Origin of the sequence: Paenibacillus sp. MCAF9 (assembly GCF_052114265.1) — a bacterium.
Classification (GTDB): Bacteria; Bacillota; Bacilli; order Paenibacillales; family Paenibacillaceae; genus Pristimantibacillus.
This window is the reverse complement of record NZ_JBFREL010000016.1, coordinates 1-115343: the sequence shown is the minus strand read 5'-3', so window position 1 is coordinate 115343 and position 115343 is coordinate 1. Positions and strand designations below refer to the sequence as shown.

General features: G+C 42.6%; 104 protein-coding genes and 1 pseudogene (1 of these 105 running past the window's edge). 76 read left to right on the top strand and 29 right to left on the bottom strand.

Annotated elements, in window-relative coordinates; genetic code table 11:
- On the top strand, window positions 1-1112 hold the 3' portion of the coding sequence (locus AB4Z45_RS21840; protein WP_441911520.1) for a DUF1963 domain-containing protein. It extends 4 nt beyond the left edge of the window; only the last 1112 of its 1116 coding nucleotides appear in the window; its start codon lies off the left edge, out of view; its stop codon occupies window positions 1110-1112.
- A 388-nt stretch (window positions 1113-1500) separates the two neighbouring features.
- Here the strand turns inward: AB4Z45_RS21840 and AB4Z45_RS21835 are convergent, their stop codons facing one another.
- A complete protein-coding gene (locus AB4Z45_RS21835; protein WP_441911519.1) occupies window positions 1501-2265 on the bottom strand; it encodes an SDR family oxidoreductase in 765 nt (254 codons plus the stop codon).
- Between the two features lie 635 nt (window positions 2266-2900).
- Between AB4Z45_RS21835 and AB4Z45_RS21830 the strand changes: the two genes are divergently transcribed.
- Both AB4Z45_RS21830 and AB4Z45_RS21825 read left to right on the top strand, forming a co-directional pair.
- Complete coding sequence (locus tag AB4Z45_RS21830; protein WP_441911517.1) at window positions 2901-3398, top strand: AAA family ATPase; 498 nt, start codon at window positions 2901-2903, stop codon at window positions 3396-3398.
- A 192-nt stretch (window positions 3399-3590) separates the two neighbouring features.
- A complete protein-coding gene (locus tag AB4Z45_RS21825) occupies window positions 3591-4184 on the top strand; it encodes a chloramphenicol phosphotransferase CPT family protein (protein WP_441911515.1) in 594 nt (197 codons plus the stop codon).
- 457 nt (window positions 4185-4641) lie between these two features.
- On the opposite strand, the gene AB4Z45_RS21820 is transcribed toward AB4Z45_RS21825, so the two are convergent.
- Window positions 4642-8220 (bottom strand): S-layer homology domain-containing protein, encoded by a 3579-nt coding sequence (locus tag AB4Z45_RS21820; protein WP_441911514.1) that lies wholly within the window; start codon window positions 8218-8220, stop codon window positions 4642-4644.
- A 632-nt stretch (window positions 8221-8852) separates the two neighbouring features.
- Between AB4Z45_RS21820 and AB4Z45_RS21815 the strand changes: the two genes are divergently transcribed.
- On the top strand, window positions 8853-9254 hold the full coding sequence (locus AB4Z45_RS21815; protein WP_441911512.1) for a VOC family protein: 402 nt from the start codon (window positions 8853-8855) through the stop codon (window positions 9252-9254).
- A 54-nt stretch (window positions 9255-9308) separates the two neighbouring features.
- On the opposite strand, the gene AB4Z45_RS21810 is transcribed toward AB4Z45_RS21815, so the two are convergent.
- Window positions 9309-10391, bottom strand: coding sequence for a branched-chain amino acid aminotransferase (locus AB4Z45_RS21810; protein ID WP_441911511.1), 1083 nt, complete (start codon window positions 10389-10391; stop codon window positions 9309-9311).
- A gap of 119 nt (window positions 10392-10510) precedes the next feature.
- On the opposite strand from AB4Z45_RS21810, the gene AB4Z45_RS21805 reads away from it, so the two are divergent.
- From AB4Z45_RS21805 to AB4Z45_RS21740, 14 genes are all read left to right on the top strand, one after another.
- Window positions 10511-11407: a LysR family transcriptional regulator gene (locus tag AB4Z45_RS21805; RefSeq protein WP_441911510.1), complete on the top strand. Its 897-nt coding sequence runs from the start codon at window positions 10511-10513 to the stop codon at window positions 11405-11407.
- An 18-nt stretch (window positions 11408-11425) separates the two neighbouring features.
- Entirely contained in the window at window positions 11426-12784 is a 1359-nt protein-coding gene (locus AB4Z45_RS21800) for a UTP--glucose-1-phosphate uridylyltransferase (protein ID WP_441911509.1), read from the top strand.
- A gap of 372 nt (window positions 12785-13156) precedes the next feature.
- Window positions 13157-14488: a serine hydrolase domain-containing protein gene (locus AB4Z45_RS21795; RefSeq protein ID WP_441911507.1), complete on the top strand. Its 1332-nt coding sequence runs from the start codon at window positions 13157-13159 to the stop codon at window positions 14486-14488.
- Window positions 14485-15147, top strand: a complete 663-nt coding sequence (locus AB4Z45_RS21790; protein WP_441911506.1) for an HAD family hydrolase — start codon at window positions 14485-14487, stop codon at window positions 15145-15147. The genes AB4Z45_RS21795 and AB4Z45_RS21790 overlap by 4 nt, the downstream gene beginning before the upstream one ends.
- 15 nt (window positions 15148-15162) lie before the next feature.
- Entirely contained in the window at window positions 15163-15552 is a 390-nt protein-coding gene (locus AB4Z45_RS21785; protein ID WP_076267284.1) for an NUDIX domain-containing protein, read from the top strand.
- A gap of 221 nt (window positions 15553-15773) precedes the next feature.
- Complete coding sequence (gene pyrE, locus AB4Z45_RS21780) at window positions 15774-16304, top strand: orotate phosphoribosyltransferase (protein WP_441911504.1); 531 nt, start codon at window positions 15774-15776, stop codon at window positions 16302-16304.
- 168 nt (window positions 16305-16472) lie between these two features.
- Entirely contained in the window at window positions 16473-17225 is a 753-nt protein-coding gene (locus tag AB4Z45_RS21775; RefSeq protein ID WP_441911502.1) for a methylenetetrahydrofolate reductase, read from the top strand.
- Between the two features lie 201 nt (window positions 17226-17426).
- A complete protein-coding gene (locus AB4Z45_RS21770; RefSeq protein ID WP_441911501.1) occupies window positions 17427-18659 on the top strand; it encodes a glycosyltransferase family 39 protein in 1233 nt (410 codons plus the stop codon).
- Between the two features lie 123 nt (window positions 18660-18782).
- On the top strand, window positions 18783-19094 hold the full coding sequence (locus tag AB4Z45_RS21765) for a ribonuclease H1 domain-containing protein (RefSeq protein WP_441911499.1): 312 nt from the start codon (window positions 18783-18785) through the stop codon (window positions 19092-19094).
- 517 nt (window positions 19095-19611) lie between these two features.
- Window positions 19612-20571 (top strand): ribonuclease HIII, encoded by a 960-nt coding sequence (gene rnhC / locus AB4Z45_RS21760; RefSeq protein ID WP_441911497.1) that lies wholly within the window; start codon window positions 19612-19614, stop codon window positions 20569-20571.
- A 17-nt stretch (window positions 20572-20588) separates the two neighbouring features.
- Entirely contained in the window at window positions 20589-21878 is a 1290-nt protein-coding gene (locus AB4Z45_RS21755) for a tetratricopeptide repeat protein (RefSeq protein WP_441911495.1), read from the top strand.
- Window positions 21879-21919: 41 nt separating this feature from the next.
- Window positions 21920-22999 carry a type II toxin-antitoxin system RnlA family toxin gene (locus AB4Z45_RS21750; RefSeq protein WP_441911494.1) on the top strand — a complete coding sequence of 360 codons (1080 nt, stop codon included), beginning with the start codon at window positions 21920-21922 and terminating at the stop codon, window positions 22997-22999.
- A 33-nt stretch (window positions 23000-23032) separates the two neighbouring features.
- Window positions 23033-23398, top strand: coding sequence for a type II toxin-antitoxin system RnlB family antitoxin (locus tag AB4Z45_RS21745; protein ID WP_441911492.1), 366 nt, complete (start codon window positions 23033-23035; stop codon window positions 23396-23398).
- Window positions 23399-24061: 663 nt separating this feature from the next.
- On the top strand, window positions 24062-24682 hold the full coding sequence (locus tag AB4Z45_RS21740; RefSeq protein WP_441911490.1) for a DUF4145 domain-containing protein: 621 nt from the start codon (window positions 24062-24064) through the stop codon (window positions 24680-24682).
- A 293-nt stretch (window positions 24683-24975) separates the two neighbouring features.
- On the opposite strand, the gene AB4Z45_RS21735 is transcribed toward AB4Z45_RS21740, so the two are convergent.
- Together AB4Z45_RS21735 and AB4Z45_RS21730 are read right to left on the bottom strand one after the other, a co-directional pair.
- The gene (locus AB4Z45_RS21735) at window positions 24976-25833 is read right to left on the bottom strand and encodes a hypothetical protein (RefSeq protein ID WP_441911488.1); all 858 of its coding nucleotides are present in this window, start codon (window positions 25831-25833) and stop codon (window positions 24976-24978) included.
- Window positions 25834-26174: 341 nt separating this feature from the next.
- Window positions 26175-26729 (bottom strand): helix-turn-helix domain-containing protein, encoded by a 555-nt coding sequence (locus AB4Z45_RS21730; protein WP_441911487.1) that lies wholly within the window; start codon window positions 26727-26729, stop codon window positions 26175-26177.
- Between the two features lie 267 nt (window positions 26730-26996).
- On the opposite strand from AB4Z45_RS21730, the gene AB4Z45_RS21725 reads away from it, so the two are divergent.
- From AB4Z45_RS21725 to AB4Z45_RS21710, 4 genes are read left to right on the top strand one after another with little or no spacing between them, the layout of a single operon-like run.
- Window positions 26997-28349: a tyrosine-type recombinase/integrase gene (locus AB4Z45_RS21725; protein WP_441911485.1), complete on the top strand. Its 1353-nt coding sequence runs from the start codon at window positions 26997-26999 to the stop codon at window positions 28347-28349.
- Window positions 28342-30753, top strand: coding sequence for a hypothetical protein (locus AB4Z45_RS21720; RefSeq protein WP_441911483.1), 2412 nt, complete (start codon window positions 28342-28344; stop codon window positions 30751-30753). The genes AB4Z45_RS21725 and AB4Z45_RS21720 overlap by 8 nt, the downstream gene beginning before the upstream one ends.
- Window positions 30750-32654 (top strand): tyrosine-type recombinase/integrase, encoded by a 1905-nt coding sequence (locus AB4Z45_RS21715; RefSeq protein WP_441911481.1) that lies wholly within the window; start codon window positions 30750-30752, stop codon window positions 32652-32654. The genes AB4Z45_RS21720 and AB4Z45_RS21715 overlap by 4 nt, the downstream gene beginning before the upstream one ends.
- The gene (locus AB4Z45_RS21710; RefSeq protein ID WP_441911479.1) at window positions 32630-33187 is read left to right on the top strand and encodes a hypothetical protein; all 558 of its coding nucleotides are present in this window, start codon (window positions 32630-32632) and stop codon (window positions 33185-33187) included. Before AB4Z45_RS21715 ends, AB4Z45_RS21710 begins: the two co-directional genes overlap by 25 nt.
- A 265-nt stretch (window positions 33188-33452) precedes the next feature.
- On the opposite strand, the gene AB4Z45_RS21705 is transcribed toward AB4Z45_RS21710, so the two are convergent.
- The 3 genes from AB4Z45_RS21705 to AB4Z45_RS21695 all read right to left on the bottom strand — a co-directional run bounded on the left by AB4Z45_RS21705 (window position 33453) and on the right by AB4Z45_RS21695 (window position 34775).
- On the bottom strand, window positions 33453-33692 hold the full coding sequence (locus AB4Z45_RS21705; RefSeq protein WP_441911478.1) for a hypothetical protein: 240 nt from the start codon (window positions 33690-33692) through the stop codon (window positions 33453-33455).
- A gap of 601 nt (window positions 33693-34293) precedes the next feature.
- Entirely contained in the window at window positions 34294-34452 is a 159-nt protein-coding gene (locus AB4Z45_RS21700; RefSeq protein WP_441911476.1) for a hypothetical protein, read from the bottom strand.
- Window positions 34449-34775, bottom strand: coding sequence for a hypothetical protein (locus tag AB4Z45_RS21695; RefSeq protein WP_441911475.1), 327 nt, complete (start codon window positions 34773-34775; stop codon window positions 34449-34451). The genes AB4Z45_RS21700 and AB4Z45_RS21695 overlap by 4 nt, the downstream gene beginning before the upstream one ends.
- A gap of 146 nt (window positions 34776-34921) precedes the next feature.
- Between AB4Z45_RS21695 and AB4Z45_RS21690 the strand changes: the two genes are divergently transcribed.
- From AB4Z45_RS21690 to AB4Z45_RS21680, 3 genes and pseudogenes are all read left to right on the top strand, one after another.
- Window positions 34922-35278 (top strand): helix-turn-helix domain-containing protein, encoded by a 357-nt coding sequence (locus AB4Z45_RS21690; RefSeq protein ID WP_441911473.1) that lies wholly within the window; start codon window positions 34922-34924, stop codon window positions 35276-35278.
- A 267-nt stretch (window positions 35279-35545) separates the two neighbouring features.
- On the top strand, window positions 35546-36532 hold the full coding sequence (locus AB4Z45_RS21685) for a hypothetical protein (protein WP_441911471.1): 987 nt from the start codon (window positions 35546-35548) through the stop codon (window positions 36530-36532).
- A gap of 426 nt (window positions 36533-36958) precedes the next feature.
- A pseudogene (locus AB4Z45_RS21680) lies at window positions 36959-37336 on the top strand (RNase H family protein); the annotation flags it as partial.
- Between the two features lie 69 nt (window positions 37337-37405).
- Here AB4Z45_RS21680 and AB4Z45_RS21675 read toward each other — a convergent pair.
- Entirely contained in the window at window positions 37406-38272 is an 867-nt protein-coding gene (locus AB4Z45_RS21675; RefSeq protein ID WP_441911469.1) for an AraC family transcriptional regulator, read from the bottom strand.
- Window positions 38273-38415: 143 nt separating this feature from the next.
- On the opposite strand from AB4Z45_RS21675, the gene AB4Z45_RS21670 reads away from it, so the two are divergent.
- From AB4Z45_RS21670 to AB4Z45_RS21655, 4 genes are all read left to right on the top strand, one after another.
- Window positions 38416-39474, top strand: a complete 1059-nt coding sequence (locus AB4Z45_RS21670; RefSeq protein ID WP_076267279.1) for a Gfo/Idh/MocA family protein — start codon at window positions 38416-38418, stop codon at window positions 39472-39474.
- Window positions 39471-40328 carry a sugar phosphate isomerase/epimerase family protein gene (locus tag AB4Z45_RS21665; RefSeq protein WP_441911467.1) on the top strand — a complete coding sequence of 286 codons (858 nt, stop codon included), beginning with the start codon at window positions 39471-39473 and terminating at the stop codon, window positions 40326-40328. The genes AB4Z45_RS21670 and AB4Z45_RS21665 overlap by 4 nt, the downstream gene beginning before the upstream one ends.
- Window positions 40329-40347: 19 nt before the next feature.
- On the top strand, window positions 40348-41241 hold the full coding sequence (locus tag AB4Z45_RS21660; RefSeq protein ID WP_339204981.1) for a sugar phosphate isomerase/epimerase family protein: 894 nt from the start codon (window positions 40348-40350) through the stop codon (window positions 41239-41241).
- A gap of 324 nt (window positions 41242-41565) precedes the next feature.
- Complete coding sequence (locus tag AB4Z45_RS21655) at window positions 41566-42021, top strand: GNAT family N-acetyltransferase (RefSeq protein WP_441911465.1); 456 nt, start codon at window positions 41566-41568, stop codon at window positions 42019-42021.
- Between the two features lie 9 nt (window positions 42022-42030).
- Here AB4Z45_RS21655 and AB4Z45_RS21650 read toward each other — a convergent pair whose 3' ends face one another.
- From AB4Z45_RS21650 to AB4Z45_RS21615, 8 genes are all read right to left on the bottom strand, one after another.
- Window positions 42031-42516, bottom strand: coding sequence for an anthrone oxygenase family protein (locus tag AB4Z45_RS21650; protein WP_441911463.1), 486 nt, complete (start codon window positions 42514-42516; stop codon window positions 42031-42033).
- Window positions 42509-43342, bottom strand: coding sequence for an NmrA family NAD(P)-binding protein (locus AB4Z45_RS21645; RefSeq protein ID WP_441911461.1), 834 nt, complete (start codon window positions 43340-43342; stop codon window positions 42509-42511). The genes AB4Z45_RS21650 and AB4Z45_RS21645 overlap by 8 nt, the downstream gene beginning before the upstream one ends.
- A 91-nt stretch (window positions 43343-43433) precedes the next feature.
- On the bottom strand, window positions 43434-43862 hold the full coding sequence (locus AB4Z45_RS21640; protein WP_076267273.1) for a MarR family winged helix-turn-helix transcriptional regulator: 429 nt from the start codon (window positions 43860-43862) through the stop codon (window positions 43434-43436).
- 165 nt (window positions 43863-44027) lie between these two features.
- On the bottom strand, window positions 44028-45173 hold the full coding sequence (locus AB4Z45_RS21635; protein WP_441911459.1) for a hypothetical protein: 1146 nt from the start codon (window positions 45171-45173) through the stop codon (window positions 44028-44030).
- A gap of 12 nt (window positions 45174-45185) precedes the next feature.
- Window positions 45186-46475 carry a hypothetical protein gene (locus tag AB4Z45_RS21630; protein WP_441911457.1) on the bottom strand — a complete coding sequence of 430 codons (1290 nt, stop codon included), beginning with the start codon at window positions 46473-46475 and terminating at the stop codon, window positions 45186-45188.
- On the bottom strand, window positions 46472-47353 hold the full coding sequence (locus AB4Z45_RS21625; protein WP_076267270.1) for an ABC transporter ATP-binding protein: 882 nt from the start codon (window positions 47351-47353) through the stop codon (window positions 46472-46474). The genes AB4Z45_RS21630 and AB4Z45_RS21625 overlap by 4 nt, the downstream gene beginning before the upstream one ends.
- Before the next feature lies 1 nt (window position 47354).
- Window positions 47355-48119 (bottom strand): hypothetical protein, encoded by a 765-nt coding sequence (locus tag AB4Z45_RS21620; RefSeq protein ID WP_441911455.1) that lies wholly within the window; start codon window positions 48117-48119, stop codon window positions 47355-47357.
- A complete protein-coding gene (locus AB4Z45_RS21615; RefSeq protein WP_441911453.1) occupies window positions 48112-48684 on the bottom strand; it encodes an RNA polymerase sigma factor in 573 nt (190 codons plus the stop codon). The genes AB4Z45_RS21620 and AB4Z45_RS21615 overlap by 8 nt, the downstream gene beginning before the upstream one ends.
- Window positions 48685-49009: 325 nt before the next feature.
- Here AB4Z45_RS21615 and AB4Z45_RS21610 point away from each other — a divergent pair, with 325 nt between their 5' ends.
- The 3 genes from AB4Z45_RS21610 to AB4Z45_RS21600 all read left to right on the top strand — a co-directional run bounded on the left by AB4Z45_RS21610 (window position 49010) and on the right by AB4Z45_RS21600 (window position 51078).
- A complete protein-coding gene (locus tag AB4Z45_RS21610) occupies window positions 49010-49603 on the top strand; it encodes a GNAT family N-acetyltransferase (RefSeq protein ID WP_441911452.1) in 594 nt (197 codons plus the stop codon).
- Window positions 49604-49739: 136 nt separating this feature from the next.
- Window positions 49740-50672, top strand: coding sequence for a manganese-dependent inorganic pyrophosphatase (locus tag AB4Z45_RS21605; RefSeq protein ID WP_441911450.1), 933 nt, complete (start codon window positions 49740-49742; stop codon window positions 50670-50672).
- Between the two features lie 109 nt (window positions 50673-50781).
- Window positions 50782-51078 (top strand): DUF6509 family protein, encoded by a 297-nt coding sequence (locus AB4Z45_RS21600; RefSeq protein ID WP_076267265.1) that lies wholly within the window; start codon window positions 50782-50784, stop codon window positions 51076-51078.
- A 79-nt stretch (window positions 51079-51157) separates the two neighbouring features.
- Here the strand turns inward: AB4Z45_RS21600 and AB4Z45_RS21595 are convergent, their stop codons facing one another.
- Window positions 51158-51469, bottom strand: a complete 312-nt coding sequence (locus AB4Z45_RS21595; RefSeq protein WP_441911448.1) for a hypothetical protein — start codon at window positions 51467-51469, stop codon at window positions 51158-51160.
- A 169-nt stretch (window positions 51470-51638) separates the two neighbouring features.
- Here AB4Z45_RS21595 and AB4Z45_RS21590 point away from each other — a divergent pair, with 169 nt between their 5' ends.
- The 3 genes from AB4Z45_RS21590 to pruA are packed head-to-tail and all read left to right on the top strand — an operon-like array spanning window position 51639 to window position 55366.
- Window positions 51639-52850, top strand: a complete 1212-nt coding sequence (locus AB4Z45_RS21590; RefSeq protein ID WP_441911446.1) for an ornithine--oxo-acid transaminase — start codon at window positions 51639-51641, stop codon at window positions 52848-52850.
- A 5-nt stretch (window positions 52851-52855) separates the two neighbouring features.
- Window positions 52856-53758: an arginase gene (rocF, locus tag AB4Z45_RS21585; protein WP_441911445.1), complete on the top strand. Its 903-nt coding sequence runs from the start codon at window positions 52856-52858 to the stop codon at window positions 53756-53758.
- A 60-nt stretch (window positions 53759-53818) separates the two neighbouring features.
- On the top strand, window positions 53819-55366 hold the full coding sequence (gene pruA / locus AB4Z45_RS21580) for an L-glutamate gamma-semialdehyde dehydrogenase (protein ID WP_441911443.1): 1548 nt from the start codon (window positions 53819-53821) through the stop codon (window positions 55364-55366).
- 3 nt (window positions 55367-55369) lie between these two features.
- Here pruA and AB4Z45_RS21575 read toward each other — a convergent pair whose 3' ends face one another.
- Window positions 55370-56722, bottom strand: a complete 1353-nt coding sequence (locus tag AB4Z45_RS21575) for an aminotransferase-like domain-containing protein (RefSeq protein ID WP_441911441.1) — start codon at window positions 56720-56722, stop codon at window positions 55370-55372.
- Window positions 56723-56860: 138 nt separating this feature from the next.
- On the opposite strand from AB4Z45_RS21575, the gene AB4Z45_RS21570 reads away from it, so the two are divergent.
- The 3 genes from AB4Z45_RS21570 to AB4Z45_RS21560 all read left to right on the top strand — a co-directional run bounded on the left by AB4Z45_RS21570 (window position 56861) and on the right by AB4Z45_RS21560 (window position 60452).
- A complete protein-coding gene (locus tag AB4Z45_RS21570) occupies window positions 56861-57808 on the top strand; it encodes a DMT family transporter (protein ID WP_441911528.1) in 948 nt (315 codons plus the stop codon).
- A gap of 189 nt (window positions 57809-57997) precedes the next feature.
- Window positions 57998-59434: an amidase family protein gene (locus AB4Z45_RS21565; protein ID WP_441911527.1), complete on the top strand. Its 1437-nt coding sequence runs from the start codon at window positions 57998-58000 to the stop codon at window positions 59432-59434.
- 175 nt (window positions 59435-59609) lie between these two features.
- Window positions 59610-60452, top strand: a complete 843-nt coding sequence (locus AB4Z45_RS21560; RefSeq protein WP_441911439.1) for a sugar nucleotide-binding protein — start codon at window positions 59610-59612, stop codon at window positions 60450-60452.
- 134 nt (window positions 60453-60586) lie between these two features.
- Here the strand turns inward: AB4Z45_RS21560 and AB4Z45_RS21555 are convergent, their stop codons facing one another.
- A complete protein-coding gene (locus tag AB4Z45_RS21555; protein ID WP_441911437.1) occupies window positions 60587-62338 on the bottom strand; it encodes a cache domain-containing sensor histidine kinase in 1752 nt (583 codons plus the stop codon).
- Between the two features lie 8 nt (window positions 62339-62346).
- Window positions 62347-63078, bottom strand: a complete 732-nt coding sequence (locus tag AB4Z45_RS21550; protein WP_441911436.1) for a response regulator transcription factor — start codon at window positions 63076-63078, stop codon at window positions 62347-62349.
- A gap of 255 nt (window positions 63079-63333) precedes the next feature.
- On the opposite strand from AB4Z45_RS21550, the gene AB4Z45_RS21545 reads away from it, so the two are divergent.
- From AB4Z45_RS21545 to AB4Z45_RS21435, 23 genes are all read left to right on the top strand, one after another.
- Window positions 63334-64656, top strand: coding sequence for an ABC transporter substrate-binding protein (locus AB4Z45_RS21545; RefSeq protein WP_441911435.1), 1323 nt, complete (start codon window positions 63334-63336; stop codon window positions 64654-64656).
- A gap of 96 nt (window positions 64657-64752) precedes the next feature.
- Window positions 64753-65649, top strand: a complete 897-nt coding sequence (locus AB4Z45_RS21540; protein ID WP_441911434.1) for a carbohydrate ABC transporter permease — start codon at window positions 64753-64755, stop codon at window positions 65647-65649.
- Window positions 65646-66485 carry a carbohydrate ABC transporter permease gene (locus AB4Z45_RS21535; protein WP_441911433.1) on the top strand — a complete coding sequence of 280 codons (840 nt, stop codon included), beginning with the start codon at window positions 65646-65648 and terminating at the stop codon, window positions 66483-66485. The genes AB4Z45_RS21540 and AB4Z45_RS21535 overlap by 4 nt, the downstream gene beginning before the upstream one ends.
- Before the next feature lie 11 nt (window positions 66486-66496).
- Window positions 66497-67888 carry a family 4 glycosyl hydrolase gene (locus AB4Z45_RS21530; protein ID WP_441911431.1) on the top strand — a complete coding sequence of 464 codons (1392 nt, stop codon included), beginning with the start codon at window positions 66497-66499 and terminating at the stop codon, window positions 67886-67888.
- Window positions 67889-68124: 236 nt separating this feature from the next.
- Window positions 68125-68751: a hypothetical protein gene (locus AB4Z45_RS21525; protein ID WP_441911429.1), complete on the top strand. Its 627-nt coding sequence runs from the start codon at window positions 68125-68127 to the stop codon at window positions 68749-68751.
- A 121-nt stretch (window positions 68752-68872) separates the two neighbouring features.
- Window positions 68873-69997 (top strand): NAD(P)/FAD-dependent oxidoreductase, encoded by a 1125-nt coding sequence (locus AB4Z45_RS21520; RefSeq protein WP_441911526.1) that lies wholly within the window; start codon window positions 68873-68875, stop codon window positions 69995-69997.
- A gap of 57 nt (window positions 69998-70054) precedes the next feature.
- Window positions 70055-70414: an MmcQ/YjbR family DNA-binding protein gene (locus AB4Z45_RS21515; RefSeq protein ID WP_441911428.1), complete on the top strand. Its 360-nt coding sequence runs from the start codon at window positions 70055-70057 to the stop codon at window positions 70412-70414.
- A gap of 323 nt (window positions 70415-70737) precedes the next feature.
- Window positions 70738-72231, top strand: a complete 1494-nt coding sequence (gene abc-f / locus AB4Z45_RS21510) for a ribosomal protection-like ABC-F family protein (protein WP_441911426.1) — start codon at window positions 70738-70740, stop codon at window positions 72229-72231.
- Window positions 72232-72466: 235 nt separating this feature from the next.
- Window positions 72467-73345: a cation diffusion facilitator family transporter gene (locus tag AB4Z45_RS21505; protein WP_441911424.1), complete on the top strand. Its 879-nt coding sequence runs from the start codon at window positions 72467-72469 to the stop codon at window positions 73343-73345.
- Between the two features lie 178 nt (window positions 73346-73523).
- Window positions 73524-73961: an SMI1/KNR4 family protein gene (locus AB4Z45_RS21500; RefSeq protein WP_441911422.1), complete on the top strand. Its 438-nt coding sequence runs from the start codon at window positions 73524-73526 to the stop codon at window positions 73959-73961.
- 63 nt (window positions 73962-74024) lie between these two features.
- Window positions 74025-74348: a hypothetical protein gene (locus tag AB4Z45_RS21495; protein ID WP_441911421.1), complete on the top strand. Its 324-nt coding sequence runs from the start codon at window positions 74025-74027 to the stop codon at window positions 74346-74348.
- Window positions 74349-74701: 353 nt separating this feature from the next.
- Window positions 74702-75172 carry an SRPBCC family protein gene (locus AB4Z45_RS21490; protein ID WP_441911419.1) on the top strand — a complete coding sequence of 157 codons (471 nt, stop codon included), beginning with the start codon at window positions 74702-74704 and terminating at the stop codon, window positions 75170-75172.
- Between the two features lie 174 nt (window positions 75173-75346).
- Window positions 75347-75505, top strand: a complete 159-nt coding sequence (locus AB4Z45_RS21485; RefSeq protein WP_179089773.1) for a hypothetical protein — start codon at window positions 75347-75349, stop codon at window positions 75503-75505.
- 161 nt (window positions 75506-75666) lie between these two features.
- Window positions 75667-76392: a class I SAM-dependent methyltransferase gene (locus AB4Z45_RS21480; protein WP_441911418.1), complete on the top strand. Its 726-nt coding sequence runs from the start codon at window positions 75667-75669 to the stop codon at window positions 76390-76392.
- A gap of 33 nt (window positions 76393-76425) precedes the next feature.
- Window positions 76426-77427 carry a phosphotransferase gene (locus AB4Z45_RS21475; RefSeq protein ID WP_441911416.1) on the top strand — a complete coding sequence of 334 codons (1002 nt, stop codon included), beginning with the start codon at window positions 76426-76428 and terminating at the stop codon, window positions 77425-77427.
- Window positions 77428-77797: 370 nt separating this feature from the next.
- Complete coding sequence (locus AB4Z45_RS21470; RefSeq protein WP_441911415.1) at window positions 77798-78700, top strand: LysR family transcriptional regulator; 903 nt, start codon at window positions 77798-77800, stop codon at window positions 78698-78700.
- A gap of 110 nt (window positions 78701-78810) precedes the next feature.
- On the top strand, window positions 78811-81099 hold the full coding sequence (gene metE / locus AB4Z45_RS21465) for a 5-methyltetrahydropteroyltriglutamate--homocysteine S-methyltransferase (RefSeq protein ID WP_441911414.1): 2289 nt from the start codon (window positions 78811-78813) through the stop codon (window positions 81097-81099).
- Window positions 81100-81263: 164 nt separating this feature from the next.
- Window positions 81264-81746 (top strand): tetratricopeptide repeat protein, encoded by a 483-nt coding sequence (locus AB4Z45_RS21460; RefSeq protein ID WP_441911413.1) that lies wholly within the window; start codon window positions 81264-81266, stop codon window positions 81744-81746.
- Window positions 81747-81930: 184 nt separating this feature from the next.
- Complete coding sequence (locus AB4Z45_RS21455; RefSeq protein ID WP_441911411.1) at window positions 81931-84138, top strand: S-layer homology domain-containing protein; 2208 nt, start codon at window positions 81931-81933, stop codon at window positions 84136-84138.
- Between the two features lie 272 nt (window positions 84139-84410).
- Window positions 84411-85886 (top strand): protein adenylyltransferase SelO, encoded by a 1476-nt coding sequence (locus tag AB4Z45_RS21450; RefSeq protein WP_441911409.1) that lies wholly within the window; start codon window positions 84411-84413, stop codon window positions 85884-85886.
- A gap of 130 nt (window positions 85887-86016) precedes the next feature.
- Window positions 86017-86691, top strand: coding sequence for a response regulator transcription factor (locus tag AB4Z45_RS21445; RefSeq protein ID WP_441911407.1), 675 nt, complete (start codon window positions 86017-86019; stop codon window positions 86689-86691).
- Window positions 86688-88055, top strand: coding sequence for a sensor histidine kinase (locus AB4Z45_RS21440; protein WP_441911406.1), 1368 nt, complete (start codon window positions 86688-86690; stop codon window positions 88053-88055). Before AB4Z45_RS21445 ends, AB4Z45_RS21440 begins: the two co-directional genes overlap by 4 nt.
- A 235-nt stretch (window positions 88056-88290) precedes the next feature.
- Window positions 88291-89274 (top strand): alpha/beta fold hydrolase, encoded by a 984-nt coding sequence (locus tag AB4Z45_RS21435; RefSeq protein WP_441911404.1) that lies wholly within the window; start codon window positions 88291-88293, stop codon window positions 89272-89274.
- A 104-nt stretch (window positions 89275-89378) separates the two neighbouring features.
- Here the strand turns inward: AB4Z45_RS21435 and AB4Z45_RS21430 are convergent, their stop codons facing one another.
- The 3 genes from AB4Z45_RS21430 to AB4Z45_RS21420 are packed head-to-tail and all read right to left on the bottom strand — an operon-like array spanning window position 89379 to window position 91148.
- Window positions 89379-90023, bottom strand: coding sequence for a metal-dependent hydrolase (locus AB4Z45_RS21430; protein ID WP_441911402.1), 645 nt, complete (start codon window positions 90021-90023; stop codon window positions 89379-89381).
- A gap of 47 nt (window positions 90024-90070) precedes the next feature.
- Entirely contained in the window at window positions 90071-90232 is a 162-nt protein-coding gene (locus tag AB4Z45_RS21425) for a hypothetical protein (protein WP_339204950.1), read from the bottom strand.
- 49 nt (window positions 90233-90281) lie between these two features.
- Window positions 90282-91148 carry a helix-turn-helix domain-containing protein gene (locus AB4Z45_RS21420; protein WP_441911400.1) on the bottom strand — a complete coding sequence of 289 codons (867 nt, stop codon included), beginning with the start codon at window positions 91146-91148 and terminating at the stop codon, window positions 90282-90284.
- 219 nt (window positions 91149-91367) lie between these two features.
- On the opposite strand from AB4Z45_RS21420, the gene AB4Z45_RS21415 reads away from it, so the two are divergent.
- The 7 genes from AB4Z45_RS21415 (at window position 91368) to AB4Z45_RS21385 (ending at window position 100969) form a co-directional block, all read left to right on the top strand.
- On the top strand, window positions 91368-94034 hold the full coding sequence (locus AB4Z45_RS21415) for a family 78 glycoside hydrolase catalytic domain (protein WP_441911399.1): 2667 nt from the start codon (window positions 91368-91370) through the stop codon (window positions 94032-94034).
- 92 nt (window positions 94035-94126) lie between these two features.
- Entirely contained in the window at window positions 94127-94495 is a 369-nt protein-coding gene (locus AB4Z45_RS21410) for an ArsR/SmtB family transcription factor (RefSeq protein ID WP_372238973.1), read from the top strand.
- Window positions 94496-94635: 140 nt separating this feature from the next.
- Window positions 94636-95655 carry a LacI family DNA-binding transcriptional regulator gene (locus tag AB4Z45_RS21405; protein WP_441911397.1) on the top strand — a complete coding sequence of 340 codons (1020 nt, stop codon included), beginning with the start codon at window positions 94636-94638 and terminating at the stop codon, window positions 95653-95655.
- A 59-nt stretch (window positions 95656-95714) separates the two neighbouring features.
- Window positions 95715-96269: a glycerol-3-phosphate responsive antiterminator gene (locus AB4Z45_RS21400; protein WP_430063306.1), complete on the top strand. Its 555-nt coding sequence runs from the start codon at window positions 95715-95717 to the stop codon at window positions 96267-96269.
- Window positions 96270-96300: 31 nt separating this feature from the next.
- A complete protein-coding gene (gene glpK, locus AB4Z45_RS21395) occupies window positions 96301-97791 on the top strand; it encodes a glycerol kinase GlpK (RefSeq protein WP_441911396.1) in 1491 nt (496 codons plus the stop codon).
- A 186-nt stretch (window positions 97792-97977) separates the two neighbouring features.
- Entirely contained in the window at window positions 97978-99660 is a 1683-nt protein-coding gene (locus AB4Z45_RS21390; protein ID WP_441911525.1) for a glycerol-3-phosphate dehydrogenase/oxidase, read from the top strand.
- Between the two features lie 232 nt (window positions 99661-99892).
- Complete coding sequence (locus AB4Z45_RS21385; RefSeq protein ID WP_441911395.1) at window positions 99893-100969, top strand: cation diffusion facilitator family transporter; 1077 nt, start codon at window positions 99893-99895, stop codon at window positions 100967-100969.
- Between the two features lie 84 nt (window positions 100970-101053).
- Here the strand turns inward: AB4Z45_RS21385 and AB4Z45_RS21380 are convergent, their stop codons facing one another.
- The 3 genes from AB4Z45_RS21380 to AB4Z45_RS21370 form a co-directional block, all read right to left on the bottom strand.
- Window positions 101054-102175, bottom strand: a complete 1122-nt coding sequence (locus tag AB4Z45_RS21380) for an ABC transporter permease (protein ID WP_441911394.1) — start codon at window positions 102173-102175, stop codon at window positions 101054-101056.
- A 5-nt stretch (window positions 102176-102180) separates the two neighbouring features.
- Window positions 102181-103110 carry an ABC transporter ATP-binding protein gene (locus AB4Z45_RS21375; protein ID WP_441911393.1) on the bottom strand — a complete coding sequence of 310 codons (930 nt, stop codon included), beginning with the start codon at window positions 103108-103110 and terminating at the stop codon, window positions 102181-102183.
- A 210-nt stretch (window positions 103111-103320) separates the two neighbouring features.
- Window positions 103321-104193, bottom strand: a complete 873-nt coding sequence (locus tag AB4Z45_RS21370) for a LysR family transcriptional regulator (protein ID WP_441911392.1) — start codon at window positions 104191-104193, stop codon at window positions 103321-103323.
- Window positions 104194-104307: 114 nt separating this feature from the next.
- Here AB4Z45_RS21370 and AB4Z45_RS21365 point away from each other — a divergent pair, with 114 nt between their 5' ends.
- From AB4Z45_RS21365 to AB4Z45_RS21345, 5 genes are all read left to right on the top strand, one after another.
- A complete protein-coding gene (locus AB4Z45_RS21365; protein ID WP_441911390.1) occupies window positions 104308-104817 on the top strand; it encodes a GNAT family N-acetyltransferase in 510 nt (169 codons plus the stop codon).
- A 98-nt stretch (window positions 104818-104915) separates the two neighbouring features.
- Window positions 104916-105248 carry a hypothetical protein gene (locus tag AB4Z45_RS21360; protein WP_441911389.1) on the top strand — a complete coding sequence of 111 codons (333 nt, stop codon included), beginning with the start codon at window positions 104916-104918 and terminating at the stop codon, window positions 105246-105248.
- Window positions 105249-105373: 125 nt separating this feature from the next.
- Window positions 105374-105901, top strand: coding sequence for an RNA polymerase sigma factor (locus AB4Z45_RS21355; RefSeq protein WP_441911387.1), 528 nt, complete (start codon window positions 105374-105376; stop codon window positions 105899-105901).
- On the top strand, window positions 105867-106913 hold the full coding sequence (locus AB4Z45_RS21350; RefSeq protein ID WP_441911386.1) for a DUF4179 domain-containing protein: 1047 nt from the start codon (window positions 105867-105869) through the stop codon (window positions 106911-106913). Before AB4Z45_RS21355 ends, AB4Z45_RS21350 begins: the two co-directional genes overlap by 35 nt.
- A 184-nt stretch (window positions 106914-107097) precedes the next feature.
- Entirely contained in the window at window positions 107098-107505 is a 408-nt protein-coding gene (locus tag AB4Z45_RS21345) for a GNAT family N-acetyltransferase (protein ID WP_441911385.1), read from the top strand.
- A gap of 96 nt (window positions 107506-107601) precedes the next feature.
- On the opposite strand, the gene AB4Z45_RS21340 is transcribed toward AB4Z45_RS21345, so the two are convergent.
- Window positions 107602-108462, bottom strand: coding sequence for a VOC family protein (locus AB4Z45_RS21340; RefSeq protein ID WP_441911383.1), 861 nt, complete (start codon window positions 108460-108462; stop codon window positions 107602-107604).
- A gap of 254 nt (window positions 108463-108716) precedes the next feature.
- Between AB4Z45_RS21340 and AB4Z45_RS21335 the strand changes: the two genes are divergently transcribed.
- Window positions 108717-109184 carry a hypothetical protein gene (locus AB4Z45_RS21335; RefSeq protein WP_441911381.1) on the top strand — a complete coding sequence of 156 codons (468 nt, stop codon included), beginning with the start codon at window positions 108717-108719 and terminating at the stop codon, window positions 109182-109184.
- On the top strand, window positions 109184-109819 hold the full coding sequence (locus AB4Z45_RS21330) for a hypothetical protein (protein ID WP_441911379.1): 636 nt from the start codon (window positions 109184-109186) through the stop codon (window positions 109817-109819). Before AB4Z45_RS21335 ends, AB4Z45_RS21330 begins: the two co-directional genes overlap by 1 nt.
- A gap of 53 nt (window positions 109820-109872) precedes the next feature.
- Here the strand turns inward: AB4Z45_RS21330 and AB4Z45_RS21325 are convergent, their stop codons facing one another.
- Window positions 109873-111057, bottom strand: a complete 1185-nt coding sequence (locus AB4Z45_RS21325) for an acyltransferase (protein ID WP_441911377.1) — start codon at window positions 111055-111057, stop codon at window positions 109873-109875.
- 363 nt (window positions 111058-111420) lie between these two features.
- Here AB4Z45_RS21325 and AB4Z45_RS21320 point away from each other — a divergent pair, with 363 nt between their 5' ends.
- Window positions 111421-115170 (top strand): alpha-L-arabinofuranosidase C-terminal domain-containing protein, encoded by a 3750-nt coding sequence (locus tag AB4Z45_RS21320; protein ID WP_441911375.1) that lies wholly within the window; start codon window positions 111421-111423, stop codon window positions 115168-115170.
- Window positions 115171-115343 lie beyond the last annotated feature (173 nt).

The window sequence follows — 115343 nt, the reverse complement described above, 5'->3', positions numbered from 1 at the left end:
GAGAACCAAAATTAGATAAGCGCATTCCTAAGTTTTTGATTGAGGAGGGCGTTATACACTTGAAGATCTCTTGTCAGTCACTCAGGGAAAGAGCGCTGCTTGAGTTTCTTTACTGTACCGGCTGCCGGGTTGGGGAGGTGGAGAAGATCAATATCGAGGACCTTAATTGGGAGAACTGCTCAGCAATCGTTAATGGCAAGGGTTCGAAGCAGAGAGAAGTGTACTTTACGACAGAGTGCAAAGTATGGTTAAAGAAGTACCTGGCCAGTCGTGGGGATTCCTGTAAAGCCTTATTTGTTATGGAGGATATGCGAATGATGCAGCCGGAGCCGTCATTGGAGGTAATCAAACAATTATTTTTGAACGCAGGTTTGGAAAGGCATTGGGAGAAATACAATCAGTTAGTGAAGCCTGGTTTCTTCCTAGAACCGACTATAGCACCAGAAGATGAAATTCCTATCGGAAAAAGTAAGATTGGAGGGAACCCTGATATTCCAAGAGGTTTTACGTGGCCGGACTGGGAAGGGCATCCAATGAGTTTTATAGCACAAATAAATTTAGAGGAATTTCCTATGTCTTCGATAGATCAGAATTACCCTGCCACTGGGATTCTTCATTTTTTTTATCCTTGTGATGATGATGTGCTTTTCTCTGATGAATTTTTATATGACGCCTTTCCAAAAGATCAAAACGTGGTTCTTTACACATCTGATTTATCCGATCTGAAACGAATTCAGGCAGATCCCGATATCATTTCATTTTCGAGTTGTTTAATGAATTTAAAATTTGAAAACATGATTCCGGTTAACTCACTTATTAATGGAAAATGTTTATTTGATAACGACGAGGAAGCGTATGTCCTCTACGAGAACTTCTGCTCTTCATATTATGAGATGTGTAATCATGATATTGGATTTCGCTTTTTTGGCTATATAAATGGATTACAGTATGACTTTCAAGATGCTGATACTGAGTTGTTATTTCAGGCAGATACCAATGATGAAATAGGAATGCAATGGGATTTATCAGGATTACTTTATTTTTATATTACAAAGGAAGATTTGCTGAATAGGAATTTTGATGAAGTGTTTACTGATCGGGTCGGTACTTAGTATGCGGCCCCATAAAATCCCCCCATTTGTTAGGAACTAAATAGAAATTCTGAACAAATCCCACTACGTTTACTGGAAGTCGAGTCACTCAGCCATACGGATGAACGATAACTCAATCCTGATAGGACGGAAGCCGGCCAATGACCGGCTGGTGTTTTCTCAACTAACGGGCAGGATAGTTGAAGAACATACACGGTGAACCATACCATAAATGACGGCTAAAAATTTTGTTGTGGAAAGTGACCTAACAATACGATCAACCGGAATAGTCCAATGCAAACGAAGAAAACAACACGTAGTGCGATATGCACTCGTGTTGCTTTCCATGTTTTAATATCCATACTTTTATATAACATATATGTTGTTGCTAGATAGGCTTGCCTGGCTATTAAAGATGCGAACCGCCGCTTGCGTCGATCAACTGACCGGTTACCCAGCGGCTGTCCGGAGAAGCGAGGAAGGCGGCGATATCCGCAACGTCTCCGGGTTCTCCCCAACGGTTGAAAACGGAAAGGCCTGCCGCATATTTTTGTCCGTCTGGATGACTCAAAGTTCCTTCATTCATCTCGGTGTTGATGATGCCGGGTTGGATGGAGTTGACCGTAATATTTCTGCTCCCCAACTGCTTGGCCAGCAGCAGTGTAAAGGTATTGATCGCTCCTTTTGTCATGCTGTAGGTGAAGACACCCGGGGAAGCTACCCGTGTCACGAAGGAAGAAATGTTGATGATGCGCCCGCCGTCCTTCAACCGCGGCAAAGCTTGCTGCATTACAAAAAACGGCGCTTTGACGTTAATCGTCATCACTTCGTCAAAAGTAGCTTCCGTCGCTTCTTCGAAAGTAAGAATTTGCCCGATTCCCGCGTTGTTGACCAAAATATCGAATCCGCCGCCGTCCCCGTGCTCTCGAATTGCTTCGTCCAGCGCCGCGATCAACTCGCGAATGCCGTCAGGCGTGCTCAAATTGGCGCCAATCGCACAGGCGTTTCCTCCGTTTTGGGCGATTTGTTGCACGACCGCTTCTGCTTCATGGCGGCGTTGACCGTAATGTACGGCGACAAAAGCGCCCTCCTGCGCCAGACGTAACGCGACGCTGCGCCCGATCCCCCGGCTGGCCCCCGTTACTAACGCTATTTTTCCTGTCAATTTGCTCATCAGTACTCAGCTCCTTATTCTCTGTTTCTCTATAGTTGTAACATAGGAGCCGTTTTGAAATGTTGCTCTCTTATTGCTTCGGATGACCGCACTACCGTTCACGTTAGCGTCGCTCATGTTCGCGTTGTCCGTATCGACGACTGTTGCTGAAGAAGCGGAGCGTTCGTCTTTGTTCCCCGACTTCGACCTCCCTCCTTTACTGTCTTTCAGCCTGAATGCTGTACCGGCTAATTTTGACCATATAGGCCCGACGGAAATTATCCTTGGAAGCTCGAAAGCCGACCAAGATAGGGTCGCCTTCTTGCATAAGCTATGGGGTTAGTCCGCAAGATGCAGACTTCTTAACGACAGGAATCCACACTTCCATTTCATACATATTGTTGCCACGATCGTAAGTCATTTCAAACTCGGGCTGGGACAAGCGAGGTGATTGAAATTCTTGGCTTGCACATAAACGCGGAGACGTTAAGCTACCGGGTACGATAGTTCAATAAAAAAACGGAAGTAGCCGATCACAATGATCGGCTGCTTCATTATGCTAACTGGCAGTTTAGTTATAATTGTTTACTACCTTCTATGACATTTGTGAGATGCTATAATTATGAAATATAAGTAAATGGGAGGGGGTACAACTAATGGAAAATAAATTGCCTTTATTTATCGTAACAGGTGCAAGTGGGTCAGGGAAAACATATGTCATTAAGGAACTACGGAGATTGATGCCTGATTTTGATATTTTTGACCCTGATAGTCTTGTTGAATTTATTGGGCATGATTGGGAGAAAATGCGAAATATTTGGCTTAGGGTTGCACGAAATATCGCTCAAAGTGGGCGCATGACTATAATATGCGGAACAATGATGCCTTGGGATATTGAAAAATGTGCGGACTATCCATTTTTTAAGCATGTATATTACCTAAACCTACATTGTGATGAAGAAACTCGCGAGAAACGTCTTCGTGAAAGAAATTGGTCAGAGGAAGAGATTCAAAACCACAAAAACTTTGCAAAACGATTGCTTGAAATTGCTGATGAGGTCTATAACCCACCTATGCCTACTATTGATACAACGGATACTGATGTAACCGAAGTTGCCTCTCAGATAAAAGAGTGGGTTCTCCAATACGCTTGAACTAACAGGGAACATTAGTTGAACAGTACAAGAAGCAGATACTACGGTAGCTGCTCCTTGTTTTTATTAAGCTTACGGGCAGGATAATTCAATCGTTTCTAGAATATTCCCTGAGTTGAATAATTTTATAAACTGTGAATATAACGTTATCTGAAAAATACGAAAAGATTATTTTTTGAAGGGATGATTAAATTGAAGCAAGGGATATTAGTTTATCTAAATGGAACTTCAAGTTCTGGAAAAACCTCGATATCGACTGAACTGATAAACCAGAAAGAGATTCCTTTTTATCATTTATCAATTGATGATTTTTTTAATAATTACAATGATTTTATTAATAATAAATTTCCAGATGAACCTCCAAGAGAAATAGATCATCAAGTTGTCTCACAATTACTTGATGATTCCATATTCTCAGTGTACCATTCGACAATTAAATTGTTATCAGAACTGGGTTTTAATGTAATAGTAGATACCGTAATCGACAATGACAAGAGGTTTAATGAGTTTCTTGATCAATTTCTCGATCAGTCTACGTTATTTATAGGTGTAATATGCTCGAAAGAAGAACTCATAAGAAGAGAGCAAGCAAGAGGAGATAGAAAAATTGGACTGGCAGCTTCACAGTTTAGCAAAGTATATTGCTTTGATGAATATGACCTCGAAGTAAATACTGAAGATATGAACCCAAAAGAATGTGCCGAAAAAATATTAAATTTTATTAAGTCCGATAAGGAATACTCGGTATTTAAGAAATTAAGCAAAAAAAATGTTAGTGTTTCCTAGATGGCGTATCCAGATACCACCATATTCAAGCATTGGGGCTATCGCCCCTCAGCGTCCGAGGGATTTCGGGATTGAGCTAACGGAGAACGTTAGTTCAATAAACAGCGGCAGTTTTGGACTTAATATCTGAGTCCAAGGCTACCGCTGTTTCTATTTTTAAGCAGTCTAATCGATTTATTACTCGAGCATATCCCGCGACGATATGTTTCCTCTGACAGCGCATGTGGAGTGTGTGGTAAGGATATATCGGGATTGAAGAAAATGAAATAAGGTCATTGATAGCGCGTGCATCGATAGCGGCACCCAAGTGATAATGAAGCAGGCATAGACCAAAGCCCTATGCTACTGTCGTGTGTTTAGCAGCATCAGACCGGAGATTTTCTTTGTAAAATAGAATGAGACCCTTCCGGTTGGATATTGTCCAGCCGGAAGGGTCCGCATTTTTCTGTTTACGATTTTACTTAGCCAAATATTCGACCAACCTTACAAAGATAGTGGCTACTTCGGCGCGGGTGGCGGTGGCTTTGGGGTCAAAGAGGTTGTCCGGCTTGCCTAATACAATGCCGATGCCCCGCAGCGCCTGAACTGCTTCCAACGCCCATGAGCTGATCTCACTCTCGTCCGCGAAGGACTTAGATTGGCTTTCAGGTATCTCATAGCCCTTGTACTTCATGTAGTTGTACAGTATCACCAGCATCTGCTCGCGTGTCATCGGTGAATTGGGGTCAAACAGGTCTGCGTTTATACCGTTGACTATGCCGCTTTCGGCCGCCCACTCGACTGCCGCCGTGTACCACTGCCCGTCCGTCACGTCGCTAAAGCGGGAACTCGTGTATCCGGAGCGGTTTACGTTCTCAAGATTGGCCAGTACCTGCACGAACATTGCGCGCGTCATTGAGCTGCCCGGTGAGAAAGTCGTGGACGTCGTGCCGTTGAAAAGACCGTATGTGTAGGCGAAGTTTACGTAGCTGTAGAACCAGTCGTCCATGTTGACATCCCTGAAAGGATTGCCCGACATCACGAGGAAGCCCAGCGGGGTGTCGTCATCGAACACAAGCTCCGTACCCTCATGGATGTTCAACGACATGCCGTTGTCTAAGCCGACACTCGCGCCGCCCGGTCCTACCACAACCGCGCCGCCGCTCTGTATCTTCGAGCCGCCGTGGATATCCACTTGGTTGCCGTTCGGCAGGTTCACATGCGCGTCTCCGCCGCCCACTGTGACCGTACCATCGCCCGCTATCGTCGAGCCGCCCGGAATGGTCACTGTGCTGTTGCCGCCGGGTAGTGCCACTTCGGCGCTCTTGTCCGCCGGAATAGTCACCTTACCGTTTGAGTCTATAGTTGTGCCTTCGGGTACCTTAATCTTCGTCCCACCCTTGGTCGCAATCTCGCCGCCGCCGGGTAGGGTGGTGTTGCCGTTTTTGTCTGTGACCGCGGGCTTATCCTTAGGAGTATTCACTGTGTAGTTCGACTTCGACAATCCAGCGTCTGTCCCGGTGCCCGTATTGCCGCTGTTGCCACCAGAAGGATCGGGCACAATGGGAGTCGTCGTCTTCGTCGGCGTAGCCGTTGCACTGATCTCCGCGCCGTCGCCCTTCGCACTTACCGCAACGACCTTGAAGGTGTAGCCTTGGTCGTTTGTCAGGCCCATGAAGGTATATTTGGTCTCCGCCGCACCCAGTGTGACTGGCGTCACGTTGCCGTACCAGACCTTGTAACCCAATATCGCGCTGCCACCGTCGTCAGCCGGAGCAGTCCAGCTCAATGTGACCTGTCCGTCACCCGCCGTCGCCTTGAAGCCGCCCGGAGCACTGGGCACGTCCGTTTTTCTCTGCGCGAACATCCAATCAAAGACGTCTTTGTAGTCATTGTCCCAAGCCGACAAGTTAGAGGACTGCGCCGTTGGAGCTATGCTCCAAGTCCCCATAGTTATCTGGTTGTAAAGAACCGCAGCTTCAACCTCGTGCGCTACATAATCAGCCAGGACAGGGGTGTTGGCCGGATTCGGCCTCTGATTCGGCTGATCAAATTGATTGTAGGGCCACGTAAGAGCCTCATTGCTCTCAAAGCGCGAAGCCCTCGCGTTGATCATTTTCGGCATATTGGTGTTTATGAAGTTATTGAGGTTAGTCTGGTATACTCCAACGTTATTAGCATTTATAAACATCCAATAGGCCAGTTCGGTGTGAGCGGCGTTGGCGTTCGCGTTCGGTGAGCCGCTTACCGGAGACATAGGTGCGGCGGCCGCGAAGAAGCCGGGGTAGGCGTTAACTAAGTTGTTCGTATACTGGCCGCCCCATGAGAAGCCCGCCGCGTAAATACGATTAGGGTCTGCTGCGCCGCTAGCAACCAGATCGTCTATAACCTTCTTAACATTGCCTGTGGAGGGAGTAGACGTGCCATTATAGGAAATATTTAATATATGGCTGGCGTATTTTTCGGGATTTTCTTCCATTTTCTTCATTAGAGCGACCGAGCCGTTGGCGGATTTCATAGCCGCTTTTTGGTCAGTTGCTGCGTTTGTGCCGCCGCGTGACATGCCGTGGGTATAGACATATAGAGGCAATCCTTGCATAATGTTACCGCTTTCATCCTTGTGAAGGTAGAGAGCGCGATTGACCGAATTGCCCGTGGGTGTTGTAAACTTGTCAAGGATCGGATTCATAACTTTTTCCTGTTCAAAAACCACGTTGCGAAGCGGACTCCCTTCTGTCAATACAATCTCGCTGTTTTGGACGATGTTGTAAACCTGCTTTGTCGAGTTACTGCTGCCATCCAGCGTTATATTGCCGCCGCTCGCTGAATAAAAGTCAGACTCAACTACGATGTAACGGCCGCTTGCCAGTCCGGCCTGATAATCCGGTGAATTGCTTACCGTCCCCAGATAGCCGCGCACCTTCGGTTCGTCATTGGCGTATACCCTTGTGATTTTGCGCGTCCCTTCAAAGGTCACCGAGTCACCGTTCAGGGTTGTGTTCCTAGCCGAGACGGTAAACAAGCTCGGATTAAGCTGGGAGCCTAACGCTGCCTTCCCCTCGCCTAAGTCAATGATGACAGCCGTTGTGTACTCGCCACGGGCGAAGTTGTCATTCCATACGATAAAGGGAAGCATCTTCGCGTCCGGATCGTTTTTGAATGTCACATGAATTGTATGGTCAGCGTTAACATTTAAAAAGGTATAAGTGCCAGCGAATAGAGTCACGGCCTCGCCGTCTACCGTTACGGTATCCACAATTTTGCCGTGATTGGGGGTAAACGTAAATTCTTTATTTGAGCCATTATCTAGTCTCAGAACATCACCGGGTGGATTCGGCGTTATTTCACCGCCCGATCCCGCCGTGGCGGTGATTGAGAATCTGGTGTCCACTTCATTGGCTGAAGAGAGCTGCAGGCTGTCTATAAATGAAACATCGCTGGAATAAGCCGCGTCAGGAACTCCGAAACAGGAAACGACTTCATAGCGGTCACCGCCCTTTTCCGTCGAGTTATTGATATAAACCTCAAAGGTAAGCATGCCCTCCTCCAAGGTCAAGGTTCTTTTGGGTATTCTCATCTCCACGATATATCCTTTTTCCGTGATCTGGGTCCACGCAGCTCTTCCCGGAGCGGCCTGCCCTGAAAACACGCCCGTCGCGCTGACTCGCCATTGGTTTGAGCCTCCGGTTCCGGTGCCGACATAAAACTCCAGGCTGTCGTACTGGTGATCTCCACCGGCTCCCTGATATAGATTGCTGTCCTCCACAACTACGCGTGCATACAGGTAGTTGTGGTCCCAAAGGATTTTGGCTGTGCCTGTGGCATGGGGTCTGGAGTCGCCGGGCACAGTGCTTTTGTTGATTTGATGCTCCATTGTCAGGGCCCACAGTGGGTCGTCTGACCCGAGTTCGGGAGTTCCGAAAATGGCGGTCGGCGTTTCATTCGCTTCTGCGTTCTCGATGTTGTCAGTGTCGGCGGCATAGCTGGTAGGCATTAGCGACGCCATCATTACTAAGCAACAGAGGAACGCGAGCATGCTGCTAAATCGTTTTTGCATAAATGAAAATCCTCCTTATTTTTCGATTCGGTGCGCCCACGGCTTAACCGCATCGTATTCGGACACATTGTCAATTTGACAAACGCCCAACTATATGATGTGGTATATTTACCAGGTATTCAACCTGTCAAAATATAGAATCTATGGAAACGCTTGCTCCGAGAAATCTTTGAAAATAATCATGATTCAATTCAAATAAATGCTGATGTTAAAGTGGCTTATTTATCTCATATTGAAGGCGAAATTACAAAAAAAAAAATCAGTTGAAAGGAAAATAGAATTGGCTTTATAAGATACAGATTTTGTACTTGCAAAAGTATTGGTTTAATGAGCTATTTCTAATGAACTGATAAATCAGAAAGAGATTCTTTTTCATCATTTATCAATAGATGATTTTATCAAGGATTTTTTTAATAATAAATTTTCAGATGTTGAACCTACAAGAAAAGTAGATGAGCAAGTTATCGCACATATGCTCGAAAGAAGAACTCATAAGAAGAGAGCAAGCAAGAGGAGATAGAAATATTGGACTAGAAGCTTCAGCATCATTTTCTTCAAGGAAAAAAGGAAATATAAACAAATAAGCGAATAAAAATATGGATTATGATGCTATCAAAGGAGTAGAAGCGAAAATGCCTAATCAACTTAGCTCTCTTACCGTATTAATGGTATCCGATTTAGCAAAGTCTCAAAGCTTTTATCGCGATTCACTTGGTTTTAATGTAACCGATTGGTGGGCAGAGCGCGGCGGCTTGCATGGCGTTGCACTTAAGCTATTTCAAGCGGCCGACCCTTCGGATGTAAGGCCGAACCAGCGTCCAGCTGGCGGTGGTTATGCCGTGGATGTACAGGTTTACACAGAAACATGGGCACAATTGGATGCGCTGTACGAGGAGTTCCGCAGTAAAAATGTTATCATTTCCGTGGAGCCAATCATTTATGCAGATGGAGGACCATGGAAAGAGTTCGTCATCGAGGACCCGGATGGCTACCACTTTGCATTCGGCGGAACAGATGGCAACCCAGGCAACTAATATAGTGAAAAAAGCTGCCAATCAATGGATTCGGCAGCCTTTTATTAAAATAAGCTAGACGTTAACAGGAGTAGCCTCTACCATCCAGTCAAATGGATCTGCAATTTTGCCCATTTGAATGCCCGTTAGCGTATCGTAAAGCTTCTTGGAGATTTGGCCTGTCTGGCCTCCATTGATGACGAGAACATCATCCTGCCAGTTCAGTCCTCCAATAGGAGAAATAACAGCAGCTGTACCTGTTCCGAAAGCTTCCTCTAATGCGCCGCTGCGGCCAGCCTCATACAGCTCTTCGATCGTAATCGGACGCTCGACAACTTCAATATTCCAATGACGGAGCATATGAATGATGGAATTGCGAGTCACCCCATCGAGAATACTGCCGTTTAGTGCAGGCGTATGAACAACGCCGTTGATTTTGAAGAAAACGTTCATGCTGCCGACTTCTTCAATATATTTGCGATGTACGCCATCGAGCCATAGCACCTGAGAATAGCCTTTCTCTTTAGCAAGCTCCTGCGCTTTCAGACCAGCAGCATAGTTGCCAGCAGTCTTCGCTTCGCCAACGCCGCCCTTAACGGAACGAACATATTCGGACTCAACGAAGATTTTTACCGGGTTTACGCCTTCTGTGTAGTAAGCGCCTACCGGCGACATAATGATGATGAATTTATACTCTGTAGACGGTGCTACACCAAGCTGAGGTTGAGTAGCTATGACGAAAGGACGAATATAAAGCGACGTGCTAGGTGCAGTTGGAATCCAGTCCTTATCAACTGAAATAAGCTGCTTTAAAGCTTCAATGGTTGAATCGATATCGAGCTCAGGCACGCTGAGACGCTCGTTAGAGCGATTCATTCGTTGTATGTTTTTTTGAGGTCTGAACAGCAGTACGCGACCATCGTCGGTTTTATACGCTTTCAAGCCTTCAAAGATCGTTTGTCCATAATGAAACACTTTAGCTGCAGGGTCTAATACGATCGGTTGGTAAGGCAGAATACGCGGCTTGTGCCAGCCGTTGTCCGTCGAATAATCCATAATAAACATATGGTCCGTAAAATGATTGCCGAACCCAAGCTGGTCCACTTCTGGTTGTTGTTTCTTGTTTTTGGTTAACTCGATTTCCAATGATTGTAGCAAATGGCCCATCTCCCTTTATTGATCGTTAATTGAATGCTATCACTTCATGCGATATATTTAAAATATCTATTTTATTGAATGTCCATACCTTTAGGGTATGAACGGACGGAGTGATCGAATTGGACATGCGGCAGCTTAAATACTTCTTAACTATAGCACAAGAGGGACAGGTTACGCGCGCTGCAAAGCTGCTTAATATGGAACAGCCGCCTCTTAGCAGGCAATTGAAGCAAATGGAAGAGGAGCTTGGCGTCAAGCTGTTTGAGCGAAACGGCAAAGGGTTGATTTTGACCGATTCAGGAGAGCTGCTCAAGAAGAAGGCGGAGTCGCTGCTCTTGCAATTTGATGAATCCCTCAGAGAGGTAAAGGGGATGGAGGAGGGGGTTCGCGGAGTCCTGTCGATCGGGTCCGTTGTTTCCTGCATTTCCTTATTGCCCAAAAATATTGAGCTGTTCAGAGAAAAATATCCTCAAGTTACGTTTAAAATATCGGAGGGCGATCACTTCTATCTAGGTGAACAGCTGGAGAAGAGGGCCATAGATTTAGTTATCGCTCGGCTGCCGTTTGAGGCACAGAAGCATCCGCAGCAATACTCCATTATGCCGCTGCCATCAGATCCGTTTGTCGCCGTTATTCCAAGCTCATGGACGGAATATGCAGGAAAAGAAGCACTGTGTATGAAGGAGCTTGCCCAGTTTCCGTTTCTCACCTTGAAGACGGATCGAACGACTCGCATGCATGAGCAGGTCGTGAACGAGTGCAAACGGCACGGCTTCGTTCCTAATATTATATGCGAATGCTCTAGCGTCGCCATTATTATGTCCCTTATCGCTTGCGGCATTGGGGCAACCGTATTTCCGAAATCGGTTATGTCTTCTTTTCCAAGCACCGTCGTCAAAATGCTCAACATTGAGGATGCGGACTTTCAGTCGGGCGTCGGCATTCTGTGGCTGAAGGATCATTATTTGCCCAAGCGCGCGCAGCAATTTATTGAAAGCTTTCGTACTGAAGTGTAATAAAGGAGGAGAAAACACTTGGATCAGCTACCTATAAGATTAGCGGAAGCCAAGCTTCGTATGTATGAGCAGCAGCATGTTCTGGAGATGCTTGCAAACCTGCCGGAGCAGGATAAAAACAAGCTGGCTGCGCAAATTTTAGAAATTGATTTTGAGCGGATAGCCAAAGCTTTAGCTGGCCGCAGCGAAACTAAGAAGCTGAACAACGATACGATATCTTCGATACCTTTTGAAGATTGGGAAGATTTTGATCAGGGAGAAAAAGCGGCATATACCGAAAAGGGCTGGGAGCTGCTGCGAGCTGGAAAAGCTGGAGTTATCGTTGTTGCTGGCGGGCAGGGCAGCAGGCTTGACCATGATGGGCCTAAGGGTACGCTGGATATTGGACTTCCATCCCATAAATCTTTATTTCAGCTTCAAGCAGAACGGCTGCTGTATTTATCGAGAAAAGCCGGCAAGTCTATCCCATGGTATATCATGACTAGCCCCGATAATCATGAAGCAACGAAGGCATTTTTTCATTCCTTGCAATACTTTGGTTATCCATCAAAGGACTGTTTCTTCTTCCAGCAAAATACGATGCCTGCGCTCGATCATGACGGTAAGCTGCTGTTATCGGAGGACGGAACACTTATGCTGGCCCCAAGCGGCAATGGCGAATGTTTCGCGTCGCTAAAACGCACAGGAGCTATTGCTGATATGAAACAAAGAGGTTTAGAGTGGCTGTTTTATTATAATGTAGACAATGCGCTTATAAAGGTCGCAGACCCTGCTTTTATTGGACTAGCTGCGTCACGCAATCAGATGGTTGCAACAAAGGTTATCGAAAAAACGGATGTTGACGAGAAAATCGGGGTTTTATGTTTGAAAAATGATCGTCCGGCCGTGCTCGAGTATAACGAAATTCCGTCATTCATCAAGGATAAAAGAACGAATGACGGACGATTGTTTTATAGCTTAGGGCATATATCTATCCATTTATTTAAGCTGAACTTCATAGAAGAGCATGCAGATACGGATATTCCTTTCCATGTTGCCTCCAAAAAGATGAAATACATGGACGCCGAAGGAAGCATCATCACACCTACGGAGCCAAACGCCTATAAGCTCGAACGCTTTATTTTTGATTTTTTTCCATTGGCCGATGAAGTGACTGTTGTGCAGGGGACCCGTGAAGAGGAATTCGCTCCAGTCAAAAATAAATCGGGTGAAGACAGTCCGCTTAGTGCACGCAAGCTCGTTCAGTCGCTTCATCGAAGCTGGCTGCGCACCGTTGGTGTGTCTGAAGAGCAGCTGCAAGGTCGTGATATTGAAATTTCGCCATTAATTTCGTATAACGGCGAAGGCTTGAAAGCGGAAGATTGGAGCTCTGACTGATCGCTAACGAACTCCAGAGTCGCTATATAATCAAATTAGACTCATTTTGGTATGTAACGAATCCCACTGGCGCTATTTAACCTTGTGGCTGCATATTTTGAGGCCATTTTGCTGAATAGCGTTACTAGAGTTCGTTAGAATTTAGAAAACGGTCATTTGTTCGAAATAACGTCTCCTGAGTTCGTTACATGTTTTGAAACCATTCAAGCACCAGTACAGTCGAAATATAGGGCTGCGTTTACTTATTGTATAAAAAGATATCAACAAGGGAAATGTTTACATTACGAACGTGTGTACGGTATTATTGAGGTGGCTGATTATTCATGTTTATTAGCTAATAGAATAGACTTCTTTCTAAAGGGAGATGATCTGATGAATACAGAACACGTAACATCTACCGATCAATTGCAACAAAAACTAGACAATCATTGCAATTGTCTAGCTAAGCTAGGTTATCTTAACGGTTGTGTATTGGTTGCATCCGAGGGACGAATCATCTTAAACAAGGGCTATGGGATGGCAAGCTTTGAGCTTGATGTTCCGAATGACCCGCAGACGAAATTCCGTATTGGCTCGATTACCAAACAATTTACGGCAGCAGCAATCGTTATGATGCATGAACTGAAGCTTTTGAACGTAGAAGACCCGATCTCCGAGTACCTCCCCAGCTACCCAAATGGCGATAAAATTACGATTCATCACTTGCTAACACATACATCAGGAATTCCGAACTACACAGGCCTAGAGGATTTTGTACCAAAGATGAGGCTTGTTTCTTCTACAGACGACCTCATTGCCAGATTTGCAGACAAGCCCTTGTTGTTTGAAACGGGGGAGAAGTTTGATTACAGCAATTCAGGTTATGTGCTTCTTACAGCAATTATCGAGAAAATATCTGGACGCACATACGAGGACTATATCTACCATGCCATATTGAAGCCGCTCGGAATGATAAATACCGGTTATGATCATGCTAAGAAAATATTGAAAAACCGTGCATCCGGCTACGAGGTTTGGGGTGAAGTAGTGAATGCAGAGTTCCTTGAAATGACCATTCCATCCGGCGCTGGAGGCATGTATTCGACCGTTGAGGACCTTTATATTTGGGGACTGGCGCTGCATTCACATAGGCAGATCAGCGAGAAGGCTTATGCGAGCATGACGACACCTTTCAAAGATACATATGGCTACGGATTATTTATATATGAGGAAGAAATTATGGGCAGCCTCAGGAAAGTTATCGGCCATGGCGGGGGCATTAATGGTTTCTTAACCGAAATGAGGCATTATAAAAAAGAAGATGTAACGGTAATCGTTTTATCCAATCTAATAACGACGCAGGTAGGACCGATTAGTCAGCAGCTGGCGCGGCTTGTTTTGGGCGAGGAAGTGCAGCTTCCGATATCGCATACGCCAATCAAGCTGGAAATTAATCAGTATAACAATCTCGTTGGCAGCTATGATGTGGAAGGGGAGACAGGCTCGCCATTAATCATTTCACAAGAGCAAGAGAAGTTTTATCTCACCCAAAATACGTGGTTTAAATTTGAGCTATGTCCTTATTCCGCATTAGAGGGAGAACTGCTGTTTTTCTTGAATGGAATGGACGGAAAGATAACTTATACCGATACCGGATCTGTACCAGAAATAACGGTTCAGCTGTTTGGCGGTGTCAAAAAAGCAGTGAAGAGCGTTAAGTCATGATTCAAGCCGTTATTTTTGATTTAGACGGTACGCTGCTGGATCGTGATCGTTCCTTATTGAAGTTCGTAGAGGAGCAATTCGAGAGATTGATTAGACCGAACGTCGAGGTGGATAAAGAGAGTTATATTAAAAGGTTCATAGCATTAGACAGTCGTGGCTATGTTTGGAAGGACAAAGTATATCAAGAGCTCATACGAGAGTTTGAGCTTAGGCTGGACTGGAATGAGCTGTTAGACGACTATAAGATAGGTTTCTCAAATCATGCGGTTTCATTTCCTAATATGATTGAACTGCTCGATAGCCTTAAGGAGAAAGGCTATAAGCTGGCGATGATTACGAACGGATTCGGCGACTTTCAAGCGAGCAATATTCAGGCACTCCAAATCGCTCATTATTTTGATGAAATTCTTATTTCGGAGCGGGAGGGCCTCCGCAAGCCTGATCCCGCTATATTCCTGCGAGCTGCGGAAAAACTGAATGTGGCGACAGAGGCATGTGTTTATGTTGGAGACCATCCAGTCAATGACATCACTGCGAGCAAAGCGACAGGCATGAAGGGAATATGGAAGGAAGACAACTATTATACGGAGTCATTTGAGTATGACGCGAAGGTGAAGGACTTAATAGAAATTAGACATCTAGTTGAACAATGGAAATAACGGAGGAAAACTAAAATGGAGCTAAGGCCGAGGGTTTGTGCGGCAATTATTCGTAATGAGAAAATTCTGATGGTCTTTCAAGATCATCCCCTCGAGAATCGGAGCTTCTGGACATTGCCCGGCGGTGGCGTAGAAGCTGGGGAAACGAATGAGGAAGCAGTTATTCGTGAGGTTAAGGAAGAAGTCTGTCTAAATGGCAAAGCGGAAAGACTATTATTTGAAGCGGAATATTCATTAGGGCCGGATTATTGCTACCTTGTTACCGTTGATGCGAAGGAAGAGGCACAGCTTGGAGTAGACCCTGAGCTCTCTGCTGATGAGCAGGTATTGAAAGGAATCGCATGGTTTACATTAGAGGAAAAGAAAAACGATCTGCAGGTGTCTAGAGTCATTGCTTGTTTATAGCTCTTTTCGCCATCTATGAAAAATTAGTTGTAAAATGGTGAATTCACCTTTACAATAATAGGAATGACTGGAAGGGGTGGGAGTATGAAGACGATGATAGAGGCGCTTCGGGAAAGACCTCGATTATCATTTTTATATTTCCATTCTTATATGAAACACTAAAGCGATTGCTGCTTTAGTGTTTTTTTTTATACTTAAAAACGCGAAGGAGTGTTTTAGAAATGATGAGAGAACAATTGGCGAAAGCAATCTATGAAGCAGCCTATTTAGAGGGAGAGTTTAAGCTGCGTTCAGGTCAAACTTCGAATCACTATTTTGATAAATACTTATTTGAGTCCAATCCTAAGCTATTGGCTGAAATTGCAGAGAAACTGGCTCCTTTTGTACCCAGCGATACCGAAGTATTGGCGGGGCTCGAAATGGGCGGCATTCCGATTGCAACAGCTCTTTCGCTGAAAACAGGCATTCCTGCCGCATTTGTAAGGAAAGAAGCAAAGAAATATGGCACCTGTAAGCTTGCTGAAGGAGTAGACATAGCAGGGAAAAAGGTCTGTATTATTGAAGATGTGGTTACAACAGGAGGACAAATTCTTATCAGCACGGATGATCTGAGGAAATATGGGGCTGAGATCAAGTCGGTTATGTCGGTTATTGAACGAGAGCCGCTGGGCAGGAAGAATCTCGAAGAGGCGGGATTAACCTACATTTCTTTATTCCATATCGATGAGCTGTTGCAAGCTTCGACTAAGTAATACTTAGTAATTCCAGAGGAACTAGTACCCTTCATAAGAGAAAATGATAGCAAGCTGCTATTAAATTGATTGGTAATTTGAATTAAAATTCGTTAATATGTATTAATATGCAAAAATCTTGACGAGCATGGATTCTATTCATTCTATATAGAGTAAGGGGCTTATGAGGTGAGAATTTCATTAGAGCTGGTTCCAAGAGACGAGGCCCAGCTGAAGGCGGAGCTGGATTTAATTAAAACACAGTTTCCTGCTATCAATACAATTAATATTCCTGATTTGACAAGGTTCGAGCTGCGCAGCTGGGAGGCATCCTGCATTTGCAAACCTCTATATGAGTCTAGCATTCCCCATATCCGGGCCATGGACTTCGACTGTGTAGAACCGCTGCAATTCATAGAACGCTTAGACAAACATAACATTACTGAGGTGCTCGTCGTAACCGGCGATGTTCCAAAAAATAGCGAGAAGGTTGTTTATCCGACGACTTGTTTAGACTTGATTGCCAAGATCAAGAAGGATTACCCCCATATTAAGGTGTATTCAGCGATAGATCCTTATCGTGGCAGCATGGACGAGGAATATGAGTATGTACAAAAGAAGCTTGAAGCGGGAGCAGACGGTTTCTTCACGCAGCCATTTTTTGACCTGAGCTTGATGGAGCAGTATTCAGATATGGTGAAGGGCTCCGAAATTTTCTGGGGCGTATCGCCGGTCGTATCGGACAAATCGCAAAAATATTGGGAAACAAGAAATCATGTTGTATTCCCAGCTGATTTTCAACCGACGCTTGAGTGGAATATCGATTTTGCGAGGCAAGCATTAGCGTTTACGAAGAAGACGAACAGCCATATTTATTTTATGCCGATAAAAGTTGATTTGCGGGCTTATTTTGATGGAATCTTCAGTAAAGTACTCGTATAAAGTAAAATGCGAATGGAAAACAAATGACGGCTGTCTCCAAAGGCAACATGCCAAGAGGAGCAGTCTTTTTTTGTGTTTTTATGAAAAAAACTTCATTGGCTGCAAGATTAGAATAATGCTACAATCGTTCAAGTGTGGTCATTTGGAAATGTAAGGAAGTTCAGATATCGTACAATATATTAAAAAAGGGTTGAACACGATATGGCTATCAGAGCCAAAACGGTCATTTTCACTATATTGCTTGTGCTAGGCTTGCTGCTTCGCTGCTATTATACGGATTGGGATAAAAAGCTGACGGGTGACGAGGTTGGCTATAATAAAATGGTGCTGCAGCTGCTTCACGAGGGCGTTTACGGATATGCGCCATATGCTTATTCAGAAAAACCTAATGCGTTTACAACGCCAGGTTATCCTCTTTTTTTGGCTGGCTGTTATGCCGTATTTGGATATGCGGGAGATCGTCCCCCAGTCGTACAAATTCAGGCGCTGCAAATATTGATTCAGCTTATATGCGCAGTTATCATGTATAGGATTGCGAGACGAATGTTTGCGCATACGGGCATTAGTCTGTTGATAATGGCTTGTTATTTATTGCATCCCACGTTTATTTTATCGCCAATGTATCTTTTAACAGAAACGTTATACGGTTTATTTTTTCTATTGTTTATTTATCTTTTAGTGAGGTGTGCACAGGAGACAAAGCTTAGATGGTTTCTATCACTAGGAGTAGTCTTCGGCATTTGTGTACTGATTCGTCCAACGATCGTTCCCTTTATTGTAGTTTTGCTAGCTGGTGTAGCGGTATACGGCAGAAAACATGGAATGGCAGCTGTGCTAAAAGCGATCTCCGTGATTACGATTGGATTTGCTGCAACGATGCTGCCCTGGTGGATTCGCAATTGGATGACCTTAGATAAGATGCTGTTGCTCGCGGAGCAGACGGGAAATCCGTTGTTATGGGGCTCTTATCCTTTTGAACGGAGTCCTCATGTTGACGTTAAACAAGATCCCGCGGAAATGGGGAGAATAGCTTATGAGCGAATCATCAGTGGTTTCCGCAATGAATTTTTCACTTACCTGAGCTGGTACAGCTGGGGCAAGCTGCTAATTTATATTAGTGAGATTTTTCCGGGTTTAGGATATATAACAGTAAATAAGCTATTGTCCAAGCTGATAACCATTTTGCATATGATCGTTATGGTCATTGGTTTGGGTGGACTCATGAAGATCATTATCCTTGAAAGAAGAAATGCGATGTATATGATGATTGCATTGCTCGCCGTGTTTAGCATACTGCTGTATCTTCCCTTCTCGCCTACGCCAAGATATTTTTATCCGACGATTCCGCTTTGTTTCTTGGGACTGGGATATTTGCTTTCATGCACCATAACGTCTAAGGGCAGACCAATTAAAAATGAAGGTAATCGAGCATAGTTGCTTTAAGGCAAGGACGTTTTATAATAGATAGAACTAAATGTAATATAGCGTTTTATTCGAATATAAGCAGTTGGAAATAAAGTATGAATAAGGACTTTAACAAAGGTGGTATTTTGGTCAATGGCAAAAGGAAAATATTATGTCGTCTGGGTTGGCAAGAAAACAGGGATATATACTTCATGGCCCGAGTGCCAAGCGCAGGTTAGCGGAGTACAGGATGCGAAGTTTAAATCTTTCGAGACGAAGCAGCTGGCGGAAAAAGCTTTCCAAGATGGCTGGCGCAGTCATTGGGGGACAGGCTCAGGCAAAGCTGCTGCTTCGAGCGCAAAAACAGGGAGCAGCGTAAAGCAGCCTGTACTGCTACAGGAAGAAACGGCTTCTATTGACTATGATAGTATTTCTGTTGACGTGGGTTTATGGTTACTAAAATAAGTGTACAGAGTTAATAGAATCAAAGAATACTTTGGTTCTTTTTTTATACAGCGATATAGTTTATGGTGACTATTATTTTTGTCCATAAATTTAGACGGTGTTCAGAGTAGAATGTAGCAATAACATTGGAAAGTGAGATTAATGTTGAATAAATAGAATGGAGCCTTAGTGTGGGGGGGCTCTGGGGAAATTGATACGAAATATTTCATCTCCGTTTAATAAATCTAAATAAGAAAAGGGTATTTGGGAATAATTAAAGTGATAGAAAAAAAGTGTAAAACACGATTAGATATCTTATAAAGAAGTAAGCTCTATATTAAGGAGATGTTCAGTAAAGAAGTACACATACGGGAGATGAAAATTGGAGTCGAATAATATCAATTCTGTAATCATCGTTGGTAAAGTCCTAATATTATTGTTATATTAATAGCAGATATATGCTACAATTAAGCAACAAAATTTTACAAAATTATTGCAATTAAAATGAAAGCAAATAAACTTTCAGTAGGAGCGTCTGATGATTACTGGTAAAGACAAATTTGAGCTTTTTAATAACTTTAAAACCTTTGCAGAATCATATGGATATATAGTGAAAGATATAAAAGAAATCAGTTACGGCCTCCAGTTCGATTTATCATTAAACAAAAAGAATGGGGTCATACGGATTTATGAAGGAAAAAAAGGTGTAAGATTTGATTTTTCTCAACTAAAAGATTCGGATTTTCTTTCAACGATAGAAAGTTTAATATCTTCAAATGGTCAAATCGAAGTTACAAAGTCACCCACTACAAAAGCAAATAAAACCACTAAAGCCACAAAATCTAGCAAACCTCCATTATCTTCAGAAGAATTCCCCGAAGAAATAATTGGTATCGATGAATCAGGTAAAGGTGATTATTTTGGTCCATTAGTAATAGCTGGCGTGTTTGTTTCCAAGGGGAATGTAGAATACCTCAAACAAATAGGTGTGATGGATAGTAAAAAGTTATCTGACAAGCAAATTGCTGAGTTATCGGTGAAAATTAAAAAGCTTTGCCCTTATACAATAGTAACAATAGGAAATAAAAAATATAATGAGCTTTACGATAAAATTAACAATCTAAACAAGCTTTTAGCATGGGGACATGCTAGGGCAATTGAAAACTTGATAGAGAAAACGGCTTGTCAGTTTGCTCTTTCCGACCAATTTGGCGATGAGGGCCTTATCAAGAAAGCTTTACTAGACAAAGGGAAAACCATTACCTTATATCAAAGGCATAAAGCTGAAGAAATTATTTCTGTTGCAGCAGCCAGCATTCTTGCGAGAAATGAATTTGTTAGCCGATTAACTATACTCTCTAATGAGTATAAGTTAAAGTTGCCAAAAGGAGCTTCAACACAAACGGTTCAAGCAGCAAAACAGTTTGTTTTTGAACATGGGAAACAAGAACTAATAAACATTGCCAAATTGCATTTTAAAACCACAGGACAATTATAATAGTAAAAGGTGATGTAATGAACACTGTGTATCAACAAAAGGAACAGGCAAACTCCTTAAGAAAATTGGGCAATGTGGAAGAAGCATTGCCTATTTACAAAGAATTGTGGAATAGTTCTAAGGACAAATTTGATGCAGCCGGATACTTACATTGTCTTCGCAAGTTAAAGAAATACGAAGATGCTTTTCTTTTAGCAAACGAATGTGAAAAAATCTTTGTTGACTTTAAATGGTGTCGAGATGAAATCATTTGGACCTATATAGGTTATTTAAAACAAGTTAAAGAAAATGAGGCTATAACTAACACCCTTTCTATAGCATACAAAATAATGAATCTAGACCCAGAAGACCAACAAAAAAACACAACAGTGTTAGCCGTGCTTAAAAAGGCTAAACAATTCAAGAAGTGGAACATTGCGGTCCAATGGGTCGATAAAATAAATCCCGATTCTTTAGATAAAAAAACTATGATAGATGAAAAGGGACGCCCAGGTTGGAGCTATCACTTACTATGGCATCAACATAAGGTTCGTTGTCTGATTCTCCAAGAAAAATATCATGAAGCCATTCAATTGGTAGGAGACATTATAAGCCAAGCAAATCAGCAAGCAAAGTTTTTTAGAAGCTTAGAAGCCCATGCTTATGCAAAATTGGGTGATACAGCTAAGGCAATTGAAATCCTAGAGGAACTTTGCAGGAACAAAAGGGTAGAATGGTGGATTGCGAACCAACACGCGACAATTTTAAAAAACGCTGGTGAAAGAGAAAAAGCTCTTGAAAAGATGTACTTGGCTGCAACACTTTCTTTCAAACTAGAAAGCATAGTTACTATGCTATATGAAATCGCAATTTTGTGTAAAGAATTAAATAGAATGGAAGAATCGTACTATCATCTAATGTTATATAAGTTTATAAGGGAAAACAATAAATGGGCAGTAAAAGAAGATGTAGAACAGCTCATTATTGATACCAGTACTGGGCTTCCCAATACAAAAAGTATAAATTATAAATTTGTTCTTACACAATGTAGAGCATATTGGGCAACGGGCTTTAATAGTTTAAAAGATGTTATAGATGTTAAAAGAAAGAATCAACTGAGAAAAGCATTAAAAGGGGACCTTATACAAGTAAAAGAAGATAAACCATTCTGCTTTATAAAAAGTCAGGAAGAATCATTCTTCTGTTATAAATCTGATATTAAGGGTGAGCCGAAGGAAGGCATTAGAGTGAGGTTTGATGTTATTCCAACTTTTGATAAGAAGAAACAGAAAGAGTCCTGGAAAGCTATTAATATTGTTTTAATATAAGCAATCTTATTTTAATTTCACAGTTTGAGGAGAATGAGCAAATGAGTAAAGGAACCTATAAAGGATTGCATGTAGATAAGGAAAAGCTTCCTGACTGGATAACGGAATTTGCTGATGCTAATTTTTCAACTAGTGAGGTCTCGGACATAAACCTAATAAGTGGTACGCAACATAGATGTATTATTAAAGGTGATGAGAAAGAAGTTTCTCTAGATTTCTATTTTAGCAAAGGAAAGACTACAATGCTTCCAGTAGGGAAAAATAAAGATATTAGCATAAAACTTGCTGATTTTATCATGAATAAAATTGAATATAAAAATGCCGATATAAAGAGTAAGTCACATTCCATTAAGTCAGTTGAAAAGGAAGCTTTTCAAGAGTTAATTGAATATCTCACTCAATTACAAGGAATTGGTTTAATTAAAGAAAAAAGAAATGAAGTAAACAAAAGTCGAATGCTACAATTTTCTAGTAATATTGGAGACAAAATCACCCTGGTGTATTTTGATAACAAAACTCTGCAAATACAGGGTAAACCGATGTATCTGTATCACGAAGTTACTATTTTCCTTTCGGCATTCATTGATTTTGACCAAGTTATTGCAAACCAGAACGAACATCTAGATGTTAAAGTAACTGCTTTGGAAGTTCGGAACGAAATGAAGGAATTATTGCCTTGTGCCTATAATATCTTAGATGATAATCTTAAAAAGATATTAGCCGGTTCTTTAATGCTGCAAAAGGTGGATATGCCATTTGAAGATTATTCTCCGATAGTATTTCCGGCTTTAAAAGTGTTAGAGGGCTATTTAAAGGGTATATTAAGGAATAAGGGGATAATTGTTGGAAAAGAAGGTTTTGGAGGTACATTTCAACCAAATGGGCCAAAACATGTTTTAAACTTAAGAAATAAGAACATAATTAATGATGGTGTAACGACTTCTGTAGTAGAAGCATTGTATGATTATTATAAAAAGAATAGGCATGTGTTATTCCACGTTAGTGCGATTGATGCGGATACCAAAATAATTGAGACTAAGCAGGAAGCTGACCTGATTATTTCAGATGTTTTATCATTAATTGAAACAACTCACATGGACTTACAATCTGTTTCCAAATGATAAAATTCCTTTTCATTAAAAAGGTGCGATTACATGTTAAAAAACTATGAAATTCAAAAAAGCGGAAATAATGAAGGGTATCCATTTATAATTTTTTCCACATCTTATATGAGCCCGATTGATGATATTATATGTATTGAACATGACTTACAATCCCAATATAAAGGGAAGGTTCTTTTTGACCTTCTTCTATCAAATGGGGTGTCATCGAACCGGTTTGTGGAAGCTGAATTTAATGGAGAACACTTTGATTATTCTTCCTTCAAAACACTAAGAAGTGTTTGTATAGCAATTAAGAAGGAGTCGACAGAATTCTATAAAAACCATACTGATTTCTTAGAAAACAGCACATTGCCAAATGCATATCAATACTTAATCAAAAAAGGCAAGGTGTTGTAAATAAAAGAATATATTAACTTGAGTAATCAAATATTGATTACTCATTTTTTTTTGATATAGAATTATTATCTTATATTATATATGACTATTTTTTGCGCTTGCTTAAGTGTGATGGTTTAGAGAAATCTTTAGATTTTTGTTCAGAAGTCACGGCATGTGCCGATTCAAAAACACATTAAATTCGATTTAGAAAATCAATTGTACCAATAAGCCATAAATTACGTTACAGAAGCTTTATAATGCGGATATGTTGGTTTTGTTCTAGTGTAGTGATTGCAGCCGGTAGAGCCTGTGCTGTAGCCGTCGGAATACTAATTTCATCTACAGCTGAGGAATATACAAATATTAAACTCCGCCAATACTGGTTCATTTTCTAGATTGTTATCGAGGTATAGTTTTCAGCGAGTTCAATGAATATAAAAGGAGCAACCACATCTGTTCCATTCAATTTTTCTCTGTTTGTAAATTTATTTGACTTGATTAAATCATTCCTATACTTCGTTTAACAGTTTGAAGTTTTTAGCTAGGGAGAAAGCTTTTCATAGAGGCAATTTACTTGTGCTATTATTATAATATAGCAATGCTTTTATTAAATGTGGGGGAGGTTTTACTATTTTTTGTCCTTATTGTTCTAAGAGCATACATTTTGACAGTGAAAATGATATGGCATTTCCTGCTGACGAAGACTATGAAAAGGGAATAGGTTTCTCTGCTGGTTTCTGCCCAGCGTGTAGTGAACTTATTCTAATTTATCAAGAAGGGGAGTACTATGTCTCTTCTCAAGGTAATATTACATCAATTCATAATCCGACCGTAGTAAAGCTTGTATATCCACTAGGAAAAGTCACAAAAACATTATCTGATGAAGTTCCAGCAATGTTTAGAAGTGATTATGATGAGGCCGTACTAGTACTTCCGATAAGTTGTAAGGCTAGTGCTGCGTTAAGTCGAAGATGTTTACAGAATTTTTTACACAACAAATTAAACATAAGAAAAAAAAACTTAGCTCATGAAATAGATGAATTCTTAGCGACCCAACAAGTGCCTACTGTTATTTTAGATGCGGTAGATGCTGTTCGAAATATAGGTAACTTTGCTGCGCATCCTTTGAAGAATACAAATACTGGGGAAATAGTTGATGTCGAACCAGGTGAAGCTGAATGGCTTCTTGAAGTGCTCGATTTATTATTTGATTTTTATTTCATTCAGCCTAAAAAATTGGAAGAACGGAAAACAGCATTAAACGCTAAATTAAAAGGACTAGGTAAACCGATTATGAAATAAAAAAAATAATACTTTATTGAGATTGATGTTAACCAATATCTTTAAAAAAGTCACAGGGTAATCATGATTGACCTATTAGAGACACTTAAAGACACAGCGGTTGTTCAAGGTACCTCTATAAGGTCCTAGACAACCGCTGCTTGTTTTAATTATCGGTTAACATTATTTTAAATTCTCTGATGTATTCGTCTGATTCTCATTCGTCTAGATGTATCTAACGGACATTGGATGAATGCCCGAAGTGAATGTGGTATTACTCTGGAGGTCGAGATAATCTTTGAAATACTTTTAATCTATAATTTAGTTGTAATCAGAACACCAATTTCGCTTATTTTCAGCTCAATATTATTAAGAGTTTCATCAATTTTTTGGAAATAAAAATTATTTTCATATAACCCGTTCCATACTTCATGTTTTTTATTTCCATACACGGTGGTCTGTAATAGTAATTCTGAGTACTCATTTTGATATTGCCTTAATAACTCGATTTCTGTAATTGTCTTCTCTTCCTTCTCCTTCAATAAATCTATCATTTTATCCACTTCATCTTGACGTATCCATTTACGTTTTAAATCAAAATATAAGGTATTAAAAACACTATCAAACTTATTTAATGTTTCAATAATATTAGTCTGAAATATAATATCGTTAATGAAATGTGCTTCATTAAAAGTATCTTGATTTAACATGTCTAGGAAGTGAAGCTGAGTATATCTATTTTCTGACATTATACCTTGCAAAAATAAATTTCCGTTTAAATTACTAGAGATTTCGTTAGGAATGCTTAAGTCTTTTCCTGCTTCTTTCAATCCATCAGCAACACGTTTAATTGATATCAAATTTTCTTTAATTTTAATAATTTCTAACTTTATTTTTGTAAGGTGAGGTAGTTGTGCTATTTCCCTATTAATTCGATTCTCTTCTTTTTGAGAATTAATTTGTACTCTAGTGATAATTAAAGCAACGACACCACCTATTATTCCGCCTGAGTAGTTGCTTAAAAATCCCATCCAATCAGAAAGATTACCTGATAAGCCAGGCATCTTCCAAGAAAATAGAATATAGTTCAGGAATAAAGGCACTAATAATACAAGAATAATCATTGAGGTAACGGGATTATTATTTACGAATTTTGTAGTGTTCTTAATCATTATATTCTCCTTATTCTAAATTCGATTACGATAACACTTTGGTATCTAGGGGAACTCAAATCGGGTCCGCATTCACCGGTTAGGAGCATCTCTGAAATTAAATTGCTGTTGGTACCTATAAATCCCTCATCCAAATTCGATTCGTAAGGCTCATTTATTACTTTTGCGATTTTTGATTTTGTATCTCATTCATTCGGCGTATATGCTCATCGTCAAACTTATTACTACATATTGTTTCTTCCGGATTGTTCCTCACAAAGTTTCAGATGAAATCATGCTTTATAAAGTTTAAATGAGTACTAAAACTTACATATCTTCTCTAGAAAAATTAGACCGATAAATTAAAGCTTCAATAATGCATTCAGTATTACTTTGAATTCTTCCCAAGGTAATCCTGATTCTCTTGCTTTTGATAACGTGCCAGAAAGTTCAATATCTGGATTTACAAGAATTTTCAGTGCTTGCCCACGAATATATTCTGCTAATTCGCTTGAATAGAATTCAGTAGAACTTTGTATTTCATTATTACTAAAAAAACAAATCGTATCAATAAGCTTGATTTCTTGAGAAACCTCCAATATCAATCCCCATTGTACTTCACTTCCTTTAGTGCTTTTGGACTCTCCAATAACAATAAAATTAATATCATCGTTGAAACTTAAGCAAATTTCTATTTTATGCGTAAATAAGAATGTTTCTGGATTGGTGACTAACTTAGCAACGTCGATTTCCAAAGCTTCAGCAATTTTTAAAATTAATTTAAAAGTGGGGTCACGTTTTCCATTTTCGATTTCACTAATACTAGAGATGCTTGAACTAGATTTATCCGCTAATTGTTGAATTGTTAATCCCTTTTCTTTCCTAAAAGTTCGTACGTTTTGTCCTAAATAATTCATAAGTTACTCCTGTTCTCATAAATATCCATTCTCATTATAATCTTACTGTATATAAAAATCAATTTCTTGATAATATAAAATTTCTGTATATGATAAATTAACGACTTGAAAAAAGAAAAAAATTTGATATACTTACTCCAGTGGTGATAGTAAAAGATAGTAAGATACTTGGAAATATCAATTTTAAAGAAAAATGGTGATATCGCCTAAGCATCAACCATCTAAGTATATAGAATACATACTGAAATTGTGAGAGGGGGTATTTTAATGTTTGTTATTAAAGAGGATACATCACTGGGAGCAGTATATAAATTGATTGGTAGTAATAACAAATTAATTCAAACTTCAGGAGCAATAGGATTCGTTCGTATACATGAAGGTTTTACGTATTTTATTATTACTACCTTAAACGGTTACATAATAAAGGTTGCGAATAAATACTTAAATATTATACTTCGTAACGGAAGTTTCAAAAAACGCGAACAAGCATTCTCGGCTTTAAAGTTGTTTTATTCATTTCTTGATTTGTACCATATAAACAATTATGAAAAAGGTTTAGAAAGTAATGTTGTAGCCAGTTTGGTTGAATTTCTAGAAGGTGGTTACAAAAAAGGGAATTTAATTGACTTGAACTTAAAGACAACTAGAAGGAATCTCACGATAAACATTTATTTGTCCGTAATAAGGGACTTTTATAGACAAATGTTTAAAGTTAATGATTCTGAACTCCATCAAAAGTCAACTTATTCTAAATATAGTGGAGGCGGTTTTTTTGGCCATGCTAATAAAACAAATTTTGAGAGATATGATGTAAATAAGAGAATTAGAGGAGATTCTTCACCACCTAAATATATTAAGAAACATGAATATAGAACAATCATAGAATTAATTGAGCAAAAATATAGCATCCGTGAAAAGGTTATCATTATGTTAAGTTATGAGTACGGATTTCGTATTGGAGAAATCTTAGGATTGACTTTTGAGGATATTTTAGAAGGAAGAAACGGCGCTCATAGCTTATATCTACGTAACCGTCTATCGGATAACCCTAGTCAATATGCTAAGAGTTCAATGAAGATTATAAGAAAAGAAGATTATTTGAAACAAGTCTACCAAGAAGAAAACATTGGTTATCAAGTTATTAAAATTGATGATGAAATGTTTGGACTTCTGTATGAATATATTGATGAATCAAGAGATGAAATACTTCTAAACAGCTCGGATAAAAAGAGAAGCAATTTGGAAACGAAAGGGATAGCAGACAAAGTCACTGTAAGGAAGGATTTAGATAGAAATTATTATGTTTTTTTAAACAAACAACATTACACCCCATTAACTCAAACAGGGTGGAATAAGATATTGAGGGAAATCTTTAAAACAGTAGGTATAAAAGTTGATGAGAAAGTAAGAAAAAACAATCTAAGCCACCGCTTCAGGCATGGGTTTGCAATGTATAAGGCTTGTGTTGAGAATTATAGCGCGGAGCAATTAGCGAAAGCACTTCGTCATTCAAGTACTCAGACAGTTCTAAAGTATTTTAATCCGGATGATGAAGATAAATCGGAGCTGCTGAGAAATCAGAGAGAATATGCTAAAAGGATGGGGATACTTTTTGATTAGATTAGTGTTGACCAACCAAGAAAAATTAAATGTTATCAAATATATCAAGGATTCATTTCAAGATATAGAATTAAAAACGTTTCTTACTAATTTTGCAGAAAATCTTATGTCCAAAGCAGAATTTGTAAATAGCAGCTTATCATCAGTACGGAATGATAGACACAGGTTCAAAAATGTTAGATTAATGGGCTTTTTAAACTCGATGAAAGAGTTTTGCAATTGCATTGAGGATGTTAATTGGTTTAACTACTGTAACATGTTCCAAAAACTTTCGGTGCTTAAATTGTCCGAAGGGTGGTTTTTTAAGTCGCAAGAACTCATTAGTGAGTTCTATGTTTATTTATCCAAAAATACTACCAATGTTAATGTGAGCAGGGAATTAGAAAAGTGTTTACATTTACTAATAACCAATGAACTTTATAAAAAGGCCGATAGAAGGGGGAGCGAATTCTTTACAAACTTTCCTTTAAACACTCCTTCGGAACACATTATTCAAATTTACATTAATGATGGAAGAGAAGGTAAGTGCGGAGCCCCTTTTTATGCAAATGTAAATATCAATACTGCCGACCCATTCATTTATATACTTTTGAAAAAATTCCTAATTCAGTGCGGAGAGAAGTACACAAGATTTGAATTTGTTAATCGTTATTATGTGCGATTGTTCTTTTACTTTTACGTTCTTTCTTTGAAGGAACTTAATATAGAAGTAAATGATTACTCCTCATTTAATAGAGAAACATTTTTTCAGCAATATTACTATTTTAAAGATAAAGAAAGTTTAGAACGTGTGGAAAAGCAGTTTTCTCCTACTAGTATCTTAATCAGGTTTTATTTATTTCTCGACAATATATACACTGAGGAATTTGGAATGAGATTGTTTATCTCATCCGAGTTTAATAGTTCATTGTTATCAAACAATAAATTTTTTACATTTACGCAAATAGGTTACTCGTTTATCTATCGCACTCCACATGAATTAGTACCTAAAACTGATAAATGGGTCATTATTAATAAAATGGATAATCGTGCAAATGCGTATATGACGAATTATTCTATAGATTTTGAAATTGTGGAAAATGATGAGTTTCGGCAGGAGCTTAAACAATATATCTGGGAGAGCAGTTATCCAGATAGTAGTGTGTTGAGTAATGCTAAACATCTTATATATTTTCTTAATGCTGCTCATATGTACATTAATGAAAATCGAGGACAATTGGTTAAAGATAAAAGATTATTTTCATACGATTTTTTGCTTAAATATCGAAGTGAATTACAAATGTCAACATCAAGGAATACTGGTAAAAAAGTAAAAAGCTCTTATATAAATTCTCACTTAGCGGCGATAAGGAAGTATCTAAGACATTTTAAAGTTAAATACGGTGTAACAGAGATTGCAATAAAAAATTTAGCTTCGTTACCTAAAGATTACAATGGAGGAAATCCATTTAACGAAAGTGATTTTAAAATTATTGAAAAAGAGATAAAAGAAAAGTCATTACTAGATGTGACTAGCGCATTGTTATATATCATTTTTCAACTTGCTACTACTACAAAACTCAGACTCGGTGAAATATTAAGACTTGAAAGGGATTGTATTATATCAATCAGTAGAGCTATGGGGTCTGGAGAAATTTCTTATTATAGTAAAACATCATATAACGAAAAAGTAACTGATATCTTTTTATTAGAAGATATTCTTCTCATAGAAAGAGCAATTATGTTAACAAAAGAACTATCGGGTAAAGCGCCTGATGAAATTAGAAAATATATTTTCTTAACACATAATCAAAAGTCTTTTACCTCAGAAGTGAAAACAATCGGAAGTGGTTTCTCAGATTTTTTTTGTAGAAAGATTATTAGGAGTCTTTTGGGTGAAGGTAAACTTGATAAAAGTTATACAGCTTATAACACCAGAGATACTTTTATTAACAAGGTATGGGAAGGTGTTGAGGATGGATTAATATCTACTTTAGAAGTCGGTGTAATAACAGGAAATACAGCAAGCGTAGCGTCAAAACATTATCGAAAACAACAGACTACAAGATTTATTGAAGCAACTTATATGATAACGGTTGGGGATGTCAATCTTGATGGAGAAGTAATTATAAACGAGAATGAAATTATAAATTTACCACAAGTTGGACAAAGTTCCGGGGGGTGTAAAAGTGTTGAATGTATAAAAATTAATTCGGAGGATTCGGATTACAAATGTTTAACTTGTAGCAAATTTATAACTTCCATTTCTAGGAAAAACATTTTTGAAGAGAGAATTGCAAACTATGTAAAACGGCGGGACGAATCTCTGAATGATGTAGAAAGGAAATATTATCAGGGATTGGTAGAGCTGCATGGCACATATCTTTCTAAAATTTATGACATAGTTGAAGAGGTGGGTAGTTGAGTACTTTAATAATTAACGGCATTCCTTGGAGTGTGAATTCAGTAAACGAAGTACTACACCCTAATGATTCAATCTATCAAACAAATAAAAAGAATGAATACGAGCGTATTTTTGAAATAGCACCAGGTATATTTTTTCATGATAATTACTGGGATTTCAGCAACTTCGATAAATTGCATCGGAAGCCATTTCTTTACAGATATGATTTTACGGATATAAAGAATATATCTTATAGTGTTTTCTTGAAAAGAATGATTCTTCGTCAGGCTTTTCATCACCAATCAAGATTTTCTTCTGTTAAAGTGTCATATTCAGATAGCAGAGAATTTATTTTGTATCTACTAGTAGAGAACATTATCTCACATACCTTAATTAATGAAGATGTGCTAAAAACTTATGTTGAGTTAAAGTCACATCTCTCAGAAAATACAAAGCGAAGAATGTTAGGTAACATAAAAAGGTTATTTATAGAACTGGAATACGAAGATGAAGATAAGTTTAAAGTATCCAATTTTGATTTTATATTAAAAGATTTTGATTTATGGCAAATAAAATCGGAGAGAGAGAATGGTAAGACTCCAAACGTTCCTCGTAGTTTGTTTAACAAAATTATTCAATTTGCCTTGAATGATATGAGGAATTCGGACCTAAGCATAATTTATAGAATGTTTGCATGCATTATACTTTTATTCAGCCAGATAGGGATGAGGAAGGGGGAAGCTATTTTACTGGAAATCGACCGTCTACATGAAATTTCAATTTTAAATGGAGAAAAAAAAGCATATTTCTTAGAATTTTTGACATATAAGACCTCTGCATCAAAAGATGGGAAATGGACAGAAACTAGAATGAACGACATAAGTATGGAGGCATACTGTACACTTGAGAATCTTACTATAGATAGACGTAAAAATGGTAGTAAAGCATTATATGCTAATCCTGCTAGTATTGATGGTTTCTATTCGGCATCTACTTTGGACAAACAATTACATCTTTTTTTTATAAGACATCAAAAGGCCCTTGATTGTGATTCGTTAGATGAACATGATTTGAAAAAGGTTAAATATTTTAGAATAATGAATAGACATATTAGAACGTACCGATTTATTAACAAAGAAGATGAAGGAAAGAAGTTTTACCATATAAGTTTTCATCAATTTCGGGTAGCTGTTGCGAATGATTTAAGAGATGCAGGAGTTTCATTGGAATGGATTAAAAAACATATGAATCATCTTGAAGAAGATATGACAAAGCATTATTTCAGAGATGATAAAGTCACAAAAGAAGCACTTTTCTCAAGAGCTTCAAAAGATAATGGGCTTCTTGAAATAAATCATGAAAATATAGATAATTTAGAAATTTTAAAAGAAATAGAAGACCCCATTTTTAAAGAGGCTTACGAAACCATTAATAATTATTTGAAGAAGAAAAAACTAAATATTTTCAAGAATATAGATGAGATAATTAAACTTTTTAAAAACTCTCCAATCAGGGAAACAGAATTAGGCCTGTGTACGAAAGCAATGGGATTACTTTGTAGCAGACAAGACCGACTGACAACAATGGAAAAATGGTACTACCTTAGACCCCAATTTATTGAGATTTCGAACTTCTACTCCACCTATAATCGTTTTATCGAGAAGGCAAAGATTGTTGAACACAATCGACAAGTAGCGGTAAAAGACTTGCTGTATCAGCGACAATATGATTTAGAATTAAAATCATTTAAAACTTTCGTTGAAAATAAATACTATCCTGAATTAATGATGTTAAAAAATCAATTATCTGAACTTGGAGAGGAAAGAGTTATGGAGAAATTTCCAAACCTTAGTGATATTATTTCACGATTTGATAAAGTGGAAAAGGAGAGTCAAAATTGGGTAATGAAATTGATAACATAATTTCTACTTTTATTATTAAGTATAATATTGAAAATGGAAATTATGATGATTTGGATTTGAAGGTGAAAGAAAAATTTAATAAAATCGAGACATATATACAAGACTTTATACAGCAACAATGTAATCTTTCTAAAGCGATAAAAAAGAGTAAACTTACTCTTTTGGATGTATCACAAGGTTCGGGTATATCCCGTAGCAGTATATATGCTAAAGCAGACATATTGAAAAAATACATCGACGAGCGAATAGGAGAAATAGAACGAGAAGATATATTGTCGCTGAACGAAAAGGGCAAACTTGAAAATGAATTACACCAATTAAGAGAATATACGAGAAAATTAGAAATCCATATAATAGAGAATGTGATTTTAGAAAATAAGATTGAGCAATTAGAAAAACAATTAAAACATTTAAATGATAGTAAAGAAATTTACTCGCAGGAAGTAGCTAAGCTTATGAATGAAAATGATAGTTTAAAATACCGAATAAGAAAACTAGAAAAAAACAATGTTATCCCATTACCAAGAGATTAGTGTGCTAAGTAGAATGGTGAAGCTTTTTGTTAATCTGCTGCCGCATACTAATACAAGGAAACAGTAAGTATAGGTCCTTAATAATAAATAAGGACCTATCTGTTCGCATTCATCTATCTAAGAAGATTATCTGTAAATACTTATCCCTATGCGCTGCCGAAGTTAAGTAAATAACTAACTAACTTCATACCTTACCGTTCTAAAAGCTCACGTTCCGTTCATTTCTTAGTAATGTAGTCGTCAGTAGGTATTCGTGTTTTCTTCTTCATACTGCGCCGCCATTACTATGGCATCTTCTGTACAATTCCTCTCTATCCACCATATCAATATAAAAGAAGTGGACTTTCTCCGCTTCCTCATCTTCTCCCGCTGAATATCCGGCACCATAACACTGAATGATGGCTTCTAGAAGTTCAATACTCGGTTTATGAGTATCGGTTAGTTGCAGAACCTTCCGATAAGTATCTACTATACACCCATAATGGTCTGCTATTTCTGTTGGCATCACACATTCCTCCTTAGTTCCTCAGTAAATATCATTGTATGACTTTCGTTTGGGCCACTGATAATGACTATTGGGGTGTAACATTATCTTTTTATCTGTTTACTGGTTTTGATACACATATTGATGAAATAATTCTTTTCATTTGTAGATTTCAATGGGGACTTCAAGTTATCAGTAATGATTTTTGTTGCCTTTTTTCCTAACTTTGTACCATTGAGGTCCATATTTGCTCACCTTACTGTTCATTTTGATTTTTTTCATGCATCACAAACTTGAACACAATTTCAGACTTTCAAGACCGCACAACACTCCATGCTTTTTGCAAGGAAGAAGAGTATTCTACTTTCTGGAATCAAGAGCGGTTTTATCTTGAAGTTATCAGTTCCTGTGACAAATATCTCACTTCCGACATAATAAAAACACCTGAGTCATTCCTAACAAATACATATAAAACTGTTTATATATAAGTTATTTCAATCCCCAGGTATCGAACTTATCACCGACAGCTACTCACTCGAATCATCACCAAACTTTCCACGACTATTTAACTGTTCCTCATTCTTCCTGGTCAATTCATTTACCCATTGTTCATTTTCTTAATTTACTTTTTCAAAGGAAAACCTTTTTTTTCCTCATCTAAAACTTTCAAAAATTCTTTTAGGTCCTCTAACTGTATCTCAGCCATGTCGATAATATTTTGCGTGCGCTTTTTTTGTCTTTCGCTACGTTCACGTATATAATCAATGGAAGTTTTTTTCATTTTTTTGTTATTTCTCCAATCACATCGTTCCCTAAAACAACCTCATCATTTTGATTCCCATTATAGTGAGATACGATTGAAATTGAGACTTTATCACCTTTTGATTTTAAATAATTCATAATGTAATCCATCCCTTCAATATTGTCTTGCATATACATAGACAAATATCCGGGGAGTGTTACAAAATGTTTTAATTGTTTCTCTTTTTGATTTAGGAGTTGAAGCATACCTTCTGAATATGGCTGTAATGCTAAAGATTTTAACATAACAATCTCTTTTTCCTTATATTCAACAATAGCTTTAATCTTGTCCAAAGAGTACATAGCGATTCATTCCTTTTCAATATGTATATTAATTGTCTCAATAATAACCTATATACAGGTTGTTTTCAAAGACAAAAATAACCTGTATATAAGTCTGTTTTTGTTTATATTCCTCTCCTACACTAGGATAGAAGAGGTGAAACTTATTGAATAATCTAGCTAAATCTGTTGGTGAAAGAATAAAAGCAGTCAGAGGGATAAAAGGTATTACACAAGAGGTATTAGCTGAACGTTCTGYGCTGGCCTTATCATTGTTAAGCGAAGTCGAAAGGGGAACGCGGAATATCACTTTAAATAATCTAGAAAAAATATTAAAAGCATTGGAAGTTACTCCAACTGAATTTTTTCAAATGGATTTTAGCTTTAACAAAGCGCAAATAGAGAGACGTAAGGTGGTCGGCGATTTTATGCGCATTCTTCAAGGAAGAAGCAATGAAGAAATAAAAAAAACTAACAAACTCATTAAGGAAATGTTTGAATTTATGGATTCTAAAAGAAATTAAACAAATACGTATCACCGAGTACTGTATAGAACCTATGAAAAGAAATTGTAAAAGAAAATTTTATTGAAGGATTTCCATTGTCTTACTCCACATTCACGCAGAGTCAATGGAATTATAATTATAAATAAAGGGTAGGATAGTTTATTGGAATATTGTAAATTGGCCACTGCCTGTATGAGTAGATTTTGGTTGAAAAAGGAAGCGTTAAAGGGTTTAATTAAATAGTAATGCAGAAAGCATTCAGCAATAGTAATGGGGGTTGAATTAATGAAAAAGGTTAATATCTATTTAAGTGATTTTCAAAAAGAATTAGAAGATTATAGTGATTACTATGATTATATAGACAACATTATTAAAACGGAATTAATCCAACACGCGAATCAAAGTCTCAATGTTGATTATTCCGAAAGAAATGGTAATTTTTTTGAGTACACTCTTAAAAATACAGAAGAAGAATACGAATTACATCTGCATTTCAGAGAGTTACGTAACTTAAATATAAAGATTTTCGATAAGAGCGAAGTAACAGATTATAACCATACTCTAGAAGAAATAAAGCTATGGCTAAAGGATAAATTATTAGCAGCTGACTTTAAGCATTGTTTATGGTTAGAAGACGAACAATCAAATGAATTGTCTTTGGAACTTTATAATAAAGTACATAAAATAGAAAATAAATTAAGGCAACTGATTAATCTTGTTCTATTCACTAAATTAGATAATTGGTGGGAATTTGTACCTGATAAGTTACAAAATCAACACAAAGGACATCAGGGTTCTGCAATAAAAGTAGCAAAAGGTTTTAGAAATGTTAGCCATTATTTACTCGCTCTTTATGCAGAAGATTTAGGTAAACTTTTGAAACATGAATATAAAGAATGGTGTCCAAGTGCAGATGAAGAAATAGCAAAACTGTTAAGAAAGAATAGTCCGTCAGAGACTGCAAATAGTATACATGACAAGTTAAAGAAACAGTTAGTAACTAAGATTAATTTTTGGGAACAGTACTTTAAAAATTATTTATCTGGAGATTTTCTAAGTCGATGGGAAACGGAATTCCGTATTTATAGAAATCATATTGCTCACAACAAATTGGTCGACTATAAAGGATTTGAAGTAATGAACTCATTTTTTGATAACTTGATTATAGACCTAGATAATGCCTTATCAAAAGTCGAAGAAGAACTTGATAGTGTCGATTTTAGTACGATGACTAGTGAGTTAAATGATATGTTTAGTTACATTGATGAGTAAGGGAACCTTTTTTTATTTTTCTAAGTGTACCAAAGAGTGAAATCGTAAAGATAGATATTTTAAGTTGAACAAACGGATAACAATAGCATATTATCCATCATACGAGATTCACTAACAGGTTAAGTTAGTTGAAATGATTTTGGAATCTATACAATTTTATAAATATAATTTGACTATAAATATACTCGTGAAAACTCTGAGTGTGATTTTCTACTGAATAAAAATCTCTTCTCTTTTCATCAAAAATTGACATGTATATAACAAATAAGCGTGTCCAAAAAAAATGCCTTACGTAAACAAGATTTAATTTCCATAACTTTTTGGGAAGTGTTTTCTATGTCCAAAAGTATTTAATAACCAAAATGCTTGTTTACCCAATAACCGTAAGCTTTTGGGGTGTCTGGACACAAAACCCACTTTTCATAAGTCGGGACGCGTGGAAATCCCGGTCCTGTCGAGTATAAAGGCGTCGACACACAAACGGGCGAAATCTTATTTTATGTTGGACCTGTACCGAACGGCACTAATAATTTAGGCGAGTTTATTGCTATCGTACATGCTCTTTCCTATTTGAAGGAGAAAGGCAGCACAAGGACGATCTACAGTGATTCAAGAACAGCGCTAAGCTGGCTTCGCAACAAAAAAGTAGCCTCGACCTTAAAAAGGGATGCTTCGACTTCGAAAATTTGGGAGCTTACAGATGAAGCTGTCAAGTGGCTTCAAACCCATACCTACACGAATAAGGTATTGAAATGGAATACCGAGGAGTGGGGCGAAATCAAAGCGGATTTTGGCCGCAAATAAGAGGCGGTGCTGACCCAAGCAGCCACTGTGTTTTACCGTGAAAATTCAAACGTGTAGCATCAAACAACATTAGTTTCCCCGAAGCGAGGACGGGGAAACTTTTTTGTGTTTTTTGAACGTACGGCTAAAGTAATAAATGTCGTTGAAGCCTGTCGCTGTTGCAACCTCCGATACGGTAAGCGGACTATGACGCAGCAAGTAATCGGCTTTGCCGAGCCGTGTCATCGTTATATATTCTGTAACGGTATGGCCGCTCAGCTCTTTGAACAATCGGCTAAAGTGGTAGCGGCTGAGGTTTGCCATGCTTGCCAGCTGGTCCACCGAAAGCTCATCCTTGTAGCTGTCCTCAATATGCTTGAAGACAGGCGCGAAGCGCTCAATGTTTTTCATACGCTCCGCATATTCGTCTTTGGTGAGCACGGTAGCGACATGACCGCGAAGCAGCAGCGTCAACAGGCGGTAGAGCTCGGACTTTATGGCCAGCTCGTAACCGAACTCGCGCTGCTCAAGCTCATTGATGATGGCATGCATGCAGGATGTTACTTTGCTGTCGTCGCCAATATAATTTTGCAGCAGAAGGCGATTCTGCGTAATGGGCGTAATGAACTTCGTTTCAGCAGCATCGACCGACTGGCTGTGCAGCAAGGAAATGTCGGCGATGAGCGCATAGTAGTACAAATCTGATGATAGGCTGATTCCGTAGTGAAGCTCATTGCTGTTCACAACGATGAGATCGCCAGCGGAAGCTGTTATCGTAGTAGAACCGCACTCTATCGAGGCTTTGCCAGACACAAAATATAAAAATTCAAGATGTTCATGAAAATGATGCGGGAAAATGACTATTCCCTGCTGGTCGAAGGTGTTGTGATGCAGTTTTATCGGAAAATGAGGGTCTGGCATGTCCATAGGCTCACGCAGTTCTTCGAATTTTTCCAACTTGAATGACCTCCTCAGTAGGATAGCACAATTGTACAAACAAACCGCACAGCTTTACATGGAGTTGCAGGTTGAAACCATTATAATACGAAAGTGTAGACATGCAAAACCTTACTATTAGAATCCATAAGGAGAGATTAGCAATGAAACCGATACAAATCGCGGTTATTGGAACAGGCTCTATCTCATCATCTCATCTAGATTCCTATAAGAAAAATCCTAATGCGAACATTTACGCGGTTTGCGATTTAAATGAAGAGCGCGTAAAAGCCGCAGCTGAGAAATATGGCGCCGAAAAAATTTACACGGATTATCACGAGCTGCTCGCTGATCCAGTTATTGAAGCAGTCAGCATTTGTACGTGGAACAATACGCATGCTGAAATCAGCATTGCGGCTCTAAAAGCTGGCAAGCATGTGCTCGTAGAGAAGCCGCTTTGCCGTACGGTTGAAGATGCGCTTCTTGTGCAAGAGGCTGTAGAGCAATCCGGCAAGCTCCTTCAAGTGGGCTTCGTCCGCAGATACGATACGAGTGCACAATTGATTCGTGCGATGGCTGACAGAGGCGAGTTCGGTGAAATTTATTTTGCCAAAGCATCAACGCTCAGACGCCTTGGAAATCCAGGCGGATGGTTCTCCGACATTGAGCGCTCAGGCGGCGGACCGCTTATTGATATTGGCGTACACGTCATCGATCTTTGCTGGTATTTGATGGGACGACCAAAGCCGGTATCCGTTAGTGCCAATACGTATCGCAAGCTTGGCAATCGTGCCAATGTAAAAAACCTAAGCTTCTACCAAGCGGCGGATTACGATGCAGAGAAAAACACAGTTGAGGATTTGGCAAATGCGCTTATTCGCTTCGAGAATGGCGCATCGCTGCTCGTAGATGTCAGCTTCACGCTGCATGCTAAGTCTAATGAAAACACAGTTAAGCTGTATGGGGAAAAAGGCGGTTTTGAAATCGATCCGGAAACCGTTATTGTAACAGAGCAAAATGACACGATCTTAAACGTATATCCGCAGACGGATCACGCTGGCTTTGATTTTGTTGGCGCTTTCCAAAATGAAATCAACCACTTCGTTGATTGTGTTGCTAACGGAAAACAGCCAATCAGCCCAGTGGCGGATGGCGTGGAAATTATGAAGATATTAGTCGGCATTTATGAATCCGCAGCAAAAGGAGCGGAAGTGCGTCTATGAAATTAGGAATCAGCACATACAGCTTATATAATGCACTGAGAAGGGGCGAAATGACGATACAGGATGTTATCGCATATATCGCATCCATTGGTGGAGAGCATGTTGAAATTGTACCGCTTGGCTTTAACCTTACTGAAAATCCGGAACTGATCGAAGTGATTAAGAAGCAAGCGCAGGAAAGCGGTATTGAAATATCGAATTATGCGGTAGGTGCAAACTTCTCCGGTTTAAATGAAGAGCAATTCGAGCTGGAGCTTGACCGCTTGAAGCGTGAAGTAGATATTGCGGCAGCACTTGGCGTGAAGAAGATGCGCCACGACGTGGCATCATCGCAAAACCTATCCATTTCGAACTTCTTGTTGGAGCTGCCGAAGCTAGCGAAGGCTTGCCAAGCTGTTGCGGATTATGCAGCAACGTTTGGAATTACAACAAGTGTAGAAAATCACGGTTATTTTATACAACATAGCGACCGGGTACAGGCACTCATTGAGGTTGTAGATCGTCCAAACTTCAAGACAACGCTTGATGTCGGGAACTTCCTTTGTGTGGATGAGAATCCTCTTGCTGCTGTTAAAAACAATGTCAGCCTGGCTTCTATGGTCCATATTAAAGATTTCTACTATCGTCCATCTACCGAAAATCCGGGTGAAGGCTGGTTTAAATCCAAAGGCGGCAATTGGCTTCGGGGTGCAATCGTCGGACATGGCGACATCGCAATGCCGCAAGTACTGCGTGCAGTGAAAGAAAGCGGCTATGATGATTATATTTCCATTGAGTTTGAAGGCTTGGAAGATTGCCGTCTTGGAACGAGACTTGGCTTTGAATTCGTAAAACGTGTTTGGAACGAAATTTAAACGAAGGAGTGACTCGAAGATGACATCACCTATCATTACGAACAAAATCGGCGTTATCGTGGATAGCTTTCAGGTTGGTGTAAAGGAAGGTTTGCTTAAAGCGAAGCAGGTTGGTGCGGATGGCGTGCAAATGTATGCAGTACATGGCGAGCTGGACCCTGCTAACCTGAACACAGCTGCAAGAAAAGAATGGAAGTCTTATATTGATGGGCTAGGCCTTGATATTTCCGCTCTAGTTGGCGATTTGGGCGGCCATGGTTTTCAGGATCCTGCGGAAAACCGAGCGAAAATCGATAAATCCAAACGGATTATGGAGCTTGGCATGGAGCTTGGAACAAACATTATTACGACGCATATCGGTATCGTTCCAAGCGACAAAAACAGCCGTGTTTATGAGACGATGCATGCGGCATGTGAAGAGCTAGCTAGATTCGCAAATGACATGAACGCTTATTTTGCGATTGAGACAGGGCCTGAGACGTCTGCGCATTTAAAGTCGTTTCTTGATGGTCTTGGCACCAAAGGCGTAGCTGTTAACTTTGACCCTGCCAACATGGTTATGGTTACAGGAGATGATCCTGTCCAAGGCGTGTACACGCTTAAGGATTATATCGTTCATACGCATGCAAAGGATGGCGTGAAGCTGGGAGATGTTGATCCGCGCGACGTTTATGGCGATTATGGCTACGAGGTTGCACTTGACCATGAGAAAATTGCTGCGATGGCCGAAACAGGTTCTGCGTTCCGCGAAGTGCCGCTTGGTGATGGTACTGTAGACTGGCCAGCATATTTGCGAGCGCTTCAGGAAATTGGCTATACAGGTTATCTGACGATCGAGCGTGAAGTTGGTACGAGTCCAGAAGCGGATATTAGCAAAGCAGTTCAGTTTTTGAAAGCTTTTAAAGGACAGTAAAACAGGCATGGAGCATCCTCAATCGTTCTCTACAGATGAGTTATAGGCTGCAAGCAGTCCAGCTGGAAGGCAAACCGTCTGGCTGCACGGCGGCAAATAAGAGGTTAGTCATCAGTTTGAGATGAATGTGTGATGTGGATTTAAGCGAAAATCTCATGAAACCGCCCAAAAGAAAGCTCTCATGGCTTAGTCCATGAGAGCTTTTTTGACTTTTGCAGTTAGCTTTAGAGTGGCAAGGGTGAAGCGAATTCGGTAAAATAATAGAGGACGGAGTACCATCGATTGATAATCATGTAAACCATTCAAACTAGAGGACGTGCAGAAATGGCATTGAAAATTGCACAAGTATCACATACCGATACAGATTTACATCGACTTATTCAGAAGCTAGATGAGGATTTAGCGCAAAGATATACGGCAGAGGAAGTATTTACAGTAGATTTTAATGATCCAGGGATTGAGCAAATTGTATTTGTGGTAGCATACGAGCAAGGAGAACCGGTTGGATGTGGAGCTATAAAACCGCTGGATGAGGAGTATATAGAATTAAAACGATTTTATGTCACCCCCGAATTTAGAAGGAACGGCATAGCCGCACAAGTTTTGAATGATCTAGAAGCCAGAGCGAAGGATATGAATTATCAATATATTCGATTGGAAGCAGGGGCTCCACAACCCGAAGCGCTTCATTTCTATAAAAAACATCATTATTATGAAATTGATAGATATGGTGAATATATTTCCTGTGATTCAAGCCTTTGCTTTGAAAAGAAGCTTTAAGTACCACCGTTAGCTCGAATGTCGGAACGCTATAATAAAACAAACCAACGACGCAAGGGTGGAAATGGTTCGCACATGATTCCATGGCGTCCAGCTCGCAACATAACGCGTCCATAATTCAGAGCCTGCGACACTTGGGTCCGCTGAGGCTAGCATATCGTTTAAAGGTACGTTAAATACAATCGTTACTAGAACGGAGCCAATGAGATAGAGAAGGCTGCCGGCAAGCAAATAGGTTGCCGCGGGTTCACCTAATCGGAAAAAAGAGGTGATCGCAAGTAAGATGCATGCTAACGCCGTCCCAGAAAACACTAGACCAAACAACGGGTTCAGTATAACGACGTTGATGGACTGCATTGCGGCAATACTTTGCGCTGCAGGAAGACGCGAGAGAGCGGTCATCATAAACGTCGAAAAGACAAAAAACAATCCTGCCATCAAACCTGAGCCAAGAGCAGAGAAAAAGGTTAAGACAACGATGGAGCGATCAAACATTTGGAACCCCCCATATACCTGCAGCTGCGGTGTCTCGAGCGTAGTCGGCAAAATCCCGAGGCTCACGGTTTAGAGCGAGCTGAACGCCATCTGTCAGGTGTGAATTACGTCCATCCAGCACTTTAGTAAATAGCTCAGTCAATAACGTGAGAACATAATCAGGCATATCTTGCTGCGCAAGCGCAGAGATAAACTGCTCGGAGGTTACCTGTACGTAGCGGACATCTCTGCCGCTGGCTTTCGCAATTTCTTCGGTAGCTTCTTTAAAGGTGAGCGCGCGCGGGCCAGTCAGCTCATAAAGCTTGCCGATATGGCCATCCTCAGTCAGCGCTGCGACTGCGACATCTGCAATGTCATCCGCGTCGATGAATGGCTCAGCTACGTCCGCGGCAGGGAGTATAATACTTCCACTGAGTACGGAATCCAGCAGGAAGCTTTCACTGAAATTTTGACAAAACCAGCTCGCCCGCAAAATAGTCCAGTCAGCGCCAGAGTCGCGCAGTGCTTTCTCACTAAGCTGAGCTTCTTCTTCACCTCGGCCGGACAATAGCACCAAGCGCTTGATTCCTTGTTTCACTGCTTGCTCAGCGAAAGCACCGATCGATGCGGCAGCACCGGGAAGCGCTAAGTCGGGGTAGTACGTAATATACACAGACTCTGCGCCTTGCAGGGACGCTGCCCATGTTGACGGATTTCCCCAATCGAACGAAGGATCACTTGAGCGGGAGCCGATTCGTACGGGCAGCCCACGAGCGGTCAATCTTTCTGCTACGCGGCGACCCGTTTTACCGGTACCTCCAATGATTAAAATAGGTTTGTTTTTCATAAAATCTCTCCTTTGCGTTTTTATTTATATTCAACAAAACAATTAAACTTGTTTGCACAAGCAAATATTTTCTTAAATAAAGAAGATGTTGTCATTCTTTATTTTCTAGTTGATCACTCACCGCACATAGTTGAAAGGACAGCTCTTCGCTTTCTTTTTCCCCGAGCAATAAGGCGTAACGTTTACGCAAATTCATCCAGCACTCATTAATCGTGTCATTTAATGCTTTGCCTTTCTCGGTGGCGGAAATAAGTGATAAACGCCCATCTACTCGGCTGGTGAGCAGCCCTTTAATAACAAGCTTCTCAATCAGACGGGTCACTGTGGAGGGCTGGAGATGGAGAATCTCGCCTAACTCCTTCTGTGAGATGCCATCCTTCTCATACACAGCCATTAATAAAAAAGCAGCCGTGGGTGACATGCCGCTAACGGCAAATTCATCTTCTGCCATCTTCGTAATAATTCTGCCCAATCGATTTGCAGTGAAGTACAGGCATTCCTTTAAATACGTATCCAGCATCGTTATTACCTCATTTTCACATAAAAGTTGTTTGTGCATACAAATATAATATATTTCCATTTAGTTGTAAAGCCTAATTTTTTTATGTCTGAGGCAGCCTAAGTATTACTGTTCAATTCTAGGCTGCCTCAGCATCTTAACTAACAGTTAGATCAATCATGCTTGCTACACGAGCAAATCTGCTCGTCGCTCACTCCGCCAGCGAAGAACAAATATTAGAACTGCGCCTGCGGCAAGAAGTAAATAAGTTAGCGGCTGCACATGCTGCGCGTAATAAATATCGGCAAGTCTACCGATTAGTAATTTTTCCATCCATCCAAACATCAGAAAAGCATAAGGGATTTGGAGTCCGATGATAACCATGTAATTAGGAGCTATGCTCGAGATCCATGCTGCAAACACCGCGGTGATTAGACTGAGCGCATATATAGCTGCTACAGTCAGACCGATGTATTGTCCGAATGTGAGATCATACCAAAAGTAACCTATATTAAATATCGAATTGATGCCCGAGTCCAGAAATAATCCTGTTCCCAGCCTGCTATACATGAGGAAGAAGACGCCAAGCTGTACGGTTACGATAAGAAGTGTGGAAATCATTGCAGCAGTAAGCTTTCGCAAGAAAAGCCTTCGTCCGATTCGCGCAGTATATTGCAAATGAATAAGCTTGCTTCGTTTATCGTGAAGAAAAATAGGTGAAACCATAAAGAGGATGCTTAAACCGATAAGAACGGTCATGTAGATGATTAAACTCATATAATTACTGAAAACAACATCGGTAAATATCGAGTCACCCTCATCGGAAGCAACATGCTTCTCCATTCTATTCTGCTGCTTCGCATCAACCTCGCCATATGCGTTGTAAGGATATTTTTCACTATTTTCATAGCGTTCGATCATGTACCTGCGTGCTTGCAGCTCCCAGAACAGTTCGGTATCCGACTCGAATACAGCATAATTATGGAGCTTGTTCAGTTGCTCATTGTTATAATCACTGTTGTAAAATTGCTCATAGGTAGTGATCCCAGCATCCATGAATTGCTGATCGGTCTTCATGAATTGTTCTGCTTTTTCGATTGTTTCATCGTATTTCTGTCTAAACAGCTCATACTCAGCATTATCCATATGCGTGCCATAATCCTTTTTCATCTCAATGCTGGCTTTATGAATTTCAGTATCGGGATTTCCGTTAGGAAAATGTTGAAAATAAAACTGTATGAATAAGAAATAAAATACAACATTGATCGCTAGAAGCATAATGACCATCCTCAGGCCAAAAACCTTCTTTATTTCATGCAGCACGATTGTCATAGGAGCTCCTATCTAGTTAATATTTTGTCGTTTAAATTGATGCAAGCAGAGGATGCAGCAAAGTGCTAACAGCGCCAGCCAAATGCCAGCTGTAATCCATTCGTTATTTGGAAGGCTCATGAAGGCGCCGCTTGCTGTAAACCACGCTTTCGAATTCAATACAAGATGAAAAGGGGTAAACCCTGTAAATAAAATAAGCTTTAAATCTCTTGGTACGAGGTTGGTGATTAGGAGAAAAGAGCCGAAAAGTATGGCAAATGCTCCAAATACCAAATAGCTGTTGCGAATAATTGCGGTTAACACAAAGGTGATGGCGGTAAAGATAAGCAGGAGCACAAAGATGAGCGCGATAGCACAGCCTAAATAGGCAATATAAGACATCGTGTGCCAAGTTAAATAAGGATAAGGCATACCGAATTCCCAATTGAAAAAGCTGCTGACCGGCACCTTCCAAAGCCCCTTGTAGCTGAAGGTCAGGAAGTAGGCGGACAACGAAAATCCGGTTAGAGCGGTCGTCACGATTATGCTGGCTGCAAAGGAGGAAAGCAGCTTATCCGTTTGCAGCTTTCTGCCTCGTTTGGTGGAGTAGTGCAGCAGATGTGTACCTTGCTCAAATTCGTAATTTCCTATATACCCGGTCATTAATACAACTAAAATCATCAGCTGCAGCAAAATAGATCCAATGAGCGTTTTGAACAGCATGGCATGTGATTGATAGATTTGACCAATGAAGAATAGATTCTTGTGCTCGCCACTTGCGATAAGCTGATGTAGTCTCTCAGCAATGTAGTCATACCGCTGTCTCACCAAATCAGCCGCCGAGCCGCTGAATCCATATTTCTTTATCTCGCCCTCGGCGATCTGCTTCATATCGAACCCAGCATAGGTATCATCGATGTCTTGCATCAAGAAATAATAATTTTGAATAACTCGCAGCTCATTAAACAAATCTAGCTCGTCACTGCTGTAAAGATTCGGTTGATCGGTCACGTAACGCTTATAATTTTCATATTCAAAAAAATCGCTGGGCATTTCATACGTTTGAGATGTCCGTTTATTCGTCAGCTTGTTCATTTCGTCCAGTCGCGACAAATAGTAAGACTTGTAATCCTCCTGCATCGGCTTAGTAATCTCGGAACCGAACTGTGCAACAAGCTCGTTCAATATGCTCATTTCATCCTTTTTATAAGCCTCTTGAGCAATGAGGAATAGATTATAAGCGGTAAACACCAGCAGCAGCGCGATAATGACGGGTGAGAGAAGCGCTTTTCTCAGCTCGTAAACTCGAATTTTCCAGCTCATACCGGTTGTTCCGCAGCGGATTCATCCTGATAAATGTAGATGAATACATCCTCAAGGCTTGGCGCTGAAGGGTGCCAATCGGGCTTAGGATGCCCTGTGCCTATAAACCTAAATTTCATCCGACCTGATTCCTGCTTCTCAGAAAGCGACAGATACGAATGTCGAAATGCATCTGCAGCATCAAAATCAACCGTAGTTTCATACACCATACCGTCGATGAGGCTGCAAATATTCGCAATGGAATCCTTATGCAGCACGCGTTTGTCCTTGATCAAAATAATTTCATTCGCAATCGATTCCACATCCGACACGATATGTGTAGACAATATAACGATTCGATTACGCGCTAGGCTGGTCAACATATTGCGAAACCGTGCTCGTTCCTTCGGGTCCAAACCCGCTGTAGGCTCGTCCAGAATAAGAATTCGCGGATCATTCAGCAGCGCTTGTGCAATGCCGACACGCTGGATCATGCCTCCGGAAAACTTTTTCATTTTTTTATCGATCACATCTTCAAGCGCAACGAGCTTCAGCAGCTCCACGATTTTGGACTTCGCGGCAGCGGTCTCGATGCCCTTTAAAGCCGCAATATAGAGAAGATATTTCCTCGGACTATAATTTTTGTAATAGCCGAAATGCTGGGGAAGATAGCCGAGCTGCTCGCGATAGCGTTCATCCAGCCTTATAATATTTTCGCCGTTGTACAATATTTCACCCTCACTGGGGTACAGCAGTGTGACTAGCATTTTAATCAACGTCGTTTTCCCTGCTCCGTTCGGAGCGAGCAGTCCGTAAACGCCGTTGTTGAATTCAAGATTAATGTGCTCCAGCGCGCTGAAGTTGCCGAAGCGTTTGGACACATTTTGTACGGTTAGCATGTCAGAGAGCTCCTTCCGAGCTTTGGAATGTCGTTAGCTTCTTAAGATTTTTTAAGGATATGGCGCATCCAAAGATGGCGACTGCAATATAAATAGAAATTGGAATGGCGGAAATGAAATGAAGATAAAACTCTTTGTTTAGCTGCAGGAGAGTCAGATTCAAAATAAACCAGCCTGCAATGAGCACATATTTCATCATGTCCGAATGCACGCTGACCATGATGTACAAGAAAGCAGCAGAGAAAAGAAATAGTGAGGCGGCTGACAGCGATATTGCGAATAAAACGTTTAGTTGGCTGTAAATGATGGCTGCCGCGACAATTAAAACCGCATTAACGACCATGCAGGCGAGGCTGAATACAAGCATCCTCAGCGAGGCAAGCTGGTACACATTATACTTGCAGGTCATTTCTGTCTCATACGTATCGCTGTACTTTCGGCGGAAAAAAAATAGGAGAGCGATGACGAGATACAAAACGGGAGATCCGATGAATATGGCTGAATATAGGTCTTCACTCAGTACTCTTGTACGTTCAAATGCGGTGAGTGCGAACCAGATGATAAGAGCGAACCCGGCAGTTAGCGCAAAGACGATTTCTGTCCAGTCATGGAACAGATGCCTGAAGCCGAGACGACGATACATCGTTCGTAAATAGTGATAGAACGTTTGCTTTGGTACAAGGCCAGCTGCAACAATGCTGCGGATATGCTGTTCCATCTCAAGTTCATCCGGCAGTTCGACTTGCTGAAATTTTTGCTCATTCATTGCTGTCGCCTCCAAGCTGTTTTTTTAGCCTTCTGATCATGGCGTAGTATTTGGTCTTCGCTGTTGATTCTGGAATATTGAGCAGCGGCGCAATGTCAGAGAACGTGTACTCAGCAAAAAACTTCAAGCGGAAAATATGCTGTGAGGCAGCATCCATTTGATTTACCTGGAGCATTATCGTTTCAATCTGCTCTCTTTTTTCTATTTCCAATGTAAAATCGCCGTTATCTGGCATTTCCTCCTCTATCGGAGCGGTATGACGGGTATAGCTGTAATATTTGGAGCGATAGTAGTCGACGATTCGGTTTGTGGCAAGCTTGTACAGCCAAGTACGGAAGGAACCGCGGGCTCCGTCAAATTTTCCAATCGACTGCAGCATATGAATGAAAATGTCCTGTGTAAGATCCATGGACAGCTGTTTGTTCGTTGTTTGCCTGTACGCGTAGCTGTACATTTCCTTGTAGTACCGGGAAACGAGTGCATTCGCTGCCGTTTCACTGGATTGTCGTTGAACTTGCTTGATCCATGCTGCTTCTGTGTCCATATCGCTCTCTCTTTCCCGCATAATAAATTGCCGCTTGCTTGTATATTCGAAGTCCGGTCAGAAATAGTTTGCATGCACAGAAAGATTATGTGTATTTTATTGTCTTTGAGCTTGAATTTTGCTACAATTTTTATCAGGTTATATTTGGAAGGGGAATCAACACTATGCCAGTTACTTTGTAATAGTTTAATCTACAATTCTATTTTTACTATTACAAGGAAACAAAGCAAAGTGTGTTATACATCACATCATGCGGCGAATCCTTGTGATTTGCTGCTTTTTTTGTGATTTATGATGCTTCTCAATATTCTGCTTTGTATTCCTTCTATACATTAGGAGGATATCGATGAGTCATTCACAAAATACAGGCAATAGCATTTTAACTATAGCGTGCAAAGATATTATTTTGAGAGAGTATCAGGTCGAGGATTTAGATGCTCTGCATAATCTCACTTGGCAGCCTCATTTTCATGAATTTTTGCTGGATTGGAATGTTTCTAAGGAACAAAGGACAGACTGGTTCAACCATTATGAAATACCAGAAAATCTACGTTTTTTAGAAGCGGTATCCAAAGATGGCGATATAGGAGAGCTGCGGCTGCGACTGAGTATAATCTCCAGAGATACTGGCGAATTTATCGGTATTTGCGGGACAGGAATATTGGATAAAATATCGCCGCCCAACAGAGAGATTTTTTATGGGATTTCAAATGATCATAGAAATAAGGGTTACACGACTCAAGCTGCAAACGGATTGATTCAGTATTTGTTCGAAAATACGAATGTCGAGGAGCTCGTGGCTATTGCTCAGATACGCAACGTACCATCGAATAAAGTGATCCAAAAATGCGGTTTTGAATTTCAAAACAATATCGTTATTGAAAATAGGGAATACAGTTATTACAAGCTTAAGCACATACATCATTCACAAATTTTATAATTTAATTCAGTGTAAAGGTATAGGAATAAAGAGCACTTAAAGCTATAATGGTTTTTAGTATATCATTTACAAAAGGACATGGGCCGTTAATGACTGTTTGGTCCAGCCGAAAAATAACTTTTAAGGAGTACTCGAAATGACTAAAACGCTTATTTTCGGGCACAAAAACCCGGATACCGACACGATTACATCAGCGATCGCATACGCTGAGCTAAAAACAAAGCTAGGTGCTGACGTTGAGGCGATTCGCCTTGGGGACGTTAATGGCGAAACACAATACGCTCTTGATTATTTCGGCATCCCAGCTCCTCGTTTGATCGAGAATGTTGCTGACGAGACTGACACGGTTATTTTGGTCGATCATAACGAGCGTCAACAATCCGCAAACGATATCGACAACGTACGTGTACTTGAAGTCATCGATCACCACCGTATTGCTAATTTCGAGACAAGCCACCCTGTATATTTCCGCGCTGAGCCTGTAGGCTGCACAGCGACAATTTTGAATAAATTGTACAAAGAGAACGGCGTTGAAATCCGCAAAGAAATTGCTGGCCTTATGCTGTCTGCTATCATTTCTGATTCCTTGCTGTTCAAATCGCCAACTTGCACGGAGCAAGATGTAGCAGCCGCTCGCGAGCTTGCTGAAATCGCTGGCGTTAATGCAGAAAGCTATGGTCTGGACATGCTTAAAGCAGGCGCGGATCTTAGCGACAAAACGATTGCACAGCTGATTTCCCTAGATGCGAAAGAATTCGCAATGGGCAGCTACAAAGTAGAAATCGCGCAAGTAAACGCGGTGGATACAAACGATGTTATTTCTCGCCAAGCTGAGCTGGAAGCAGCTCTTAACGATATTATTGCGACAAAAGGTCTGGATCTGTTTGTGCTTGTTGTAACGGACATTTTGAACAATGATTCCGTAGCGCTTGCACTTGGCGCTCAAGCTCACGCGGTTGAGAAAGCTTACAACGTAACGTTGGTAGACAATAAAGCGGTACTCAAAGGCGTTGTTTCCCGCAAATCGCAAATCGTACCTGTTCTTACAGAAACGCTAAGCAGCCTGTAAGAAACAGCGAGGCAGCAGCCGTTTGCCAAAAAAATAGCAGTCTGAAGCTTGGATTTCAAGTTTCAGGCTGCTTTTGTTTTGCTATACTAGAGAAGAAGGAGCGGATGACATGTTTACTGTAACAGAATATAGCGCTGAATTAATGAAGGACCCGTTTGGCATTTTATCAGGAAAGAGGTATGAGTTCATTCTTGATCTGGATGTAGCGGATGATGATGAGCTTTATCATGACGAGGGCGTGACGCTCCGTGTCATTTATGTGATCGAAGAGGATACAGCCCGCATCGCAAAGTATGAATTTCTAACCACTTCCTCCAATAAGTACATTGATTTTGAGCTGGAAGAGGATGAAGAGAAGATGGTACTGGCGTTTTGTCAGGAGCATTTTGACAAGCCGGAGGAATAAACAGCTTTTTAGCAGTTGAATTATAATACATAATTCAGTATGGAGCAGGGCTGGCAGCGTTTTTTAACGATGTCATCGATTAGCTGACATTGGCATAGATTAAAAAACCGAGAAGAGGCAGCACCCAAATGAGCGGTACCATTGCGATGGTAACCGCTATTTTCATTTTGTTGAACCGATAAAGCACCCAGCTTGCAATAATGGACAAAATAAGAGCTACCGGATAAAGCCAAATCACAATAAATAAAAGCACAGGCCAGAATAGATTTTCCGAGCCTGGCGAGTCGAACATCATAACAGACATTAACGCGACAAAAAGCCAAACAATCGTAAACAATCCGAACAAGATTTGGCTAATTAGCATTGTAAGAAAAACCTTTTTGTTTTTCATCACTCAACCCCCTTTCCTCCAAATATTATTAAAGCAAGCCTCGCGGATTTGTACAAGTGAAATTGTTACTTTCTGCCTATCCTCGGTTCCCTTTGTTATTTGTCACCCCTTAACCGCATAAAATTCAAAAACAGCTATTTTTTGCGGTGCATGCAGAGAGGAGCAGGTGATGAACAGGGCAAATAAGGATATTGAGCTGGCAGAGCGATTTGGCGCCCATAATTATCATCCCCTGCCGATTGTGATTAGCAGCGCAGAGGGCGTATGGGTGCAGGATTCAGAAGGTGCGCGCTACATGGATATGTTGAGCGCTTATTCGGCATTGAATCAAGGGCATCGACATCCTCGGATCATTAGAGCGTTAAAGGAGCAGGCGGATAAGGTCACGATTACATCACGAGCTTTTCATAATGAGGCACTTGGTGCGTTTTGCGAGAAGCTGGCGGCCTATACAGGCAAGGAACGAATTCTTCCTATGAATACAGGGGCAGAGGCAGTTGAGACGGCGATCAAAGCTGTACGTCGCTGGGCTTACAACGTCAAGAAAATACCGAATGATCAAGCTGAAATCATCGCTTTTGAGGGCAATTTCCATGGCAGAACGCTGACACTGACGTCTTTCTCCTCAAAGGAGGAATATAAGCAAGGTTATGGCCCCTTTACACCTGGATTTCGTGTTGTTCCATATGGCGACCTAGAGGCAGTGAAGGCGGCGATGCAGCCGAATACCGCTGCAATATTGATTGAGCCGATTCAAGGCGAGGCGGGCATTCGGGTTCCTCCAGATGGATTTCTTGCTGCTGTTGCTCAGCTATGTGCAGAACAGCAGGTGCTGCTTGTGGCAGATGAGATTCAAACCGGCTTCGGGCGTACAGGACGAAAATTCGCATGCGATTGGGAAAATGTCATTCCTGATATTTATATTATGGGGAAAGCGCTGGGTGGAGGGGTCATGCCTGTATCGGCTATCGCCGCGAACGGGAGCATTATGGAAGTATTCGAGCCCGGCTCTCACGGTTCAACCTTTGGAGGAAATCCGCTTAGCTGCGCTGTTGCGATTGCAGCGCTTGAAGTAACCGAAGAGGAAGGGCTGGCGGAACGCTCACAGCTGTTGGGGCAGTATTTGATGAGCAAGCTTGCTACATTGCGCCATCCGGAAATTGCTGAAATTAGAGGACGCGGATTGTTCATCGCCATTGTGCTTTCGACGCCTGCAAGGCCTTATTGCGAGAAGTTGATGGAATTGGGGCTGCTTTGCAAGGAAACGCATGAGCATGTCATTCGGTTGGCACCGCCGCTCATCATCACGGAAGAGGAGCTCGACTTTGCCTTCGAACAAATTCAAACGGTCTTCGCGAATAGCATAAAGGCAGGAGCGTGACGGCGATGAGCATTCAACAGGTGGCAATCGTTGCTGTTCCTTTTGGGAAAGGGGCAGGGAATCCCGGTGCGGAGCTTGGTCCAGCGCATATATTGCAGGCGGCAGAGCTTAGCCGCATGCTGGCGGAGCTTCACATCCCGCATCGGTTAGCGGGCGAGATTGGCGTAGTTACTCCAATACCGCCACTTCAATCCGTAAATGCCAAACATTTGTCTGAGGTGCACGAAGTGGCCAGCCGATTGTCTGAGCGCGTATCGGAGATCGTTGCGGCAAGGGAATTCCCGTTAGTGCTAGGCGGAGATCATAGCATTTCCATTGGGACGATTGCTGGCTTAGCCGAGCATTATAAAAATCTTGGAGTCATTTGGTTTGATGCGCATTCGGATTTGAATTCGGAGGACACAAGTCCCTCGGGCAATATACATGGAATGTCGCTGGGCATCAGCCTTGGCAGAGGCATCCCTCTGTTAACGAATTTAAGAGGATTTGCGCCCAAAATAAAGCCAGAGCATGTCGCAATTGTCGGAGCCAGATCGCTTGATTCCGGTGAGAAGGCCTATATCCGATCTTTAGGCATCGCTTGTTATACGATGCATGATATTGATCGCCTTGGTATCGCTCGCGTGATGGAGAAGGTGATACAGCAGCTTAAGCAAACGACCGATGGCGTCCACGTCAGCTTTGACATCGATAGCCTTGATCCGGTTGAGGCGCCAGGCACGGGCACGCCTGTCAGGGGCGGGCTCAGCTATCGTGAAGCGCATCTTGCACTTGAGCTTCTTTATCAATCGGATCTGGTCACATCAGCCGAAGTTGTGGAAGTCAACCCAAGCCTCGACCATAATGACCAGACGGCTAAGCTTGCGGTGGAGCTAATTGGCTCGCTGCTGGGCGAACAGATTTTGTAAAGCAAGGGAAAGCGCCTCAAGCAACTAGCAAAGATTCGAATGAGCAGGAGGAACTGAGCTATGCGAGAGCCATATCAGAACGAACCATTTACCGATTTTTCGGTAATCGACCATATTAATGATTTTCAGGAGGCGCTGCGCAAGGTTGAACTGGAGCTGGGCCAAGAGTATTTTCTAAGGATTGGTGCTGACCGCATCGAGACGATTCAAAAGCGAAAATCAATCAACCCCTCTGATGTTGGGCAGCTTGTAGGAATCGTCTCACAGGCAGATTCCGAGCTGGCGCATAAAGCCATACTTGCCGCCGCAGAGGCTTTCGAGCATTGGAAGAAAGTTGAGCCTTCTGCGAGGGCGAGAGTATTGTATAAAGCAGCGACGTTACTGCGAAGGCGTAAGCACGAGTTCTCTGCATGGCTCGTTTATGAAGCGGGCAAGAGCTGGGCGGAGGCCGACGGAGACACAGCCGAAGCCATCGATTTTTTGGAGTATTATGGGCGGGAGATGGAACGGCTTGCAGAGCGTCAGCCTATTGTTGCTGCAGCAGGCGAGGATAATGAGCTAGTCTATATCCCGCTTGGCGTTGGCGTTATTATTCCGCCATGGAATTTTCCGCTTGCGATTATGGCGGGCATGACCATGGCGGCGGTTGTTGCCGGCAATACGGTAGTATTAAAGCCGGCCAGCGCGACGGCAGTTATTGCGGCGAAATTTGTTGAGCTGCTGGAGGAGGCAGGGATGCCTGACGGTGTTGTGAATTTCTTGCCCGGCGCGGGAAATGAGGTGGGTGATTTTTTGGTGGAGCATCCATTAACCCGCTTTATATGCTTTACGGGGTCAAGGGAGGTAGGCCTGCGTATTAACGAGAAAGCCTCTATCGGCCAGCCGGATCAGAAGTGGTTGAAGCGCATCGTTGCAGAGATGGGCGGCAAGGATACAATTATTGTTGATGCGGAGGCGGATCTTGAGCTGGCGGCCGATGCGATTACAGCGTCCGCTTTCGGTTATGCTGGACAGAAATGCTCGGCCTGCTCGCGTGCTGTTGTGCATGAACTTGTCTATGACGAGGTTATTGATAAGGTAGTTGAACGAACAAAACGGCTAAAGCTTGGGAAAGCAAGCGAGCAGTCTACTTACGTTGGACCGGTCATTGACGAGCGAGCCTACATGAGTATTTTAAAATATATCGAGGTTGGACGCAGCGAAGGAATCATCGTGCATGGCGGCAAAATTGGAGATAGCAGCGGTTATTTCATTGAGCCTACAATTATTAAGGATGTCGCTCCGCTTGCCCGCATCGCGCAAGAGGAAATATTCGGGCCAGTACTCGCTTTTATTAAAGCGGGCAGCTTTGACGAAGCGCTTGCTATCGCGAACAACACCGATTATGGTCTGACGGGTGCCGTCATCTCGCGGAACCGCAGCAGATTGGAGCAGGCCCGCGAGCAGTTTCATGTCGGCAATCTTTATTTTAACCGCAAGTGTACGGGTGCCTTAGTTGGCGTCCATCCTTTTGGCGGATTTAATATGTCAGGTACGGATTCGAAGGCCGGCGGGCGTGATTATTTGCTGCTCTTCACGCAGGCAAAGGTTGTATCAGAAAAATTCTAATCGTTACAGGCGAGCGGATTGGGCTATTAGACTGCCGATCCGTTCAATGCCGCTCTCAATGTTCCCCTCAATTACATTGGTCACATTAAGCTTCAATAGATTTGCCCTCTCAAAAGTAGACAAGTAGTCGCGATCCATGGCATCAACCAGTATGTCCTCCTTGCGCAATTTGCTGATTAAGAGCGGGACAGAAATGGTTTCATGAAGCAAAATATGAGTATGAACGATCGGATATTTGGATCGCTCATAGGTGAAGGCACCTTTGCTGCGTGAAGCTTCCTTCGCAAGCGCCGTATCGAGAAGCTTCGCCCTTGCCGAGTATTTCCCGCGGATTTTGGCGCGATGACGCTCGAACATGCCGCTGCGCAAATAGATTTCAAGAGCGGCTTGCGACAGCATGGAGCTGTCGATGTCGTCTTGTTTCTTGTATAGGCGAAACGCTTGTGCAAGTAAATCAGGAATGACTGCAATACCGATCCGCAGGCCGGGAAATATAATTTTGGAATAGCTCTTTAAATAGATGACATGAGAGGAGTCGTCATAAGCATAGATCGGATCGGCTTTGCTGTTCTGCTCGAAATCAGCTAGAAAGTCGTCTTCAACGATATATACATCGTATTTGGCGGCCAGCTTAGCGAGCAGCTGCTTCTCTTTCTTCGAATAGGAGCAGCCAAGCGGGTTGTGAAACCGCGGCATCGTATAAAAAAACTTAATGTCCTCTGTGCGAAAGATCTCCTCCAGCCTGTTGAAATCAATGCCGGCGAAACGACGTTCGATGCCGATTACGGGTATATGCCGTGTTTGTAAATACTCTATAAACAGATGATAACCTGGCTGCTCAATCAGCACCTTCTGCTTGCCGCTCGGAAATGGCATAGATGCAAGCAGAGACAGCGCCTGTTGAACCCCGGAGACAACAAATATATTGCGCTCTGGCGCAAACACCTGATAGCTCATCAATTGCTTGCGAACGATATCAATCAAGGAATCCATTCCTTTGGCGGTGCCATAAACAAATAAGTCCTTCTGGTAAGTATCGATGGCTTTATTAATGCAATGCTGAAAATCCAAATAAGGAAACAATGCCGGATCGGGTGCCGATGCTGCAAAGTTGAGCAGGCGGGCTGCTTCATCTTGAGCGGAGTTCATCCCTTTTACAACAAAATAGCCGCTTCTTGGCATCGCATAAATGAGATGGCGTTTCTCCAGCTCATCCAAAGCTTTAATAATTGTGCTCTTGCTGCAATTGAACTGCTCTGCCAGCGCTCGAATGGAAGGGAGTTTCTGCCCATCCTTATAGGGCTGCTTTGCAATGAGCTCCTCCAGCTCATTCATGAGCTTTAAATAAAAGTACATTTTAACAGTGCCTCCTGCCATCTGTACCGATACAGATGGCTTTTTTGTATATTGTAGCATGTGCAGCTTTGGAGATACGATACCTATATAAAGCGAACAGTTACTAGGAGGTATACCATGATGACAACACACAATAATTTGAAGTCGAAACGGCTTGCGTATGCAGCGATTATTGTTTATTCCACTATTGTAGGGCTTTCTTTTCTTTTCGGAAAATTAGCCTTGACGGTTACAAGTCCGCTGGACAGTCTCGCCCACCGTTTCACCATATCTTTTATTGCGGCAACAATACCAGTCTTATTCGGTTGGATCAAGCTGCAGCTTAAAACACGTGATATGCTAAGCATTCTTCCGCTAGCTGTCTTTTATCCGTCGATGTTTTTTGCTTTCCAAGCCTATGGATTACAGTTTACATCCTCCGCAGAAGCAGGCATTATTCATGCCACAGTGCCTATCTTCACGATGATTGCTGCAGCGTATTTCTTGAAGGAGCGGACGACTAAGGTACAGAAGCTTTCGACCCTGCTCTCTGTTGCAGGGGTTATATTCATCTTTGTCATGAAGGGGACGTCAATCGATATTTCTAATGTTAAAGGCACCTTGCTCATACTTTTGTCAGCTCTTTCCTTGGCAGGCTACAGCGTACTGGCAAGGCGACTCTCTGGTCGCATGAAGGTAATGACGATGACGTATATGATGACGGCTATTGGCTTTCTTGTATTTAACTTTATCGCAATAAGTCAACATGTCGCCAAAGGAACGATTGCTCATTATTTTGAACCATTTGCCAGTCCAGTGTTCCTCCTATCGATATTATATTTGGGCGTACTCTCTTCGCTCGTATCCAGCTTGCTCAGCAATTACGCCTTATCCAAGCTTGAAGCGTCTAAAGTGAGCGTATTTAATCATCTGGCTACGTTGGTCTCTGTTATCGGTGGATTTGTGTTCCTCGGCGAGAAGCTCGCTTACTACCATTTCATTGGCGCAGCAGTTATCGTTGTTGGTGTGCTGGGCACGAACATGGGGGCATTCGGTAAAAGAAAGGAAACATCTCCGATAAGTGTTTCTCAAAAGGTGGAACAATAACAGAAGGCAGCGATTCCATCTGAGTCGTACAGCTGCTGCCGGAAAGCTTAGTTATACTCATTCTCTACGCTGACAGCTGCTCTAATAATGGATATGATTAGGTTTGTAGGTTATTAGAAGCGGCGTTAAGGGGATGATCAAGTGATCGAGAATAAGGATACGTGGATTGTGGAAGCGGATATTACAAGCATGCAATCAGCAATGGAAAAAGGATGGATAAGCTCAGAAGAGCTGGTCCAGTTATATATGGAGCGAATCAGCAAATATGATGGCGTTCTTCGATCTATTTTGGAAACGAACCCTGATGCCATTGAAATTGCCAAAGCGTTAGATAAAGAGCGACAAGAAAAAGGGAGTCGTGGCAGCCTGCACGGTATTCCGATTCTGCTCAAGGACAACATCGATACACACGACAATATGCACACAAGCGCGGGATCTGTAGCTTTAGCGAATTCATATGCTGGGGAAGATTCCTTTGTTGCTTCGCAATTACGTAAAGCAGGAGCGGTTCTGCTAGGCAAAGCGAACATGACAGAATGGGCTAATTTCATGTCAGGCACGATGTGGGCGGGATACAGCTCAAGAGGAGGCCTTGTGCTTAACCCATATGGTCCGGGAGAGCTGTTCATTGGAGGCTCAAGTTCGGGATCGGGCGCTGCGGTTGCCGCCAACTTGGCAGCTGCTGCAATTGGCACGGAAACTTCGGGATCCATAATTAGCCCTGCTAGCCAAACGAGCTTAGTAGGAATTAAACCAACGATTGGGTTAGTAAGCAGAACTGGCATTATACCGATTACAAATAGTCAGGATACGGCAGGTCCGATGACTAGAACGGTAACGGATGCGGCCATTCTTCTTGGGACTTTGGCAGGCGCTGATGAGCGAGATGCGGTTACGGTAAATGGGGCAAAGCAAGCTCATTCCGACTATACGCCATTTCTTAATGCTAGTTATTTAAAGCAAGCAAGGATCGGAATTCCGCGCTTTTATTATAAAGATTTGGACGAAGACAGGCTTGCGATCATGGAGTCGGCTATTGCGGTTTTGAAACAGGCTGGCGCGACGATTATCGATCCCGTTGAGCTGCCGTGTGAGAAGGTTGATTGGGATTGGCATGTGCTGCGATATGAATTCAAAAAGTATATCAATGACTACCTCGGAAAGCTGGATGAATCGGTTCCTGTTCATTCCTTGAAGGAGTTAATTGCTTATAACAAAGAGCACGCAGACATTGCTTTAAAATATGGGCAGGATACGCTGCTTTATGCGGAGGAAACGAGCGGAACGTTGACCGAACAGGAATATGTCGATAGTATTTTGAGAAATAAAGAACTGGCAGGCAAACATGGAATTGACTTCGCTTTACAGGGGCATCAACTGGATGCTTTGTTGTTTCTAGGCAATGATGATGGCGATGATCTTGCCGCAAGAGCGGGTTATCCAGTCATTACCGTGCCAGGCGGTTATGCGGAGAAGGGAATCATTGCCGAAGGCGGCTATACGACCAAGGGGCCGCAGGGGGTCACCTTTATCGGTACAGCCTTCAGCGAGCCTACCTTAATTAAACTAGCCTATGGCTTTGAGCAGGCGACCAAGTATCGTGTAACTCCGTCAGCTTTTAATTGAATAGCTTGAAATAAGCAGGCGTAAACAACGGGGATAATCCGCTAGTTAACGTCTGTTTTTTTGGGAAAAATAAGGAATAGAAACAAGTATGGCTTGTTATGTTTTAGAGACTGCGTATCTTTTATTCGTTATGTATCGTTTTCTAATAAAGGTGTTTTGGAGGAGTGTATTTATAATGAAAAAGGTACTTATTCTAGGTGCAAGTGGTCTTGTAGGAAGAGCATTGGTCGATGAATTGCAGCACGGTTTTGACCTGTATGGCACTTATTCTTCATCATTTGTGAGTCTGCCTGCGGATAAGCAGTACAAATTAGATGTTGAGCAAATGGCTGAAATGAAGGAAATCATCCATTCGATTAAACCCGATATTGTTATTTCTTGCTTAAGAGGAGAGTTTGATCAACAGCTGTTGTTCCATAAAGAATTGGCTATGGAATTAGCTAAGCATAATAGTCGACTGTATTTCTTTTCTACGACGAACGTATTTGATGGAGACTTTTCAAAGGCTCATTTTGAAACAGATCTACCTATTTCCGGCACCGATTACGGGAAATTCAAAATCGAATGTGAACACATGCTTACAGAAATTTTGAAAGAACGAGCGATCATTGTCAGAATACCCGCGATATGGGGGAAAGATTCTCCGAGATGGAACACGGTTAAAGATAGTATCGAAAATAATAAAGAGATAGAGGTTTACAGCAATCTCATGTTTAACAATCTTCTGGATGTTTTGCTCGCTAAACAGCTGCGCTTCATGATTGAAAAAGAGCTAAAAGGAATTTTTCATTTAGACGCAGTGGATACGCTGACTCAAGGACAATTTTATGAACAAATTTTAAATCAATTAGGAATTGAAAAGAGTATATTGCGAGATCGATTATATGAGGATGATGCTGCTACATATTATTTTCAGTTGCGTTCGAATCGCGATGACTTTGCCAGCGCTCCGCGAAGCACCAATGCTGAGATGATATCATATTTAGTGAGCGATTATTTGGATAAAGAGCAGCAATAGTTTAAAAAGGATGGGGCTGCCGGCGGGCGGCTCTTTTTTTTATTAAACAGCCCTGCGACAACAGACTGATCCCGATAGGCATAGGGCGTCATCTTTCATAAAGAGGGCAGGAACAATCCCTGCCCTCTTCATTTCTATTGCTTGATTTGGGGGAGCGTAATACTGATCACGGTCCCGAGCCCCTGCTTGCTCTTTATCGTGATTTGATAGTTCCGATCATACAGCAGCTTCAGCCGTTTATTCGTATTCAATAAGCCGATGTGCTTGGACTGCTCTTCGGATGCAACCAAAGATCTCCTGATTTCGATGAGCCGGTCTGAAGGAATGCCGTTCCCGTTATCGGAGATGACAAGCCGAAGCTGTTCCCCTACGATTAAAATTTTTATTTTGATCAGGCCATTTCCGGCCTTTTCCTTTATGCCATGGTATAAGCTGTTCTCGACTAAAGGCTGGAGCAGCAGCTTCATCGTATGGAGCTTGAGAATTTCTTCGTCGTATTCAAACAGTACATCGAAGGTATCCTTGTACCGTTTCTTCTGAATATTGATGTAGCTGACGGTGTTCGCGATTTCTTCCTCCCACGTTACCTCATTGGTTGGACGGCTGAAGGAATAGGAAAGCATGTCGGACAAGTTCTCAATCATATCGCTCGCTTTGTTCGGTTTTCCTGTTAGACCGACGGTTTCCCAATAAATCGAGTTGAGCGTGTTATACAAAAAATGTGGATTGATTTGGGATTGAAGCGCAAGCAGCTCCATCACTTGAAGCTTGTATTTCTTCTCAGAGAGTTGGGTTTGAATATAGCGATGTTCAATAAAATGGGCGATCATGTTCTGAATAATGTAAGAATATTCATCATTAACTTTGCTAGGCGGTTTCAGCGGCGTGCGATTATTCTCGGCAGATCTGAGCAGCGAGGTGATGGCAAGCAGCTGCCTATAATTTTTTCGGGTCAAATAAAAGGTCAATGCAAGTCCCAAAAAGAAGGACAAGCAAGCAAAAATGATTGTATAGTTTAATATGCGCGAGGGTGTCTCGTACAACGAAGCATGCGGAATGACGGACACGTATTTCCAGTTGTACTGCTCCGATTCCACCTTCGTTACGTTGACTTCTCCCAGAGAGGAAGCCAGGTCGAAGTAGGTAGATGGGTGGTTTGCCATTTGATCCAGCTCGGCATCTGTTAAAATATTTTCTTCTTTATTGGAGAAAATAACCTGATTATTTTCGTTTAGAACGAGCAGAATTTGATCTTTATACGTGGTGATGTTGGATAAAATATTTTCAATATATTTTGGACGAACGTTTAAAATAATACCGATTTTCCGTGGCGCCAGCACGTTGTAAATGGATATTAATTCGGTCGGCTGCGTCTCGAACGCAAAAATTTTGGCTTCCCTTTTGGACGTCCATTCCGTAGCGGGCCCGTCGTATTTCATGAATTCCTCGAACCAGCCCGTATCGTTGAAACGGTTGATTGAAGACAAGCCGTCGAGTGAGGACACGAAACGGCCATTCGGATTGTCCGAGTAGAAATAAATAGAATGGATATAAGGTTTTGAGCTGGTAAGCGCATTCAAATAGCTGGAAATAATTTGGTACGAAGTAGAACTCTCATACGTATAGATCGGATTTTGCAGAACGTTGGACAGCTCATTGAAAACTTTAGCGTTCTGGTATAATGCAAGCTTCAACGTGTCTAGTTCATCCAAAATCATCTCGATCTGGCGCTGTGATTGCAATAGCAGGAAACGGCTGTTCTTGTTAATGTCTGCCTTCATGTCCCTCTGTGTGGTTATAAAGGATAACGAGCCTAATATGATTAAAGGCAATATTAAAGGAATGAGAAAAGTAGCCAAATGCTTGATAAAATAGCGCTCTTTCATCGTTTAGATCATCCGTTCTTACATTCGCTAGGTGTCTTGCCATAGTAGCTTTTGAACGTTCGGGTAAAGTTTTTGGCATTGCTGTAGCCGACCATTTCACTAATTTCGTATGTTTTATATTGGTTCTCCTGTATGAGCCTCATCGCAACCTTCATTTTCACCTGAATGAGATAATCGGTAAAATTTTGACCGGTTTTTTGTTTGAACAAATAGCTCAAATAGTTAGCATTCAAATATACCTGCTTTGCCGCATCCTCCAGATTCGCATCTTTATATTGATTCTGGATATACGCTTTAATTTGTGTAATAATCAGCCCTTCGTTGCTCGTGCCAGAAGGCGGTTGATCCAAGGCGTGCTTCGCTGCTTCCAGCTCGTCTCTCAGGCCGGCGAATACGTCCAATAAAACCTGATATTTTGCGGGCTTCACGATATAGTTGTTGACTCGATAACGAAGCGCCTTCTGGGCATATTCGAACTCGCGGTAGCTGCTAAGAAAAATAACATGAATATTATGCTTCTGCTCATGAATGACCTCGGCAAGCTCAAGGCCGGACATGACAGGCATTTTAATATCGGTAAGGATGACATCGATTTTGTCATGATTTTGAATGAAATTCAATGCTTCCTTACCGTTTCCGCATTGGCCGATAATTTGAAAACCGACCTCCTGCCACGGAAAGTAGGAAGATAAAGCTTCTCTTGTATCCGCTTCATCATCAACTAGCAGCAGCCTGTACATCTCATCACCTCTTAACGATGTAGTCTTCCTTTGCTGATAATGAGATTATAGCACAGCAGGATCAGGCTAATGTGTTCATAGAGGAGCCATGCGGCATCTAAGATAAAAATGATACGTTAACCGATAAAATGATACTACGGAATGGGATTACTCAAATAATGATACTTAAATCTAAGATTAGATGCCTTATGTAAATAATCGATCAACCCTATACTTTAGAAAGCGTTTCCAAGAAAACAAAAGGGAGAGGTTCATATGTACCGATTGAAAGGATTAAACGGTTTCATTGCTTTGATAGTCGTATTTGCAATCATCATTTCAGGTTGTTCCTCCGGGAAACCGGACAAAGAAAATCAAGGCAGCGGCTCGGATAAGAAGGTTACCCTGCGCTTTAGCTGGTGGGGTGGCGACGGCCGCCATGAAGCTACGCTTGCTGCTATAGAAGCGTACAAGAAGATTGCGCCGAACGTGACGATCGAAGCGGAATACCAGGGCTTTGACGGCTATGTGCAAAAGGTCAAAACACAGCTGGCCAGCGCTACGTCCGCCGATATTATTCAGCTTGACGTTCCATGGATGAAGGAACTGACGAAAAATGACTTTTTCCTCGATCTTAGCAAGCAGGAAGGACTGTCGTTGGAGGGCTTTGATCAAGACTTCCTGAACAATTTCAGCGTTTATAACGACAAAATGGTAGCGCTCCCTTCCGGCGTAAATGCTTATGCGCTCGTTATTAACAAGACAGCAGCCGATAAGCTCGGCGTACCGACCGATATTCAGTGGGACTGGGATACCCTCTACGAGGAAGGCAAGAAGCTTCACGATAAAGACAATACCAAGTATTTGCTTCTTGCTGACCACGGCATGCTGATGCAGGATTTCACGAACATGCTTAAGCAGCGGACCGGAACTCAGTGGATCAATGAAGATTATTCGCTTGGCTTTACGAAAGAGGAAGCCGCGGGTGCCTTGGAATGGATCGACAAGGCCATGAAAGCTGGCGTATACCAGCCGCTCGGAGAATCCGATTTATTTTTCGGCAAAACCGAACAGAATCCGAAATGGATCAATCAAGATATTCCGATCATCTCGGCTATGAGCAGTACGCTCTTGTCGCTTCGCTCGGTGCTGCCTGAAGGTGTGGAAGTCGTGACTGCCTTGCCTGCCATCGATAAAAATGCGAAAAACTCAGCCGTATTGGTAAGGCCCTCGCAGTTGATTGCCGTAAGCAGCAAGTCGAAGCACCCGGAAGAGTCCGTGAAATTTCTGAACTGGCTGATGAATGACGCAGAAACAGCAGTTATCTTAGGCGATGTCCGCTCCATTCCAGCATCCTCTTCCGCACAAACCGCTGCTGTAGAGGCAGGAAAAATAGACGAAGCGATTACGAAAGCAGTCGAAATGGGTCTGAAAAACGCAGGCATTGTAGATAATGCAATCTCTACTAACTCGGAGGTATCCGCTCTGCTGCAGGATGTTATCGAGAAAGTGGCTTATGGTAAGCTGACGCCAGACAAGGCCGCGCAAGAGCTCGTTAGCAGCCTGGAGAAAAAACTGAAAGAGCTGCAAGGAAGATAAACGGATTTTAAAGAACGGGGTGCGCGCCAGTGAAAGCTTAGCGATTGACTGGCGTGCTCTCCCCTCATTTCCGATAGAGAATAGGAGTGTGAGCCAGTGACCAGGAAGAAGCGCAGCTTTCGATATATCGGACTTCTATATGTTCTTCCATGGATTCTGGGGCTGCTCATTTTTCAGTTGTATCCCTTCATCGCGTCTTTTTATTATTCCTTGACGGATTACAACATGGTGAATGCCCCCAAATTCATTGGTTTGGATAATTATAAACAAATTTTCATGAATGATCCCGGCTTTACCCAAGCGCTAAAAGTAACGTCGATTTATGTAATTCTTGCCGTGCCGGTGAAGCTCGCCTTTGCCTTATTCGTTGCTATCGTGCTTAGCGCCAAGCTGCGTGCCATTAATTTGTTTCGAACCATCTATTATTTGCCTTCGATTCTTGGCGGAAGCGTGGCGATATCGGTGCTTTGGCGGTTTCTGTTCATGAAGGACGGCGTCGTCAACAGCTTGCTGGCTAATGTCGGCATTCCTTCAATCGATTGGCTGGGCAACCCCGATATCGCGCTTTATACACTCGGTTTATTATCAGTTTGGCAATTTGGGTCTTCAATGGTTTTATTTCTAGCAGGTATTCAGCAAATTCCCAGTGACCTGTACGAAGCTGGTTCCATCGACGGTGCCTCCAAGACCCGCATGTTCTTTAAAATTACCGTGCCGCTGCTGACGCCAATTGTCCTGTTCAATCTGGTCATGCAGATGGTCAACGCGTTCCAAGAATTTACCGGCGCCTTCGTTATTACGAGCGGCGGACCGATGAAGTCTACTTATCTCTATGCTTTGAAGCTGTATGAGGAAGCCTTCACCTTCTTTAAAATGGGGTACGCTTCAGCGCTGTCATGGGTCTTGTTCGCGATCATTATGGTCGTAACGGGCATTATTTTCAAAACCTCTAACCGCTGGGTCTACTATGAAGACGGAGGTAAAACCAAATGACGCATACCAGCTCGAATAAGTGGTTGTCTTATGTGCTGTTGACATTGTTAGGCTTTGTCATGATTTATCCGTTAATATGGCTGTTTGTTTCATCGTTTAAGACGAATCAAGATATTTTCGGCTCCAGCAAGCTGTTTGCGGATACCTACGTTTGGGATTCCTATTCCTTGGGCTGGGCAGGAACTGGCCAATACGGCTTTCAGCATTTTTTTGTTAATACGCTTAAAATGGTGCTGCCTACGGTTGTTCTTACAATCATCTCGAGTGTTATCGTTGCTTATGGATTTTCTCGGTTTGTGTTTCCGCTTCGAACGTTTCTGTTCTCCATTATGATGGCGACGTTGATGCTGCCGGATGCTACCGTTATGATTCCACGTTATATCCTGTTCAATAATCTCGGCTGGCTGGACACTTATTTGCCGTTTATCGTACCATCGGCTTTCGCAACCTCAGCTTTTTTCATCTATATGCTTATTCAGTTTTTTCGGGGATTGCCAAGAGAACTGGATGAATCGGCTACAATTGACGGCTGCAATTCGTTTATGATTCTCATTCGGGTACTGCTGCCCTTGTGCAAGCCGGCTCTTTTCTCCGTGGGCATCTTTCAGTTCATTTGGACCTGGAATGACTTCTTTAACTCAATCATTTATATAAGCAGCGTAAAAAAATTCACGGTCTCGCTTGGCCTGCGCTTGTCGCTGGATGCCTCCTCGGCCGTTTCGTGGAATCAGGTGCTTGCGATGTCGGTTGTGAGCGTCGTTCCTTGCATTTTGTTATTCTTTTTGGCGCAGAAATATTTTGTTGAAGGCATCTCCACTACAGGATTAAAAGGATAAGGAGAAACGATATGAAACCGGATGAGAAACGTAAAGAGAACGTTCAAATTGCTTATATCGGAGGCGGCTCCCGCGGCTGGGCTTGGGGATTGATGAGCGACCTTGCAGCAGAAAGCGAGCTTGCCGGCACTGTTAAGCTGTATGATATTCATTATGAATCAGCCGCGCAAAATGCGATCATCGGCAACAGGCTGTCGCAGGCGGCTGACACAAAGGGTAAGTGGAGCTATGAGGCAGTGCCTGCATTGCAAGACGCATTGCAAGGTGCAGATTTTATCATCATTTCCATCTTGCCAGGAACCTTTGCCGAGATGGAATCGGATGTCCATTTACCGGAAGAATACGGGATTTACCAGTCGGTGGGTGATACAGTAGGGCCAGGCGGACTTGTCCGTGCGCTCCGTACCATCCCGCTATATGTCGAGATTGCGAATGCGATCAAACAATATGCGCCAGCTGCGTGGGTCATTAACTATACCAACCCAATGACGCTGTGCACGAGAACGCTTTACGAGGTGTTTCCGGAGGTGAAGGCCATCGGATGCTGCCACGAGGTGTTTGGCACGCAGCATTTGCTCGCTTCCATGGTGGAGAAAAAGCTGGGTGTCCCTTCGGTTGACCGGCGTGACATCAAGGTTAATGTACTGGGCATCAATCATTTTACATGGCTGGACAGAGCCTCTTACCAAGGCATCGATTTATTCCCGCTTTACAAGGAATTCGTGGAAGAGCATTATGCGGAAGGGTATGAAGGCAAGAAAAAAGGCCACTGGCTCAACGATCATTTTGCTTCTGCGCAGCGGGTCAAATTTGATTTATTCCGCAAGTACGGCATCATTGCTGCGGCTGGCGATAGGCATTTGGCGGAGTTTATGCCGGGCGAGCTTTATTTAAAGAACCCTGAGACGGTGCAAAGCTGGAAATTCAGCCTAACGAAGGTGGATTGGCGAAAGAAAAACCAGGCAGAACTTTATGCCAAGGGCCAGCGGCTAGCAACTGGAGAGGAAGCTTTCGAGGTGAAGCCTACTGGGGAGGAAGGCATCGAGATGATAAAAGCATTACTCGGAATGGGCGAGCTGATTACGAACGTAAATATGCCGAATCGCGGACAGATCGAAGGTTTGCCGGCGGGTGCCGTAGTGGAGACGAACGCTGTATTCGGTTATAACCGCGTAAGCCCGATTGTTGCTGGCAGGCTTATTCCTGAGGTAGAGCAGCTGGTGCTGCCGCATGTAATGAATCAGGAAATGACACTTAAAGCTGCCCTGAACAAAGACAAAGCCTTGGCGTTTCAGGCTTTCATGAACGATCCGCTTGTCAGTCTGCCTAATCAAGCTGGCACAGCATTGTTTGAGAAAATGCTTCAGAACACGAAGTCGATGCTGCCTGGCTGGGACCTGTAGCAAAAACAACAAGTAAAGCAATTCCTTTTTGAGAGGGAATTGCTTTTTTTGTTTGTGCTGTCGCTGTAAGTTCAAGACCGCTGATGGCGGTCTTTTCTTATGTTTGTTTTTATTTTAGTGGTAAGTGTGTGTCTAACTGAAAGATTAATTCAATAAGGATGAAAAACCAATATATGTTAAGATATTTATACAATATCATTTGGGAGTAACGATGTGGACTGCTAAGGAGGGCAGATATGACTATAAAAGCGAGATACATTTTGCTTGCTGTATTAATAATTAGTGTGACCATATTAATTTTAATGCTGTCATCAAGACAAGAGAAATTTATTCATAAAACAGCAATTAACGAAAAGATAGTTCAAACTAGAAGTTTTAGCGTGAGTTCTGATTCTACAGATTTGAATACATCAGCAAAAGGAACATTATTTATCAAGGGAGACAAAGGAATTCCGGAACATATACAGATTGTTGCTTCGATTTCAATTGACCCTAAAGACTGGGGGGGTGTTGCTTTCAATATTCCTGATAAATGGTATATTTCAAACATTACAAGCAGTTTTCCTGAAAAAGAAACAAAATCCATACCTGCGGACTATATAACGACATTGACTACCGCGGATACAGAAAATAAATGGAGAGCAATAATTGAAGTTGGAAGAGGACGAGACGCCTATAAATCAACGGGAGGCGGTACAGGAACGGTTGTGATTGACTTAGTTTCTGATAAAAAGGCAATACAAGAGTCAGATCAATTCAGTATTTCGGTTGCGGTGGGCTCAGATGAAAAAGATGGTGTAAAGATTGTAGGACCTGATTATGTTGAAATACCTATATCGTTAACGGATATGTCAGATGATTAAAATTAGATAATAGACCATTGCACTTCATGAGAAACTTAAAGTGCCGCGTCATACGCGGCTTTTTCTATTTGAGAGGGATCTCGTTATAATGAGAAGAGCGATTATAGAAAGAAGTGAAATCATCATGAAGATCATTGTCATTGGTGCAGGAATTGCTGGAGCATCAACCGCATACCATTTGGCTAAGCAAGGTGCAGATGTCCTCATTATCGATAGGAAAGATGAAGGACAGGCTACGGATGCAGCAGCTGGCATTATTTGTCCTTGGCTGTCGCAGCGGCGCAATAAGGCGTGGTATCGCCTTGCTAAGGCTGGAGCGAGTTATTACCCTGTATTAATTGAAGAGCTGGAAAGTGAAGGGGAAACCGAAACCGGATATGCCAAGGTCGGCGCCCTCAGTATACATATGGATTCGGAGAAAATCGAGAAGATGGAAGAGAGAGCTTACAAGCGTTTAGAAGAAGCTCCAGAAATCGGTGAGATTACGCAGCTTGATGAACATCGGACCCGAGAGCTCTTCCCTCTGCTCGTCGAAGGATATTCTTCCGTTCATATTAGCGGAGCTGCTCGTGTGGACGGCCGTGCGCTGCGTGATGCTTTGCTACGATCTGCACAGAGGAATGGGGCTGAGCTTATCTATGGGGATGCTAGGCTTGAATATCAATCCACGCGAATAACGGGTGTAACGGCCCAGGCAATTAGTTATCCGGCTGACATCGTGATCGTCTGTGCAGGGGCTTGGGCTGGGCAGCTGCTGCAACCGCTGGGCATTGATTTTAAAGTGAGTTATCAGAAAGCGCAAATTATGCATTTGCAGCTTCCAGATGCCAAACAGAATACTGGCAGCTGGCCGGTTGTTATGCCGCCTTCCGATCAATATTTACTCGCCTTTGATCAGCAAAAAATCGTCATAGGAGCAACTCATGAAAATGATATTGAAGGTTATGATACGAGGATCACACCCGGTGGTATGCATGAAATTTTAAGCAAATGTCTTCCATTTGCACCTGATCTGGCAGATAGTACATTTCAGGAAGTAAGAGTAGGCTTTCGCCCTTTTACTGCCGATTTTCTTCCGGTTATAGGCGCCATTCCAGATTGGGAGGGACTGCTTGCGGTAAACGGTCTTGGGGCTTCCGGCTTGACGATGGGGCCTTATATCGGAGACCAGTTGGCTAAGCTAGCACTAGGAATGGAAGTCGATATCGATTTAACCGATCATGAAATTTGTAAAGCCATTAACTGAGCTGTAGGATAAATTCATAATGAGTCATTTTAATATCGTAGAAGGAGAGCTGCTGTTTTGAAGAATAATATCATCGAATACTGTTTAACGAAGAACGGAGCGTCTAAGGATTATCCCTTCGGATTCGAACCGTTGGTCATCAAAGTTGCAGGTAAAATATTCGCGTTTATTTTTGAGGACAAAGGGGAGCATCTTCGCTTAAACCTGAAATGTGATCCGATAATTGCGGAAAACTTAAGAGAACAGCATGAGGCTGTTCGACCAGGATACCATATGAATAAAAAACATTGGAATACAGTTACGATCGACGGTACTTTGCCAGAGTCGGATGTTTTTGAAATGATTGATCATTCTTACGAGCTGGTTGTCAAAAGTCTTTCTAAGAGCCTTCGAGAATCTATTAACGAAAAGAACTAAATGGCTCAGAGCGTATGACGGGACTTCGCAGGTTGTAGTTAAATTAAGATTATGATAAACTGTACCTAATTTTGATGACGGGAGTTGAACGAATACAATGTAGAACTTTCTTGCTGTGAGATCACGAATAGAACGAACTCAGCGATCCGCTGTGGTTGGTTTATTTCGTCTCTGCAAGAAAGGTCTGCATTTCGTTTGCGCTCCCTATCCGGCTAGTCATCCAGTCCCATAAAATGGGGCTGTATTTCCTCGTATGGATTAGAGACGCAAGAAAGCACCTTTCTTGCGTCTCTTTTTTATTTCCATACGAAAGGATGATCGCCATGCCCGCGATTCAAGTATCTAATCTCACTTTTGCCTATCCAGGCAGCTATGACCTCATATTCGAAAAGGTTCATTTTCAAATCGATACAGACTGGAAGCTCGGGTTTACAGGGCGAAACGGTCGGGGCAAAACGACGTTCTTTAACCTGCTGCAAGGGAAATACGAATACAGCGGCAAGATCTCCGCACCCGTTGCCTTTGATTATTTTCCGTTTCCCGTCGAGCATCCGGAATATTTGACCGTCGACGTCATCGAAGAAATCGTGCCAGACTATGAGCGCTGGAAGCTGATGCGTGAACTGAATCTGCTTAAGGTTTCGGAAGATGTGTTGTACCGGCCATTCGAAACGCTGTCCCAAGGCGAGCAAACGAAGGTACTGCTTGCCGTGCTGTTCATCCAGGACAATCGCTTTCTGCTCATCGACGAGCCAACCAATCATCTCGACTTGCATGCACGTAAACTCGTCGGTGATTATTTAAACACGAAGCGCGGTTTTATTCTTGTGTCACATGACCGCTCATTTCTCGACCGCTGTGTCGATCATATTTTATCGATCAACAAAACAAATATAGACATTCAAAAAGGCAACTTCTCCAGCTGGTGGACGAACAAAACTCGTCAGGACACGTTCGAATTGGCACAAAACGAAAAGCTATATAAAGATATCGAGCGCTTATCCAGCTCTGTCAAACGCACGAGCGGCTGGTCCCACGAGATTGAAAAATCGAAAAACGGCACACGAAACTCCGGTTCCAAGCTGGATAAAGGATATGTCGGGCACAAAGCTGCTAAAATGATGAAACGCGCGAAATCCATTGAGCAGCGGCAAAACGCCGCTGTAGAAGAGAAATCGAAACTGCTTCGAAATATTGAACAGTCAGAAAGCCTTGCGATCTCTCAACTCGCGTATTCCAAATCCGAACTGGCTGTGCTGGATCACGTCTCGATTTATTACGGGGAAAAATCAGTTTGCGAGAACGTTAGCTTGACGATCGAACAAGGGGATCGGATCGCCATTTCGGGTCCAAACGGCTCGGGTAAGTCTAGCGTGCTCCACCTGCTAAACGGCGAGGCGCTTCACTATACGGGCACGTTTCGGGTTGATCCTCAGCTGCGCGTTTCCTATGTATCCCAGAATACTTCTCATCTGCAAGGGTCACTTTCGGAATATGCAGCAGAGCACGGAATCGACGAAAGTTTATTTAAGAGCGTGCTGCGAAAGCTTGATTTCTCCCGTATCCAGTTTGAGAAGGATATGTCGGCGTTTAGCGGCGGACAGAAGAAAAAGGTTCTGATCGCGAGAAGTCTATGTGAAGAGGCTCATCTGCATATTTGGGACGAACCGCTGAACTTTGTTGACGTCATTTCCCGGATGCAGATTGAGGAGCTGCTGCATGAGTACGCACCGACCATTGTGTTCGTGGAACATGATCGTGAATTTCACGACCGTGTCGCCACAAAAACGATTGAACTGACAGGAAACTTTGACTAAAAATCGTATCGTTTAAACGAAACAGCAGCCATAGGGCTGCTGTTTTTTTGTGTGTAATCAAAGTCCAATTTTATTATTTTCCAGTTGCATGATTCGATATAAAAATTGGGGCTGTGCAACACTGTTTGTCTGAGCTTATTTTTGATGCCAAAAACAAAACTGTTTCTCTAGACCCACACGCATTCTATCAAGTAACATAGGTTTTGTTCTGCAAAACCGACTGGGAGTGAAATAAGTGCAAGAAACGTATGATGAGATCAAACAAGGCGAAAAAGGTGCATGGCTGAGCATTGGCGCTTATATTTTCTTGTCCGCAATAAAGTTAATTATAGGTTACTTCACTGGCTCCGAAGCCTTATCAGCTGATGGTCTGAACAACTCAACCGATATTATTGCTTCTATAGCTGTGTTGATCGGGCTTAAAATATCACGGAAACCACCGGACAAAAACCATCGGTATGGTCATTACAGAGCTGAAACGGTAGCTGCCCTAATCGCTTCTTTTATAATGTTCGCTGTTGGTATACAAGTATTGTATCAGACGGTTATGAAGTTCAGAGCTCCAACAATTGAATCACCTGATATTATTGCAGCTTGGACTGCCCTATTTTGTGCCATAGCCATTTATTTCGTTTATCTTTACAACATTCGTTTAGCAAAAAAAATAAACAGTCACGCAATGATGGCGGCCGCACAAGATAATCGTTCGGATGCTCTTGTAAGCATGGGAGCTTTTGTTGGCATCATCGGTTCACAATTTGGCTTGCCATGGCTTGACCCAGTCACAGCTCTAATTGTAGGCATCATTATTTGTAAAACAGCATGGGATATTTTTCGTGATTGTTCACATGCGCTTACAGACGGTTTCGATCATGAAGAACTTCAAACCATTAAACAAACCGTTTCCGATACCCCAGGTGTAGAGAAAATAATCGATATAAAAGCTCGTATTCACGGGAATAACAAGCTGGTAGACGTAACGATTGCCGTAGACCATCAGCTAAATGTAGGCGAAAGCCATGACATTTCAGAACAAATTGAGAGACGTATTGCTGAATTGCACAGCATTTCCTACGTACACATTCACATAGAGCCCTTTTTGGCGAGTAGTTAAGTAGACAGAGTAAGTTCAGATGTCTGTTACTGAAATAACGGTAACAGCTGACCGTATCACTATGCATTTTCATTAAGGGATGGATGCAGATAATCTATGTTTAACGAAAACTCAATAGAGAATAGGAGATTTTGTTCTGAATAGACATCAAATATTGAAGCTGTTGCATGATAACAAATTGCAAACGAATATACCTTTTGAAGGATGTACAGAAGCAGAACTTAGCTTATTGGAAAGTGAGGTTGGCAATAAATTACCATTTGCTTATCAAGAATTCTTATTGGCAGCTGGTCATAATCATGGGAAATTGTTTCAAGGAAGCGATAGTGGATTCTCGCAGCTGAGGGATTTACAGATTGAAGCTAGAGAATTAGTAAGAGAGAATAATTATCCGATAATACTTTTAGAGAACGCATTTATATTCTCGATGCATCAAGGATATGAAATTCGATTTTTTGAGTTAAATGGAAATGACAATTCACCTGTCCTGGAGTGGTATGAAGGAAGTGATAAGGGGATTGTTATGCTCTCTGAATCATTTGAAGATTTTTTGCAAACGCAAATTGAACAGCACTCACATGTCAAATTCAAAATATCCAGCGTGTTGGATGAATGAAAACGGAATTGAAGCTATCAATGGATGCCCTATAATAAGATCATCATCAGAAAGGAATTGAACATGGCAGTAATAACTTTATGCGGTTCTACAAAATTCAAAGATCAATTTGAAAAAGTAAACGCGTTTCTTACACTTCAAGGCAATATTGTTATTAGCGTTGCTTTTTTTGAACAAAGCGATGGTTTTAAAATTACAGAAGAACAAGCAGAGTTACTAGGGCATCTGCATTTTAGAAAAATAGATATTTCTGATGAAATATTCGTAATTGATGTGGATGGATATATAGGCAACAGTACAAAAAAAGAGATTCAATATGCTGAAGAAAAAGGTAAGGCAATCCGTTACTTTTCCGATGGCGAGATTCCCTCAAATATATTCAGCTAACGGATAACTATGGTGGAAGAGTTGCAGATGTGCAGTCCCCCATAATATAAGTTGTGTGTTTTTCCATCTTATAACATCCTCTCATCCCATAGTTTGAATTATTCTTGCAGATAACCGATGAACTCAGCCTCTAATTAGACAACGAATGAGAAATTAGAATATCGACAGCTTCCAAAAAAAATTAACTTTATTTTATCAAGCTGGCAGGCAGCGAATTTCCAGTAATGATAAAATGAAATTGCAGCTGGAGAAGGTGTTTATTAACTTCTGATCATTGGCTGCCTAAAGAGTTATTTTAAAAATGGGTACAATGCTGGCTTTAAGAGTATTTGTAGCTTAATGAGGTGTTGGGATTGGTTACTGTTAAAACCGAGGTTCTTATAAATGCTCCAATACATCATTGTTTTGATCTAGCGAGGAATATAGACGTACATACTCAAACGGTCTGGAAACATACGAAGGAGAGGGCCATAGCAGGAACGATTGAAGGCATGATTAATAAAGGAGAAACCGTGACCTTTCAGGCTACTCATTTTCTAATCAGACAAAAACTAACTTCGAAAATTACGGAATATGAAAGACCCTATCTTTTTGTAGACGAAATGAGCAAGGGGGCATTTAAAAGTTTAAGACATGAGCATATATTTGAGGAACATGATGGAATGACATTAATGAAAGACATATTGGTTTTTGAAGCTCCGTTTGGAATAATTGGATGGATCACAGAAAGATTGATATTAAAAAGGTACATGAAAAGTTTTTTGGAGCATCGAAATAATCAATTAAAGATAACGGCAGAAGAACTAGTCACTAACCTTGATTGACCTCGTTTAAACGCTTTGTTCTGGCAAGCTTCTCTTAACAATCAAGCAAGATGATAGAAACCATATATGAATAGGTACTACAAAAAGTTGGTACTCGTTTCAAGAAAAGGTTTTTATTAGAATTGATCTGTAAGGAAGCAGTGATTGCTGGATTACGAGCTGGGAGGCATCAATATGTCATTTTTAGCACTGATTGTATTGTTAATCATAGGAGTAATCATGTTAGTGGTCGGATTTGCAGCTAAAAAGAATTGGCTTAAGCTGTTATCCATTATCCCGCTAGCTATTTCTACGTGGCATTTTTCAAATTTGTTTTTGATAGGTTATGGTTGAAAATTGTGAGCATATCTCTAGCATTATTTCCAGCTCTTAAAAAATAATCATTTGATCCAAGAGGAGGCAGCCATTGTGATGGCTGTCTTTTACCTCATAACTGAAAAATTATGGTATTATCATGCTGCTGTTATAGCTAGAAATAGGAGGGTGTGAACAATATGAAGGAAAAGGTTGTCACAGCGTACGACAAACTTGCAAAAGACTACGAAAAGCATGTGGATACTGAGAGCGGGCACAACGCTTATTATGAGCGGCCAGCAATGATGAAACTTATGCCAAATGATATGAATTCACTTACAGTTCTTGATGCTGGCTGTGCTGCAGGTTGGTATTCGGAGCAATTTTTAAAGCGCGGTGCTCAAGTAACGGCTATTGATTTGAGTCCTGCTATGGTAGAAGCATGCAAAAGGCGAGTTGGTCATGAGGCAGAAGTATTCGCTTGTGATTTAACGGAGCCCCTCCCATTTGAAAACGAAACTTTCAACCTTATAGTAAGCTCATTAACCCTGCACTATATCGATGATTGGGCCCCAACCTTTCAAGAATTCCATCGCATATTGAAACCGGGTGGACAAGTTGTTTTCTCCGTGCATCATCCATTTATGGACTTTAAACATTTTGAAAGACCTGATTATTTTGCTCACGAACTGCTTATGGAAATCTGGAACAAGAAAGAATCTGGCCCAGTGGAGGTTACATTTTATAGGAGGCCTCTTCAAGAGATTCTGAATGTCACATCTGCCCAATTTATCATTGATCAAATCATCGAGCCGCAGCCGGATTTAGCTTTTAAAGATCAACCAGATGCTATGGATTGGTATAAGCGTTGGTATGATCGTCTTTCGACTAATCCTCATTTTCTCATTGTGAAGGCACGGAAATAGAAAGATAGAATTATTAATTAGGATATGGGGGATATGATGCAGACATTAATCGATGAGCTAATACATTATTATTTTATTCATCCGAGCTATGAAATCGAGTCCGTTCCTTTTGGTTTAACAAACCTCACGAAGATTGTTAAAATCAATGATCGAAAATATGTAGTCCGCATCTACGATCGCTATACGAAAAATGTACAAAGCATGGAAATGGAATCGAAAATAACTTCGTTTTTGAGTGGCAGTAATCTTACTTTTCAAGTGCCTGTATTTCTTCGGACGCTCAATGGGGAGGAATACATACAATTAGCAGACGGTACTTTAGGTGCGGTCGTATCATTTATTGAAGGCCGTGTACCAGAAATAGTAGAAGCACAACAAGCCTTGAAGTTTGGTCAGGTAGTTGGAGAAATCTCTTCAACACTGAGCAAATATGAAACTGATTTGCTAGATCACCATGGAAAAGCTTTCTCAGATCTTTATGATCTTCATCCACTCGCCCATCGTAATGATGTAACTTCTTTTATTGAAAATCCGCCATTTCACATTTCTGAATCCCACCTGAACTTCTATAAAAATATGATTTTGTCCGTTGAGATGTCCATCTACCAGCTAAAAAGTTTGCCAAGGCAGCTCGTTCATCATGATTTGCTTATATTCAACCTATTGTCCCAAAACAACAACATATGTGGCGTATTGGATTTTGATTTCACTTCGATTGATGCTAGTTTTATGGAATTTGCCATTAGCCTTAATCATATTTCGCAAATGTCGGATGGATCTTTGGAAATGACTGAAGCCTATATTAAGGGGTATGCCGTTTATCGCAAGGCAACTATTCAAGAAATTAATCATTTGCAGCACTTGACGCAGATTTATCATATTGCAGTTCTCCATATCTATATAGGCCAGCATTACTCAGGAAAATCGATTGAAGCTAACTTCAACTATATACTCCATCAATTTCAAACACGAAATAACTGGTTGAATCAGCATCGTGAGGCCTTGCAAGCACGACTTGAATTGTATCTGGTTTGAGAAATTCTGGGCTCAAGCACCGCTTGATATACAAAAAGTACGTATTGTTAGCTCCATTTATGAGTGAAGCTGCAATTGACGAGTACTCGAAGCAATCTTTTGAGAAAGAAGGCTTAAAAGTACTGGTGTCGATCGCACCTTTCATCAGTAGAGGTATATTGAGTGATTGTACTGAAAGCAGTGCTATAGCGAAAAACTGAAGGATGGACGTAAAGTTAGTCTTCCAGCGATAGCTTTAAAGAACGTTTGGGAATCCGCTGCAATTCGGGTTCCTTTTTCTTATGCTTAAACGGCAGACTATGCAATGATTGGCTTGTTTTATATGTATAATGTAAGAAAGACAAGCAGGATATTAGAAGGGAGTATTTCATTGACTCTACAACAATTAAAATACGTAATTGAGGTCGCCAATCGAGGCTCCATTAATGAGGCAGCCAAGCGGTTGTTTATTTCTCAGCCTAGTCTTTCCAATGCCATTAAGGATCTGGAAGAGGAAATGCAGCTAGAGATTTTCGAGAGATCTAATAAAGGAATTTCACTTTCTAAGGAAGGTGTTGAGTTTTTAAGTTATGCAAGGCAAGTCGTTGAGCAGGCGGAATTGTTGGAAAGCCGTTACCTGAATGCCAAGCCTTCGCCGCAGCATTTTTCGGTTTCTACTCAGCATTATGCTTTTGCAGTGAATGCATTTGTCAGTTTGGTTCGCGAGTATGGTCAGGAAGAATATGAATTAACATTACGTGAGACTAAAACCTACGAAATTATTGAAGATGTTAAAAGCCTGCGCAGCGAGATTGGAATCTTGTATCTTAACGAGTTCAATGGGAAGGTAATCAATAAGCTGCTCAAAACGGCGAATTTACAGTTTATTAGCTTATTTACAGCTAAGCCTCATATTTTCATCAGCATTAATAACCCGTTAGCCAATCAATCGATCGTGACCATTGATCAGCTTCAAAATTATCCCTATTTGTCCTTTGACCAAGGCGAATACAATTCTTTTCATTTTTCAGAAGAAATTTTAAGTACGATGACTCATAAAAAAAGCATCCGTGTAAACGATCGGGCAACGCTGTTTAATCTCCTGATTGGACTAAACGGATATACGATATCGACTGGTGTTTTAAGCGCTGATTTAAACGGCAATGAGATTATTCCAGTACCGCTCGATTGCGAGGAGACGATCAATGTAGGTTGGATTTCGCAGCGAAATGCTTCCTTATCCAAGCTTGGATCAGCATATATTGAGGCGCTCAAACAAACGATTGGCAAATAAAAATGCGGGTATAGCTTAAGGCTATGACTAGATATAGTTTAATCCAGTTACTCTATAACAGTGAATACGTGTTATCTTTCTTGTAACAATTTGTATAGGAGTGTTACGAGATGGTGAAAAGCAGTGTTTTGGGATACCCACGTATTGGTGCGGATCGGGAATGGAAGAAGGCGCTAGAAGCGTTCTGGGTAGGCAAGCTTGAAGAATCAGAGTTCCATGGCAAGCTTCAAGAAATCCGTTTGAATCATTTGCGCAAGCAGCAGGAGAAAGGCATCGACCTTATCTCGGTCAATGATTTCAGCTATTACGATCACATTCTTGATACAGCAACGATGTTCGGGATCATTCCGAAGCGCTTCACTTACGAAGGCGGTTCAGTACCACTGTCGGTTTATTATGGCATTGCCCGCGGAACGAAGGATGCAACGGCAAGCGAAATGACCAAGTGGTTCAACACCAACTATCACTACATCGTACCTGAACTGGACGGAGCAGCACCTGTACTTACAGAGAATAAGCCGCTTATCGCATACTTGGAAGCTAAAGAAAAGCTCGGTATCGAGGGAAAACCCGTTATTGTCGGCCCATTAACCTTCTTGAAGCTGTCCAAAGGATACAGTCAATCAGAGACGGATGCTTGGCTTAATCGATTGCTGCCGCTTTATGTGCAGATCCTGCAAGAGCTTGAAAAAGAAGGCGTTCAATGGGTACAAATAGATGAACCAATTCTTGTAACAAAACTTAGCGATGCTGATCGCAGTCGCCTTAAAAATATTTATGCAACGCTTGCTGCATCGGTAACTAATCTAAACATCATGCTGCAAACGTATTTCGAATCCGTAGAAAACTATACTGACATCGTTGCGTTGCCGGTCAAAGGAATTGGGCTTGACTTCGTACACGGTTTGTCCGCAAACTTGTCATCCATTAAACAATTTGGCTTTCCTCAGGACAAGGTTCTAGGTGCTGGAGTCATCGATGGCCGCGGCATCTGGAAAGCGTCACTTCGCGATAAATTGGCATTGTTGAAAGAGTTGGCTGAAGTCGTAACGGCTGAACAGCTAATTGTACAGTCATCTTGCAGCCTGCTTCATGTTCCAGTCACAGTGCAAAATGAGACTAAGCTATTGCCTGAACTAAAGGGTGCTCTAGCATTTGCGGATGAGAAGCTGGATGAGATTGTTCTTCTTGCGAAAGCAGTTACTTCGGAAGATGCTTTCATTACTGCTGAGCTTGAGAAATGTGATGCTGCTCTAGAGGCGCTTAAGCAATCAGGCGAGCGCAATCGCAGCAACATTCAGCAAGCCGTAGCCGCTATTAGCGAGCAGAATCCAACACGCAATCTGCCATTTTCTGAGCGTCATATTGCACAACAGAAAAAATGGCAATTGCCTATTTTCCCAACGACGACAATTGGCAGCTTCCCGCAATCCGCAGAGGTGCGCAAAGCCCGTCAACAATGGCGCAAGGGTGATTGGAACAATGAACAATACGCTAACTTCATCCGTGAGCAAATCGATATTTGGATTAAGCTTCAGGAAGAAATCGGAATTGATGTACTTGTGCATGGCGAATTTGAACGGACAGATATGGTTGAGTTTTTCGGTGAGAAGCTTGCGGGCTTTGCGTTCACTCAGTTCGGTTGGGTACAGTCGTATGGCTCCCGCTGCGTGAAACCGCCAATTATTTTTGGAGATGTAGCGTTTGAAGAAGCTATGACTGTTGAGGAAACGAAGTATGCTCAGTCGAAGACTGAACGTCCAGTCAAAGGTATGCTTACGGGACCGATTACGATCATGAACTGGTCGTTCGTCCGTGATGACATTACGCGTGAGCAAATCGCTTACCAGCTTGCCTATGCGCTTAGACAAGAGGTAGAAGCGCTTGAGCAAGCGGGAATTGGGATGATTCAGGTTGATGAGCCTGCGGTTCGCGAAGGTCTGCCGCTTAAGGAAGAAGACCAAGCCAACTATTTAGCTTGGGCTGTCAAAGCATTCCGCGTGACTACATGCACGGTTCAGGATACGACGCAAATTCACACGCATATGTGTTATTGCGAGTTCCATGACATGATTGATTCCATTGAAGCGATGGATGCAGATGTTATCTCCATCGAGACTTCACGCAGTCATGGTGAATTGATTCATAGCTTTGAGCTGAATACTTACAAGCTGGGTATAGGTTTAGGCGTATACGACATCCACAGCCCGCGTATTCCGCGAGTGGAGGAAATGACGAGTATGATCGAACGCGCTTTGCGTGTGCTTGATCCGAAGTTGTTCTGGATTAACCCAGACTGCGGACTTAAAACACGTGGACTCGAAGAAACCGTTGATTCCTTGCGCAATATGGTTGAAGCGACACAGATCGCCCGTGCGAAACATTCTTTGCAGGTGTAAGCTAGGTTTTTAATAACGAATAGAGAAGAGCAGGCTGCCATGGCAGTCTGCTTTTTTTGATAGGCTCAGATCCGATTTTGTTTTATAAATAAAATAGAATTAGGCTGATTTCTCAAATATGATACGATAAACGAAACGAATTGATTGTAAAAGGAATGAATATCATGGATAAGCTTCATACAGCCATTAGTTTAAGAGAAGCAGGGAAACTGGAAGAAGCAAAAACATTGCTGATAGATTTAGTCAAAGAAGAGCCGCAGAACGCTTCAATATGGTATCAACTTGCTTGGGTTCATGATGCTATGGGACTCGAAAGGGAAGCTGTGCCTTTTTATGAAAAATCATTGGAACTAGGATTAGTAGGTAAAGAAAGAGAAGGGGCATTGTTAGGCCTAGGGAGTACATATCGTACTTTAGGCATGTATGATGAATCAAAACGTATATTTGAAGCAGCAATAAAAGAGTTTCCAGAACGTAGAGAGTTTCAGGTGTTTTATGCGATGGTTCAATACAACTTGAAGGCTTATGACAAGGCAATGGAAATTTTATTGAAGCAATTAGCCGAAACGAGCGCTGATGAGGGAATTCAGTCGTACAAGAGAGCTGCCCTTTTTTATTCAGACAAATTGGATCAGGTATGGGACTGATCCAGCCTGCTATTGTCCAACTATACGGCGACATACTAGGACGTCATAATGACGCCTTAGTCTATCGCCGTTTTTATTTATTCGGATCAGCCGAAACAAATAAGGTTTTGTATCGTCTAACAATTAGTGTAAATTTTACCATCAAAATTGTTCGCGTTGATTTGCAGGAGGGGGAGCAATACGAATGAAACAAAATGGATTGAAATTAATAATGAGAATGGGGCGCGTCTTTCTGGCTGGATGTCTGATGTTGCAGCTGCTTGTTGGCGTCGCTTCAGCCAATACGCCGGAGAAGCTGGCATCTGGCGGCAGCGTTAACGCGAGCAGCAAGGTCGATCATTCGCTGGCTTTCACAGCAGACATGCAGGATGCATTAAAGGAAGCGGAGCAATTGCTATATGATCAGAAGCCGTTCTCGGATTGGGCGGCGATCGGATTTGCAAAGAACGGCCGAGCCGTTCCAAAAGGCTTTCTGGAGGAGAAAGCAGATGTCATATTAAACAATGGCGGAAGATTTGATACGTATATAGATATGACAAGAACGGTGATCGCTTATGCTGCTGCTGGCGGCAGCAACATTAACAATATCGCTGGCCTTGATTTTTTCTCAGCCGTTTTGAACAATCCTGATCTTGAGAAGAAGGGGATATATGAACTCGTACCCGCTTATGTCGTGGCGAAGAGTTCCAGTCCCTACTCTCCTAATTCAAACCCTTTCTGGTATCCTGACGCGTTTTCTCATATCATCACAAATCAGCAGCTGAAAGATGGAAGCTGGTCCGAGTCCGTTAATGGGAAAGGCAGTGCTATGGCAACGGCTGTAGCTTTGACAGGATTGTCACTCATTTCGAGAACGCAGAATCGGGAGCTGACGGAGTCAGAGCAGAAAGCGCTGGAGTGGCTGCGCATGCAGCAATCAGTCGACGGCGGTTTCGAATTCAGCACAGCGGCGACAGCCCAGGTTATCATTGCACTGTCATCGCAACGAATGGACGCGGCTGCGTTCGCGCAGCAGGGAGGCGTTCAGCCGCTCGATTTTCTGATGTCTCGTCGATTGGATGAAGGTGGATTCTCGGAGCGCAGCGATGGCGTTTTGGATATGACGGCGACGCTCCACGCTTATTTGGCGTTAACCGCTTATAAGCTGTATGTGAACGGCAAAGAACGGCTGATCGATGACTTGAATTCGGCTGCGGGCAGCGCGATTATTCAGATCGAGGGGCCTGCAGGTACGATTGCACAAGGACGCGTTCCAAGTGGCGGTAAGGCGATTGATACGGCTCTTGCTTTCCTTAAGCAAGAAGGAATTGCCTATGAGACGAAGACAGCTTCTTCCGGGGAGAAGGCAATCACCTCGATTAAAGGCATCGATGCCCTGCAATACGGCGGAAAGAACGGATGGAAGTTCGCTGAGTACAGTAGATATGGCAGTTGGATGTTCCCGGAAAATGCTAGCAGCGGGAATGTTCTTAATGATAGAAGTCGATTGCTGCTTTATTATGGTTCGGATACAACCGAGGTTATCGACTTAGTCGTGGTTAATGGCTCAAATGTAAATGGCCAACTAGCAGAGGGACGGCCTTCAGCAAATTCTCCTTTCGAGCTGTTCGTTAAGAAAGCGAATCGTAAATCGGGTCAACTGCTGGCGCCGAATATAACGGTGACAGTCGGTGGGAAGACGATGGTGACCGATGCGAAAGGAAAAGTGGCTTTTGCAGGTATGCCATCCGGAGTGCATGTTGTCACTCTTACCGCGTATCGAAAGGATGCTGCGCCTGCTGTGGCCAAAAATCTTTACTATTTATCGGTCTCTGCTCCTCCGTTGGCTGACTTTAAGGATGCTAATCAAGTTGCTGGCTGGGCAAGAGAAAATATGGCATATGCACTTTATGAAGGTTATATCCAGGGCGTAAGCGTGAAGGATAATGTGCTGGCTCCGAAAAAGACGTTGTCTCGCGCAGAGTTCGCAGCCATGCTGCTCCGCTTGGTACACGGCGCTACGGATCAGCCTGCTGGCAGCTCTCCCTTCAATGATGTTCCAGCGGGCAAATGGTACAGCGACGAGATCGCAAGAGCTGCAAAGCTCGGCATTACTGACCGTACGTCCGGTCGGTTCGAGCCAGAGCGTACGATTACCCGCGAAGAGGCAGCGATGATGTCCGCAAATGCTGGTCGTTTAGCAACCTTCGGCAGTGAGGGCCGAATGGCGTTCAGCGACATTAAGGGTCTATCCGCGACGAGTCTCCACGCTATCCAAGCCGTCAACGAGTATAAGGTGATGGTCGGCAGCGACGGCAAGTTCAATCCGCGGCAGACGCTGGTCCGAGAGCAAGCGGCGGCGATCCTTTTGAGGCTGCAGAAGCTGCTATATCCCGAGAAGTACTTAGATTGATCATGCAGCACTCTGCTCAATGGCTATGCATTCATTTTCCTATTCGAAGTCTGCTATTCCCAGTATTGGACCAGTCAAACCACCCACAAACGCTTGCTCAGGTTCAAAGAGGAGAAGCGAAGGAGGAAATGGTGTTATAATCAATCTATACAAAACGAATTGCCTTGAAAAAAAATGGGAACCATCTAGGTGATAAATGGCATTTATGACTTTTTTCCATTAGATGACCATGCAATAACGAAGATAAACGACACAAGAATATAGGAGATACGATGACTGAGGAAACAGCATTAGATAAAACAGGTTGGAACTTTGACAACAGTTATGCACGGCTGCCGGACTCGTTTTTCACAAAAATGAGTCCGCCGCCTGTGCACTCTCCGCAGTTGAATATTATGAATGAATCGCTCGCAAAATCACTGGGGTTAAATGTTCAATCTCTTCTAAGCCAGGACGGTGCTGCTATGCTTTCTGGCAACGAGATTCCCGAAGGCGCTTTGCCGCTTGCTCAAGCTTATGCTGGGCATCAATTTGGACATTTTAACAGATTAGGGGATGGCCGTGCCCTATTGCTGGGTGAACAAATTACGCCTACAGGTGAGAGGTTTGATATTCAGTTTAAAGGTTCTGGCAGAACGCCATACTCCCGCGGAGGCGACGGCCGGGCGTCACTTGGACCGATGCTTCGCGAATATATTATAAGTGAGGCTATGCACGCGCTTGGTATTGCTACCACTCGCAGCCTCGCCGTTGTCACAACTGGCGAGCCTGTATACCGCGAGACGGAGCTGCCGGGTGCAATTCTGACCCGCGTGGCTTCCAGCCATCTGCGCGTTGGCACTTTTCAATATGTTGCCCAGTGGGGTACGGCTGAAGAACTTAGACAACTTGCTGATTACACTTTGCAAAGGCATTACCAGGAGGTTGGCGAAGCTGAGAATCGCTATCTTCGCCTGCTGCAAGAAGTGATTAAGCGTCAGGCAGCGCTAATCGCCAAATGGCAGCTCGTTGGTTTTATCCACGGTGTGATGAATACAGACAATATGTCGATTAGCGGAGAGACCATTGATTATGGGCCTTGCGCCTTCATGGATGCCTATGATCCCGAAACGGTATTCAGCTCCATTGACGTTCATGGCCGTTATGCCTATGGCAACCAACCGCGTATCGCTGCGTGGAATCTCGCGAGATTTGCTGAGGCGCTTTTGCCGCTGCTGCATGACAATGAAGAACAAGCTATAAAACTGGCAGAGGATGCGTTATCTGGATTTGCAGAGTTGTATCACCAGAGCTGGCTTAGCGGAATGAGAGCGAAGCTTGGAATTTTTAATGAAGAGCTTGAGGACGAAGCTCTCATTACAGATTTGCTGCGCATGATGCAGGAGCATGGTGCAGACTACACGAATACATTCCGCTCGTTCACATTAGATAAACCAGAAGATACAGCTCTCTTTGGCACCGAAGGATTTGCACCATGGTATGAGCTGTGGCAGGCGAGACTTGGCAGGCAGCCGGAATCCAAAGCCGCATCCTATCAGTTGATGGGCGCAAGCAACCCTGCAGTAATCCCGCGCAACCTTCGAGTAGAAGAGGCGCTAGAAGCCGCAGTGAAGCAAGGCGACAACCGTGTGATGGAGCAGCTTCTGAGTGTTCTTTCGAGCCCATACGATCACGCCCGCGAACGGTCTGATTATTACACGTTCCCTGGGGTATCACCCCGTCCATACCAAACTTTTTGCGGTACCTGATATAAAAAAACGGCAGCTCACCTCAATGGTCAGCTGCTTTTGTCTGTTCTGTGCTGTTTTTATCATTCAACACGATTTATAGTATAATGATTACTATTATATGGACGCATAACAGGGAAAGAGGGAACGAATGCCTACTATACTGGTTGCTGATGATGATGCGAACATTCGCGAACTCGTTTGTTTATTTCTACGCAATGACGGATTCGAAACAGCTGAAGCGGGAGACGGCAAGGAAGCACTAGAGGTCTATGCACAGGTGCATATTGATCTTGTCGTACTCGATATTATGATGCCGATTATGGATGGCTGGACGTTGTGCAAGGAGCTTCGAAGAAGCAATCCTGATCTTCCGCTGCTTATGCTGACTGCAAGAGGCGAGACATGGGAGAAAGTGAAAGGCTTCCAGCTCGGGACGGATGATTATTTGACGAAACCATTTGATCCACTGGAGCTGACGGCTCGTGTTGGAGCTCTGCTGAAAAGATACCGAATTGGCTCAACGCAGACGATTCGGCTTGGCAGCATCATTCTTGACCGGAAAACCTATAAAGTGATGAGAGGAACGGAATCACTTGCGTTGCCGCTCAAGGAGTTTGAACTCCTTTATAAGCTCGCTGGAACACCTGGACAAATCTATACGCGTGAGCAGTTGATCGATCAAATTTGGGGGATCGACTATGCAGGCGACGATCGAACGATAGACGTACATGTTAAACGATTGCGCGAACGATTCGCGACGGCAACCGATTTTCATATCGAGACGGTGCGCGGGCTTGGCTACCGACTTGAGGTGCACGAATGATCAAATCTTTATACACACGAGTCGTCCTCATATTTCTAGTCTCCGTGATCGGGGGCACGATCATTGCTTTTTTTGTGGCAACTTGGGCATTTCAAGAGAAATTGAGTGAAAACTCGCAAATTTTGATGAGTAATTTTGGACAGGATATTACCCGAATTTATGAAGCCATTCCCTCACGTGAAGCGGACAAACTCGTAAGTGGAATGAGGCAGCTCAATTCCTATCATATTCGTATTTATGAAACGACGGATCGGTTCCAGTCCTTCGGAGCGCTGCACGGACATAAGCCTGCTGCAATAGCCAAGGAACAAGTAATGAAGGTACTGGCTGGAGAAAGAGTTCAGGTTCGTATGAAGGGAGTTACTGTTACTTTCATAGGATTGCCGCTCAATACAGACATGGGAATAAAAGCGATGTTTGTGGAAGCACTCTCCCCTCCATCTGCCTCTACTATACTCAGATGGGGATTATCTTTTGTCGCTTACGCGTTGATTACTGGAAGCTTATTTATTCTAATTGCCTCCATATTTCTAATAAGACCAATCAAGAAGCTAACAAGAGCGACTAGGCGGATAGCATCTGGCGACTTCAACGTCAAGCTGAATATTAAACAAACAGGCGAGCTGGGAACGCTGGCTCGAAGCTTCGAAGAAATGATGCATGACCTGCAGCAATTGGAGCAGATGCGCAGAGAATTCGTTACGAATGTCTCACATGAAGTTCAGTCTCCGCTCACCTCGATATCCGGCTATGCTATAGCGCTCAAACAAGCAAATCTTGCGGATACCGATCGAAATCGCTACCTGGATATTATTATTGCAGAAGCGAAGCGGATGTCCAAGATGAGTGATAGCCTGCTAAAGCTGAGTTTGCTTGAATCTCAGTCACAACAGATGCGGCTGACCGCATTTAGACTTGATGAACAAATAAGACGAATTATCGTCGCGATTCAGCCGCAGTGGTCGACTCGCAATATTCAATTCGACCTCCATTTGCCTACTGTTATTTTTTCAGCTGATCATGATCTGTTGAATCAGGTATGGACGAATATAATCGGCAATAGCATCAAATTTTCACAGGATGGCGGCATTATTAAAGTGAGTATCCAACAAGATATCAAAAATGTGACCGTCCAAATATCCGACAGCGGCATAGGTATTGCTCCAGAGGATCAGAAGCGTATCTTCGAGCGCTTTTTTAAGGCGGATCGCTCCCACAGCCGTAAATATGAAGGCAGCGGTATGGGACTTGCCATCGTCAAACAGATCGTATCGCTTCATCAAGGTGACATCCGAGTGGAAAGTGAGCCCGGTAGAGGAACGACCTTCATTGTCACCCTGCCAATCATTACTCCGACAGAGTAATTCGATTTATACGATATTAGTCGGCATCGCTCGTTTACTCTATGCTGCGGCAGCCTGTGCAAGCTCTTTGCATGTGGTGCCGTAGCATTTTTTTTGTTGTTCATATTCAGTTCATATTGACGTCACACGGAGTACATCTTCGTCGTATAAGCTTTCTTTAGCGGCCAATTAAGAGTGCCCAACACAGAGATCATGACAGGAGAAGATGAGAGTGAACATACGTGAGGCAAAGAAAATGGATTTGAATTCAGGCAAAAAACCAGTTAGTAAAATGAAAAAAATATTGTTCATTTTACTTAAAGTGCTAGCAGTAATAATTATAGCAATCGTCCTTTTTGTAGCTACAGTATTTGTCGTGAATAAGATAAGCAGCAAATCAGAGGAAGGTAAAATTACACCCTATGGTCAGTCTGTAAAGGTAGACGGGAAAAATATGAATATTTTGATTCAGGGACAAGGGGAAGAAACTATCGTGCTCCTGCCTGGTCAAGGAACAGCGACACCAGTGCTTGATTTTAAGCCGTTAATTGATGAGCTTTCACCATTTTACAAAGTTGTCGTGGTTGAGCCTTTTGGTTATGGATTAAGTGATAGAACCGACAAAGAACGAACCACAGATAATATTGTAAGTGAAATTCATGAAGCGCTGCAGAGCCTTAATATTGACCGTTTTATTCTAATGGGTCACTCCATTACAGGCATTTACGGCCTCGATTATGTGAACAAATATCCAAACGAAGTGAGTGCGTTTGTCGGGATAGATACCAGTGTTCCAACGCAACCCGGTATGGATGCTAAATTGCCATTAGGAAACTTCAAACTGCTCAAACAATCAGGTTTTGGAAGATTGATGATGAAGTTTGGTGAGGATCAGTTTGCTGGAATGCCATATGATGATGAAACAAAAAAACAAATGAAGATGCTGCAAAACAAAAATATGTTTAATAACACCAGCTTGAATGAACTTGAAAATCTTTACCCTAATTTTGTTGCAGCTCGAAGCTTATCATTCCCAAAAGAGCTTCCCCTTATTTTCTTTATTCAAGCGAATAATACAGGCGTAAAAGGATGGATACCGCTGCATGAAGGGCAAGTAAAAGATTCTGTTCATGGTAAAGTGATGACATTTGAAGGTGGTCATTATTTGCACCATACCAAGTCAAAAGAAATCGCTGAGAACTTCCGGGCATTTATGGAGCAAGTAAAACAAGACAAATAGATGATTATTTTGAAGCAGATGCTGATCAAGAAGATAGTGGGCTAAATAAAAAGCGGCAGTCTCGGACGTTAGTAACTCGTCCAGGCTGCCGCTTTTATTTTAGATTATAAACGGATTTTAAAAGATTTTTTCGTAAGCGGATATAGCCACTTTACGCCGCTTGGCGTGAGCGTGTCCGCTACGAGATGAGATAAATAACCGAGCATAGCCACGATTGCGATCCCTTCGATTTGGAGCTGATTTTCCAGTCCAAGGCCGATATATCCCCAAATCGGAACGGCCCATATTGTATGCGTCATACCGCGGTGCTTCAGCCAAGGCACCCAAGCTGAAAACAGTCCGAAGCCGATAAGCCAGTTCATTTGGTAGTAGTAGCCAGCGTACATAACCGCACAGCCGACTGCGCTGGCAAGTACATTCCGGATAACGCCTTGTTTAGCAACAAGACCCAGCAGGAAGATAGCGGCTGCGACGCCTATGTAAACCGGTGATGGAGACTGATCTGTGAAAAAATAATAGGCAACGACTCCGGCTAGCAGGCACCCGGACCAAAGCGTAAGCTCACGAATGAGCTTCGATAGCTTGCTGAGCTTGGTGCTGAGCATGCTTGGTCCGTCAAGATCAGCGCTTAGCGCTGAAAATCCGGCTACAGCAATGTACAAAGCGGCGTGCTCGATCGTAAAGGGATAATAAACAGAAGCGGCTGCACCAACAGCTGCTCCGATGGCAAGATGGGTCTTTCCTGTCATAATTCCTCCTGTGACTGACTATGCGTGGCATGAAATATGGCAGTCTATTATAGTTGTTCTTTGTTAACTTGCTCGTTTCGAACCATTTGCTCCAGCTTCTCTACCAGCCGATCATGCGCCGGGTCTTTTTTGCCAAAGCCAAATAAACGTTTCCGATTTTGCTGCTTCAGCAGCTGAAGCAAATAAAGCTTTTCTTTTAGAGTAAACATGATGATATTGAACCTCCTTCTGCTTAGGCATGCCAGCTGAGGTTATTCTCTAGCCTCTGCGATAGACGCTAGGCGTCATGCCGGTGCACCTTTTGAACAATGCGTTAAAAGAATGAATATCGCGATAGCCAACCATTTCGGCAATGGTACTGATTTTTAGCTGAGAGCCGCGAAGCAGCTCTTGGCTTTTTTGAATACGCAAATTTTGCAAATAACGATGAAAGCTTTGTTTCGTATACTGCTGAAAGAGCCGCTGCAGATGACGCTCGCTCCAGCCGCTAGTCTCGGCCAGCTTGGCTAGGGTCAGCTCCTGCTGGAAACGCTGATCAAGATCATGTAACAGCTTTATAAATTCCAGCTGCTGCGGCGCACGAGCCGTAACTTCCGGATCGCTAGCAACAGAGCGCTGCAAAGTAATGAGCAGCTGGAGCAGCAGCGTATGCAAGTAATCGGACGAGCCGCTCTGAGTCAGTTCAAATTCTCTATGCAAGGATAGAAACAGCTTCTCAAACTGACTATTTGTATCCATACAAGAATAATAGGGAAAATTGCCGCTTTCCATATCATTAATAAACTGTGCGCTGCGATAATCGGAAGCGAATGCACTAAGCTTATGCAGCAGCAATGGAGAAAAGACGCAGTTGAATACGCTTAATGGGTTGCGGGCTTGGTCGGAGGAAATCGGCCTGAACACATGAGAAATGCCGATAGGGATGAAAAATACCTGACCTTTCCGTACCTTATGCACCTGATCTCCGATATGGTGATAGCCGGCTCCTTCTGCAATATATACGCATTCGAGAAAATCGTGATCATGATAGGGGCTCATGATGCTTTCGCTTGCCCGATTAACGTAAAGCAGCTGGTTGTTTTGAAAAAAGTACTCTCCACGGTATGTTTCTACGGGATGGTTCATCGTGAGCTCTCCCTGCGCAAGTTCTACATTTTGTAAAAATGTCCTGTTTGCCGCATGATATTGTCCGTTTTACCCAACATTTTTCAAGCATGCTTTTTTATAATTATAGTGTAAAGCGTTGTGGCAAGGAAGGCGAACACGCAAAAAAAGGGCGCCAACTCTATTATAAGCTCGGGACATCAATTAATAGTTATCAATGATCTTAAGGAGGATTATAGGATGTTTGAAATTAGCGCGGTATATTGTGAATATCAGCAAAACCCAATTGGAATCGGAGTGAGAAAACCTCGTTTAGGATGGAAATTGCTTTCAGATGAGCGGGCGGTCAAGCAAACGGCTTACGAGATTGAGATTGCGGCAGAACCAGACTTTGCATCGATCCTATGGCAGTCAGGACGCGTAAACAGCGAGCAGTCAACGCATGTTGAGCTGGACTCTTTTGTCGGTGAATCCTGTAAACGCTATTATTATCGTGTTCGGGCTTGGAATCAAGATGGAGATGCAACCGCTTGGTCTGCTGTTGCCTTCTGGGAAATGGGGCTGCTTAGTCCAGACGAGTGGCTTGGCGACTGGATCGCTGCGCCGCTTGCGATGCTGCCAATTGAGGCGGAGCCTAGCCCGCTAATGAGGAGAAGCTTTGAGCTCACAGGCAAAGTGAAGGAAGCGCGGCTTTATGCGACTGCGCTCGGCATATACGAGCTAGAACTGAACGGGCAGCGAGTTGGCGATAGTTATTTTGCGCCGGGCTGGACGAGTTACAATCATACGCTGCAAACCCAAACTTATGATGTGACTGATCTGCTGAAATTAGGCGGGAATGCAATTGGCGCTTCCCTTGGAAACGGTTGGTATAAAGGGAACTTGGCGTGGGGCAATCAACGCTGCGTGTACGGCGGTCGTTTGGCGCTGTTGCTGCAAATGCACATCGTTTACGAGGATGGACGTAAAGAGATCGTTGTATCCGATACGAAGTGGAAGGCAGCGGTCAGTCCAATTCAGTTCTCGGAAATTTATCATGGCGAAACGTATGATGCACGCCTGGAACAAGAGGGCTGGAGCACAGCCGCTTATGAGGACAATGCAAGAGAGTGGCAGACGGTTGAAGTGGTTCAGCATGAGAAGCATATGCTTAGGCCGCAGGTGAATGAGCCTGTTCGCAAGCAGGAGAGGTTAAAGCCGATTGCTCTGATTACGACACCCAAAGGGGAAACCGTGCTTGATTTTGGCCAAAACATGGTTGGCTGGGTGCAGTTTGCCATAAAGGGAGAAGCGGGCTCCGAAGTAGCGCTGCTGCATGCAGAGGTGCTTGATCAGGAAGGCAATTTCTACACCGAAAACCTGCGTGCGGCAAAACAAATGATTCGATATGTGCTGAAGGGCGGAGAGACCGAAACATATGAGCCGCGCTTTACGTTTCAAGGCTTCCGATATGTGCAGCTGATTGGCTTCCCTGAAACGGAGAGCATTAAGCTTGATGATTTTACAGGTGTTGTGCTGCATTCGGATATGGAGGAAACCGGTGAGTTTCAATGCTCTGAACCGCTCGTCAATCAGCTTCAGCATAATATCAAATGGGGCCTGAAGGGGAATTTCCTTGACGTACCGACCGACTGCCCGCAGCGGGATGAACGTCTTGGCTGGACTGGAGATGCGCAAATGTTCATTCAAACGGCATCTTACTTATCTAACGTCGCTCCTTTTTTCACGAAGTGGCTGCGGGATGTAGAGGCGGATCAAGCAGAAGACGGCGGCGTTCCATTCGTGGTTCCTCAGGTGCTGGGCGAGAATGACATGTCCTCGGCAGCATGGGGAGATGCAGCAGTGATTTGTCCTTGGACGTTATATATTTGTTACGGAGACAAACGGATATTAGAAGAGCAATATGACAGCATGCAGGCGTGGGTATCGTATATTCAGCGCCAAGGCGAAAATGAGTTTTTATGGAATACAGGTTTTCACTTCGGGGATTGGCTTGGACTTGATGCCAAGTCGGGCGATTATGTAGGGGCAACGGATCGGGATTTTATCGCGACGGCCTTTTATGCCTATTCGGTATCCATCGTTCAGAAGACGGCAGCAGTGCTCAACAAGGATGCTGATGCGAAGAGATACTCGGAACTGTACGACAATATTGTAGCCGCGCTTAGAGAAGAGTTTGTAACAGGCGCTGGACGGCTGGCAGTTCCGACGCAAACAGCTCAAGTGTTAGCCTTGATGTTTGGACTCTTGGATGAAACAGCAGAGAAACGCGCCATAGCCAAGCTGACAGAGCTGATTGAGCAAAGCAAAGACCATTTGACGACAGGTTTTGTCGGTACTCCTTACTTGAACCATGTGCTTAGTGCTTTTGGTAAAAATGACGTGGCGTATAGGCTGCTTCTTCAGCAAACCTATCCATCCTGGCTGTACCCTGTGACCAAAGGCGCTACGACGATTTGGGAGCACTGGGACGGTATCAAGGAGGACGGAAGCTTCTGGAGCAAGGATATGAACTCATTTAACCATTATGCTTACGGAGCGATTGGCGATTGGATGTACCGGACGGTAGCGGGCATTCAAACGGTGGAAGATGCTCCTGGCTATAAACGAATCATCATCGCACCGCTTCCGGGCGAAGGGCTGACGTGGGCGGAAGGGAAGATTGAGACGGTATATGGCTCAGTTCGCTCAAAATGGTCCAAATCGGAAGAGGGGCACTTCACGCTTGATGTGACGATTCCTTCGAATACCACCGCGGAAATTCGTTTGCCAGGTGCGGAATCGGGAACGAAGGTAACGGAGAGTGGCGGGTTGTTAGCCGAGAGTGCGGGAATAAAATCAGCAGTTGAGACCGAGGCAGGCGTTACGATACAAGCGGGGTCTGGCAGCTATCGATTTGCTTGGTAGATCAGTGCAAGCTGCAAGCAGGTATTTCAGATTCACCCCATCAACCGAAACATGTTATAATATGCTTTAGGATGAATAGGGTTGGTGGGATGATGATGGATAATCAAGTTGTCGCAGCATGTGATGATTCGTGCGCAGGCTCTGAGGTAAACATAGAGAATGTTAGAAGCAAAATGATTAATGAAACAACAGCTGCTCAGTTGGCAGATTTGTTCAAGGCGCTTGGCGATCCCACTCGAGTGAAGATTATCCATGCGCTAGTGCAGTCTGAACTTTGCGTTCATGATTTGACTGAGGTGCTCTCCATGGGGCAATCGGCGGTTTCTCATCAGCTTCGGCTGCTGCGAAACATGCGTATCGTCAAACGCAGGAAGGTAGGGAAAACCGTCTTTTATTCGCTAGATGACGATCATGTAGAACAAGTCTTTATGCTGACGCTTCAGCATTTGAAGCATGAATAATATATCAAACAAAGCTGCTCTTCACGGTTAGCAACCATGGGGAGCAGCTTTTGTTTTATTCAAATGGGTTTTATTGATTTTTAGTAAAATTAAAGTATAATTTTACTTATCGTCACGGGTTAGCAGGAAGGAAAGGTATTATGGCTACAATTAAAGAGATTGCACAAAAAGCAAAGGTTTCAATTGCGACCGTGTCGCGGGTGCTTAATTATGATCCAGCCATATCGGTTGCAGATGAGACTCGCAAACGTATATTTGAAATCGCGCAGCAATTGAATTACAAGACGCTTCGCCAACGTAACGGCGCCGGGCTTAAAGAGCGTAACCGGGTTGGACTTGTGAACTGGTATTCTGATCAAGAGGAAATGCTGGATCCTTATTACATGGCCATTCGGCTAGGCATTGAGCGAGAATGCTTCCATAGAAATATGGATTTGGTAAAATTGTTTATGCAAGTCCACTCTGACGAGAAAGATTGGCGAGGCGAGTCGTTTGATGGCATCATTGCAATCGGGCGTTTCGAGAAAGAGGATCTGAACCGTTTTCCAGAGGGGATGGAGCCTATTGTGTTCGTTGATTCTTCGCCAGATGACAATCGATTTGATTCTGTTGTTATTGATATCGGAAAGTCGGTTTCAGAAGTGATTGATTATCTAACTCGCCTTGGCCACACAGAAATCGGTTATATTGGCGGGCATAACTTAGTAAATAATAAGCGTGTGCGTGATGAGCGTGAGCATGTATTTATAGAACGAATGACTGATAAAGGGCTGTACGATGCAGAACTTGTTTATACGGGAGAGCATTTGTATTCCGAAGACGGTTATAAGCTGATGCAGCAAGCGATAAAAGGGAATAAAGTGCCAACCGCTTTTTTTATCGAAAATGATTCTATGGCTGTCGGCGCCCTCCGAGCACTCCATGAAGCAGAGCTTCGGGTACCAGAAGATATTTCAATTGTTGGCTACAATGATATCGCTATTTCAGCCTTTTTGCAGCCTCCGCTTACGACGGTTAAGGTGCATATGGAGTATATGGGCGAGACGGCTGTTGAGCTGCTTGCTGATCGTCTGGCTTCAAAGCGGGATATTGCGAAAAAGATCGTATTGCCGACCAAGCTGCAGGAACGTGAGAGCAGCATTAAACGAGTGAAGCGCTGAATAAAGAAGCAGCTAAGACGAGTAAATTCAAGCATTCGAGCGGAGGTGGCAAGATGTCGATGTTGCTAAACGGGCAAAACGTATTGCCGGCAGTGCATAAGCTGAAGGATGTGGAAGCGGTGCTTGCCTCGCCTTTTTCGTACATGGTGCTTCTTGGAGGGCATTTGGGGCAGTTAAAGCATATCGTTGATCTGGCGAGTCAGCATAACAAAAAGGTACTGCTGCATGCCGATTTGATCGATGGCTTGAAAAACGATGAATACGCGGCAGAGTTTCTATGCCAGTCTATCAGGCCTGCAGGCATTATCTCGACGCGATCCAGCGTTATTGGTCGTACGAAGCAGAATGGACTGATTGCCATTCAGCGATTATTTCTTATTGATTCGGATGCTTTGGAGAGAAGTTATACGGTGCTGGACAAAAATCGTCCTGATTTCATTGAGGTACTGCCGGGTGTTATACCGGATATTATAAGTGAAGTGAAGCAGCGGAGCGGCATTCCCATTATAGCGGGAGGACTAATTCGTACGGAGGCGCATGTCAGCCAGGCGCTTGAAGCGGGAGCTTCGGCGATAACGACATCACGGAAAGAGCTGTGGAAGCTAGGAAAATAAGCGGAAGTTGAAAAGTGAAGGAGGGGTTCAAGTGGAAACGTATATGTTATCGCTCGATCAGGGCACAACCAGCACGCGCGCGCTGCTCGTGGATAAAAGTGGAACCATTGTAGATATAGCAAGAGAAGAGCTTCCGCTGTCTTACCCGCATGCAGGATGGGTAGAAGCAGATGCGATGTTTATATGGCAGTCGACGAAAAAGGTAATGGCAGAGCTGCTCGCCAAAACAGGCATTACCGCTGAGCAAATTGCTGGAATCGGAATTACGAATCAACGGGAAACAACCGTTGTCTGGGACAAAACGACGGGTCAACCGATTCATAACGCGATCGTATGGCAATCCCGCCAAACGGCGGAAATTAGTGATGGTCTTAAGAAAAGCGGTTATGAGCAACAGTTTCATGAGAAGACGGGCCTGCTCATTGATGCTTATTTCTCAGGCACGAAGGTGAGCTGGCTGCTTGAGCATGTGGAGGGCGCACGCGAGCGTGCTGTGAAAGGCGAGCTGCTCTTGGGCACGATTGATACGTGGCTGATCTGGAATTTAACCGGTGGACAGGTGCATGTAACGGATGTTTCGAATGCTTCTAGAACGCTTATGTTCAACATTCATGAGCGGAGCTGGGACGATGAGCTTCTGCATATTTTGAACATTCCAAAAGCTATGCTGCCGGAGGTACGCTCTTCCTCTGAAGTTTACGGACATGTGGTTGATGAAATAGTCGGACGCAAAATCCCTGTTGCAGGAGCAGCTGGTGACCAGCAAGCAGCTTTGTTTGGTCAAAATGCTTATGCAGAAGGAAATACAAAAAACACATATGGTACGGGCTGCTTCATGTTAATGAATACAGGCACCAAAGCAATCGTCTCCGAGAAGGGGCTGCTGACCACGATTGCGTGGGAGGTTGATGGCAAGCTGGAATATGCGCTTGAAGGCAGCGTATTTGTGGCAGGTGCTGCAATTCAGTGGCTTAGAGATGGTCTAGAACTTATTGAATCGGCTTCTGAGACGGAAGCTCTGGCGGAGCAGGTGGAGTCTTCGGACGGCGTTTATGTCGTGCCCGCATTTGTTGGACTCGGTACGCCGTACTGGAATAGCGATGTTAGAGGAGCCGTATTTGGACTCACGCGGGGGACGTCCAAGGCACATTTTGTCCGTGCAGTATTAGAGTCGCTGGCTTACCAGACCAAAGATGTCCTCTCCGTTATGGAGGAGGAATCAGGTTTGCCGCTGGAGTCGCTTTGTGTAGACGGCGGAGCCGTTGCCAACAACATGCTTATGCAATTCCAAAGTGATCTGCTTGGCGTTCCCGTGGAGCGTCCAGTAGTAAATGAATCTACAGCGCTCGGAGCTGCATATTTAGCCGGACTTGCGGTAGGCTTCTGGCAAAACCGCGAGGAGCTGGCTAAGCTGAGGCAGGTAGATAAAGTATTTAAGCCTGCTATGGAAGAGGAGACACGTACCGATTTATACAGCGGATGGCATCGTGCAGTCCGAGCGGCCATGGCTTTCGCGCAATAATTATGCTATACTGATGGCAAGTTAATAACGGTTGGAGATCAGGAGAAACCACGAGAACCGCTTTCACACCCTTTTTAGGGATTGGGGAGCGGTTTGAGTGGTTTTTTTGTTTATTTAGATTCATTCATGAGTAATGAACTGTAAATGGCAGAACAATAATAAATAGACAATCGGGAGGAAATCATGATGACCATTCATAATAAAGAAATATTTGCCGCCCAAAATCGTGAGCAAGTACTGAAGCAGATGCAGCAATCGCAGCTGGATGTACTCGTCATAGGCGGAGGAATTACTGGCGCGGGCATTGCGCTTGATGCTGCTGCGCGCGGTATGAAAGTGGCTTTAGTGGAGATGCAGGATTTTGCAGCAGGTACCTCTAGCCGTTCAACGAAGCTGGTCCATGGCGGTTTGCGTTATTTGAAGCAGCTAGAGATTGGTGTCGTAGCTGAGGTTGGCAAGGAGAGGGCAATCGTATATGAGAACGGGCCGCATGTTACGACACCGGAATGGATGCTGCTTCCGCTTTATAAGGGCGGCACCTTCGGTAAATTCTCAACATCGATTGGTTTGCGCGTTTACGATTTTCTAGCTGGCGTCAAACGAAAAGAGCGCCGGATGATGCTGAACGTAGAGGATACGCTGTTTAAGGAACCTCTTTTGAAGCGGGATGGCTTAAAGGGCAGCGGTTATTATGTAGAATACCGTACCGATGATGCACGGCTGACGATAGAAGTGATGAAGAAGGCGGTAGAAACCGGCGCATTGTCGGTGAATTATGCCAAGGTTGAGACGCTTCGTTATGGCAAAGACGGTAAAATAACAGGCACGTTGGTTAAAGATATGATTAACGGAGCTGAATACGAGTTGAAGGCAACTAAAGTCATTAATGCTACGGGTCCTTGGGTCGATGATATTCGCGAAATTGATGGATCGAAGAAGGGGAAAACGCTCCGTCTGACAAAAGGCGTTCATGTGGTCTTCGACCAGAGTCGTTTCCCATTGCGCCAAGCCGTCTACTTCGATACGCCGGACGGCCGGATGGTATTCGCAATTCCGCGCGCGGGAAAAACGTACTTCGGTACGACGGATACCAATTATAAGGGCAATACCGTCAATCCTGTGATGACGCTTGCGGATCGCACTTATTTGCTGCAAGCTGTTAACTTTATGTTCCCAGACCTTAAGCTTGTGGAAGCGGACGTGGAATCAAGCTGGGCAGGCCTACGCCCGCTTATCCAGCAAGAAGGGAAATCGCCTTCGGAAATATCGCGTCGCGATGAGATTTTTGTATCGGATTCCGGGCTGATTTCGATTGCGGGCGGCAAGCTGACGGGTTATCGCAAGATGGCTGAAACCGTTGTAGATAAAGTGGTAGAATTGTTCGGGCAGGAGGGCAGCAGCAAAGCTTTTGCCAAAAGTGAGACCAAGACGATTACGATGTCAGGCGGGGATTTAGGCGGGTCAAAAGGTTTTGAGCCTTTTGTTCAGAAGAAATCAGCAGAGGGAGCGCACTATGGCTTCAGCAAGGAAGAGTCTGCTTTTCTGGCGCAGCGTTATGGCTCAAACGTGGATCAGCTGTTCTCACTGGCGCAAAGCACAGGCGCTTGGGCGGAAACCTTTGAACTGCCGCTCATACTAGCGGTACAGCTTCGTTACGCCATAGAGGCGGAAATGACAGTAAAGCCAACCGATTTCTTTATTCGCCGCACGGGTGATCTGTTCTTCCAAATCGGATATGTTAAGCAGTGGAAAACACAGGTCATAGCCGCGATGGCGAATCGTCTGCAGTGGAATGATGAGCAGCGCACTGCTTATACATTGGAGCTGGAAGAAAAGCTGGTTGAAGCAGTAGAGCCGCTGAAAGGCTAAGCTGCTTCGATATTCGTTAGATCAACGGAACCCGAATAGAAATGGAGGTGCAGAGATGCGCCTCTTTTTTTGTGCGTAAAAGTAGTTGCAACATTAGCATAAATTACATATAATAAACCTAATAACATATGAGCATGTATTCATATGTTATGGAAATTCGATTGTATTCATGAAATAGTTGGTTTAGATGCAGACTAATAGAGTCTGTTGGAATGGATTGGGGGAGAGAATTATGAACGGATCACAGGATGGGAAACTAGGGGGAAATTTAAAAACAGCAGCCATTGCGGAAAACCATCAACATGATCATGGAGATGGAGCATGCGACCATAACCATAGCCATGAACAGAACGCACCTAAGCATTCGCATGGGAATCACAGCCATCACGGTCACCACCATGGTCACTCGCATGGTCATGGTCATCATGGACATTCTCATGCTCCGAATAATAAAGCGGGATTGCTGATCGCACTTATTATTACAGCAGGTATTATGGTTCTGGAGTTTGTAGGGGGACTTGTGACGAACTCGTTGGCGCTATTGTCTGATTCAGGGCATATGCTGAGCGATACGGCGGCACTGGCGTTAAGCTTGGCAGCAATGTGGATTGCCGTGCGTCCAGCTTCTTCTAACCGCACTTATGGATTTCATCGTTTTGAAATATTGGCAGCCTTGTTTAATGGCATTACACTGTTCGTTATCGCCGCGTTTATCATTGCGGAGGCAATAAAGCGGTTCGGTGAACCGCCGACCGTCGCGAGCGGGTCGATGATGATTATAGCTGGTATCGGTTTGCTGGCTAATATAGCAAGTGCATGGTTTCTTATGCGGAAGGCGGATGTGAAGGACAATCTAAATGTTCGCAGTGCTTATCTTCATGTCATCGGGGATGCTATTGGTTCGGTAGGCGCGATCATTGCCGGCATTTTGATGTATTCATTTTCGTGGTATATCGCTGACCCGATCATTAGTGTAGTCGTTGCTCTTCTTATTTTGCGAAGCGCATGGGGAGTGATTAAATCAACCGTTCATATTCTGATGGAAGGAACCCCAGCTCATGTGAATGCTGAGCAGGTTAAAGAAGCACTGCTAGACATTCAAGGTGTCAAAGACGTTCACGATCTTCATATTTGGACAATAACATCGGGAATAGACTCCTTAAGCTGCCATCTTATTGTTGAGGATGAGAAGGATTGCCAAGTCATTCTTCAAGAAGCGATTCAACATCTGGCCGACAGATTCCAAATTGAACATTCGACGATTCAAATCGAGAAATCGCAATTGAAGCACTCTGCTTGCAAGGTATAGATCCGGTTATCGTAAAATAGGGCTGTCACTTCAGTAGGATGATCTACTTCTGTGACAGCCCTATTTTTTAGCCTATGATTACGACTAGGCTGCTTCAACAGCCGATTTCGATTTATACACTTGGGAGCCGATTAAGAAGGATACAACGCCCCATGTGACCATAATGCCAATACCGATCCAGAATGAGGTTGAAATGATACCGGAATTGTAGATGAGACCATCCCGCATGCCCTCCACGAAGTAAGTAAGCGGCAAGATTTGTGCAATCGGCTGCAGCCAGTTTGGCATGATTTCGAGTGGGATAAATACACCGCTAAGAAACATCATGAGCATGCTGGCAATGTTGGACATCCCCATATAAGCTTCTATAGATTTACTGAAGGAAGAGAATAAATAACCCATCGCATTAAATACAAGTGCGCCTGCAAAGAAAGCAATAACTAAGCTTAACACATTAATATGAAGATTTGCGCCAAAACCGAATACGCCAATCAATGTTAAAATAATGATTTGAAAAACGCCGAGCAACAGCTTTACAATTACGCCTGCCAGACCGTAAAGGCCCATTTTGGCTGGCGTCATGCGAAGCCGCTTCATCAGTCCCTTTCTGCGCATCTCAACTAGACTGACCATGCCGAACAGACCGCCCTGCGCGAGAGTTAAACCGATCATGCCAGTTAGCAGGAAGTCCGCATAATTCAAATCCTCGGAGCCTTGCGAAATGGATTGTCTAGTTAAGCTGAATGTTGGCGTAGCTTTGGCAACGGTCCAATTCGTCTGTTGAATAAATTGATCCAAAATACCGGCGATAGCCTGAGTGGTAGCGCCTTGCTCATTGGCTTTGTTTACAACGAGCTGCATTGTGGTGGAGCTGTCGGATTCAGGCAAAATAATGAGCGCATCAATATCTTGTTTCTCAATGAGCGTATTGCCGGCTTCCTTCGTGATTGGCTGCTCTTCTTTAAACTCGAATACCGGGATTTGGCGCAGCTGTTCAAGCAGCATGCTCGAATTGGCATTCGGCTGTGAATCAACAACGGCAATTGTAGCTTTAAAGCTATCGGATGAGCCTCCGCCAAAAATGACCATAAACAATACCATTAAAATTATCGGAAAAAAGATGTTCCAAAACCATACTTGTTTTTCGCGAAACATCATTTTGACTTGGGCGCTAAACATTTTGGAAAATTGTTTGGTGCTGTTCATTTAACTTAATCCCTCCATTCCTTGCCGGTGAAGGCAATGAATACATCTTCCAGGCTCATTTCACGAATAGAGATTTGCTCGACGCGGAAGCCGCGATCCTTTGTAAATCCAAACAGCTCATACAATGTTTCTTCAGGCTGTGTCGTCCATAGCTGGAGCGAAGCGCCTTCGCGATTCGTTCGGACGACAGCATGGTGGAGTGTCGCGACTTTCTCCGTCTCAAGAGCTGCCTCAGCGCCATCAATAAAGGTAAGCCTGACCTCTCGTTCCTTCGTGAGCCGATCAATTAAAGCAGCTGGAGTATCTAAGGTGACGATTTTCCCTTGATCAACAATGCATACACGGTCACTCAGCTTTTCGGCCTCTTCCATGTAATGGGTAGTAAGGATGGTTGTTTTGCCTAGCTCCTTCAGCTTAAGAATAATGTCCCATATATTCCGTCTTGCCTGCGGATCTAGTCCTGTTGTAGGCTCATCTAAAAAAATGATCGTAGGGTCATTAATCATGGCGAGTCCGATGGCAAGCCGTTGTTTCTGTCCGCCGGAGAGCTTCCTAACCTGCTTGCTGCGCTGATCAGTGAGATTAATCATTTCGAGCACTTCTGCTGCTGGCCGGGATTTTGGATAAAAGGTAGCGAACAAATCTAAATTTTCTTCTACCGTCAATAAATCGAACAAAGCGCTGGATTGAGGCTGAACACCGATGGACACCTTGATTTGTTCACTGTTTTTCGTCCAATTTAGAGGACCAAATTCGATTTGGCCGGAATCAGGATTTTGCAGCCCTTCAATCATTTCAAGCGTAGTCGTTTTTCCTGCGCCGTTTGGACCGATGATGGTGAACACTTCTCCCGCCTCGACGGTGAAGCTAATGCCGGCTACAGCGCTGACTGATCCAAAGCTCTTTTGTAAATTACGCACTTCTAATACGGGCATTATGTAACCTCCTAAAGTTTTTGTGAAGCAAAAACTGACTTCGAAAGCATACGCTTTGTTTTTGTAATGTAAGGTTTCCGATTTTAATTGATCTGCTACAATAATTTTAACCGTATCCATTTTATGAGAGTACCGTCTTAAGCATGCTTCGGACTCGGTCTTAAGGCGGAGGCCGGAATGGTTTGAAGATTTTCAAAACGACCAGCGTGTTCAAACTCCTGTCGAAGCTAGAGGAACATCGAGCAATTGCAAGGCTAGTTTTACGCTTGGATGGTCGCGATTGTCTGTTAAATAGAGAGCATAGGCCCTCGTAACTGGAAAAGGCAATTCGCAGCGCAGTTCATATAAACGGTGATCATCTAGAAAAGGCTGCGCAATAGATCGGGGAAGGAAGCCAAATCCTGCTCCTTGCAAAAGCAATGTGAGCATTATGGTGGAGTGGTCGGTTTCAAAAGTAGGCAGATAACCTTCCCCAACGATCGAGCGAAACCAATCTGGAAACGGATATCCCCACTCGATGTGACAATATTGTCCCGAGAAGAAGTCTGTTTTCGTAAACAAGTTAGAACTATTTTGAGAAGAAACAAGTATAATTTCGTCCTCAAATAGGAAATGTTTAGTAACATTAGGGCGATCAAGAGGGTCGTACCGAATTGCTACTTGTACAACGCCATCGAGTAAAAGATCACGAATCATGTAGCTTGAATCGATGTAGCTCAGAAATTTAATAGCGACCTTCGGGTGTGCGTGCCTAAACAAAACAATATGCTGCAAATAATAGTAATGCCAAACAGAGCCAGGTCCGCTCATGACGATATAGTTTTCTAATCCTTCGGATAACGTTACCTTGCTTTCTTCAAACAGCAGCAGCATCCTCTCGGCATAAGGGAGGAAATGGATGCCTGCCTGCGTTAAGCTTACATTCCGATTATCACGTAGAAACAGCGGCTTTCCAACGGACAATTCCAGCGCTTTTATTCTTGCTGTAACAGCAGATTGCGAGATATGCAAATACTCTGCAGCCCTTGTGAAATTGCGAATTTTGCACACCGATAAGAAAGCCTCTAACTGTGAAATATCCATAGCTGCACCTCAACTAATTTGAAATATGAATCATTATAATCAAATAAATTCGTTATACAAATTATACTTCGATCATTACTATTAAACTATACTCATGGTTTGGAGGAGATTTGAATGGCTGGTGATGTGATGATTGAACAAATACAATCCATTGAAGAGCATGTTAACGGGCTGGCGGATCTGTTGGTGCAGGTCGTTGAAGATGGTGCGTCAATTGGTTTTTTACCCCCAATGAAGCTTTCTGATGCTGTAATGTACTGGGAGGCTGTGTTAAGTCCGGAGGTGATTTTGTATGTTGCTAAAATTGATGATCGAATTGTTGGGAGCGTGCAGCTGCATCTATGTACGAAACAAAATGGTGGACACAGAGGGGAAATTGCAAAATTAATGACCCATCCAAACTATCGTCTTAGAGGAATTGGACGTTTACTTATGCAAAAGGCAGAAGGGCGAGCAAGGCACGAAGGCAGAACATTGATAGTTCTCGATACGAGGGAGGGGGATCCTTCGAATATGCTGTATACTTCATTAGAGTACATTGAAGCCGGACGCATTCCTGGCTATGCACGATCGGCAGACGGTAAATTAGATGCAACGGTTTTTTATTACAAAACGCTGATTTAATTGACCTGTTAGATCAGGCAAACTCCCAGAATAGATTTCCTCGCATAAATTCACATGGTACAATATGGATATTATATCTGTGGAGGAGTTGATTTGTTTTGGCAGTTAGAAAACCTTTTGGATATGGATCACTTTCTATACTCTTTTTATTTTCCGGGTTTTTAATAAATTATAATTTTGGGAATGGTTTTATTTTAACTCATTATCTCTTTAACCTAATGGGTCTAGCTATACATTCAAACGGCACAGATGGTTTCAACTATCCCTTTTTAGCTTCCATGCCATTTTGGTTAGCGACAATATTAGTTTCGAAAAGAAATATTCATGATTTTGGAGCAGTCGTCAGCAAAAGAATTGGTGAGCTCCTGCTTGCTATAAGCGTGGTAGTTACAATCATTTTTTTAATACTGCCATTATGGATTGAATTCTAATAAAATAAAGAACAAGGAGCAGTTTGCCGCATGGCAGGCTGCTTTTATTTCATGAAGCCATATAAAAAAAGTTCTTATAAGATATTTTTGAATGGTCGTTCGTGTTTTATATAGGAGGTGAATAAATGGACAACCAATCTTTAAGTCGTACCCATAGTGAGTTTTCTGAAATGTATGAGCGGAATATCGATATGGTGTACAGATTATGTTTCATCCTATTGAAAAATACGATGGATGCGGATGACGCTGTTCAGTCTGTATTTTTAAAGCTATTCAAGCACAACAAAACCTTTAATGACCGCGAGCATGAAAAAGCATGGCTTATTGTGACGACCAAAAATACCTGTAAAGACGTATTAAAAAGCTGGTGGAGATCTCGCCGGGTTGATGTAGACGTTTTGCCGGAAAAATCATACTGGGAAAACTATGAGCAGCAGAGGGATATACTCGAGAAATTGCTGCGGCTTCCTGAAAAATACAGAACGGTGTTATATCTCTACTATGTGGAGGATTATTCTGTAAAAGAAATATCAAAACTATTAGATCGAAAAGAGAGTACGCTGCAAACACAATTATCAAAAGGACGAACACGCCTAAAGGCTGATTTGGGAGGGATATATGTTGACGGAAAACCAGTTCAAGGGAATATTTGAAACCATAAAGCCTAATAAGGAACATAAGGACAAACTGTTACACGACATGATTGTAAAAATTGAATCGGAAACCGTGGACAAAAGAATACCAACATCATGGAGACATGCAAGATCTGCGATGCTGGCTGCAGCGGTTATGATCTGTTTGCTAACGACAACTGCTTTTGCAGCAAGCTATATGGGCCTCGATATGAAATTTTTGAACTTTCTAAACCCGGCGAATGACGAACAGGAGCTGTATTTGGAAAACGGCGCTCAATTAGTCAACAAAAAAGCGGTAAACGAGAATGGAACAATTGAAGTTAAACAGATTATCGGAGACAGCAATTTGATATATGTTCTTTTGGACTTTACCGCGCCGGAAGGTACCGTTCTAGATGCCAAAAGGTATCGTTTTGAGACATATTTAAGTTTTGATCATATGAGTTCAAATAGCTCTTCAACCGGTTACACCTTATTGGACGATGAGAATCCAAGCGATAATAAAATCAGTCTAATGATGAGTTTTTTAACGAAGAATAGAACAATCGCAGGAAGTCCTGTTACTTTGATGCTTAGTCATTTAGAGGCGGCAGATGTTTATCCCGATACATTTGAAAATGTAAATCCAGGTTCATGGAAAATTAAATTCAATTTGGACTATAAGGATATGTCAACAACGTATCAGATTGATCAGGGCATATCATTATATAGCTACGAAGCAACACTATCATCCATTTCTATCTCGCCCATTTCCGTTACAATAAAAGTAGACAGTGCGCATACCAAAGAGATTTCTGAGGCAGCGAGCCGATCCTCAGGGGAAATAGGGTTAAACGAGTATGCGGATCAATATCCGATCACCATACATTACAAAGATGGAACATCGGAGACAACGGCTGTTTTTAAGGGGATGTCCTCGGGGGATCTTATAACTAACACCATAACGATCGTGAAGCCATTTACCCCCATTATCAATGATAAAGAAATAAAAGCTGTCGAATTTTTTGATAAGGTCATTCCAATGGACTAATTCAAGCGTTGTGCGATTTGAGGAACTGCATGTATGCAGTTCCTCTTTTCTTTGTTGATGGTATGGACTGGTTACAGAAGAAGCTGTTAACCTGCATTGTATTGACAAGAAATATAAATAAAATTATTCTGAATATATATTGATTTATATGTATAAAAATACAATATGAAAAGAGGCCATCAACTTGAATCATCTATATAAAGAGTTTCTAATTAGTGATGACAAGTCACTTATTAATATGGATACCGTTTGCGAGTTTTTATCAAGGAGCCATTGGGCAAACCAAAGGCCAGTGGAAACGATTCATAAATCAATTCAAAATTCATTTTGTTTTGGCATCTACGATAATAAAAGGCAGGTTGGATTTGCTCGAATCGTAACGGACTGGGCAACGATCTATTATTTGTGTGATGTTTTTATTGACGAAGAATATAGAGGTAGAGGACTCGGAAAGAAGTTAGTTGAACTCATTGCAAAAGAATTCGAAGGGATTGGCGGCATACTGCGAACGCATGATGCTCATGAATTGTATGAACAGTATGGATTTATAAGAGATACTGAACGATTTATGAATCGCCTACTGAAAAGGTAGTTTAGGGGTGAGCAGAACAAAGGCAGTCTAAGACATAATTTTATGTCCTGGTCTGCCTTTGTTATTTGAATCAGCTCTGCCGACTAGAATACGCAATTAATCCGATTTTACAGTCGCGTGAATAGCAATGCCGGAAGCGTCATGTACAACGAACGCGTTTCCTTGCTCTGCAGCTTCAACACCGTCGCTGCGCAGATGCTCGAGCAAAGCTTCACGAGAAGTTGAAGTTGGGAAAACAATCGTATAATAAGATAAGCCAACCGTATTGGCTGACGGCAAGGTAGCACCTGCGCCTGCCCAAATGTTCATGCCGATATGGTGATGGTATCCGCCAGCCGAGACGAATACAGCAGCCATTTGCGCATAATCGCCAACAACATCAAAGCCTAGCTTGCCTTCATAAAACGCGCGCGACTTCCTAAGGTCGCCTACGTGAAGATGGATATGTCCAATAACGGTTCCTTGCGGGAGACCGCTCCATGTAAGACCTTCACTCTGAGCAAGCAGATCTTCCCAATCAAGCGGGTCTGTTGCCATCACATAATTGCCCTCGGCATCTCGCTTCCACTCTTCACGCGGACGATCCGCGTAAATTTCGATGCCGTTATGATCCGGATCTGAAATATAAAGCGCCTCGCTTACCAAGTGGTCGGCCTGCCCAATATGAATGCCGCTTGTGATCAAGTTGCGGAGCGCAAGCGATAAGGAGCGACGATCCGGCAGCAGAATTGCAAAATGGTACAAACCAGCATGAGAGCGTTTTTGCGGCACAACGGCATTCGGTACTTCCTCTAGAACGAGCAGCGTATGTTTCCCATCAGCAGTGAATGCTGCAACACGATGTATTTCATCATGCTGCAAAACCTTTAGCCCGACAACATCCGTATAAAAAAGGATTGAACGCTCGAGATTGCTTACCTTAAGCTTTACTTCTCCCAGTGAAATTTGTTCATCCAAAAATGTCGAAATGATTAATCCTCCTTGAAGTATATTTGGTTGTGATACTTGATTGCTTTAAATAAACTGCACCTAAAGCATAGTCCTTTACGTCTATATCATGTACAATATTGGAAAATGTAACCAACGGCCATTAAGGCTGCTATAAGCTCAAATCGTATGAAGTAGGTTTATAATAGCATATGAATTATAAAAATTAAAGTAGCTTATTAAAAGTAATCAACTTATAGTATTTTAATCAAAAGGAGGTTGAAATGAGAAAAATATTACGAAGGGTAGAGTGGGTGCTGCTTATTGTTATTGGAGGTTTTTCGCTGCTTTTTGCACTTCCTTCAATTGATTTGTTTGATCATGATGCTGAGCTGAGCGAGGCTAAGAAGAAGGGTTTTTATTATAAGGTGGATGCAGATAAGCAAACCTATTTCAACAAAGAGATAAGTATTGACGGCGTTGTTTATGGGGAAGGGAAGCTGGTTGTTTATTTGTCTTCAAAACGATTTTTTTCGGTGCCGCAACTGCCTAATACCATTCAAATAAAAACAGATGCCGATGAGGTGCTTCAGTATCAATCTTCAGGTGCATCCATGCGGCTTTATCGATCAAAGGGTCAATTTACGTTTATTAACGTGCCGCCTAATCTGAAAAGCGTCACCGTATTTAATGAAGCTTATGGCGAATCCTTTTCCTTTTATATACCACTTGAGGAGGGGAAGGCAGACTAATGCAGTCATCTACGAAAATAGTTTTCGGTCACTTGATCCGTTGGTTATTGATTCTTCTGGCTTGCTCTATCATCTATTCTGCGCTTTTCTCACAAAGCTCAATTCGTGTGGAGAAAGTAGCACAGCATGCACTGGATATGATGGAGTCTCCTTACGCTCCTATTTCCTTAAAATCAAAGACAGGCCAAGGCTATGAGCTGTTGCTAATCGTTGATCGTAAACATGAGCTCCAACATCAATTGTTCGTGAAACGTTCGCTTGGACTTTTTTGGAGCTTCCGCGGCGGTGGATTTGGAATGAAGCTGGATCCGCAAATCTTACTCAGCTTTCGGATGGGCATGTCTACTTTTGGCAAGTATCGTCATTATTATGCTGTTGGCCAACTGAATGATCCGAATATAAGCAGGGTGCAAATTGCATGGTGGGATGGATATGAGCAGGATGCGCTTATGAAAGACGGGGTATATCTTGCTGGGCGTTCTATTCGCAGCTCTACTAAAGAGCAGTCGGCTTCCAGAATGAATAAGGTGTATGCCTATGATGCAAACGGGCAATTATTATATGAGCTAAATGATGAGCAGCGGGAGATTAAAGCGGATGCGAAATTAGAAACGGAAATGAAGAAAGCAATTTAATAGAAGAGCCGTCCGCGCTTACTTTGGAAGCGATCGAACGGCTCTTTTTTTTATTATCCTTGGATACTTGGCTGTATTGGAGAAGCAGGCTGTTTCTTCTTAGTTGGAAGCGGACCAAACAGCAGCCAGTGCCATTTGAATGGTGCGCTTAGTGCCATGATAGCCCAAGGAATAACGAGTGCGAGCAGGAAGCCGCCGGCCACCCAAACATGGAACAGAATTGGAGAGCCGCTGGCATTCGTCTGGCGGTATAGATACAGAATTAAGGGATGGACCAAATATATGCCAAAGGATGTGGCACCGATATGTATAAGAGCTTTGACGACCATCTTGTTCCATGATGTATAAATCCAGAAGGAAACTTGAAGCAGCACAATAGCAGCCGTAACGCACCGCACCTCATCTATCAGCTCTAATAGACTTGTGTTTATAACAGATAGCCCAGTTAACCGTTTCTCGTAATAAAAGTAGACCATAGTCATATTTGACGATAAGAATAGTGCCCACAGCACAAGTGAAGCTGCAATTTTTGACGGAGTAGCGTTTTTTCTTGTGAGATTAATCCATTCAGCGAATTTCTCATAATATATACCGATAAATGCACCTGCCGTAAAATAAAGCATATACGTAAACGCATAGCTGCCGGGGCTAACCACATGATATTCCCGGACGATGATAAAAATAAATAACCATTGCACCAGCAAACCGATCCAGACGATATGCCGGCTGGATTTTCGAAACCGATTAACGGCGTACAGCATTAGTGGTGATATTGCATAAAATTGAATAATAATAACGACAAAATAAAGATGAACATAGGTTTTGCCAAAGATAAGCATTTTGAGAAATTTAGTCGTTGTAAAGTAACCAATAAAGGTTTGCAGGTCACTAAATCCGTAAGTTGCCAGTCTCGTAAAGGCGAAATAGAGGAACGAAAATAATATAAAAGGAATCAATACTTTAGATATTCGTTTTTTGTAAAACTGCCCAATTGCTGTTGCTGTGAAGGGTTTATTGTAGTAGTTGTAAAACAGGACGAAGCCGCTTAGAAAGATGAAGACGGGCACTGCGAATTTGGTAAATGTGTTTAGAAAGACATAAAGAGGATATAGCGTAGCCTTGTGATCGTAGTTAGCTACGACCGCTGATGTTGCGTGAATCATGATGACCGCTAAAATACCGAATGCTCTAAAGATGTCCAGAGCAGGTAAATATGGTCTTTTTGCTGATTGTGCCATTAATATCCCCTTATTTTTATAAGATACTAGCTTGTGTTAAGAGGCTATGAGGAAACCTCTATTCGTTATTATAAGGTTATTCCCAGTTTCAGCCAATACTTTTATTTTTATATCGGATTACAGAAGAAAGAGCCTCTTCCTAACGCTGAAAGAGGCTTTTTGTGCTTTGGTTTACAGCCATCAGGTTTAACAGATATAATCATTAAAAATAATAATTAGTAATTATGTTAATTGAATAATGTTTATGTTATTATACTCTTGTGAAATGAAATGGATTTGTGTATTTACTGTCTTTTCTCGTATGAATTCATATGATAGTTAGGTTATTTTTGATTCTAAAATAAAGATGACGGGTGATCTTACATGAAACGTAATGACGGTAATAAATTTATTAATGATAGTTTAATCGCGCAATACAAGTTTGATCTTGCTGAACATATCGGCAAGGACAGCTCTGGGAATAGAAATGACGGGTCGCCATCAGGCGCTTCCATTCAAACTGTAGGAGGCAAGACTGCAGTCATGCTTTCAGGGGGACGCAACGGCACATCCTATGTGCAGCTGCCTGTGGATCTCTTGAAGGATGTTAGTGATTTGACCGGTATTACCATTTCAACTTGGGTATATGCGGGAAAAGGATCAAGCGTATGGGAAAGAATTTTTGATTTCGGCAAGGGGCAGACAGGTCCTTATATGTTCTTAACACGCAATTTGCGTGCAGCTTGTTTTGCAGGGGAAGACTTGATCGCAGATCCTGGAAAAACTTTTGCGGCGGGAGAATGGATGCATATTTCTATGTCTGTAGCAGGAACGAAGTCCGGTACATCCAGCAGTGCAGGACCGATTGTATATGTGAATGGCGAGGTGGCTGCAGATGGAACGATCAGTCAGACATCAAGCGGTACCTATGCTAAATTGCGTGCATGGTTTGCTTCTTTCGCTGACCAAGAGAATTACTGCAACAACTATATTGGAATGTCCCAGTACGATGCAGATGTGGATTTTTGCGGTTCGCTTTCGGATTTCCGTGTATACAAAGCGGGACTAACACAAGATGAAGTAATTGAAGTGATGTGCGAATCGTTGACGGATGAAGAGATTGTTGAACTTGCCAAAGACAAGTACTTAATGTTCCCAACCTCCATGATTACAAAAGATATTGCACTGCCTTCTTCTCTAATGGGCGGCAAAGTGAGCGTATCATGGGCATCGAGTGATATCGGCACGATTTCTAATGAGGGAATCGTCAACAAGGAAATGCAGTCGGCAAAGGGCGTAACGATGACAGCCATCGTAAGTAAAGGAGCAAGCTCTGCTGTAAAAAGCTTCACCGTATCTGTACTTCCTCAGGGTGTACCACCGTATACGTTGACTATTAATGGAAGCAAAGAGATATTGGATGTCAGTCCTGTTTTATACGGCTTATTTTATGAGGATATTAACAATGCAGCTGATGGTGGTATATACGCAGAGCTCGTGCAGAACCGCTCCTTCGAGTCATTTGCGTTCGACAGCTACTCTCATGTGTGCGGCGAGCATGGTGCTTCAACAGGAAGAAACTACACGCCTCTGCATGCATGGTCTGGCGATACGCAGCAAATGACGGTGAAAAATACGGGCGGTTTAAATGATTTTTTCGGAATGACAGACAAAGATGTGAATGCTCATTATGTAACGGTAGCGAGCGGAGCGACGATAATCAATCGAGGTTTTGCGGATTCCAATCAAAACTGTGCAATGGCGATTAGACAAGCTGCCAAATACAACTTTACGATCTGGGCAAGAGCTGAAGCGGCAGGCACGATCACCTTGCAGCTGCTGCATCAAGAGGGTGTCTCCATCAGCGACACAGTGGTTGTTCAAATAGAAGGCGGAGGCATATGGAAAAAGTACGGTGTGGACAGCCCCCTTGTATTGACGGGCTTAACAACGGTGCTTGGTCAATTGGCTTTAACCTTTAACGGCGAAATCTCGATCGATATGGTCTCACTGATGCCGGAGGATGTTTGGGGGGCGGGCGAGGAACAGCGATCCTCGACGGCTCATGCAAACTTTAAAGGAAATTCAAACTATAGACTGCGAAAAGACTTAGTAAACGCACTATTTGATTTGCATCCTACTTTTCTTCGTTTTCCAGGCGGCTGTATTTCGGAGGGCTCTCACATTTGGGAAAACGTATACGATTGGAAGGAATCTGTAGGGGATGTGGAGCTGCGCAAAGAAAACTTTAACGTATGGGGTTACATGATGACGATGGGCCTTGGCTATATGGAATATTTCCAGTTGGCTGAAGATCTGAACGCCACTCCGCTCCCAGTTATGGCCTGCGGCGTGCTTTGCCAGGCTCGTTCGGATTACGCGAATCCCGCTGGCGGCAAGCTTAGGGACTATTACGTCAAAAACTTTACAGACTTAATCGATTTTGCGATTAGTACAGATTTTGAGAATAACGAATGGGCTGCTTTGCGTAAAAAAATGGGCCACGAAGCGGCGTTTGATTTGCATTACTTAGGCGTGGGCAATGAAAACTGGGGCACAGAATTTTTTGCGAACTTTGAATACTTTAAAGCAGCTATTGATGATTATATGGAGCAGCATTACGCTGGATATGAGCTGCATATTATTTCAACCGTGGGCGCGCAAGCGGATGATGATGCTTATCAGCAGGGCTGGAAGTTTTTAAGCGGCAGCTTGGCAGGCTCGGAGACGATAAGCTTTACGGACGGTATGTCGCGCATTGAAGAAACCGTTACGTGGTATGAGAAGCAAAAGAATTACATGGATACGATTGCGGATGAGCACTACTATCGTTCGAATGAGTATTTGTTAGCTAATGCGGACCGATATAATTACTATTACAGAGCTTACAATGATGATGGCAGCCTGAATGAAGCCGAGACCTCCAAAGTATTTGTCGGCGAATATGCTTCAACGGATAAAAACACATTGGCTGGGGCAATTGCAGAAGCAGCGATTATGACCAGCTTCGAGAATAACTCGGATGTCGTTCGATTAGCAGCAACTGCACCGTTGTTTAATAAGGTTCTGACAGATGGTACATATCGATGGACCCCGGATTGTATTTGGTTTGATGATGAAACGGTATGGTATACACCGAACTATTACGTGCAGCAGCTATTCGGAAAATATATTGGTACTAAAGTAGCAGATACGTCGTTTACGACTTATCGGAACGGTGAGCGGACTGCGCTCATCCCTCGCGGTGGCATTGAAGTGGCTGCTGGAAATGCTGATATTGTTGTGAAGCGTGTGAAAGTAACGTCCAATGTGGATGGCAGCGTACTTTTTGAACAGGATTTTACGAAGGAATTAAATGCGGCTTGGCAAGTCATTCCGGGCTCAGCAGGTTATACGCTTGATTCGGCCAAAGGCTTGGTATTAAAAGCGCAGAGCAGAGGCTTGAATGGATTGTATATCCTTAATGAAGCATGGACCAATTACAAAGTTGAGGTTGCAGCAGAACGAATATCCGGTACAGACGGTTTTTATGTAGGCGCAGGCTTGACCGATATTTCACCCGACAATAAGGATGTTATAGAATATGCGATCGGCTATAATGGCAGCGCCACTGGCGTAAAGGTGTATAAGCAAGGAATTGAGGGCTATACGTTAGGGGATTACTCCTCGAGCACAGCCGCAGGCAATTTGAGAGCTAGCTGCTATGAAGAGCTCGCCGACCATACCGAATACACGATTACAGTGAATTATGGAGGAGCCAATGGCCAGCATTTGATCTGTTCCTATACGGATGGCGTAGCAGCAAGCAAGGTTCTGGATTATAAACTGGAAGCCTATAACAGGGAAATCTATCATTCCGTAACCAAAGATGACAAGCATATGTATGTGAAGCTGGTTAATGCAGACGATGTGGAGAAAGCAGTGAAGCTTGATTTTAAAGGGATAAATGCAGCTGCTACGGGTAAATGGGTCATATTAACGGGTGATGCTTCACTTGTTCATGTTCCGAATGTGAACAAAAAGAACGATGAGAAAATAACCCCAATGGAAGCTGAAATACAAATCGAGAATAACGCTGCTATAATAAATTTGGCCGCCCATTCCGTGAATGTTATTATAGTGAGCCTAATGTAATCGAGAAAAACACTTTATCATTGGGGCTGTCCCAAAAGCGTTAAGCTCACTGAAGGGATAGCTCGCTTTGAACAGAAATATTGCAAAATATGAAAAATAGCCGTACAGGGTGGTCTATTCCTGTACGGCTATTTTTTTCTTTTGGTCTATGGTTGCTTTCTTCATCAGATGAT

What these genes read in the sequence shown, in the direction of transcription:
- AB4Z45_RS21480 (WP_441911418.1), top strand. Translation starts at nt 75,667, where the DNA reads ATGAAGGAAAAGGTTGTCACAGCGTACGACAAACTTGCAAAAGACTAC.
- metE (WP_441911414.1), top strand. Translation starts at nt 78,811, where the DNA reads ATGGTGAAAAGCAGTGTTTTGGGATACCCACGTATTGGTGCGGATCGG.
- AB4Z45_RS21685 (WP_441911471.1), top strand. Translation starts at nt 35,546, where the DNA reads ATGAAAAAGGTTAATATCTATTTAAGTGATTTTCAAAAAGAATTAGAA.
- AB4Z45_RS21700 (WP_441911476.1), bottom strand. Translation starts at nt 34,452, where the DNA reads ATGAAAAAAACTTCCATTGATTATATACGTGAACGTAGCGAAAGACAA.
- AB4Z45_RS21785 (WP_076267284.1), top strand. Translation starts at nt 15,163, where the DNA reads ATGGAGCTAAGGCCGAGGGTTTGTGCGGCAATTATTCGTAATGAGAAA.
- AB4Z45_RS21795 (WP_441911507.1), top strand. Translation starts at nt 13,157, where the DNA reads ATGAATACAGAACACGTAACATCTACCGATCAATTGCAACAAAAACTA.
- AB4Z45_RS21740 (WP_441911490.1), top strand. Translation starts at nt 24,062, where the DNA reads ATGGCATTTCCTGCTGACGAAGACTATGAAAAGGGAATAGGTTTCTCT.
- AB4Z45_RS21495 (WP_441911421.1), top strand. Translation starts at nt 74,025, where the DNA reads ATGGCAGTAATAACTTTATGCGGTTCTACAAAATTCAAAGATCAATTT.
- AB4Z45_RS21630 (WP_441911457.1), bottom strand. Translation starts at nt 46,475, where the DNA reads ATGAGCTGGAAAATTCGAGTTTACGAGCTGAGAAAAGCGCTTCTCTCA.
- AB4Z45_RS21770 (WP_441911501.1), top strand. Translation starts at nt 17,427, where the DNA reads ATGGCTATCAGAGCCAAAACGGTCATTTTCACTATATTGCTTGTGCTA.
- AB4Z45_RS21535 (WP_441911433.1), top strand. Translation starts at nt 65,646, where the DNA reads ATGACGCATACCAGCTCGAATAAGTGGTTGTCTTATGTGCTGTTGACA.
- AB4Z45_RS21590 (WP_441911446.1), top strand. Translation starts at nt 51,639, where the DNA reads ATGAACAGGGCAAATAAGGATATTGAGCTGGCAGAGCGATTTGGCGCC.
- AB4Z45_RS21400 (WP_430063306.1), top strand. Translation starts at nt 95,715, where the DNA reads ATGTTGCTAAACGGGCAAAACGTATTGCCGGCAGTGCATAAGCTGAAG.
- rnhC (WP_441911497.1), top strand. Translation starts at nt 19,612, where the DNA reads ATGATTACTGGTAAAGACAAATTTGAGCTTTTTAATAACTTTAAAACC.
- AB4Z45_RS21705 (WP_441911478.1), bottom strand. Translation starts at nt 33,692, where the DNA reads ATGCCAACAGAAATAGCAGACCATTATGGGTGTATAGTAGATACTTAT.
- AB4Z45_RS21460 (WP_441911413.1), top strand. Translation starts at nt 81,264, where the DNA reads ATGGATAAGCTTCATACAGCCATTAGTTTAAGAGAAGCAGGGAAACTG.
- AB4Z45_RS21425 (WP_339204950.1), bottom strand. Translation starts at nt 90,232, where the DNA reads ATGTTTACTCTAAAAGAAAAGCTTTATTTGCTTCAGCTGCTGAAGCAG.
- AB4Z45_RS21440 (WP_441911406.1), top strand. Translation starts at nt 86,688, where the DNA reads ATGATCAAATCTTTATACACACGAGTCGTCCTCATATTTCTAGTCTCC.
- AB4Z45_RS21485 (WP_179089773.1), top strand. Translation starts at nt 75,347, where the DNA reads ATGTCATTTTTAGCACTGATTGTATTGTTAATCATAGGAGTAATCATG.
- AB4Z45_RS21750 (WP_441911494.1), top strand. Translation starts at nt 21,920, where the DNA reads ATGAGTAAAGGAACCTATAAAGGATTGCATGTAGATAAGGAAAAGCTT.
- AB4Z45_RS21610 (WP_441911452.1), top strand. Translation starts at nt 49,010, where the DNA reads ATGAGTCATTCACAAAATACAGGCAATAGCATTTTAACTATAGCGTGC.
- AB4Z45_RS21405 (WP_441911397.1), top strand. Translation starts at nt 94,636, where the DNA reads ATGGCTACAATTAAAGAGATTGCACAAAAAGCAAAGGTTTCAATTGCG.
- AB4Z45_RS21615 (WP_441911453.1), bottom strand. Translation starts at nt 48,684, where the DNA reads ATGCGGGAAAGAGAGAGCGATATGGACACAGAAGCAGCATGGATCAAG.
- AB4Z45_RS21350 (WP_441911386.1), top strand. Translation starts at nt 105,867, where the DNA reads ATGTTGACGGAAAACCAGTTCAAGGGAATATTTGAAACCATAAAGCCT.
- AB4Z45_RS21390 (WP_441911525.1), top strand. Translation starts at nt 97,978, where the DNA reads ATGACCATTCATAATAAAGAAATATTTGCCGCCCAAAATCGTGAGCAA.
- AB4Z45_RS21655 (WP_441911465.1), top strand. Translation starts at nt 41,566, where the DNA reads ATGGCATTGAAAATTGCACAAGTATCACATACCGATACAGATTTACAT.
- AB4Z45_RS21735 (WP_441911488.1), bottom strand. Translation starts at nt 25,833, where the DNA reads ATGATTAAGAACACTACAAAATTCGTAAATAATAATCCCGTTACCTCA.
- AB4Z45_RS21670 (WP_076267279.1), top strand. Translation starts at nt 38,416, where the DNA reads ATGAAACCGATACAAATCGCGGTTATTGGAACAGGCTCTATCTCATCA.
- AB4Z45_RS21370 (WP_441911392.1), bottom strand. Translation starts at nt 104,193, where the DNA reads ATGGATATTTCACAGTTAGAGGCTTTCTTATCGGTGTGCAAAATTCGC.
- AB4Z45_RS21575 (WP_441911441.1), bottom strand. Translation starts at nt 56,722, where the DNA reads ATGTACTTTTATTTAAAGCTCATGAATGAGCTGGAGGAGCTCATTGCA.
- AB4Z45_RS21625 (WP_076267270.1), bottom strand. Translation starts at nt 47,353, where the DNA reads ATGCTAACCGTACAAAATGTGTCCAAACGCTTCGGCAACTTCAGCGCG.
- AB4Z45_RS21530 (WP_441911431.1), top strand. Translation starts at nt 66,497, where the DNA reads ATGAAACCGGATGAGAAACGTAAAGAGAACGTTCAAATTGCTTATATC.
- AB4Z45_RS21410 (WP_372238973.1), top strand. Translation starts at nt 94,127, where the DNA reads ATGATGGATAATCAAGTTGTCGCAGCATGTGATGATTCGTGCGCAGGC.
- AB4Z45_RS21595 (WP_441911448.1), bottom strand. Translation starts at nt 51,469, where the DNA reads ATGAAAAACAAAAAGGTTTTTCTTACAATGCTAATTAGCCAAATCTTG.
- AB4Z45_RS21790 (WP_441911506.1), top strand. Translation starts at nt 14,485, where the DNA reads ATGATTCAAGCCGTTATTTTTGATTTAGACGGTACGCTGCTGGATCGT.
- AB4Z45_RS21435 (WP_441911404.1), top strand. Translation starts at nt 88,291, where the DNA reads ATGGATTTGAATTCAGGCAAAAAACCAGTTAGTAAAATGAAAAAAATA.
- AB4Z45_RS21550 (WP_441911436.1), bottom strand. Translation starts at nt 63,078, where the DNA reads ATGTACAGGCTGCTGCTAGTTGATGATGAAGCGGATACAAGAGAAGCT.
- AB4Z45_RS21665 (WP_441911467.1), top strand. Translation starts at nt 39,471, where the DNA reads ATGAAATTAGGAATCAGCACATACAGCTTATATAATGCACTGAGAAGG.
- AB4Z45_RS21380 (WP_441911394.1), bottom strand. Translation starts at nt 102,175, where the DNA reads ATGAACAGCACCAAACAATTTTCCAAAATGTTTAGCGCCCAAGTCAAA.
- AB4Z45_RS21745 (WP_441911492.1), top strand. Translation starts at nt 23,033, where the DNA reads ATGTTAAAAAACTATGAAATTCAAAAAAGCGGAAATAATGAAGGGTAT.
- AB4Z45_RS21430 (WP_441911402.1), bottom strand. Translation starts at nt 90,023, where the DNA reads ATGACAGGAAAGACCCATCTTGCCATCGGAGCAGCTGTTGGTGCAGCC.
- AB4Z45_RS21455 (WP_441911411.1), top strand. Translation starts at nt 81,931, where the DNA reads ATGAAACAAAATGGATTGAAATTAATAATGAGAATGGGGCGCGTCTTT.
- AB4Z45_RS21830 (WP_441911517.1), top strand. Translation starts at nt 2,901, where the DNA reads ATGGAAAATAAATTGCCTTTATTTATCGTAACAGGTGCAAGTGGGTCA.
- AB4Z45_RS21525 (WP_441911429.1), top strand. Translation starts at nt 68,125, where the DNA reads ATGACTATAAAAGCGAGATACATTTTGCTTGCTGTATTAATAATTAGT.
- rocF (WP_441911445.1), top strand. Translation starts at nt 52,856, where the DNA reads ATGAGCATTCAACAGGTGGCAATCGTTGCTGTTCCTTTTGGGAAAGGG.
- AB4Z45_RS21695 (WP_441911475.1), bottom strand. Translation starts at nt 34,775, where the DNA reads ATGTACTCTTTGGACAAGATTAAAGCTATTGTTGAATATAAGGAAAAA.
- AB4Z45_RS21385 (WP_441911395.1), top strand. Translation starts at nt 99,893, where the DNA reads ATGAACGGATCACAGGATGGGAAACTAGGGGGAAATTTAAAAACAGCA.
- AB4Z45_RS21365 (WP_441911390.1), top strand. Translation starts at nt 104,308, where the DNA reads ATGGCTGGTGATGTGATGATTGAACAAATACAATCCATTGAAGAGCAT.
- AB4Z45_RS21355 (WP_441911387.1), top strand. Translation starts at nt 105,374, where the DNA reads ATGGACAACCAATCTTTAAGTCGTACCCATAGTGAGTTTTCTGAAATG.
- AB4Z45_RS21725 (WP_441911485.1), top strand. Translation starts at nt 26,997, where the DNA reads ATGTTTGTTATTAAAGAGGATACATCACTGGGAGCAGTATATAAATTG.
- AB4Z45_RS21600 (WP_076267265.1), top strand. Translation starts at nt 50,782, where the DNA reads ATGTTTACTGTAACAGAATATAGCGCTGAATTAATGAAGGACCCGTTT.
- AB4Z45_RS21320 (WP_441911375.1), top strand. Translation starts at nt 111,421, where the DNA reads ATGAAACGTAATGACGGTAATAAATTTATTAATGATAGTTTAATCGCG.
- AB4Z45_RS21420 (WP_441911400.1), bottom strand. Translation starts at nt 91,148, where the DNA reads ATGAACCATCCCGTAGAAACATACCGTGGAGAGTACTTTTTTCAAAAC.
- AB4Z45_RS21730 (WP_441911487.1), bottom strand. Translation starts at nt 26,729, where the DNA reads ATGAATTATTTAGGACAAAACGTACGAACTTTTAGGAAAGAAAAGGGA.
- AB4Z45_RS21375 (WP_441911393.1), bottom strand. Translation starts at nt 103,110, where the DNA reads ATGCCCGTATTAGAAGTGCGTAATTTACAAAAGAGCTTTGGATCAGTC.
- AB4Z45_RS21555 (WP_441911437.1), bottom strand. Translation starts at nt 62,338, where the DNA reads ATGAAAGAGCGCTATTTTATCAAGCATTTGGCTACTTTTCTCATTCCT.
- pyrE (WP_441911504.1), top strand. Translation starts at nt 15,774, where the DNA reads ATGATGAGAGAACAATTGGCGAAAGCAATCTATGAAGCAGCCTATTTA.
- AB4Z45_RS21640 (WP_076267273.1), bottom strand. Translation starts at nt 43,862, where the DNA reads ATGCTGGATACGTATTTAAAGGAATGCCTGTACTTCACTGCAAATCGA.
- AB4Z45_RS21330 (WP_441911379.1), top strand. Translation starts at nt 109,184, where the DNA reads ATGCAGTCATCTACGAAAATAGTTTTCGGTCACTTGATCCGTTGGTTA.
- AB4Z45_RS21335 (WP_441911381.1), top strand. Translation starts at nt 108,717, where the DNA reads ATGAGAAAAATATTACGAAGGGTAGAGTGGGTGCTGCTTATTGTTATT.
- pruA (WP_441911443.1), top strand. Translation starts at nt 53,819, where the DNA reads ATGCGAGAGCCATATCAGAACGAACCATTTACCGATTTTTCGGTAATC.
- abc-f (WP_441911426.1), top strand. Translation starts at nt 70,738, where the DNA reads ATGCCCGCGATTCAAGTATCTAATCTCACTTTTGCCTATCCAGGCAGC.
- AB4Z45_RS21605 (WP_441911450.1), top strand. Translation starts at nt 49,740, where the DNA reads ATGACTAAAACGCTTATTTTCGGGCACAAAAACCCGGATACCGACACG.
- AB4Z45_RS21755 (WP_441911495.1), top strand. Translation starts at nt 20,589, where the DNA reads ATGAACACTGTGTATCAACAAAAGGAACAGGCAAACTCCTTAAGAAAA.
- AB4Z45_RS21620 (WP_441911455.1), bottom strand. Translation starts at nt 48,119, where the DNA reads ATGAATGAGCAAAAATTTCAGCAAGTCGAACTGCCGGATGAACTTGAG.
- AB4Z45_RS21635 (WP_441911459.1), bottom strand. Translation starts at nt 45,173, where the DNA reads ATGACAATCGTGCTGCATGAAATAAAGAAGGTTTTTGGCCTGAGGATG.
- AB4Z45_RS21650 (WP_441911463.1), bottom strand. Translation starts at nt 42,516, where the DNA reads ATGTTTGATCGCTCCATCGTTGTCTTAACCTTTTTCTCTGCTCTTGGC.
- AB4Z45_RS21815 (WP_441911512.1), top strand. Translation starts at nt 8,853, where the DNA reads ATGCCTAATCAACTTAGCTCTCTTACCGTATTAATGGTATCCGATTTA.
- AB4Z45_RS21560 (WP_441911439.1), top strand. Translation starts at nt 59,610, where the DNA reads ATGAAAAAGGTACTTATTCTAGGTGCAAGTGGTCTTGTAGGAAGAGCA.
- AB4Z45_RS21475 (WP_441911416.1), top strand. Translation starts at nt 76,426, where the DNA reads ATGATGCAGACATTAATCGATGAGCTAATACATTATTATTTTATTCAT.
- AB4Z45_RS21660 (WP_339204981.1), top strand. Translation starts at nt 40,348, where the DNA reads ATGACATCACCTATCATTACGAACAAAATCGGCGTTATCGTGGATAGC.
- AB4Z45_RS21415 (WP_441911399.1), top strand. Translation starts at nt 91,368, where the DNA reads ATGTTTGAAATTAGCGCGGTATATTGTGAATATCAGCAAAACCCAATT.
- AB4Z45_RS21545 (WP_441911435.1), top strand. Translation starts at nt 63,334, where the DNA reads ATGTACCGATTGAAAGGATTAAACGGTTTCATTGCTTTGATAGTCGTA.
- AB4Z45_RS21450 (WP_441911409.1), top strand. Translation starts at nt 84,411, where the DNA reads ATGACTGAGGAAACAGCATTAGATAAAACAGGTTGGAACTTTGACAAC.
- AB4Z45_RS21765 (WP_441911499.1), top strand. Translation starts at nt 18,783, where the DNA reads ATGGCAAAAGGAAAATATTATGTCGTCTGGGTTGGCAAGAAAACAGGG.
- AB4Z45_RS21820 (WP_441911514.1), bottom strand. Translation starts at nt 8,220, where the DNA reads ATGCAAAAACGATTTAGCAGCATGCTCGCGTTCCTCTGTTGCTTAGTA.
- AB4Z45_RS21835 (WP_441911519.1), bottom strand. Translation starts at nt 2,265, where the DNA reads ATGAGCAAATTGACAGGAAAAATAGCGTTAGTAACGGGGGCCAGCCGG.
- AB4Z45_RS21565 (WP_441911527.1), top strand. Translation starts at nt 57,998, where the DNA reads ATGCAATCAGCAATGGAAAAAGGATGGATAAGCTCAGAAGAGCTGGTC.
- AB4Z45_RS21645 (WP_441911461.1), bottom strand. Translation starts at nt 43,342, where the DNA reads ATGAAAAACAAACCTATTTTAATCATTGGAGGTACCGGTAAAACGGGT.
- AB4Z45_RS21325 (WP_441911377.1), bottom strand. Translation starts at nt 111,057, where the DNA reads ATGGCACAATCAGCAAAAAGACCATATTTACCTGCTCTGGACATCTTT.
- AB4Z45_RS21445 (WP_441911407.1), top strand. Translation starts at nt 86,017, where the DNA reads ATGCCTACTATACTGGTTGCTGATGATGATGCGAACATTCGCGAACTC.